General features: G+C 64.9%; 72 protein-coding genes and 3 tRNA genes (1 of these 75 running past the window's edge). 31 read left to right on the top strand and 44 right to left on the bottom strand.

Annotated elements, in window-relative coordinates; genetic code table 11:
* Positions 1 to 217: 217 nt before the first annotated feature.
* Together ACIQTZ_RS02285 and ACIQTZ_RS02280 are read right to left on the bottom strand one after the other, a co-directional pair.
* Positions 218 to 1,330: a branched-chain amino acid aminotransferase gene (locus ACIQTZ_RS02285; RefSeq protein ID WP_402977150.1), complete on the bottom strand. Its 1,113-nt coding sequence runs from the start codon at positions 1,328 to 1,330 to the stop codon at positions 218 to 220.
* 122 nt (positions 1,331 to 1,452) lie between these two features.
* A complete protein-coding gene (locus ACIQTZ_RS02280; protein ID WP_400330413.1) occupies positions 1,453 to 2,505 on the bottom strand; it encodes a 3-isopropylmalate dehydrogenase in 1,053 nt (350 codons plus the stop codon).
* A 121-nt stretch (positions 2,506 to 2,626) separates the two neighbouring features.
* Here ACIQTZ_RS02280 and ACIQTZ_RS02275 point away from each other — a divergent pair, with 121 nt between their 5' ends.
* The 4 genes from ACIQTZ_RS02275 to ACIQTZ_RS02260 all read left to right on the top strand — a co-directional run bounded on the left by ACIQTZ_RS02275 (position 2,627) and on the right by ACIQTZ_RS02260 (position 7,904).
* On the top strand, positions 2,627 to 3,811 hold the full coding sequence (locus ACIQTZ_RS02275) for a sensor histidine kinase (protein WP_402977147.1): 1,185 nt from the start codon (positions 2,627 to 2,629) through the stop codon (positions 3,809 to 3,811).
* A 2-nt stretch (positions 3,812 to 3,813) separates the two neighbouring features.
* Positions 3,814 to 4,527, top strand: coding sequence for a response regulator (locus ACIQTZ_RS02270; protein WP_402977144.1), 714 nt, complete (start codon positions 3,814 to 3,816; stop codon positions 4,525 to 4,527).
* Positions 4,528 to 4,637: 110 nt separating this feature from the next.
* Positions 4,638 to 5,426 carry an ABC transporter ATP-binding protein gene (locus tag ACIQTZ_RS02265; RefSeq protein ID WP_402943256.1) on the top strand — a complete coding sequence of 263 codons (789 nt, stop codon included), beginning with the start codon at positions 4,638 to 4,640 and terminating at the stop codon, positions 5,424 to 5,426.
* 3 nt (positions 5,427 to 5,429) lie between these two features.
* Positions 5,430 to 7,904, top strand: a complete 2,475-nt coding sequence (locus tag ACIQTZ_RS02260) for an ABC transporter permease (protein WP_402977141.1) — start codon at positions 5,430 to 5,432, stop codon at positions 7,902 to 7,904.
* 114 nt (positions 7,905 to 8,018) lie between these two features.
* On the opposite strand, the gene metG is transcribed toward ACIQTZ_RS02260, so the two are convergent.
* The 8 genes from metG to ilvD form a co-directional block, all read right to left on the bottom strand.
* Entirely contained in the window at positions 8,019 to 9,578 is a 1,560-nt protein-coding gene (gene metG, locus ACIQTZ_RS02255; protein WP_402943262.1) for a methionine--tRNA ligase, read from the bottom strand.
* Positions 9,579 to 9,613: 35 nt separating this feature from the next.
* Positions 9,614 to 10,369, bottom strand: coding sequence for an ABC transporter ATP-binding protein (locus ACIQTZ_RS02250; protein ID WP_397322510.1), 756 nt, complete (start codon positions 10,367 to 10,369; stop codon positions 9,614 to 9,616).
* Positions 10,366 to 13,176: an FtsX-like permease family protein gene (locus tag ACIQTZ_RS02245; RefSeq protein ID WP_402977138.1), complete on the bottom strand. Its 2,811-nt coding sequence runs from the start codon at positions 13,174 to 13,176 to the stop codon at positions 10,366 to 10,368. Before ACIQTZ_RS02245 ends, ACIQTZ_RS02250 begins: the two co-directional genes overlap by 4 nt.
* A gap of 209 nt (positions 13,177 to 13,385) precedes the next feature.
* Positions 13,386 to 14,981 carry a phosphoglycerate dehydrogenase gene (serA, locus tag ACIQTZ_RS02240; RefSeq protein WP_402977135.1) on the bottom strand — a complete coding sequence of 532 codons (1,596 nt, stop codon included), beginning with the start codon at positions 14,979 to 14,981 and terminating at the stop codon, positions 13,386 to 13,388.
* A gap of 253 nt (positions 14,982 to 15,234) precedes the next feature.
* Positions 15,235 to 16,260, bottom strand: coding sequence for a ketol-acid reductoisomerase (gene ilvC, locus ACIQTZ_RS02235; RefSeq protein ID WP_402977132.1), 1,026 nt, complete (start codon positions 16,258 to 16,260; stop codon positions 15,235 to 15,237).
* A gap of 63 nt (positions 16,261 to 16,323) precedes the next feature.
* On the bottom strand, positions 16,324 to 16,836 hold the full coding sequence (ilvN, locus tag ACIQTZ_RS02230; protein WP_021470923.1) for an acetolactate synthase small subunit: 513 nt from the start codon (positions 16,834 to 16,836) through the stop codon (positions 16,324 to 16,326).
* Between the two features lie 2 nt (positions 16,837 to 16,838).
* Entirely contained in the window at positions 16,839 to 18,740 is a 1,902-nt protein-coding gene (locus ACIQTZ_RS02225) for an acetolactate synthase large subunit (protein ID WP_400330389.1), read from the bottom strand.
* A 284-nt stretch (positions 18,741 to 19,024) separates the two neighbouring features.
* Positions 19,025 to 20,743, bottom strand: coding sequence for a dihydroxy-acid dehydratase (gene ilvD / locus ACIQTZ_RS02220; RefSeq protein ID WP_402977129.1), 1,719 nt, complete (start codon positions 20,741 to 20,743; stop codon positions 19,025 to 19,027).
* Positions 20,744 to 20,928: 185 nt separating this feature from the next.
* On the opposite strand from ilvD, the gene ACIQTZ_RS02215 reads away from it, so the two are divergent.
* From ACIQTZ_RS02215 to ACIQTZ_RS02200, 4 genes are all read left to right on the top strand, one after another.
* On the top strand, positions 20,929 to 21,918 hold the full coding sequence (locus ACIQTZ_RS02215) for a hypothetical protein (RefSeq protein ID WP_402977126.1): 990 nt from the start codon (positions 20,929 to 20,931) through the stop codon (positions 21,916 to 21,918).
* A gap of 37 nt (positions 21,919 to 21,955) precedes the next feature.
* Entirely contained in the window at positions 21,956 to 23,131 is a 1,176-nt protein-coding gene (locus ACIQTZ_RS02210) for a PQQ-dependent sugar dehydrogenase (RefSeq protein WP_402977124.1), read from the top strand.
* A gap of 117 nt (positions 23,132 to 23,248) precedes the next feature.
* Positions 23,249 to 23,324, top strand: a tRNA-Lys gene (locus tag ACIQTZ_RS02205).
* Positions 23,325 to 23,517: 193 nt separating this feature from the next.
* Positions 23,518 to 23,593 (top strand) — tRNA-Lys (locus ACIQTZ_RS02200).
* Positions 23,594 to 23,675: 82 nt separating this feature from the next.
* On the opposite strand, the gene ACIQTZ_RS02195 is transcribed toward ACIQTZ_RS02200, so the two are convergent.
* Entirely contained in the window at positions 23,676 to 24,128 is a 453-nt protein-coding gene (locus ACIQTZ_RS02195) for a MarR family winged helix-turn-helix transcriptional regulator (protein WP_400330379.1), read from the bottom strand.
* An 85-nt stretch (positions 24,129 to 24,213) separates the two neighbouring features.
* On the opposite strand from ACIQTZ_RS02195, the gene bcp reads away from it, so the two are divergent.
* From bcp to ACIQTZ_RS02160, 7 genes are all read left to right on the top strand, one after another.
* Complete coding sequence (gene bcp, locus ACIQTZ_RS02190; RefSeq protein WP_402943279.1) at positions 24,214 to 24,687, top strand: thioredoxin-dependent thiol peroxidase; 474 nt, start codon at positions 24,214 to 24,216, stop codon at positions 24,685 to 24,687.
* 60 nt (positions 24,688 to 24,747) lie between these two features.
* Positions 24,748 to 24,829 (top strand) — tRNA-Leu (locus tag ACIQTZ_RS02185).
* A gap of 132 nt (positions 24,830 to 24,961) precedes the next feature.
* On the top strand, positions 24,962 to 26,629 hold the full coding sequence (locus ACIQTZ_RS02180) for an ABC transporter substrate-binding protein (protein ID WP_400330373.1): 1,668 nt from the start codon (positions 24,962 to 24,964) through the stop codon (positions 26,627 to 26,629).
* Positions 26,630 to 26,708: 79 nt separating this feature from the next.
* A complete protein-coding gene (locus ACIQTZ_RS02175; protein ID WP_402977121.1) occupies positions 26,709 to 28,214 on the top strand; it encodes a malate:quinone oxidoreductase in 1,506 nt (501 codons plus the stop codon).
* Positions 28,215 to 28,278: 64 nt separating this feature from the next.
* Entirely contained in the window at positions 28,279 to 31,476 is a 3,198-nt protein-coding gene (locus tag ACIQTZ_RS02170; protein WP_402977118.1) for an efflux RND transporter permease subunit, read from the top strand.
* 149 nt (positions 31,477 to 31,625) lie between these two features.
* Positions 31,626 to 32,750 (top strand): LLM class flavin-dependent oxidoreductase, encoded by a 1,125-nt coding sequence (locus tag ACIQTZ_RS02165; RefSeq protein WP_402977115.1) that lies wholly within the window; start codon positions 31,626 to 31,628, stop codon positions 32,748 to 32,750.
* A complete protein-coding gene (locus ACIQTZ_RS02160; protein WP_400330363.1) occupies positions 32,750 to 33,235 on the top strand; it encodes a MarR family winged helix-turn-helix transcriptional regulator in 486 nt (161 codons plus the stop codon). The genes ACIQTZ_RS02165 and ACIQTZ_RS02160 overlap by 1 nt, the downstream gene beginning before the upstream one ends.
* Here ACIQTZ_RS02160 and ACIQTZ_RS02155 read toward each other — a convergent pair whose 3' ends face one another.
* Positions 33,236 to 34,042, bottom strand: coding sequence for a transglutaminase family protein (locus tag ACIQTZ_RS02155; protein ID WP_402977111.1), 807 nt, complete (start codon positions 34,040 to 34,042; stop codon positions 33,236 to 33,238). It lies immediately after the preceding gene.
* Between the two features lie 65 nt (positions 34,043 to 34,107).
* Entirely contained in the window at positions 34,108 to 34,959 is an 852-nt protein-coding gene (locus ACIQTZ_RS02150) for a hypothetical protein (protein WP_402977108.1), read from the bottom strand.
* A 55-nt stretch (positions 34,960 to 35,014) separates the two neighbouring features.
* Between ACIQTZ_RS02150 and ACIQTZ_RS02145 the strand changes: the two genes are divergently transcribed.
* Positions 35,015 to 35,695: a DUF1684 domain-containing protein gene (locus ACIQTZ_RS02145; protein WP_402977106.1), complete on the top strand. Its 681-nt coding sequence runs from the start codon at positions 35,015 to 35,017 to the stop codon at positions 35,693 to 35,695.
* Here the strand turns inward: ACIQTZ_RS02145 and ACIQTZ_RS02140 are convergent.
* Both ACIQTZ_RS02140 and ACIQTZ_RS02135 read right to left on the bottom strand, forming a co-directional pair.
* A complete protein-coding gene (locus ACIQTZ_RS02140; protein ID WP_402977103.1) occupies positions 35,692 to 36,318 on the bottom strand; it encodes a PRC-barrel domain-containing protein in 627 nt (208 codons plus the stop codon). The genes ACIQTZ_RS02145 and ACIQTZ_RS02140 overlap by 4 nt on opposite strands.
* A 3-nt stretch (positions 36,319 to 36,321) precedes the next feature.
* The gene (locus ACIQTZ_RS02135; RefSeq protein ID WP_402977100.1) at positions 36,322 to 37,536 is read right to left on the bottom strand and encodes an SLC13 family permease; all 1,215 of its coding nucleotides are present in this window, start codon (positions 37,534 to 37,536) and stop codon (positions 36,322 to 36,324) included.
* Positions 37,537 to 37,652: 116 nt separating this feature from the next.
* Between ACIQTZ_RS02135 and ACIQTZ_RS02130 the strand changes: the two genes are divergently transcribed.
* From ACIQTZ_RS02130 to ACIQTZ_RS02120, 3 genes are all read left to right on the top strand, one after another.
* Complete coding sequence (locus ACIQTZ_RS02130; RefSeq protein ID WP_402977097.1) at positions 37,653 to 38,216, top strand: DM13 domain-containing protein; 564 nt, start codon at positions 37,653 to 37,655, stop codon at positions 38,214 to 38,216.
* A gap of 100 nt (positions 38,217 to 38,316) precedes the next feature.
* Complete coding sequence (locus ACIQTZ_RS02125) at positions 38,317 to 39,165, top strand: fumarylacetoacetate hydrolase family protein (protein WP_402977094.1); 849 nt, start codon at positions 38,317 to 38,319, stop codon at positions 39,163 to 39,165.
* A gap of 17 nt (positions 39,166 to 39,182) precedes the next feature.
* Entirely contained in the window at positions 39,183 to 39,668 is a 486-nt protein-coding gene (locus ACIQTZ_RS02120) for a GtrA family protein (protein ID WP_400330343.1), read from the top strand.
* A gap of 21 nt (positions 39,669 to 39,689) precedes the next feature.
* On the opposite strand, the gene ACIQTZ_RS02115 is transcribed toward ACIQTZ_RS02120, so the two are convergent.
* From ACIQTZ_RS02115 to ACIQTZ_RS02090, 6 genes are all read right to left on the bottom strand, one after another.
* The gene (locus ACIQTZ_RS02115; protein ID WP_402977091.1) at positions 39,690 to 40,847 is read right to left on the bottom strand and encodes a cysteine desulfurase family protein; all 1,158 of its coding nucleotides are present in this window, start codon (positions 40,845 to 40,847) and stop codon (positions 39,690 to 39,692) included.
* Positions 40,844 to 41,722: a carboxylating nicotinate-nucleotide diphosphorylase gene (gene nadC / locus ACIQTZ_RS02110; protein ID WP_402977088.1), complete on the bottom strand. Its 879-nt coding sequence runs from the start codon at positions 41,720 to 41,722 to the stop codon at positions 40,844 to 40,846. Before nadC ends, ACIQTZ_RS02115 begins: the two co-directional genes overlap by 4 nt.
* On the bottom strand, positions 41,715 to 43,568 hold the full coding sequence (gene nadB / locus ACIQTZ_RS02105) for an L-aspartate oxidase (RefSeq protein WP_402977085.1): 1,854 nt from the start codon (positions 43,566 to 43,568) through the stop codon (positions 41,715 to 41,717). Before nadB ends, nadC begins: the two co-directional genes overlap by 8 nt.
* 63 nt (positions 43,569 to 43,631) lie before the next feature.
* Positions 43,632 to 44,939, bottom strand: a complete 1,308-nt coding sequence (nadA, locus tag ACIQTZ_RS02100) for a quinolinate synthase NadA (RefSeq protein WP_400330332.1) — start codon at positions 44,937 to 44,939, stop codon at positions 43,632 to 43,634.
* Positions 44,936 to 45,646, bottom strand: a complete 711-nt coding sequence (locus ACIQTZ_RS02095; RefSeq protein ID WP_402977082.1) for an NrtR DNA-binding winged helix domain-containing protein — start codon at positions 45,644 to 45,646, stop codon at positions 44,936 to 44,938. Before ACIQTZ_RS02095 ends, nadA begins: the two co-directional genes overlap by 4 nt.
* 110 nt (positions 45,647 to 45,756) lie before the next feature.
* Positions 45,757 to 46,230, bottom strand: coding sequence for an Lrp/AsnC family transcriptional regulator (locus tag ACIQTZ_RS02090; protein ID WP_397322473.1), 474 nt, complete (start codon positions 46,228 to 46,230; stop codon positions 45,757 to 45,759).
* 176 nt (positions 46,231 to 46,406) lie between these two features.
* On the opposite strand from ACIQTZ_RS02090, the gene ACIQTZ_RS02085 reads away from it, so the two are divergent.
* From ACIQTZ_RS02085 to ACIQTZ_RS02065, 5 genes are all read left to right on the top strand, one after another.
* On the top strand, positions 46,407 to 47,792 hold the full coding sequence (locus ACIQTZ_RS02085; RefSeq protein ID WP_402977079.1) for an amino acid permease: 1,386 nt from the start codon (positions 46,407 to 46,409) through the stop codon (positions 47,790 to 47,792).
* A gap of 138 nt (positions 47,793 to 47,930) precedes the next feature.
* The gene (locus ACIQTZ_RS02080) at positions 47,931 to 48,971 is read left to right on the top strand and encodes a thiamine pyrophosphate-dependent enzyme (protein WP_402977076.1); all 1,041 of its coding nucleotides are present in this window, start codon (positions 47,931 to 47,933) and stop codon (positions 48,969 to 48,971) included.
* Positions 48,964 to 50,004: an alpha-ketoacid dehydrogenase subunit beta gene (locus ACIQTZ_RS02075; RefSeq protein ID WP_402977073.1), complete on the top strand. Its 1,041-nt coding sequence runs from the start codon at positions 48,964 to 48,966 to the stop codon at positions 50,002 to 50,004. Before ACIQTZ_RS02080 ends, ACIQTZ_RS02075 begins: the two co-directional genes overlap by 8 nt.
* Positions 49,997 to 50,326 carry a biotin/lipoyl-containing protein gene (locus ACIQTZ_RS02070; protein ID WP_400269037.1) on the top strand — a complete coding sequence of 110 codons (330 nt, stop codon included), beginning with the start codon at positions 49,997 to 49,999 and terminating at the stop codon, positions 50,324 to 50,326. Before ACIQTZ_RS02075 ends, ACIQTZ_RS02070 begins: the two co-directional genes overlap by 8 nt.
* Positions 50,327 to 50,330: 4 nt before the next feature.
* The gene (locus ACIQTZ_RS02065; RefSeq protein ID WP_400330635.1) at positions 50,331 to 51,155 is read left to right on the top strand and encodes an alpha/beta fold hydrolase; all 825 of its coding nucleotides are present in this window, start codon (positions 50,331 to 50,333) and stop codon (positions 51,153 to 51,155) included.
* 19 nt (positions 51,156 to 51,174) lie between these two features.
* Here ACIQTZ_RS02065 and ACIQTZ_RS02060 read toward each other — a convergent pair whose 3' ends face one another.
* On the bottom strand, positions 51,175 to 51,588 hold the full coding sequence (locus ACIQTZ_RS02060; RefSeq protein ID WP_400330318.1) for a MarR family transcriptional regulator: 414 nt from the start codon (positions 51,586 to 51,588) through the stop codon (positions 51,175 to 51,177).
* Positions 51,589 to 51,674: 86 nt separating this feature from the next.
* Here ACIQTZ_RS02060 and ACIQTZ_RS02055 point away from each other — a divergent pair, with 86 nt between their 5' ends.
* On the top strand, positions 51,675 to 52,337 hold the full coding sequence (locus ACIQTZ_RS02055; RefSeq protein WP_402977267.1) for a phosphoribosyltransferase: 663 nt from the start codon (positions 51,675 to 51,677) through the stop codon (positions 52,335 to 52,337).
* A gap of 57 nt (positions 52,338 to 52,394) precedes the next feature.
* Here the strand turns inward: ACIQTZ_RS02055 and ACIQTZ_RS02050 are convergent, their stop codons facing one another.
* The gene (locus tag ACIQTZ_RS02050; RefSeq protein ID WP_400330316.1) at positions 52,395 to 53,729 is read right to left on the bottom strand and encodes an MFS transporter; all 1,335 of its coding nucleotides are present in this window, start codon (positions 53,727 to 53,729) and stop codon (positions 52,395 to 52,397) included.
* 129 nt (positions 53,730 to 53,858) lie between these two features.
* On the opposite strand from ACIQTZ_RS02050, the gene ACIQTZ_RS02045 reads away from it, so the two are divergent.
* Together ACIQTZ_RS02045 and ACIQTZ_RS02040 are read left to right on the top strand one after the other, a co-directional pair.
* Complete coding sequence (locus tag ACIQTZ_RS02045) at positions 53,859 to 54,596, top strand: IclR family transcriptional regulator (protein WP_402943333.1); 738 nt, start codon at positions 53,859 to 53,861, stop codon at positions 54,594 to 54,596.
* 123 nt (positions 54,597 to 54,719) lie between these two features.
* Positions 54,720 to 55,514: a MoaF C-terminal domain-containing protein gene (locus tag ACIQTZ_RS02040; protein ID WP_402977069.1), complete on the top strand. Its 795-nt coding sequence runs from the start codon at positions 54,720 to 54,722 to the stop codon at positions 55,512 to 55,514.
* Positions 55,515 to 55,585: 71 nt separating this feature from the next.
* Here ACIQTZ_RS02040 and ACIQTZ_RS02035 read toward each other — a convergent pair whose 3' ends face one another.
* On the bottom strand, positions 55,586 to 57,061 hold the full coding sequence (locus ACIQTZ_RS02035; protein ID WP_402977066.1) for an APC family permease: 1,476 nt from the start codon (positions 57,059 to 57,061) through the stop codon (positions 55,586 to 55,588).
* Positions 57,062 to 57,294: 233 nt separating this feature from the next.
* On the opposite strand from ACIQTZ_RS02035, the gene ACIQTZ_RS02030 reads away from it, so the two are divergent.
* Positions 57,295 to 58,254, top strand: coding sequence for a helix-turn-helix domain-containing protein (locus tag ACIQTZ_RS02030; RefSeq protein ID WP_402977063.1), 960 nt, complete (start codon positions 57,295 to 57,297; stop codon positions 58,252 to 58,254).
* A gap of 40 nt (positions 58,255 to 58,294) precedes the next feature.
* Here the strand turns inward: ACIQTZ_RS02030 and ACIQTZ_RS02025 are convergent, their stop codons facing one another.
* From ACIQTZ_RS02025 to ACIQTZ_RS02000, 6 genes are read right to left on the bottom strand one after another with little or no spacing between them, the layout of a single operon-like run.
* On the bottom strand, positions 58,295 to 59,905 hold the full coding sequence (locus tag ACIQTZ_RS02025) for a sulfatase-like hydrolase/transferase (protein ID WP_402977060.1): 1,611 nt from the start codon (positions 59,903 to 59,905) through the stop codon (positions 58,295 to 58,297).
* Positions 59,902 to 60,783, bottom strand: a complete 882-nt coding sequence (locus tag ACIQTZ_RS02020) for an ABC transporter ATP-binding protein (RefSeq protein WP_402977057.1) — start codon at positions 60,781 to 60,783, stop codon at positions 59,902 to 59,904. The genes ACIQTZ_RS02025 and ACIQTZ_RS02020 overlap by 4 nt, the downstream gene beginning before the upstream one ends.
* Entirely contained in the window at positions 60,780 to 61,559 is a 780-nt protein-coding gene (locus tag ACIQTZ_RS02015; RefSeq protein ID WP_402977054.1) for an ABC transporter permease, read from the bottom strand. The genes ACIQTZ_RS02020 and ACIQTZ_RS02015 overlap by 4 nt, the downstream gene beginning before the upstream one ends.
* Positions 61,559 to 62,332, bottom strand: a complete 774-nt coding sequence (locus ACIQTZ_RS02010; RefSeq protein WP_400330300.1) for an ABC transporter permease — start codon at positions 62,330 to 62,332, stop codon at positions 61,559 to 61,561. Before ACIQTZ_RS02010 ends, ACIQTZ_RS02015 begins: the two co-directional genes overlap by 1 nt.
* 27 nt (positions 62,333 to 62,359) lie before the next feature.
* Positions 62,360 to 63,352 (bottom strand): ABC transporter substrate-binding protein, encoded by a 993-nt coding sequence (locus ACIQTZ_RS02005; RefSeq protein WP_402977051.1) that lies wholly within the window; start codon positions 63,350 to 63,352, stop codon positions 62,360 to 62,362.
* Between the two features lie 16 nt (positions 63,353 to 63,368).
* Positions 63,369 to 65,096 carry an amidohydrolase gene (locus ACIQTZ_RS02000; RefSeq protein WP_402977048.1) on the bottom strand — a complete coding sequence of 576 codons (1,728 nt, stop codon included), beginning with the start codon at positions 65,094 to 65,096 and terminating at the stop codon, positions 63,369 to 63,371.
* Positions 65,097 to 65,324: 228 nt separating this feature from the next.
* Between ACIQTZ_RS02000 and ACIQTZ_RS01995 the strand changes: the two genes are divergently transcribed.
* Entirely contained in the window at positions 65,325 to 65,936 is a 612-nt protein-coding gene (locus ACIQTZ_RS01995) for a TetR/AcrR family transcriptional regulator (RefSeq protein ID WP_400330293.1), read from the top strand.
* Between the two features lies 1 nt (position 65,937).
* Here the strand turns inward: ACIQTZ_RS01995 and ACIQTZ_RS01990 are convergent, their stop codons facing one another.
* From ACIQTZ_RS01990 to ACIQTZ_RS01965, 6 genes are all read right to left on the bottom strand, one after another.
* Positions 65,938 to 67,287 (bottom strand): MFS transporter, encoded by a 1,350-nt coding sequence (locus ACIQTZ_RS01990; RefSeq protein ID WP_402977264.1) that lies wholly within the window; start codon positions 67,285 to 67,287, stop codon positions 65,938 to 65,940.
* 87 nt (positions 67,288 to 67,374) lie between these two features.
* The gene (locus tag ACIQTZ_RS01985) at positions 67,375 to 70,410 is read right to left on the bottom strand and encodes an AAA family ATPase (protein ID WP_402977044.1); all 3,036 of its coding nucleotides are present in this window, start codon (positions 70,408 to 70,410) and stop codon (positions 67,375 to 67,377) included.
* Entirely contained in the window at positions 70,407 to 71,582 is a 1,176-nt protein-coding gene (locus ACIQTZ_RS01980) for an exonuclease SbcCD subunit D (protein WP_402977041.1), read from the bottom strand. The genes ACIQTZ_RS01985 and ACIQTZ_RS01980 overlap by 4 nt, the downstream gene beginning before the upstream one ends.
* 68 nt (positions 71,583 to 71,650) lie before the next feature.
* Positions 71,651 to 72,556 (bottom strand): MIP/aquaporin family protein, encoded by a 906-nt coding sequence (locus tag ACIQTZ_RS01975; protein WP_402977261.1) that lies wholly within the window; start codon positions 72,554 to 72,556, stop codon positions 71,651 to 71,653.
* A gap of 111 nt (positions 72,557 to 72,667) precedes the next feature.
* Positions 72,668 to 73,012, bottom strand: a complete 345-nt coding sequence (locus ACIQTZ_RS01970; RefSeq protein ID WP_397322448.1) for a DUF202 domain-containing protein — start codon at positions 73,010 to 73,012, stop codon at positions 72,668 to 72,670.
* A 25-nt stretch (positions 73,013 to 73,037) separates the two neighbouring features.
* Entirely contained in the window at positions 73,038 to 73,394 is a 357-nt protein-coding gene (locus tag ACIQTZ_RS01965; protein WP_400330286.1) for a YidH family protein, read from the bottom strand.
* An 80-nt stretch (positions 73,395 to 73,474) separates the two neighbouring features.
* Between ACIQTZ_RS01965 and ACIQTZ_RS01960 the strand changes: the two genes are divergently transcribed.
* Positions 73,475 to 74,530: an ADP-ribosylglycohydrolase family protein gene (locus ACIQTZ_RS01960; RefSeq protein WP_402977038.1), complete on the top strand. Its 1,056-nt coding sequence runs from the start codon at positions 73,475 to 73,477 to the stop codon at positions 74,528 to 74,530.
* On the opposite strand, the gene ACIQTZ_RS01955 is transcribed toward ACIQTZ_RS01960, so the two are convergent.
* From ACIQTZ_RS01955 to ACIQTZ_RS01935, 5 genes are all read right to left on the bottom strand, one after another.
* On the bottom strand, positions 74,520 to 75,059 hold the full coding sequence (locus ACIQTZ_RS01955; RefSeq protein WP_402977035.1) for a DUF4395 domain-containing protein: 540 nt from the start codon (positions 75,057 to 75,059) through the stop codon (positions 74,520 to 74,522). The genes ACIQTZ_RS01960 and ACIQTZ_RS01955 overlap by 11 nt on opposite strands.
* A gap of 66 nt (positions 75,060 to 75,125) precedes the next feature.
* Positions 75,126 to 76,145 carry an exonuclease domain-containing protein gene (locus ACIQTZ_RS01950; protein ID WP_402977032.1) on the bottom strand — a complete coding sequence of 340 codons (1,020 nt, stop codon included), beginning with the start codon at positions 76,143 to 76,145 and terminating at the stop codon, positions 75,126 to 75,128.
* A gap of 112 nt (positions 76,146 to 76,257) precedes the next feature.
* A complete protein-coding gene (locus tag ACIQTZ_RS01945) occupies positions 76,258 to 76,944 on the bottom strand; it encodes a hypothetical protein (RefSeq protein WP_400269015.1) in 687 nt (228 codons plus the stop codon).
* Positions 76,941 to 77,879 (bottom strand): ABC transporter ATP-binding protein, encoded by a 939-nt coding sequence (locus ACIQTZ_RS01940; RefSeq protein ID WP_402977028.1) that lies wholly within the window; start codon positions 77,877 to 77,879, stop codon positions 76,941 to 76,943. The genes ACIQTZ_RS01945 and ACIQTZ_RS01940 overlap by 4 nt, the downstream gene beginning before the upstream one ends.
* A complete protein-coding gene (locus ACIQTZ_RS01935; protein ID WP_402977259.1) occupies positions 77,876 to 78,277 on the bottom strand; it encodes a GntR family transcriptional regulator in 402 nt (133 codons plus the stop codon). The genes ACIQTZ_RS01940 and ACIQTZ_RS01935 overlap by 4 nt, the downstream gene beginning before the upstream one ends.
* Positions 78,278 to 78,406: 129 nt before the next feature.
* Between ACIQTZ_RS01935 and ACIQTZ_RS01930 the strand changes: the two genes are divergently transcribed.
* Complete coding sequence (locus tag ACIQTZ_RS01930; RefSeq protein ID WP_400330623.1) at positions 78,407 to 79,171, top strand: DedA family protein; 765 nt, start codon at positions 78,407 to 78,409, stop codon at positions 79,169 to 79,171.
* Positions 79,172 to 79,249: 78 nt separating this feature from the next.
* Here ACIQTZ_RS01930 and rdgB read toward each other — a convergent pair whose 3' ends face one another.
* The 3 genes in view from rdgB to ACIQTZ_RS01915 are tightly spaced (at most 41 nt apart) and all read right to left on the bottom strand, a layout consistent with a single transcriptional unit that may run on beyond the window.
* Positions 79,250 to 79,909, bottom strand: a complete 660-nt coding sequence (gene rdgB / locus ACIQTZ_RS01925) for an RdgB/HAM1 family non-canonical purine NTP pyrophosphatase (RefSeq protein WP_402977025.1) — start codon at positions 79,907 to 79,909, stop codon at positions 79,250 to 79,252.
* Positions 79,906 to 80,664, bottom strand: a complete 759-nt coding sequence (gene rph, locus ACIQTZ_RS01920; protein WP_400330267.1) for a ribonuclease PH — start codon at positions 80,662 to 80,664, stop codon at positions 79,906 to 79,908. The genes rdgB and rph overlap by 4 nt, the downstream gene beginning before the upstream one ends.
* 41 nt (positions 80,665 to 80,705) lie before the next feature.
* On the bottom strand, positions 80,706 to 80,833 hold the end of the coding sequence (locus tag ACIQTZ_RS01915; RefSeq protein WP_402977022.1) for an MBL fold metallo-hydrolase. It continues 670 nt past the right edge of the window; 128 of the gene's 798 nt are visible here — the last part of the coding sequence; the start codon falls outside the window, past its right edge; the stop codon is at positions 80,706 to 80,708.

Genomic DNA, 80,833 nt, shown 5'->3' with positions numbered 1-80,833 from the left:
GATGAGAGAGCGTCCCACAAAACAGGCGACTCGATGAGAGAGCGTCCCACAAAACAGGCGACTCGATGAGAGAGCGTCCCACAAAACAGGCGACTCGATGAGAGAGCGTCCCACAAAACAGGCGACTCCGTGAGAGAGGGTGGACGACGACGGTCCCCGCCTTGTCACTCAAGGCGGGGACCGTCGTCGTGCTTTGGGCCGTCGTACTTTTGGGGATCTAGACCAGGCGGGTCAGCCAGCCGTGGCGGTCCTCGACCGTTCCGGTCTGGATGCCCAGGAGCTGCTCGCGGATGGCCATGGTGGTTTCGCCTGCTTTGGCGTCCTCGGAGCCGATGAATTCCGTGGCGTCCTTCAGCACGCCGATCGGCGTGATCACGGCAGCAGTACCGCACGCGAAGACCTCGGTGATGTCGCCCGAAGCAACGCCGTCACGCCACTCGTCCAGGGTGATCTTGCGCTCGGATACCTCGCGGCCCATGTCCTTGGCCACCTGGATCACGGAGGACCGGGTGACGCCTTCCAGGATGGTTCCGCTCAGGGCCGGCGTGGCCAACGAGCCGTCCTTGAACACGAAGAAGACGTTCATGCCGCCGAGTTCTTCCACGGCATCGTCGTTGAAGTGGTCCAGGAAGAGTACCTGCTTGCAGCCGTTGGCCTCTGCTTCCTGCTGCGCGATCAGCGAGGCGGCATAGTTGCCACCGCATTTGGCCGCACCGGTGCCACCGCGGCCAGCCCGGGCGTACTCGCTGGAGATCCAGATGGACACCGGCTTGAGTTCCCCGCCGAAGTAGTTCCCGGCCGGCGAAGCGATGACGCGGAAGGACACTTCACGGGCGGCACGGACACCCAGGAAAGCCTCGGTGGCGATCATGAACGGACGCAAGTACAGGGCTTCACCGTCACCGGAGGGAACCCATTCCTTGTCGGCCTGTACCAGTTCGCGGATGGCGCCCAGGAAGTATTCCTCCGGCAGTTCCGGAAGGGCCAGGCGACGGGCGGACTTGTTGAGCCGGGCAGCATTGGCTTCCGGGCGGAACGTCCAGACGGAACCGTCAGCGTGGCGGTACGCCTTGAGGCCCTCGAAAATTTCCTGGCCATAGTGCAGCACCGCGGCCGAGGGGTCCAGCGTAATGGGACCATACGGCTCTACGCGGGCATTCTGCCATCCGCCCTTGCCTTCGGCGTCGACCTTGTAATCGACGACGGCGGTGTGGTCGGTGAAGTAGTCGCCAAATCCCGGGTTCGCCAGGACGGCTGCACGCTCCTCAACAGACTTCGGGTTGGCCGAAAGCTGCTGGCTGAATTCGACGCCATGGGCAGTCTGAGTCATGTTTCCTCCACAGTCAGCTACCTGGCAGTGCGAACCACGGCCCCTGGAAGAGGAGATGGTTCAGCGATGGACCAAGGAAGCAGGTAAATAATTCAAGACAAGCTTACGCCTGAGTAATGGGCCTAAAGTGCGGCCGCAATGGCGTCGCCGATCGCAGCGGTGCTGCGCGGTTCGCCGGTGCGGCTTTCGACGTCGGCAACAACTGCCGCTTCGATCTTGCGGGCCGCCGAGGTGTAGCCAAGGTGGTCCAGCAACAGCACTGCAGACAGGATCGCAGCAGTGGGGTCCGCCTTCTGCTGGCCTGCGATGTCCGGGGCGGAGCCATGGACTGGTTCGAACATGGACGGTGCGGTGCGGTCCATGTTGATGTTTCCTGATGCCGCGAGCCCGATACCGCCAGTGACGGCAGCTGCGAGGTCGGTCAGGATGTCACCGAAGAGGTTGTCGGTGACGATGACGTCGAAGCGGGCCGGGTCGGTGACCAGGAAGATCGTGGCGGCATCGATGTGCAGGTAGTCGTGGGTGACCTCGGGGAATTCCGTGGCCACGGCCTCGACGGTGCGCTTCCAGAGGTGGCCCGCGAAGACCAGGACGTTGTGCTTGTGCACCAAGGTGACATGCTTGCGCGGACGCTCGCTGGCGCGGCGGAAGGCGTCGCGGACAACGCGCTCAACGCCATGGGCAGTATTGAGTGAAACTTCGGTGGCTACCTCGTGCGGGGTTCCGCCGCGGAGGGTGCCGCCGTTGCCAACATAGGGGCCTTCGGTTCCTTCGCGCACCACGATGAAGTCGATGTTGCCGGGATTGGCCAGCGGGCTGCCGACGGTTCCGTAGAGGCGGGAGGGGCGAAGGTTGACGTAGTGGTCCAGGCTGAAACGCAGCTTGAGGAGCATCTCGCGTTCGATGATGCCCGAGGGGATCCGGGTGTCACCCGGGGCTGCGCCGACGGCGCCGAAAAGGATGGCATCGCGCGTCTTCAGGTCCGCCAAGACCTCGTCCGGAAGGGTCTCGCCGGTCTCGAGCCAGTGCTGGGCACCCAGCTTGTAGTGGGTCTGCTCCAGGGTGACGCCTTCTGCGGCTACAGCCTTCTCCAGGACCTTGACGGCTTCGGCGATGACCTCTGGGCCAATGCCGTCGCCGGGGATGACAGCGAGATTGATGGACGATGCGCTCATACGTCCATCTAGCCGGAGAATCCACATGCTGGTCAAAATCGTCTCACTTGTTGAACATTCCACCGAAAGCTCCGACCACGGCATGATGTGAACACCCGCCACGGCCCCATAGAGTCGTAGCGTGGACAGAAGGCACGCAATTTACGAATGGTTCCGGATAAACCGGTTCAAGGTTGACCTGACGGCAACCATCATCCTCCTTCTGTTCTTCGGCCCGGTCTACCTGCTGGCCGGACGGCCCTTCCTCTTCGTCCTGTCCTGCGGCCTCCTGTTGCCCCTCGCCTGGCGACGGACCCGCCCTGTGCCGGCTGCCGCCGTCGTGGTTTTGGTGTGCTTGGTCCAATGGGCGGCTGGTGCCGAACCGGTGGCCGGCCAGATCGCCGTGCCACTCATCATCTACGCCACCGCCGCGTACGGACCGGTGTGGGCAAGCCGCACGGTGCTGCTCCTGGGCATACTGGGCGGTGTGATGCTCACTACACGCGAGTACGCCGGTTCTGCCGAGTCCGGAATCCTGGGCCTCACCATCGGCGCCTTGTACACGGTCCTCATCTGGATGCTGGTACTGGTCAGCTGGACCCTCGGTGACCTGACCAGGGTCCGTCGCCTCCAACTCCAGGCCCTCGAAGACCGAACCCGGCGGCTGGAAATCGAACAGCAACAGGAACGCCAACTCGCCGCGGCGGACGAACGGTCGCACATAGCGCGCGAGATGCACGACATCGTGGCACACTCGCTCTCGGTCATCATCACCCAGGCCGATGGTGCCAGGTACGCAGCGGCGGCCAAACCGGAACTTGCCACCGAGGCACTGGCTACCATCGCGGCAACCGGCCGCGACTCCCTCAGCGAAATGAGGAGGCTTCTCGGCGTCCTGCGAAACGACGACGACTCCCCCACCCGTCCCCAGCCACGGCTGGCCGACCTGGACGAACTCCTCCTGGGCTTCAGGGCAGCCACCCTGCAGGTAGCCTTCGAAGAGCAAGGCGTCCCCCGGCGGGCCATGCCGGCGGGAGCGGAACTCACGGCGTACCGCACCATCCAGGAAGCCCTCACCAACGTCATCAAGCACGGCGGCCCCACCGCGAAGGCGAGTGTCACCCTGGCCTGGCAAGGCCGCGGCCTTCAGGTGGACGTGGTGGACGACGGGCGCGGCGCAGCCGCCGATCCTCCGGCAGCAGGCGGCGGAAACGGCCTGCGCGGCATGGGCGAACGGATTGCGCTCTACGATGGTTCCTTGTCCGCGGGCCCCGAACAGGGCGGCGGATTCCGCGTATCTGCATTCATCCCCTATTCGGAGGCCTGACCATGTCCGAACCCACCGTGCCCATCCGGGTGGCCCTCGTCGACGACCAGCACCTGGTCCGCTCGGGCTTTGGCATGCTCATCAACTCCCAGCCGGACCTTGAAGTGGTGGCTGAAGCCGGCAATGGCATCGAAGCCATCCAGGCGCTCAGCGCCACTGCTGCCGACGTCGTCCTCATGGATGTCCGCATGCCCGGAATGGACGGCATCGAAGCCACCCGCCGCATCCTGGAACAGGCTGCCACGCAGCCCCACGGCTCACAGCGGGCTGACGTGAAGATCGTGGTCCTGACCACCTTCGACCTGGACGAATACGCCTTGGCCGCGATCCGCGCCGGCGCCAGCGGGTTCCTGCTGAAGGACGCACCCCCCGAAGAACTCCTGGAGGCAATCCGGACGGTGTACCGCGGTGACGCCGTGATCGCGCCTTCCACTACCCGCCGTTTGCTGGACCACGTTGCTCCGTTGCTGCGGACGCAGACTCCGGAACAGAGCGGGCACGCGGCCGCAGTGGAGACCCTGACGGCCCGCGAGCGCGAAGTGTTCCTGCTGATCGCCCAGGGCCAGTCCAATCCGGAGATCGCTGCAGGACTCTTCCTTTCCGAGGCAACGGTCAAGACACATGTGGGGCACATCCTGGCCAAGCTCGGCGCCCGGGACCGCGTGCAGATCGTGGTCATCGCCTACGAGACCGGTGTGGTGGCCCCCGGCACGTAGCAGGGATGAGTTCCGTGCTCCCCGGCCTCCGACCACGGTATGAGCGGGCACCTCGGACAGTGGGCCCTTGGCCTGATCCGGGAACCAGCCGCGGGAAATAGCGTGAAAGCATGACAACTTTCACGTCCGCACCGCACCCGTCGTTTCCAGACCAACCCTCCGGCGCCGAGCCCGCGCGTCCCGCCGTCGAGGCCCGTTCACTGACCAAGAGCTACGGTCGCGGCGATACCCGGGTGATGGCCCTGGACAACGTCTCGGTGCGTTTCGAGGCCGGCAAGTTCACTGCGATCATGGGACCGTCCGGTTCGGGCAAGTCCACCCTGATGCACTGCCTGGCCGGATTGGACACTGCTGACAGTGGCCGCATCCTCCTTGGCGGCACTGAACTGACGGGACTTAGTGACAAGGAACTGACCGCACTGCGGAGGGAACGCATTGGCTTCGTCTTCCAGGCGTTCAACCTGGTGCCCACGCTGACGGCCGAACAGAACATCACCTTGCCGCTTGCGCTGGCGGGAACAACGGCCGACGCCGGGTGGCTGGATACCGTGGTCACCACCCTGGGGCTAAAGGACAGGCTGAAGCACCGCCCACATGAGTTGTCCGGCGGCCAACAGCAAAGGGTTGCGGTGGCACGGGCGCTGCTGACGCGCCCCGACGTCGTCTTCGGCGACGAACCCACCGGCAACCTCGATTCCAAAGCCGGTGGTGAAGTGCTGGCGCTCCTGCGCCGGAGCAGCCAGGAAATGGGCCAGAGCATCATCATGGTGACGCACGATCCCGTCGCCGCAAGCTACGCAGACCGCGTGGTCCTGATGAGCGACGGCGGCTTGGTGGGCGAAATCCACCAGCCCACCCCGGACTCGGTGCTGACCGCCCTCGGCAAGTTGGGGGCATAAGGCGTGCTGCGCGTTGCCATATCCCAGCTAACGACGCATTACCGCCGGTTCGTGGCCATTGGCCTGGCCGTGATGCTCTCCGTCATGTTCCTGGCCGCCACGCTCATGGTTGGCGCGAGCACCAACGCATCGCTCGGGGCCAGCATCGGCGAGGCTTACCGCCACGCAGACCTGGTGGCAACGTCCAAGAACGGTGAGCCGTTCAGCCAGGCGGCCGTGGAGGCTGCGTCGTCCTCCCCCGCAGTGCAGGACAGTTACGCGGAGCGATCCAGTTACGTGACGTTCGAGGCCGGCGGCGGGGAACAGTTCGGGCGGCTTCGAAATGCGGCACCGACTCCCCTGGAGGGGGCCGTGATTTCGTCAGGATCCATGCCGTCCAAACCCTTCGACGTAGTGATTGATGTCAAGACCGCCCAGCACCTGGGCCTCGCTCCGGGCAGCACCTTGGAACTGCATGGCAGTGGTCCAGTCAAGAACGCCAAGGTGACCGTTACTGGCCTGGTGCAGTCCACGAACGATCCCTTCTCCGCTTCCGCGGCACAACTCATTGCCGGGCCTTCGGTGTTGAACGCCGTCCAGGACAGTGGCGCCGGTTTCAGCGGCCTGCAGTTCACCCTCAAACCGGGCGAAGATGTGTCCGCGGCGAAGGACTACATCACGCACCGCATGGAGGCCGCTGGTGCTGATGGGCCGGTGTTGCAGACCGCCCAGGAGAAGGTCACGGCCACGGTGGCCATGCTCAGCGCGGGCCAGGACCAGCTGACCATTGTCCTGCTGGCCTTCGCGGGGGTTGCGATTTTGGTATCCACCTTGGTGGTGGCGAACACCTTCTCGGTGCTGGTGGCTCAGCGCACCCGCGAGTTGGCGTTGCTGCGATGCCTCGGTGCCGGACGCGCACAAATCCGGGGTTCCGTCATGGTGGAGGCGCTGGTGGTCGGTTTTGCCTCGTCGGTACTGGGCGTGGCTGCGGCCGTTGGCTTGATGTCCGGGCTGGTCGCTTGGGCCAGGACGCAGCCTGAGCAGTCCTTCGCCACGTTGGCTGTCCCGCCGTCGGCCGTCATTGCGGGGCTGCTGGCCGGAACCCTGCTGACCGTCATGGCCGCGCTGGTGCCCGCGAAGGCGGCAACCGCCGTCGCGCCTCTTGCCGCCCTTCGCCCCGCAGACGACGCCACCGTCCGCAACCGGCGCGGCAAGGTACGCCTTGTCCTTGGTGTGGTGGCTGTGCTCGGCGGGGCCGCCGTGCTGGTCTTCGGCAGCGTCAAGGTCTCCCTCCCGGTGGCACTGCTGGGTGGCGCCGTGTCCTTCGTGGGCATCCTGCTCTGTGCCACGCTCTTCATCCCGACGGTTGTGGCTTGGGCAGGCCGTTTGGCTGCCCCGGCGGGGGTTCCCGGCAAGCTCGCCGCGGTCAACGCAACGCGCAACCCGGCCCGGACATCGGCGACCGCCGCTGCCCTGCTGATTGGCGTCACCTTGGTTTCCCTCATGATGACCGGCGCCGCCACGTCACGCCAGGCCTTCAACAGCACGTTGGCGGAAACCTATCCCGTGGACCTGGCCGCTCCAACTGCCGTGTCGGGCCCCGGTACAGTCGACCCCGCGCAGGCAGTCAAGCGGATCGCGTCCCTGGAGGGGGTGCGCGCAGCCGTCCTCCTCCCGGCAGTGGGCCAGCTCGCCGACGCATCAACGCCCGACGGCGGCACCACCCTCTACGCCATCAGCGGCGCGGATGCTTCCGCCGTGCTACGGGACGACAAGCTGCGTCCTGCGTCTGGGACGGTATACCTGCCTGAGGATTCGCGTGAAGGCCCGGCGAACATCACGACGGCGGCCGGTCCGGTAACGCTCGACGCCAAGGTGCTGAAGACCCGCCATGTCCCGGCCTTCGTGGCAAGCGGCAGCATCACTTCCGGATCGTTGCCGGACACACCCGGCATGGTCTGGGTGAAGGTGGACGATGCCGTGTCCGGTGATCGCGTGCAGGCCCTGCAAAAGGAAATCGCGGCTGCCTTGGGAGTCCCTGAGCGGACGGTCAGCGGCGCGGCCATCGAGCGGGCTACGTTCAACAGCATCATCGATGTCCTGCTGCTCGTGGTCACGGGGCTGCTCGGCATCGCGGTGGTGATCGCCTTGATCGGCGTGGCCAACACCCTGTCCCTCTCCGTCCTGGAACGAACCCGCGAGAATTCGCTGCTCCGGGCGCTCGGCCTGACCAAGGGGCAGCTCCGTGGAATGCTCGCCATCGAAGCAGTCCTTGTGGCCGGCGTGGCGGCTGTCCTCGGCGCCGGCTTGGGCTGTGTGTATGGCTGGCTGGGGGCACAAGCCACCCTTGGCGGCATGGCGGACGTGGTTCCGACGGTGCCGTGGCTCCAACTCGCGGCAGTGTTCGGAGTGGCAGTCATCGCAGGCCTGTTGGCCTCGGTGGTTCCTGCCCGCCGCGCTGCGCGGTTGTCGCCGGTTGAGGGCCTCGCCACCGCCTGACGCTCTCTCACCCAACAACCCTTAAAGCCAAACGCTCTCTCACTTCCGCCGGCCGGACCGGCTGGAAGTGAGAGAGCGTTGGCGTTTTTGGGCGGTTTAGGGAGAGAGGGTCCGTCAGGCCTCGGCGGGTTCCTCGTAGCGCGGGAAGACCGGGGCGGGAGCCGGAAGCTCCGTGCCGGCAACGATCGGCGTGGCGATGGCAGCGAACTGGCGCGCCTCGCCTTCCGGCTGGCCAAGTACCCCAAGAAGCTTGGCGGACGACGACGGCATGACCGGTTGGGCGAGGATCGCCACGATCCGGACAACTTCCAAGGTGACGTACAGGACCGTGTTCATGCGCTCCAGGTCCGTCTTACGCAGCACCCACGGCGCCTGCTCGGCAAAGTAGGCGTTGGTATCGCCCAGCACCGTCCAGATTGCCTCGAGTGCACGGCTGAATTCCTGCTTCTCGAAGGCGCCACGGGCTGTTTCGAGCAGTGCGCCCGCCTTGGCAAGGAGTGCCTGGTCCTCGGCCGTGAATTCGCCGGGAACAGGGACCTTGCCTTCGCAGTTCTTGGCCACCATGGACAGCGAACGCTGGGCCAGGTTGCCGAAGTTGTTGGCGAGGTCCGAGTTCATGCGGCCCACGATGGCCTCATGGTTGTAGCTGCCATCGGCGCCGAACGGGACTTCGCGAAGGAAGAAGAAACGGCACTGGTCCAGCCCGTATTGCGTCACGAAGTCCTGCGGTGCCACCACGTTGCCGAGCGACTTAGACATCTTGACGCCATTGTTGGTCAGGAATCCGTGGATCATGACGCGCTTGGGCAGCTCAAGCCCGGCACTCATGAGGAACGCGGGCCAGTAGATGGCATGGAAACGGGAGATGTCCTTGCCGATCACGTGGACATCCGCCGGCCAGAACTTCTTGAAGGATTCGGAGTCCACGTCCGGGTAGCCTGCACCGGTCAGGTAGTTGGTGAGTGCATCCACCCAGACATACATGACATGCTTCTCGTCGCCCGGAACCGGAACGCCCCAGTCGAACGTGGTGCGGCTGATGGACAAGTCCTCAAGACCACGCTTGACGAAGCTGATGACCTCATTGAACCGCGACTGCGGTGCCCCGAACTCGGGCTGTTCCTCGTACAACGCAAGCAGCTTTTCCTGGTAGGCGGACAGCCGGAAGAAGTAGCTCTCCTCCGCCGTCCACGTCACCAGGGTGTCGGTTTCCTTGGAGTAGCGCAGGCCGTCTTCCTTCACGACGGTATCGTCCTCGACGTAATACGCTTCGTCGCGGACGGAGTACCAGCCCTCGTACTTGGAGAGGTAGATATCGCCGTTGGCTTCCATCTTCTTCCAGATGGCCTGCGACGCCTCATAGTGGTCGGGGTCCGTGGTCCGGATGAAGCGGTCGTGGGAGATGCCCAGGTCCTTGCTCATCTGCTTGAAGGCAGCGGAGTTCCGGTCGGCCAGTTCCTTGGCGGTGAGGCCTTCCTTCTCGGCGGACTGCTGCATCTTGAGCCCGTGCTCATCGGTGCCGGTCATGAAGAACACCTCATGGCCGTCGAGGCGCTTGAAGCGCGCCATGGCATCAGTGGCGATGACCTCGTAGGCATGTCCGATGTGCGGCACGCCGTTGGGGTAGCTGATGGCCGTGGTGATGTAGAACGGGGATTTCTCTGCAGACGTCACTCTAAGAAGTTACCTTTATTTTCGGTGTTGAGAAGCTAGTTAAGCTCGGTCAGCGTATCGCTGAGCCGGACCAGTTCATGGTCGTGTGACGCCACGAGTACCGCGATGCCGTCGCTGGTGGTGTCCTTGAGGATACCGATAATGCGGTTGGCGGCGGCGCGGTCAAGGCTGGCTGTGGGCTCGTCGACCACCAGGACGCGGGTGCCGAGGATCAGCGCCCGGGCAATGGCCACGCGCTGGCGCTCACCGCCGGAGAGCTGGGCCGGGCGGTGGCGCATGCGGCGACCCAGGCCCACCAGGTCCAGGAGGTCCTTGGCCATCTCGGTGCGCTGCTCCACTTCGCCGTCCGGAACGGCGGGCAGCAGGACGTTCTCCAGCGCGCTCATGCCGTCGATCAGGGCACCGCCCTGGTCCACATAGCCGATGAGTGCCCGACGGCGGTCGGCGATTTCGTCGTCGCCCATCGCTTCCAGGGACGTGCCTTCCCAAAAGACCTTGCCCGACGTCGGGAGCGTCAGTCCGGCGCTCACGGTCAGGATGCTGGTCTTGCCGGAGCCGCTTCGGCCGGCGATGCAGTGCATCTCACCGGCGTGCAGCGTGAGGTTGAAGTCATCGACGACGTCCACTTCCTCGGCCCCGCCCTTGTCGCCACCGTAGTGGATGGTGACACGGCTCAGCTCCAGTGGAGTGGCGTGGTCGGCGGCCTTCACGATCGTGTTGGCGCGGGTCTGCAGCGACTCGTCCGTGGATTCCGGGGTCGCCGTCAGCTCGGGGTTGGGAGTCTCAGTCATTTGACTACTTTCGTTGCAATCGGAATCCAGCAAATTACGGCCAGCAGACCGGCCAGCCCGGCCCACAGAGCCGCGTAGGGAGCAAGGAGCAGACCCAGTCCCAGGGCGCCAAGGACGCCAAGGGGAAGGGCCACGGTGCCCACGAGGGCGTTTTCGAAGAAGCGGACCTGGCCCAGCATGTCCGGGTTCCAGCCCATGGCACGCAGGGTACCGAGGTACTCACGCTTGGCGTGGAGCTCGAACCGGCCGGTGACCAAGGTCAGCAGCAGGCCCACGAGCACACCGAACACGGCCAGGATCACACTGGGCAGGGCCACGCTCGCTGCCGCCAGGCCGCTGAGTGCGCTGGCGCCGGCGGCGCGGGGAATATCGATCAGCAAGGCGATCAGCGCACCCACGGCGGCACCGAAGACGCCCACGGCCACCGCCAGCGAGATCGAGTTGAACCGGTTGGTGGTCAGCTGCCTGTTGGCGAACGTCAGCGGCGAATCCACGGTGACGAGGCGTTCGTCGTGCTGGGGTTCCTGGTCCACTACAACGCGGTGGCGCAGTTGCTGGGCGGCGAGGAACGCAGCGCCCGCATAGATGATCAACATGGTGATCGAGACGATGACGGTGGCGAGGTTCCAGCTGAGCAGGCTCAGGATGATGCCGGCCGCAGCCAAGGCAGCCGCGCCTACCGCAAACTCCTCAAGGACCCAGGACCGGATGCGTTTCTGCGTCCACCCCATGGCCCGGAGGATGCCCGCTTCGCTCCGGCGCTGCCGGATGTAGCTGACCGTCGACGCACCCGTGAGCAGCGTGGCGCCGAGCAGGGTCAGGAAGAGGAGGGTGACGTTGGTACCCGTCAGGGAGCCGGACACGGCGTCTGCTGCATCCTGGCGGACCCACGACTGCTGGACGGTGCCCAGTGCCGATTCCTTGCCGGAGTCGTCCTTGCTGTAGCCGGGGACGAAGATGTTGGCGTCTTCACGCGCCGAGCCTGCAACTACGGTGGCTTCGAGTCCGAGCTCGCGGATCTGGGCTGCGAGCTTCTCAACCTCAGGCTGCGCCTGCTTCCAGTTGCCCGTTGCGTTGGCACGGACGCGGATGGCGTCGATGACGTTGGCGTTGGAGTCGTAGCCGCGGGCTGCGGCCAGGCCGTAATAGTCGGTGATGGCGCCGGCGGACTGGCTCACCAGGCCCGTGGCACTCAGGGAAGGCTTCAACTGCGTGCCGTCCACATCCTTGCCCTGGGCATCCTTGCTCAGGGTCATGGGCGCGGGATCGTAGCCACCGAGCGGAAGCTTGTTGACATCGCCGGCGGCTGCCTGGACGTCCGCGGGGTTGAAGGTTCCGTACACCATGGGCATGGGCGTGGCCGGCTTCTTGCCGGTGGCGAGGTCTTCCCGGTAGGAGCGTTCGTCGACGGGCTTGCGCTGGGTCTGGTCGACGGCTGCGCCGAACGACGACTTCTCGGGCAGGCGGTTGACCGTGACCCAGTCCCCCGGCGTCGCTGACTTGTCCGAGGCGCCGTTGGCGGCCTGGTCGCCGTCCTTGTACTTGGGTGCAGCGGCGAAGGCGGCACTCCACGTAGCCGGATCGTAAAGGCCCTGGCCGAAGGAGGCCGTGCTGCCCAGCAGCTGGCTGTGGTCGGTGGAGCCGGGCCATTCCAGGGCGAAGGGTGCCTTGGAAACGAACGGCAGGTAGTCCTTGTCCAGGGAGCGGGAAACCGTACCGACGTCCTTGACTACCTTGCCGGACGAATCGATTTCCTCGATCTTGACCGAGTACTGCAGGTCCAGGGACGTACCGGAGCGGACAATCAGCGGGATGGCCTGGGAATCGTCCGTCAGGAGACCGTCGCGCTTTGCCTGCTGGTACTGCGTCATGAGCGGAGCCCAGTACTTGAGCTTCACGCCGAGGAAGTCAGGGCCTTCCTCCAGCTGCTGCATGCTCAGGCCCGTGGTGAACAGGCTTTCGAAGTGCCGGCCGATCGCCCCGGCGTTGCGGGCATCCGCCGGCGGAGCCTTCTCCAGCGGCGCCAGGAAATCGCCCGCGGAGCCCAGGAGGGCCCGCTCCGAAGCGGGGTCAACCGCGACGACGGACTCGGTCACCTCAGGTGCCAACGGGAGGGCCACGGAGAGGTTGAAGAGGTTGTGCTCCGAACCAAGGGCCGGGGCCGGGAACTTGATGCCTGTTTCGCCGTCGGGTCCGGAGATCCGGACGTTGGAGCCGCCTGCGGCCTGTTCCTGCACCAGGCGGCCCTTGCCCAGGGTGCCCTCGGCGCTGGTCTTGAACAACGTCTGTTGGTTGACGCCGTCGGAGCTCGTGGCCGTGGCCGTCAAGCGGTACTTCTTGGGGGTGTCCGACAACACCGACTCAGCGGCAGGCCATTTGCTGGAATCCATGGCGGACGGATCGCCTGCCGTCACGGCTCCGGCGAGCCCGGCGTTGTAGCCGAGGTAGTCCATGGCATTCAGGCGCGGCGCTTCAAGGTTCTGCGACACACGGGACACCAGGCTGATCGGGGCAGCCACGGACGTTTGGCCCATGGCACGGATCTTGTCCAGCTGGTCGAAGCTGATACCGCCCTGGCCGTTGGCGATTTCCGGCTGGATCAGCGCACCACCCTCGCCGTCCTTGGCCTGGTCAGGCTTCGCCTGGACCAGGATGTCGTACAGACCGCGCGAGTTCTCGTCCACGGTCCGGTTCAGGGCCGCCTGCGACTGGCTCTGGACGAGGACGGACAAGCACATCGCGACGATCAAAATGGCCGCGGTCAGCAGCAGCACACGGCTTCTGATGAACCTTTGGACGGCGTTCATTGGGCTCCCTGAGACCTTGATTGCGGGCGCGCACACATGGACCCTGACCCCTCGAAAACACAAAGGAATCCCGGGCTGTATGTGCAAAAAGTAGTGGCCGGCCTGCTGCCGGGTCCGAATCCCGGACCCAGCCATTGTAAGCAGACCGGCCACGCAAGCGTGTCAGAAGTGTGTCTCCACCACGCCAAAATCAGCTTTGAGGATGACCCCTAGTCCTCCAGGTCCACTTCGCGGACCATGTCCGCTCCGATGCCTGCCTTGATGGCCTCCAGCACCTGCTGCGGGACCGAGCTGTCGATGGTCAGGAGCGCCAGGACCTGGCCACCTTCGGTCTGGCGGGCAACCTGCATGCCGCCGATGTTGATGTTGTTCATGCCGAGGATGTGGCCTATGGTGCCGATGACGCCCGGGCGGTCAGCGTAGGCAACAACCACCAGGTGCTCGCTGATGGGGATTTCGACGTCGTACCCGTTGACGCCTACCAGCTTCTCCACCTGCTTGGGCCCGGTCAGGGTACCGGCCACGGAGATCTGGGAACCGTCGCTGAGGGCGCCACGGATGGTCAGGACGTTGCGGTAGTCTTCGGCGTCCGGCGTGGTGATCAGGCGGGTGTTGATGCCGCGCTGCTCGGCGATGACGGGGGCGTTGACGTAGGAAACCTGCTCGGTGACAACATCGGCGAACACACCCTTGAGGGCAGCCAGTTCCAGGACCTTGACGTCCAGGGCGGCGATTTCACCGGCAACCTCGACGTCGATCTGGGTCAGGGAAGCGTGTGTCAGGGCAGTGAAGATCCGGCCGAGCTTTTCGATCAGCGGGATGCCCGGTCGGACGTCGCTGGCAATGACGCCGCCGGCCACGTTGACGGCGTCCGGCACCAGTTCACCGGCCAGGGCGAGGCGGACCGATTTGGCCACCGAGACGCCGGCCTTCTCCTGGGCCTCGTCCGTGGAGGCACCAAGGTGCGGCGTCACCACGACGTTGTCGAGTTCGAAGAAGGGCAGGTCCGTACTGGGCTCCTTGACGAAGACGTCCACACCGGCGCCGGCAATCTGGCCTTCCTTCAAGGCGGTGTAGAGGGCTTCCTCGTCAACCAGGCCACCACGTGCCACGTTGATCACATACGCGGATTCCTTCATCTTGCGGAAGGCGTCAGCGCCCAGCATGCCTACCGTCTCAGGCGTCTTGGGCATGTGGATGGTGATGAAGTCCGCGTTGGCCAGGAGCTCGTCCAGGGTGACCAGCTTGACGCCCAGCTGCGCCGCACGGGCAGCCGTGATGTAGGGGTCGTAGGCGAGGATCTCGGTGTCGAAGCCCTGAAGGCGGGCAGCCACGAGGGCACCGATGCGGCCCAGGCCAATGATGCCGATCTTCTTCTCGAACAGTTCGATGCCCGTGTACTTGGAACGCTTCCATTCGCCGTTCTTCAGGGCGGAGCTTGCCTGCGGGATGTGGCGGGCCAGGCTCAGGATGTGGCCCACCGTCAGTTCAGCGGCGGAAACGATGTTGGATGTGGGAGCGTTGACCACCATGACACCGGCCTGGGTGGCGGACTTGATGTCCACGTTGTCCAGCCCCACGCCGGCACGTGCGATGACCTTGAGGTTCTTCGCGGCGGCGATGGCTTCGGCATCAACCTGGGTGGCCGAACGGACCAGGATGGCGTCGACGTCGGCAATGGCGGACAGCAACTGGGAGCGGTCGGCGCCGTCGGTCTGGCGGATCTCGAAATCCGGGCCCAATGCCTCGACTGTGGCGGGCGAAAGTTCCTCGGCGAGGAGGACGACGGGTTTGGTGGCTGACACGGGGTGGCACCTTACTTTGGACAACTTGGGAACAGTACTGGACAAGGAGCGGATGCGTGGCCCGGGCACGACGCCGGGACCTGCCCAGAATATCGAATCAGGGCCGCTAAGCCGGTGCCCGGTTGGGGATGTTACGGGCAGGCCGGGCCGGTTGTGAAGAAGTTCACAGCCCACCGTTGGGAGCCGGAGGGCGGGTAGAACGGGCAATGCCCGCCCGGTATGTAGAAGCCGGACGGGCATTGCGGGGGAAGAATCAGCGTGCAGCCGAGCCTTCGACGTAGTCCTCGTCCTGCTGCTGCCAGGAGAAGAGCGAGCGGAGTTCGCGGCCAACTTCCTCGATCGGGTGCTGCTCTGCCTTGGCACGCAGTGCCTTGAACTCGGCGGCGCCGTTGTCCTGGTCGTCGATGAAGCGCTTGGCGAAGGCACCGGACTGGATGTCAGCCAGGACAGCCTTCATGTTTTCCTTCACCTCGGGGGTGATGACGCGCGGGCCGGAAACGTAGTCACCGTACTCGGCGGTGTCGGAGACGCTCCAGCGCTGCTTGGCGATGCCGCCCTCCCACATGAGGTCCACGATGAGCTTGAGCTCGTGGAGTACCTCGAAGTAGGCGATCTGCGGCTGGTAGCCGGCGTCGGTGAGGGTTTCGAAGCCGTACTGGATGAGCTGGGAAACGCCACCGCACAGGACGGACTGCTCGCCGAAGAGGTCCGTTTCGGTCTCTTCGGTGAAGGTGGTCTTGATGACACCGGCGCGGGTGCCGCCGATGGCCTTGGCGTAGGACTTGGCCAGGTCCCAGGCGGAACCGGAAGCGTCCTGTTCCACGGCGATGATGTCCGGGATGCCACGGCCGGCTTCGAATTCGCGGCGGACCGTGTGGCCCGGAGCCTTCGGAGCGATCAGGATGACGTCAACGCCGGCCGGAGCCTCGATGTAGCCGAAGCGGATGTTGAAGCCGTGGGCGAGGGCGAGTGCCTTGCCTTCGGTCAGCTTGTCCTTGATGGAGTCGTTGAAGATCGAACGCTGGTGCTGGTCCGGCGCGAGGATCATGATGACGTCGGCCCATTCGGCGGCGTCGGCGACGTTCTTGACGGTAAAGCCGGCGTCCTGTGCCTTGGCGGTCGACTTCGAGCCGTCCTTCAGCGCGATGACAACCTCGACGCCGGAATCGCGCAGGTTCAGCGCGTGGGCGTGGCCCTGGGAGCCGTAGCCGACAATGGCAACCTTGCGACCCTGGATGATCGACAGGTCTGCGTCGTCGTCGTAGAACATTTCAGTCACTTGCGTAACTCCTCTTGAGTGGATTTCTCGATATTGATGTGGTGCTGCGGTACGGGGCACTGCTCACGCGGAGCGGAGCGCCCTGTCACTCATGGAGCGGGATCCCCGTCCAACGGCCAAGGTGCCGGACTGCACAATTTCACGGATGCCGAACGGCTCCAGCACTGAAAGCAGTGCTGCGAGCTTCTCCGGGGTACCGGTTGCCTCAATCACCAACGAGTCTGTGGACACGTCGACAACAGCGGCGCGGAACAGGTCTGCAGCCTGGGTAACCTGCAGACGTGTCGCGGCATCCGCACGTACCTTGACCAGGATGTGGTCGCGCTGTACGGAAGATTCGGAAGTCAGTTCAACAATCTTGATCACGTTGACCAACTTGTTGAGCTGCTTGGTGACCTGCTCGATCAGGTCGCCGTCGGCGTCGACGACAACCGTCATGCGGGACATGCCGGGTACCTCGGTGGGTCCCACAGCCAGGGAGTTGATGTTGAATGCACGCCGGGCGAAGAGGCTGGCCACGCGGGTCAAAACGCCGGGCTTGTCTTCTACCAGAACGGACAGTGTGTGGCGGGTCATGCCTAGTCCTCCTCTTCCCATTCCGGGGTCATGTTGCGGGCAACCTGGATCTGGTCATTGCTGACGCCGGCGGGCACCATGGGCCACACCATCGAGTTGGGGCTCACCACGAAGTCAATGACCACGGGGCGGTCGTTGATTTCGAGGGCCTTCTGGATGGTGGCGTCGATGTCCTCGTCACGCTCGCATCGAAGTGCGGCGCAGCCGTAGGCGTCTGCCAGCTTGACGAAATCCGGGATGCGGATGGTGTCGTGGCCGGTGTTCAGGTCCGTGTTGGAGTAGCGGCCTTCGTAGAACAGTGTCTGCCATTGGCGGACCATGCCCAGCGAAGAGTTGTTGATGATGGCAACCTTGATGGGAATGTTGTTGATGGCGCACGTGGCCAATTCCTGGTTGGTCATCTGGAAGCAGCCGTCGCCGTCGATGGCCCAGACCACACGGTCCGGCTCGCCCACCTTGGCACCCATGGCTGCCGGAACCGAGTATCCCATGGTTCCTGCGCCGCCGGAGTTCAGCCAGGCATGCGGGCGTTCGTAGTTGATGAACTGGGCTGCCCACATCTGGTGCTGCCCCACGCCGGCAACGTAGATGCCCTCAGGTCCGGTGAGTTCGCCGATGCGCTTGAGCACCCGCTGGGGTGCGCTCAGGCCGTCTTCGGGCTCGGTCCAGCCCAAGGGGTACGTTTCACGCAGGTTGTTCAGGAACGCCCACCACGAGTCCAGGTCCGGGGTGCCGCCCTGCTCGAACTGGGCCTTCACGGCCTCGGTCAGTTCCGGAATGATTTCCTTGACCGAGCCAACGATCGGGACATCCGCGGTGCGGTTCTTGGAGATCTCGGCGGGGTCGATGTCAGCGTGGATCACCTTGGCGAAGGGAGCGAACGTCTTCAGCACGCCCGTCACGCGGTCATCGAAGCGTGCCCCCAGGGTAATCAGGAGGTCTGCCTGCTGCAGCGCAGTGACAGCGGAAACGGAACCGTGCATGCCGGGCATGCCCACGTGCTGCGGGTGCGAGTCCGGGAAGGCGCCCCGGGCCATCAGGGTGGTGACCACAGGGGCACCGGTGGCCAGCGCGAGCTCCATGAGTTCGGCCGAAGCATGGCCCTTGACCACCCCGCCGCCCACGTAGAGGACAGGCTTGCTGGAGGCAGCAATCAGCTTGGCTGCTTCGCGCACCTGCTTGTTGTGGCCGCGCACCACGGGGCGGTAGCCGGGCAGGTCGATCTTCGGCGGCCAGGAGAAGGTCATCTGGCCAACCTGGGCGTCCTTGGCGATGTCCACCAGCACTGGACCCGGACGGCCAGTTGAGGCGAGGTGGAATGCCTCAGCCATGACGTGGGGGATGTCGTTGGGGTCCGTCACCAGGAACGAATGCTTGGTGATGGGCATGGTGATGCCCACAATGTCGGCTTCCTGGAAGGCATCGGTGCCAATGACACCACTGGCCACCTGGCCGGTGATGGCCACCATCGGCACGGAGTCCATGTGGGCATCCATGATGGCGGTGACGAGGTTGGTGGCACCGGGGCCCGAGGTGGCGATGCAAACACCAACCCGTCCGGTAACCATGGCGTAGCCTTGCGCGGCGTGGCCGGCTCCCTGTTCGTGACGGACCAGGATGTGATTCATCCTGGAGGCCATCAAGGGGTCGTAGGTGGGCAGGATCGCGCCACCGGGCAAACCGAAAATATCGTCCACGCCGAGTTCTTCGAGCGAACGGACAATTGCTTGCGAGCCGGTCATCACCGTTGGGGGTACAACGTTGTTCGGCCCAAGTACAGGAGAGAGAGGTGCAGCAGCGTCGACGACGGTGTCAGCCGTACGGTCGACCTTTTCCGGAGCTTTGGGGGCTCCAGTGGACTTTGCAGCCATCAGCGAGGGGCTGATCGGCGATCCTTTGCTCATCGGACTCTTCCTTAGTGGATCTTTGATGGGTCTTTGGGAATAAAAAAACCCCTCAGCCTTCCGGCTCTTCGAGGGGTTTGCGCGTGACAGTTCGTTACCAGTCGGGCTAAGCCACGCGCTTGGTAAGGACGACGACGCCGACGGTAACGAATGAGATCATGCGTTCAGTGTTCCCTCTAAGTGAGATACGTGTCAATCGAGCACCATCGTATCCCACTATTTGGACAACGGTGTCCAAGTGCCGGACTCCGCCACGGCTGGACGGGCGGAGTCCGGGCTTGCCGCTAGCCGCAGTAGGCGCCAGTGGAGGCGCTGTGCACCAGCTTGGCGTACTTGGCGAGGACGCCCTTGGTGAACTTCGCCGGCAGCGGCTCCCAGCCCACCTTGCGGGCCTCAAGCTCGGCCTCGTCCACCAAGAGGTCGAAGGACCTGGCGGCGATGTCCACGCGGATGCGGTCGCCGTCCTTCACGAAGGCAATGGGACCGCCGTCCACCGCTTCCGGCGCGACGTGGCCGATGCACAAGCCGGTTGTACCACCGGAGAAGCGGCCGTCGGTGAGGAGCAGAACATCCCTGCCCAGGCCTGCACCCTTGATCGCTCCGGTGATCGCGAGCATCTCGCGCATGCCCGGACCACCCTTGGGTCCCTCATAGCGGATCACCACCACGTCACCCTTGTGGATCTCCCCGTTGTCCAAAGCATCCAGGGCGCCTTGCTCACGTTCGAAGACGCGGGCGGTCCCTTCGAAGACATCCGCATCGAAGCCTGCAGTCTTCACCACCGCACCCTCGGGAGCCATGGAACCGTGGAGGATGGTGATGCCGCCGGTCTTGTGGATGGGGTTGTCCAGGGCACGGATGATCTTGCCGTCGAGGTCCGGCGGATTGATGGACGCAAGGTTCTCTGCGAGGGTCTTGCCCGTCACGGTGAGGCAGTCGCCGTGCAGCAAGCCGGCGTCGAGCAGTGCCTTCATGATGACCGGCACGCCGCCAATCCTGTCCACATCGGTCATGACGTACCGGCCGAAGGGCTTGAGGTCGCCCAGGTGCGGGATCTTGTCCCCGATCCTGTTGAAGTCGGCCAGGGTCAACTCCACGTTGGCTTCACGGGCGATGGCCAACAGGTGAAGGACGGCGTTGGTAGAGCCGCCGAAGGCCATGGTCACGGCGATGGCGTTCTCGAAAGCTTCCTTGGTCATGATGTCGCGCGCGGTGATGCCACGGCGGAGCAGGTTGACCACGGCCTCGCCGGACTTGCGCGCGAACTCGTCACGACGGCGGTCTGCCGAAGGAGGCGCCGCGGACCCGGGGAGTGACATGCCAAGGGCCTCACCGATGCACGCCATGGTGTTGGCCGTATACATGCCGCCACACGCCCCCTCCCCGGGACAAATGGCTTTCTCGATGCGGGTGAGGTCCTCGCGGCTCATCTTTCCCGCTGCACAGGCTCCCACGGCTTCGAAGGCATCAATAAGGGTGACTTCCTTCTCGGAACCGTCCTCCAACTTGACCCAGCCGGGCATGATCGAACCTGCGTAAAGGAAGACGCTGGCAAGGTCCAGGCGGGCCGCGGCCATCAGCATGCCTGGCAGCGACTTGTCACAGCCTGCAAGGAGCACCGAACCGTCAATCCGTTCGGCCTGCATGACGGTTTCCACAGAATCGGCAATGACTTCACGGGACACGAGGGAAAAGTGCATGCCCTCGTGTCCCATGGAAATACCATCCGAGACGGAGATGGTGCCGAATTGCATGGGGAACCCGCCACCGGCGTGGACGCCTTCCTTGGCGCCCTGGGCAAGCCGGTTCAGGGAGAGGTTGCAAGGGGTGATTTCGTTCCAGGAACTGGCGACGCCGATTTGGGGCTTTTCGAAATCGTCGTCGCCCATGCCCACGGCGCGGAACATTCCGCGTGCGGGAGCGGCGTGAATGCCGTCAGTAACAACCCGGCTGCGGGGTTTGATGTCCGGCGCGGTATCTGCAATCTGGCTGGTCTCACTCATGCCCCAAAGTCTATGTGTCCACGCCCTCCCGGGAACCGGCCCAAGCCAGGAAAAACGCAAAAAGAGGAATATTTCCGGTAATCCCCCTGACACCCGAAGTGCTGGACAGTCAATAGGCAGCCACGTAACGTCGGAATCACGACTCACTGGAACGCTGCAAACCCCGGAAGCAGAAGGGCATCACCATGGATTGGTTGATTTGGGTCATTGTCATTGTGCTGGTTGTCGCCATTGTTTGGTGGCTTACAAGCCGGAACAACGCAAGGAATTCGGCGCCTGCCGCGAACGGCTCCGGAACCGGAACCCCGGGGCAGCCCGGGACAACCCCGCCGGCCGCGATGGAACCCAGCAATGTTTCCTCCATCCCTGACACCGCAGCCGCTGTCTCCGGCGTCGCAGGCATTGCGGGCGTCACCAATCTTGGGAAGGCTGCCGCCGAGGGCAGTGGACCCACCGAATCCGTCGCCGAGGAAGAGCCGGACTCGGCGTCAGCTGCAGATACCGGGACCGGGAAGGATGCCATCCCAGCCGGGCCTTCCGGAGCTGCCCGTGTCGATTCCACGCCGGAAACCGGGCAGACCGTCCCGAACGAGCCGGTGGTGGAAACTCCGGTGCTCGATGAGCCTGTAGTGGACGAACCGGTGGTGGACACCCATGCCACGGTGGCAACAGCCGATGCCGGAGACGTCGACGATTGGCAGTCAGGACCTACCGCGGACGACGTTGCACGCGCCGATGATGCCACGGTCAAAGACACCGCGGGCAAAGACGACGCGGGCAAGGACACCGCCGGCGAGGATGCAGCCGACAGGGACGAATGGGAATCCTCCTGGACCGACGCGGCCGGGGCTCCCCTCCACCACCACGAATACACGGATCCCCACTCCCCCACGCTTCCCGGGGCGGAAACGGCTGCTGCGGAAGAGTCCGATCAACCGCTTGCTTCCGCATCAGGACACCTTGCCGCCGACCATCCCTACGGCGTCGGCTCGGCGGGAGCAGCCGCGGATGGAACCGGCCCGGAGGGATACCCCGTCAAGGGCGATGCCACCACCATGACCTACCACGACGAAGATGCCGCCAGTTACGCCGAGGCTCCGGCCGACGTCTGGTTCGAATCGGCCGCCCACGCAGAAGCGGCCGGGTTCCGCGCGCCCCGGCGCAACCGGCACTAGCCGGACAGCGGACCGTGAACTGTGCCCGGCACCTGAGATGAACGGGTCCAAGCCATCGCCGGCGCAACGCCTTTCCCTGAGGGTGCGTGCGCTGGCTTTGGCTTGCTCCCTGATGCCGGCCCTGGCCGCCTGCACGGGCAGCCCATCGTCTCCCGGAACTGCCGCGACACCCGGTGGTACGCAGCAACAAGGCGGTACAGCGTCGACGGGCAGTGGACCGTCGGACTCCCCGGCGTCGACGGCTACGCCGGCCAGCCCGCAGCTCAGGGACAAGCTCGACGTCGGGCTGCGGCTTTCGTGGTCGGTGGTGTTCCTGCCGGACGGTGCAGCCGTCATATCCGAACGCGACTCGGCCCTCCTCAAGGAAATCCGCGACGGCCGCGCCACAACCATCGGCGAGGTCCCCGGCGTCGAACCCGGTGGAGAAGGCGGTTTGCTGGGACTTGCCGTGTCGCCGGACTTCGCCTCCGACCGGTGGCTGTACGCCTACTTCACCTCGGAGGCAGACAATCGCATCGCCCGGATGAAGCTGACCCGGGACGCCGCTGGCCGACTGTCGCTGGGCGAAGCCGACGTTGTCTTCTCCGGAATTCCCAAGGCCTCCACGCACAACGGGGGCCGGATCCGTTTCGGCCCCGACGGATTCCTCTACGTTGGCACGGGAGACTCGCAGCGCCGGGACCAACCTCAGGACATCATGGCCCTGGGCGGAAAGATCCTGCGGCTGACCCCCGATGGCAAGCCGGCCCCGGGCAACCCGTTCGGCGACAACCCCGTGTACAGCTACGGGCACCGGAACGTCCAAGGACTCGCCTGGGACGCTGACGGACGGCTCTGGGCCAGCGAGTTCGGCCCTGACGTGGACGACGAGTTGAACCTGATCACCCGGGGCGGCAACTACGGCTGGCCCACCGTCACCGGGGCGCCCGGGAGGAGCGGCTTCCTGGATGCCAAGGTGGTGTGGCCGTCGACGGCGGATGCGTCACCGAGTGGCCTGGAAATCATCGACGGTGTGGCCTACACCGGCGCGCTTCGCGGACAGCGCTTATGGGCGGTCCCGCTCAACGGTGAAACCGCAGGCACTCCTGTGGCTTTCTTCACAGCGGAATATGGACGGCTCAGGGATGTGGCGAAGGCCCCTGACGGCTCCCTTTGGGTGCTGAGCAACAACAGAAACCCTGACTTCGTGCTGGTTCTGGAGCCTCAGCCCTGACCAGCCATGCAATCCCTCGGACGATTTCACAGTTCCGGGGAAGTCGTGTAGAGTTACTTGTCGTTGCGGAGATCGCCAAGGAACTAAAAGCCCCAAGGCCGATCGAAATCAACAGTTGCACCTCTAGCTCAACTGGCAGAGCAATTGACTCTTAATCAATGGGTTCCGGGTTCGAGTCCCGGGGGGTGCACCAAAGAAAAAGCCCCGAAGTGAATTTCACTTCGGGGCTTTTTGCTGTCCACTTTGGATCCTGGGAATGGAAGACTGTGCGGTCCGTCACTGTTTGTACAAAGTGGTCATCACCGCCGAAAAAGTAGTGTAGAGTTGTCTGTCGTTGCGGCGGTCAACGAGGAAAACAATTCCTCGAAGAAACCGAAACAACAGCTGCACCTCTAGCTCAACTGGCAGAGCAATTGACTCTTAATCAATGGGTTCCGGGTTCGAGTCCCGGGGGGTGCACCAAAAAGAAAAGGCTTCGACCGTCATGGACGGTCGAAGCCTTTTCTTTATGCCCAAAGCGCTCCTGGCCGAAGCCAGGAACCGCCTAGAGGTTGATGTCGTCAGTAGGTTCTTCTTTGATGGGGGCTCCAATGAGTCCGCGCACAACGATCCGCAGTTCGTCACGGAGCCTGGCAGTATCCACGGCCACCGGGGCCAGCACGTCCTGCTCGAGCTTCACGGCTTCCGAGAGGGCTTCCCTTCCGGCCTCGGTCAACGTGACCACATGGCTGCGGCGGTCCGAGTCGCTACGGTGCCGGGTCACATGCCCGTGGAGTTCGAGCCGCGCCAGGGTGGTGCCCATGGTCTGGGCCTTCACGCGCGCTACTTCGGCCAGGGCGGCCTGGGTGATAGGGCCTTTGACCGCGAGTACCTGCATGGCAATAACGCCTGCATGGGTCAGTCCAATAGCTTTTAATTTTTCGTTCCACGAGATTTCCACGAGCCGCGCAGCGGTCGAAAGCAGTCGCGTCGTGGGCCATCTCTCCATATCAGGCATGCCGCCAGTATATGCGGCGGGCACCCGGTGCCGTGGCTTCCGCACACTAAACTGGGGAATCGCGAACGTTATCTAGGAGCAAATTGTGGCGGAACGACTCATTCCCGGGGACCCAGCCCCGGACTTCACACTGACTGACAAAGACGGCAGCAGGATCAGCCTCTCGGACTTTCGAGGCAAGAAAACAATCGTCTACTTCTATCCGGCGGCCTCCACACCCGGATGTACCAAACAGGCGTGCGACTTCCGGGACTCGCTGGCATCGCTCAAGGGTGCAGGCTACGAGGTCCTCGGAATCTCGCCCGACTCCCCCGCAGCCCTGGCCAAGTTCGCCACGGAAGAACAACTGACCTTTCCACTGCTCTCCGACGAGGACCACGCTGTAGCCGACGCGTACGCAGCCTGGGGAGAGAAGAAGAACTACGGCAAGACCTACATGGGCCTCATCCGGTCCACCGTGGTGATCGATCCCCAGGGGAAAGTGGAACTGGCCCAGTACAACGTCCGGGCAACCGGCCACGTTGCCAAGCTGCGCCGGGACCTCAAGCTCGATAAGTAGCGGGTAGACTGTAGCCCGATACACCGCCATGGCCTTCCCCGGGTTGGTCATGGCCACCCAGCGCGAGTGGTGAAATTGGCAGACACGCAGGATTTAGGTTCCTGTGCCTTCGGGCGTGGGGGTTCAAGTCCCCCCTTGCGCACAGTGGCACCCCCGGCACTTGCCGGGGGTGCCTTCTTCGTGGACCGGTGGCTCACAGGACGTTCAATTACACTGGAATGCGGTCTGGCCGAAGCCGGTCAGGACCACTTCCAACCGGCTTGAGGGGACAAGAGTGGCAAGCAGCAAGATACGGCGACTGGGCAAGCAGTGCGGTGCCGTCATCCTGGCCCTTGGATTGGCCGCCTGCACGGGAACGCCCGGGCCCCCGCCGTCTTCTTCCACGGGAAGTTCAGCCCCGGCAGCCCCCACCGCTACCTTCAACTTTGGCACGGCTTCCATGCCGCTGGGACTGGATCCCGCCATGACGTCCGATTCCGAGGCCTACAGGGTGACCCGGCAGGTCCTCGAAGGCCTCGTCGGCGTGGACGGCTCCACCGGGCAGACCACTCCGCTGCTTGCCACGGAATGGAAGGACAGCAACAACGGGCTGAGCTATGACTTCACGCTTCGCGAAAAGGTCGCGTTCCACGACGGCACGCCCTTCGACGCGACGGCCGTTTGCGCCAATTTCAACCGTTGGTTCACCTTCTCCGCGGACCTCCGCAAGCAAGCACCGGGAATCTCCTTCCAGGGCGTCTTCAAGGCCTATTCGGATGAGCCGGTGTTCTCAATCTTCAAGGACTGCAAAGTTGTTGCGCCCACCAAGGTGCAGATCAACCTGACACGTCCTTTCACGGGTTTCCTGCAGGCTTTGACACTTCCCGCCTTCGCGATCTCCTCCCCCAAGGCGCTAGAAGCCCAGAAGGCCAACGTCCTGGACACGACACGGAACGGCCAGGCGATCTCCGCCTACGCCACCCACCCGGTTGGCACCGGCCCGTACACGTTCAGTGCATGGGACGAGCAGAAGGTCACCTTGACCAGCAATGAGTCCTATTGGGGCAACAGGGGTCAGATCGCCACGATCAACTTCATTCCCTATGACCGTGCCGAAACGAGGCAGCAGGCCTTGCTGGACGGCAAGATCGATGCCTACGACCTCGTGACGTCCGGCACCTTCGACCAACTGGTTAAGAAGGGCGTCCAGATCATCCAGCGTGATCCCTTTTCCGTGATGTACCTGGGCATCAACCAGGCCGTGGCCCCGCTGGACAAGCTTGAGGTGCGGCAGGCCATTGAGATGTCCATCGACAAGGAAACGCTGATCCGCCGCTTCTTCATCGACAACACGGCCCAAGCCTCCCAGTTCGTACCCCCGAAGCTCAGTGGCTTCAATAACAACGCTCCGTCGCTGGGCTACAACCCGGACAAGGCCAAGGAACTCCTGAAGAAGGCCGGCTATAACGGCGAAGAACTCAAGTTCTACTACCCCCTCAACGCCACGCGGGCCTACCTCCCGACGCCGGAGAAGGTCTACGCGGAGATCAGCCGCCAGCTGGTCGCCGTAGGGATCAACGTCAAGCCCGTTCCCATCAACTGGGAGGACGGCTACCTGCAAAAGGTCCAGTCCCCTGGCGACCACGCTTTGCACCTGTTGGGCTGGAACGGCTCCTATGCGGATGCCGACAACTTCCTGGGACCACTGTTCGGCGAGGCGCGGCCCGAGTTCGGCTACTCGGACGCGGAGGTGTTCCACAAGATCGAACGTGCCCGCGCGCTTCCCAACGGTGACGCCAGGAACACCGAGTACCAGTCCATCAACGCAGAGATCGCAGCGTCCGTACCTGCCGTGCCGATAGCCTTCCCGATCTCCGCCCTGGCGCTCTCCAACAAGGTGGAAAGCTACCCTGCATCCCCGGTCTTGAACGAAGTTTTCACAAACGTCCGCTTAAAGCCTTGACGATTCCCGGCAATTTCAGTATTGGGTGCGCACGGGGATATTCTGTGACAGCCAGTGCCGCCGCTATCGGAGATTGATTGTGACCTTCATTTCCAAGACTCAACATGCCGACGTCGTCCTTATTGGCGGCGGAATCATGAGTGCCACCCTGGGTGCGTTCATCAAGCAGCTTGAACCCACCTGGACCATCTCCCTGTTCGAACGCCTCGACGAAGCCGGGCTGGAAAGCTCCGGCCCCTGGAACAACGCCGGTACCGGCCATGCCGCGCTGTGCGAGCTCAACTACTCCCCCGCGGCCAAGGATGGCTCGGTGGATCCCGCCAAGGCCATCCACATCAACGAGCAGTTCCAGCTTTCGCGCCAGTTCTGGTCCCACCTGGTGGACAGCAACGTGATCGGCTCCCCCAAGGGCTTCATCAACACCGTTCCGCACATGAGCTTCGTCATTGGCGACGACCACGCGAACTTCCTCAAGACCCGCTACGAGGCCCTCAAGCCCAACACCCTGTTCCGGAGCATGGAATACACCGAGGACCAGGCGCAGATCGCCAAGTGGGCACCGTTGATCGTCAAGGGCCGCGACCGCAAGCAGCGGGTCGCTGCAACGCGCGCAGCTGAAGGCACCGACGTCGATTTTGGCGCCCTGACCCGCGAGCTGACCAGCTACCTGCGCAGCAGCGGTGCAGAGGTCAACTACGGCCATGACGTGACCAACATCAACCGCGCCGCCGGCGGCGGCTGGGACCTGTCCCTCAAGCACGCAAAGTCCGGCGAGCACGGCAGGATCCACGCCAAGTTCGTCTTCGTCGGGGCCGGCGGCGGCGCCCTCCACTTGCTGCAGGCCTCCGGCATTCCGGAGAGCAAGGGCTACGGCGGCTTCCCCGTCTCCGGACAGTTCTTCCGTTGCACCGATGAGGCCATCACGTCCCAGCACAGCGCCAAGGTCTATGGCCAGGCTTCCGTGGGGGCTCCGCCCATGTCCGTCCCCCACCTGGATACCCGCTTCGTGGACGGCAAGCGTTCGCTCCTCTTCGGCCCCTACGCAGGCTTCTCCACCAACTTCCTGAAGACCTCCAGCTACCTGGACCTTCCCTTGTCCATCCGCCCTGGAAACATCATTCCCATGCTGGCAGTGGCCAAGGACAACATGGACCTCACGGCCTATCTCATCAAGGAAGTGGCCAAGCGCCACGAAGCCAAGGTGGAATCCCTGCGCGAGTACTACCCCGAGGCCGCCGGTGGCGACTGGGAACTCATTACCGCCGGACAGCGCGTACAGATCATCAAGAAGCACCCGCAAAAGGGTGGCATCCTGCAGTTCGGCACCGAGGTGATCGCTTCCCGCGATGGCTCGATCGGTGCCTTGCTTGGCGCGTCCCCGGGAGCCTCCACTGCCGTGCCGATCATGATCGAACTGCTGCAGAAGTCCTTCCCCAAGAACTTCAAGGGCTGGCAGTCCAAGCTCAAGGACATGATGCCGGGCTACGGCGTCAAGCTCAACGAGAACCCGGAGCTTGCCGCGGAACTCGAAGCCAGCACTGCGCGTTCCCTGCAATTGGACTCCGCACCCGCGCTCCAGGGCTAGTATCCAGGGGCTGCGGCCGGTTCCCGTCAGCCGAACACTTCCGTAGACCTCAGGAGACAATGCAATGTTCCGCCTGGCCACGCTGTCCCTGGGAAACCGGGCCCTGATCGCGCTGATCACCGTCTTTGCGGCGGTGTTCGGCGTGATCACCATGGGTTCGCTCAAGCAGGAGCTCATCCCGTCCATTGAGTTCCCCCAGATCACCGTGGTCACCTCCATGCCGGGCGCGTCCCCTGAAGTGGTGGACAAGCAACTCAGCCGGCCCCTTGAAACGGCGCTGAACAGCGTGGAGGGGCTCGAGTCCACCACTTCCACCTCGCGCAACGGCGTTTCGCAGATCACCATGGTGTTCACCTATGGGTCCAACCTGGACAGGGCCAGGAACCAGATCGACCGGGCCATCTCCAACGCCAAGCGGGTGCTGCCCGCCGACGTCGAACCCCAGTCCATTGCCGGGAACATCAGCGATTTCCCCATCGTTTTCCTGGCGGTGTCCTCGGACAAGCCGTTGAGCGAACTGAACGCCGACCTCCAGCGCCTGAGTGTTCCGCGCCTCCAAAAGATCGACGGCGTCCGTGGCGCCGACGTGACGGGCGGCGCCACGCAGCACATCCTGGTCCAACCGAGGCCCGCGGACCTGGCAAGCTCCGGGGCCTCCGTCCAGTCCATCAGCGCTGCTTTGAAGAACAACGGCGCACTGGTTCCGGTGGGCACCATCGAGGACCAGGGCAAGACGCTCTCCCTCCAGCTCGGCAGCCCCGTCGACTCGCTGGACGTCATCAAGGGCCTTCCGCTGACAGGAGCCAAGGGCGCAGCAACCATTGGGGCAGTGGCCGATGTCAGCATCGAGGACGACGCAGCCACGTCCATCACGCGGACCAACGGCAAACCGACCCTTGCGTTGTCCGTCACCAAGAAACCCGAAGGCGATACTGTCGCCATCTCGCATGCCGTTCGCGACGCCATCGGCCCGATGCAGGACGAGCTCGGCAACAACGCGGTCTTCACCCCGGTCTTCGACCAAGCGCCGTTCATCGAAAAGTCCATCAAGGACCTCACCACAGAGGGTCTCCTGGGCCTGGGCTTTGCCGTGGCCGTGATCCTGGTGTTCCTGATGTCGGTCCGGTCCACCTTGGTCACTGCCGTTTCCATCCCGCTGTCCCTCCTGATCACCTTCATCGGGATCTCGGCCACGGGCTACTCGTTGAACATCCTGACGCTGGGTGCGTTGACCATTGCGATTGGCCGCGTGGTGGACGACTCGATCGTGGTCATTGAGAACATCAAGCGGCACTTGAGCTACGGCGAGCCCAAGCTGACGGCGATCGTCACCTCCATCCGGGAAGTCGCCGGCGCAATTACCGCCTCCACCCTCACCACTGTGGCGGTCTTCCTGCCCATCGCCTTCGTGGGCGATCTCGCCGGTGAACTGTTCCGGCCGTTTGCCTTGACGGTCACCATCGCCCTGCTGTCCTCCCTGCTCGTTTCGCTGACGATCGTTCCCGTGCTCGCCTATTGGTTCCTCGCTGCGCCGGCCAGGGAAGCCGCGGAGCCAACCGCCACCACTGCCGAGCAGGCCAGGGAAGCCGAGCAGCGGACCCGGCTCCAGCGTGGGTACCTGCCCATACTTGCCAAGACGCAGAAGCACCCGGTCGTCACCCTTACCGCCGCCGTCCTGATCCTCGTGGCCACCGCGGCGGCGTCTCCCCTGCTGGCCACGGACCTGCTGGGCCGGTCCGGAGAGAACAGCATGACGGTGCGCCAGGTCCTCCCGGCCGGCACCAGCCTTGAGGCGACCAGCCAGGAAGCCGGCAAAGTGGAGGACATCCTGCGGGGCACGGAGGGCATCAAGGACGTCCAGGTGACCTCCGGCAACGCGCAAACAGGCTTTGCGGCCCTGACATCCACCGGCGCTTCGAATTCGACCTTCACCATCGTCACCGACGAGAAGGCCAACCAGAAGAAGCTCCAGGACGACGTCCGGGCCAAGCTGGCCGATGCAGCGGGCAAGATCACCGTTGGCTCACAGCAGGGTGGCTTCGGCACGTCCTCCACGGTGGACATCACCATCAAGGCGGCCAATTCCGCCGATCTGCAAACAGCCAGCGACGCGATGGTGAAAGCAATGGACGGGGTGCCGGGAAGTACGGAAGTCTCCACCAACCTCGCAGCCAGCCAACCCGTGGTCCAGGTCCGGGTGGACCGGGCCAAAACCGTGGCCGCAGGACTGACCGAGGAACAGGTGGGAGCCTTCCTCGCCTCGACGGTCAGCCCCCTTCCGGCCGGTACGGTCCGGATCAGCACCAACGATTTCCCGGTCCAGATCGGCAAGGGCACCCGCTTTACGAGCATTGCCGCGGTCAAGGCGGTCCAGCTGCCCACGGCGCGGGGTCCGGTGGCGCTCGACTCCATTGCCGCCGTCGAGCAGGTGGACACTCCGGTGTCCATCACCAGCAGCAACGGCCAGCGCACCGCGAAGGTGACCGTGACGCCGTCGGGCTCCAACCTGGGCAGCGTCAGCGCCGCGGTGCAGGAGCGGCTGGCCTCCGTACAGCTGCCGGCCGGTGTCACGGCCGCCATCGGCGGGGCCACGACACAGCAGGCCGAGTCGTTCAGGCAGCTGGGCCTGGCCCTCCTGGCGGCAATCGCGATTGTCTACGTCATTATGGTGGCGGCCTTCAAGTCGCTCATCCAGCCCCTGATCCTGCTGGTCTCGGTGCCCTTCGCCGCAACAGGGGCCGTGGGGCTTCTGCTGTTGACGGGTGTTCCGCTGGGCCTCCCCTCGCTGATCGGCATGCTGATGCTGGTGGGGATCGTGGTGACCAACGCCATCGTGCTGATTGACCTCATTAACCAATACCGGAAACCGCACGATGGAAGGCCGGGGATGAGCGTCGCGGACGCCATCACCCACGGTGCCCGGCAGCGCCTGCGTCCCATCCTTATGACCGCCCTGGCCACGGTGTTTGCCTTGACTCCCATGGCCCTGGGCCTGACGGGCGGCGGGGGGTTCATTTCACAGCCGTTGGCCATCGTGGTGATCGGCGGCCTGGTCTCGTCCACGGCGCTGACGCTGGTTCTGGTGCCGGTCCTCTACAAACTGGTGGAAGGCCGCCGGGAGAAGAAGGAGCTCCAGAAGGCCCTCCAACAGAAGCCTGAACCGGCAAAGGGCAACGGCGGAGACGGCGACTTCGGCGACTGGACCACGGGTGCCGTACCGCGGGTCACCGGCAGGCGGGCCGCCCACAACCCCGCGGAATAGCCGCATTCTCCAAACAGGCAACAACAGGACAGGGCCGGGAACATTTCCCGGCCCTGTCCTGTTACAGGCAGTGATAGATGCAAATGCATCTAGTTTCAAGTACACTGTTGAGCAGGGCCCGGGACTTCGGGCAGGGAGAAAGGCACATCATGCAGATCGGCGTTTTCAGCGTCAGCGACATCACCACCGACCCCACCACGGGCCGCACGCCCACGGAGAACGAGCGCATCAAGGCCTCCGTGGCCATCGCCAAGAAGGTCGAAGAAATCGGCATGGATGTCTACGCCATCGGCGAGCACCACAACCGGCCGTTCTTCTCCTCCTCCCCCACCACCACGCTGGCCTACATCGCAGCACAGACCGAGCGGATTACGCTCTCCACGGCAACCACGCTGATCACCACCAATGATCCCGTGAAGATCGCCGAGGACTTCGCCATGCTGCAGCACCTGTCCGATGGCAGGGTGGACCTGGTCCTTGGCCGCGGCAACACCGCCCCGGTCTACCCTTGGTTCGGCAAGAACATCCAGGACGGGATCGAGCTTGCGATCGAGAACTACAGCCTGCTCCGCAAGCTGTGGGACGAGGACACGGTCAACTGGTCCGGCAAGTTCCGCACGCCGCTGCAGAACTTCACGTCCACCCCGCGTCCGCTCGACGGCGTGGCTCCCTTCGTGTGGCACGGTTCCATCCGCACGCCGCAGATCGCCGAAGTGGCCGCATACTACGGCGACGGTTTCTTCGCCAACAACATCTTCTGGCCCAAGGAGCACTACCAGCAGCTGATTGGCCTCTACCGTGAGCGCTACGAACACTACGGCCACGGCAAGGCAGACCAGGCGATTGTCGGGTTGGGTGGCCAGTTCTTCATGAAGAAGAACTCGCAGGACGCCGTGAAGGAATTCCGCCCGTACTTCGACAACGCACCGGTCTACGGCCACGGTCCGTCACTGGAGGACTTCACCTCGCAGACGCCCCTGACCGTGGGCAGCCCGCAGGAAGTGATCGAGAAGACCCTCACGTTCCGGGAATTCTTCGGCGACTACCAGCGGCAGCTGTTCCTGATCGACCACGCCGGTCTCCCGCTGAAGACGGTCCTGGAGCAACTGGACCTCTTTGGCGAGGAAGTCCTTCCGGTGCTGCGCAAGGAGTACGCTGACTCGAAGCCGGCACATGTGCCCGACGCTCCAACCCACGCCTCGCGAGTGGCCGCCGCCTTGGAGGCCAGCGTCAGCGAATCCGCCCAGGCCGGAACCGCGGGACGGGAATCCTGATGTCCGGCCCAACAGCCACTGCTTCTTCGGCCGTCCGCCTCGCCGCCGAAACCTGGGAGTCCTTGTTCCGCTCCCAGGTGGCGGTGATGCGCAAGCTGCAATCGGGTCCTGCCTTCAAGGCGCTGCCCGTCAAGGAGTACGACGTCCTGTTCACCCTCTCGCGCTGCCCTTCGGGCCAGCTGCGCCAGAACGAGATCAACGACAAGGTCCTCTTAAGCCAATCCAGCCTCAGCCGGCTGATCGACCGGCTGGAGAAGCGCGGCCTGGTGGAGCGGACAGCAGCGCCCGACGACGGCCGGGGAGTCCTGCTCTCCCTCACCGAAGCGGGCAGGGAGTTGCAAAAAAGCATCGGCCGCGAGCACGTGCGGGACATTGCCCACCTGGTGGCCCCTGCCTTGACTGCCGAGGAACAGCGGGAGCTCCTCCGCCTGACGGAGAAGCTGCGGGCGTCCGTGGCCGGCCATCCTGTGGCAGGCGGGAAGTAGTCAGCCCAAGGTGACGTGCTGCCCGGGGTCTTCCCCGGGCAGTTCGCCGTTAACCTCTGCACTGACCTTCAGCGTCTTGAGGGAGAGGCTGCCCCCAACCGTGGACAGGAACGCCGTGTCCGAGGAGTCCCTTCCGGCCGTAATCCGCAGCATGGCTTCGCGCGGCGCCAGCCCGGTGGGATCGATGACCTGCCAGCCACCATCGATGTACGCCTCGGCAACGGCGTGGAAATCCATGGGACTCAGGCCCGGGGCGTACACGGCCGCCAGGCGCGCGGGCACGTCCTTGGACCGCAGGAGGGCGATGGCCAGGTGCGCGAAGTCGCGGCACACGCCGCGGCGGTGCAGGAGCGTCTCCACCGCACCGTCCGTGCCACGCGACGAGCCGCTGACGTAGCGCAGCTCCCCGTGGACCCAGTTGCGCACGGCTGAGAGGAGTTCCGTCCCGTGCAGGCCGCCAAACTCGGCATAGGAGGTAGGAAGCAGCCTGTCCGACTCCGCGTACCGGCTCGGGCGGACATAGCGGATCAGTTCCATCGGCCCGGAGGCATCGGGTTCCCCCCTTCCCACCACGGTGGCTTGGTAGTCCACAGTGACTTCGCTAGGCTCCGCGAACTCCATGTAGTGGAAGCGTCCGCCGTGATGGTCCGCAAGCTCGGCGAACGGGACATCATTGCCGTCACTGGTGATGGAGAGCGTTTCGCTCAGGGATTCGTAGCCGGGGTTGCGGGCCACGGCAATGGCCATGGCAACCTTGGTGTTCGCGACGGTCTTGAAAACGAGCTTGGCAGCTACGTTGCGTTCCATTGATCTCCGGGATGGTTGCGGCGGGACACCCCATGCCGCCATGCGTGTATCGGCCAACAGCAGGACTACAGATTGACCTTCAGAGACAGTAGCATCCGCTGGACGTTTGCGAATTCGGCACCATGCGCCACGTACTTAGCGGCCAGGTCCAAGGTGTCGAAGGACTTGGCGGGCGCCACCTTCTCATCCACGGCGAACGCGTGCAGCGCGGTGACGTCCCCAAAAGCAATATCCCCCTTGCCGGCAGGACCCTGCACGCGGTTACGAAGCTCGCAGGACTGACCATCCGCGCCGGCCACCACATTGGTGATGCCGAACGAGCCGAAGAACTTGTACCCCTGGATGACCCTGAACACCACGCGGGGTTCGATCGTGCCGGAACCCCCGGAGTGCGGCACATCGAGGGGAACGCTGCTGATCACCACATAGGGTTTGGCCTGCCCCACGGGGCAATCCGCGGGAGCAGCGGCGGGCAGACCTGTTTGCAGGGTTGCCACGTACCTTCCGGCGGCGTCCTTCACCTCCACTTTCAAAGCACCGGGAAGGGAACCTGCATCCGGAGCCACAGATTGCACGATCCACTCCTGGGGTACCTCGAAGCTGACGCTTTTCGCCGGATCGGTGTAGGTCTTCCAGGACAATGCCGTGGGTACGGCCTCCGGCGACGCGGAACCGCCGGGAGCCGTGGACGGCAGGCTGCCTCCGGAAGGCGGTGCCGGCGTCGTGCTTTCGCCCGACGGCGACGCGGGCACGGTACCGGACTCCGAGCTGTTGGGCCGCGCCGTGGCGGTGTCCGAAACCTGGGGACCCTTGTTCTGGGCCGTGCAGGCTGTCGTCCCGGCCACAAGGACCACGACGGCGGCAGCCAGGGCGGCGATCCGGCCGGCGACGGTGATGGGTTTTGTCATCCCCTCCATGGGGAAAGCCTATCCGGCGCAGGTCCCGCGACACGCACAGGACTAGGCTGTGGACATGGCTCCCGAAAATACCGACGAATTTTCCGAGTTCGACGACGACATCCCCACCCTGTCCGCAGTGGACGTCGCCGACTGGCGCCTGCGGACCTTCGCGCTGTACCACCATGTGCGGCAGTTGGCGGCGCACGACCCCTTCGACGCCCACAACTACTGGCGGCAGGAGCGGGACCGCATGTTCGCCACCCACCCGGCCTCGGCGCTGACGGATGACGTCAAAGCCTCCTTCTCCGGGCTGCGGACCGCAGACTACGATCCCGCCTTCCGTTTGTACGTTCCGTTGTCGCCGGAGGGCGAAGGACAGGAAATGAACGTGTCCACGGGGACGGACGGTGTTGTTCCTTTCGTCCGTATCGGCACTTTCGAGCTTCCGGGACTCGGTTCCCTGGCCGCTTGGCGCCTGCGCAGCTACGGCGGCGGAATCTTCGTACCTTTCCGGGACGCCACGGCAGGGAAGGACGGTGGGAGCTACGGAGCGGGGCGGTACCTCCTGGACACCATCAAGGGAGCCTTCCACGGAGTCCGCCGCAGCGGCGAAGAGCAGGAGTTCGTAGTGGACTTCAACTTCGCCTACAACCCCTCGTGCGCCTACAACGAAGCGTGGGCGTGTCCACTCGCGGGCCCGGCCAACCGGCTCGCCTCTGAGATCCCCGTCGGGGAGCTTTACGTACCCGCTTAGTGCTCTTGCAGCGGTCCGTGGTCCGGCGGAGGCGGCGGTGGACCGGGAGGTCCACCATGTCCATGCGGTGGTCGCGGCGGGCCGGGCACCGGTGGGGGTGGTGGAACAGCACCCGGCACGTGCTTGCGCAGATGAGGCGGCGGAACCGGGTGGCGCAGGGGTGGCGGCGCCGGGTGTCCCTGCGGCTGTACGGGCAGGCGATCGCCCGATTCCGAACCGCCCTTGTCGACCTCCGGCGCGGCTGCAGGTCCGCCGTCAGCGCCTGATGTCCCGGACGTCGACGCCGTGGCATCCTGGCCCGATCCAACCAAGGCAAAGTACTCGTAGAGTTCCTTCTCCTGGCCTTCAGTGATGACTCCCCGGTCGTTGTCGATCCTGGGTCCCTTTTCCACCTGGTCCTTGACCACGGCCAGCTTGATGGTGGAGTCCTCAACCTCGGCACCGGCCAACGGCGCGAACGATTCTGAGAGGCCGAAGAAACCCGTCCGAACCGTGACGAAGGCCGGGTCGCCCGACTCGCCACTCAGGAAAATCTGTTCCACCGAACCGATCTTCACTCCGGCGGAGTCCACTACTGTCCCGCCGTTGGCCACAATGTTGTCCAGGTCCTCAAGACTGAGCATGGTTCATTGTGCCGCACCGAAGACCTGTGCCGCACCAACGGCGAGCGCCAGGAGTGCCACAGCTGCCACAACCGTCAACGGCGCCACGATCAAGCCGAACAACGCGTAGCCACGCCAGCTGATGCGGACATTCATCTTGGTGAGGCGGTCGTGCCACAACAAGGTGGCCAGGGAAGCCCACGGCGTGATGAGGGGCCCGGCATTGACGCCGATGAGCAGTGCACCCGTCCGCAACGGGGACCCGGCCAGAGGCTCAGCCAGCAGGTAGGCAGGGAGGTTGTTCACGATGTTGGACCCCAGGGCTCCCGTGGCGGCCAGCCTGAGCAGGTCCACGAAGCCTTCTCCTTGGCCGGAAAACTGTCCGATGAGCGCAGGCAAGCCAAGGTAGCGAGTGGCTTCCACCACCAGGAACAGGCCCGCGGCGAACAGGAGCAAGGACCACGGCACCAGCTGGATGGTGAGTGACCGGCGACGCCGGATGGCAAACATCACGAGCAGCACAACGGCGGCCGCTGTCGCTGAGAGCCAGAGCGGAAGCCCCGAAACCAAGGCGGGAAGCAGCAGCGCCAGGACGATGGCCGACGCAAGCAGCAGCACCCGGTCCGTCGGCTGCCCGGAGGTCCCGGCGTCGGGCTTGATCTTGTTCACGGGAACCCGCGCATAGGTGCGCCGCAGGTCCCGCCGGAACACGATGGCGATGAAGGCCAGCGGCACCACGATGGCTGCCAGCGAAGGCGCCCACATGAGCGCGGCGAAGCCGGCAGGGCTGATGCCACCCAGGTTGTGCTGTGCAAGGAGGTTTGTCAGGTTGGACACCGGCAACAGCAGGCTCGCGGTGTTCGCCAGCCACACGGTGGCCAAGGCAAACGGCAGGACCGGGAGTCCGGTCCGCCTGGTGACCGTCACGACCACCGGTGTCAGCAGCACGGCCGTGGTGTCGATGGACAGGAAGATGGTGCTCAGGATGGCGAGCACGGCCAGGAGCAGCCATAAGGCGTAGCTCCGACCACGGCCCCAGTGCCGGAGCCTGCCTGCGATCCATTGGAAAACACCGGCCTCGCTGGCCAGTTCCGTGACAACGGTCATCGCGGCAACAAACCCCATGATGGGAGCCACCCGGTCCACGAGCACGCCCACTTGGTCCCATGGCAGAATTCCCGTTGCCGCGGCAATGCCACCGGCAACCAGCAGGACCGCACCAATGATCGCCAGACGCATGGAACGGATTCTAAGCCCGTGTACTGTGCTCAACCTGCCTGCCGCACGGGAACCGCGTCACACTACCGTAAGCAATGGCGCCCCCAGGGCCGTTGCCCGCAGCCTAGCCTTGAACCATGACCAGATTCCGGAGTCTTGTCCGGGCACACAAGACAGCCACTGTCCTGGCGGGAGCTGCAGTGGCCGTGGCCATAGTGGTGGGGGCAGCACTGTTCCAGCCGTGGCGGCTCTTCACCAGCAGCAGCCTGGACGAAGCACTCCCGGCCGCCCCGGTGGCCGCGAGCTCATCGCCGGTGACGCTTGCTTCTGCTGTCCCGACCGGAACGCCCACGCCAAGCGGACCGATGATCGTCAGTTCGGGCACGTTCCAATCCCAGGAACACGAGACCACGGGCGCTGCCCGGTTGCTGAAGCTCCCGGATGGCAGCCACGTGCTCCGCCTGGAAAATCTGGCCAGCAGCGACGGGCCGGATGTCAAGGTGTGGTTGAGCAGCCTGGAGGCGGGCGGCGATTGGTTCAAGTACCGCTCAGGCCGCTATGTGGACCTCGGTCCGGTCAAGGCCACGCACGGAAACCACAATTACGACATTCCTGCAGGAACCGATGTGGCCGGGCTGACATCGGTGGTCCTTTGGTGCGACCGATTCAGCGTCGCTTTCGGATCGGCCCCGCTCGCCTGAGACCCGCACGAGTCGTTGTGGGGCCCGCACTGCGTGCCCAGGCTGCGACGTGGGGCGTAAAACGGCCCTGGTAATGCATGGGAGGACGTAGGATGTCTTCATGACCACCTCGCTTCCCCGCCGCATCGCCCGCATCCGGCCCCTTGAACCCCAGACGCCGGATGAACAGTTCTTCGCGTCCAACAATGACAAGGACTTCGATTCGGACGCCGGACAGCAGTGGACGCTCATCGAAACCCCCTTCCCCGGATCACGCGCCAACGCGGCCAGTCCGGCCCGGTCCGGCTGGGAAACCGGCACGGTGGTGCACCAGGACCTCTTCACCTTCCTGGCTCCTTCGGTTCCGGCCAACGTGTTCGGCATGGCCCACAACACGGGCCAGCCCGGACGCGACCTGCCACCCCAGGCCTTCCACAAGGCGGCCACGAGCGTGATCGGACCGGATGAGGCCATCCAGCTCAGTTCCACCGTGGGCTATGTGGACCCGGAGGCCGAGCTGACCATCGTGGTCGGCCGGATAGCGCGGGGCCTGACCCTCGAGACGGCGAGGTCGGCCGTCCTGGGGTTCACCATTGGTAACGATGTCTCCGCCCGCGACCTCCAGAAAACCGATGAACTCTGGATCAGCGCCAAGAGCCAGGACACCTTCACCCCGGCCGGACCATGGATCGTCACCGATCTGGATGATTCAAACCTCGCGATCCGGATCGTCCACAACGGCAAGGAGCTCCAGGCCGCGAGCACGGCGGACCTTGGGTGGAAGGTGGACGAGATCCTGGCCTACCTGACGTCCTTCATGACCCTGTATCCCGGCGACCTGGTTCTCACGGGCTTTCCCGCCGAGTGCGCGCGGATCCAGCCCGGGGACGTCGTGTCGTGCCGGGTGGAGGGGATCGGAGAACTGCGCAACCCGGTGATAGAGGCCACGTGGGAGAACCAGCCGGCTTAATGTGTCAGGCTTAAGCCATGGAGACAGCCGCGGACGCCACTGGACTGCGCCCGTCTCCCCCGGCCAAACCGCCCCGCAAACGCCACCGCGGCCTCTTCAAGTACCCGGTTGTCCGTCAGCTCATCCGCTTCACGGGCGTGGGAATCATGTGCACGGCGAGCTCACTGGGCATCTACGCCCTGCTCCGTCCGTGGATCGATCCCCAGCTCGCCAACGCCGTGGCCTTGATCCTGACCTCGCTCATGAACACCGCGCTGAACCGCCGGCTGACCTTCAAGATCACCGGTGGCAAGAAGCGTGCACAGGACCACCTGAACGGCGTGATCGTGATTGTCATTGCGCTGTTCATCACCGGTGGCAGTTTGGGCGTCCTGCACCTGTTCCGGCCTGACGCCACGGTCAGCGAGGAACTCTGGACCACCACGCTGTCAGGGTTTGTTGCCACAGCAGTGCGGTTCACGCTCCTGCGGCATTGGATCTTCCGCCGCGCCCGCCACGTGTAGCAGCGGACAGGTAGCAGCGGCTCAGGTTTGGGCGAGCTTCCGGACACGCCCGACGGCGGTTTCCACGGCTTCCGCTGCCTGCTCCAGCTCGGCCGGGGTAATGGCGGACGTGACGCTGAAACGGACGGCTGTCTGGGCTGTCTCGGCGTCGAGTCCCAGGGCCAGCAACACAGGCGACGGCGCATCCGAACCGGCGGCACAGGCTGAACCGCTGGAGCACACCACCCCAAGCCGTTCGAGTTCCAAAAGCACCGACTCGCCGCTGGTACCGGGGAAGCAGAAGGACGCTACGGACGGCAGTCGCTTGCTGGGGTGCCCGGTCAGGACGGCATCCGGAACGGTGGCCAGGACTGCCGCGATGAACCGGTCGCGCAAACCGGAGACCCGCAAGGCAGCATCGTTTTGTTCTGCACTGGCCAACGTCAGCGCCGTGGACAGCGCAACGGCCCCTGCCACGTTTTCGGTTCCCGAGCGCCGCCCGCGTTCCTGCCCGCCACCATGGACCAGCGGCTCAAGACGCAGTCTGCCCTTGGTGAAGAGCACTCCTGAGCCCTTGGGCGCACCGAGTTTGTGCCCGGACATGCTCAGCGCGTCCACGCCAAGCTCTTTCACGTCCAGGGGCAGCCATCCTGCCGCCTGGACGGCATCGGTGTGGAACGGGACGCCGAGTTCGTGGGCCGCGGCCGCAAGTTCGGCCACGGGTTGCACCGTGCCGACCTCGTTGTTGGCGTACATGATGCTGACCAAGGCCGTCTCCGGGCGCAGCACGCTCTTCAGGGCATCCACGGTAACCAACCCGTCGCCGTCCACCGGAATGACATCCACGGCAAACCCATGGACGCGTTCAAGGTAGCGGGCCGATTCCTCGACCGCCGGATGCTCGACGCCGCTGATCGCCACCCGGTTCACCGCCGGATCGGCAGCCTGCCGGGCCAACGCGATGCCTTTGACGGCCAGGTTGTCCGCTTCGGTCCCGCCCGAAGTGAAGGTCACCTCGCCGGCGCGGCAGTTCAGGACCTTGGCGACGGCGGAGCGGGCGGCTGCGAGCGCCGTCGCCGCTGCTTCACCCAGGCTGTGGTGGCTGGAGGGGTTGCCGAAGTCGCCGCTGAGGTACGGCCACATGGCTTCGAGTACCTCGCGGCGGACGGGGGTGGTGGCAGCGGCATCGAGGAAAATCACGGAAGGTTCAGTTCGAGTTCGACGTCAAGGCCGAGGTCGAGGGCAGCGACACTGTGTGTGAGGGCACCCACGGAGATGACGTCCACTCCGGTCGCTGCGATTTCGGCCACGGTGGCGAGGTTGACGTTGCCGCTGGCCTCGACGATCGCCCGCCCGTCCACCTGCTTCACGCCGGCGCGAAGCTCCTCAGTGGTGAAGTTGTCCAGCATGATAGTGTCCACTCCCGCCGCCAGGACAGGCTCAATCTGCTCAGCCCTGTCTACTTCCACTTCGAAGTGGGTGGTGTGTCCCAACTGTTCCTTGGCCGCCAGCAGCAACCCGGTGAGCTTGGTGGAGTCTCCACCGGTCATGACCGCCAGGTGGTTGTCCTTGGCCAGGACGGCGTCGGAGAGGCTGTAGCGGTGGTTCGCTCCCCCGCCGCATCGCACGGCGTAGCGTTCCAGCACGCGGAGTCCGGGGGTGGTCTTGCGGGTATCGGTGATCCTTGCGCGGGTGCCTTCAACGAGCCGGACGAACTCTGCGGTCTTGGTGGCGATGGCGCTCATGCGCTGGACCAGGTTGAGCCCCACGCGTTCTGCCAACAGGACCGAACGGGCACTGCCGCTGACCCGCGCGAGGTGCGCACCGGCGTCGAACGCTTCACCGTCGGCGAGCAGCAACTGGACATCGGTATCAGGGTCGATGAGCTTCATGGCATCGCGGAAGACCGTGCCGCCGCTGAGCACACCGGCCACACGGGCATTGAGCACTGCGGTGGCACGGGCATCTGCGGGGATCAGCACTTGCGAGGTGATGTCCCCGTTGGGCGCATCTTCGCCGAAGGCACGCTCAAGGATGTCCCGCACGGCTGCGGCGGGGAGGGTCAGGTTAGTCATGGACGAGGCTCGCTTTCCGGCTCATGGTGTAACGCTTGTCAGAATCGTCGACGGCGGCAGGTTCGCTCACGCTGTCGCTGCGGTAGTGCGCTCCAAGGGATCCCCGGCGCTCCCGCGCGGCATGCACCAGCAATTGGGCCGCCAACAGCAGGTTGGCATCCTCGTGCTCGCGCACCACCAAGGACCCAGCCCCACCCAAAGGCAGAACCTCCTCAGCCCAGGCCGCAAGCTGCACGGCGGCTTCCCGGAGCAAAGCCCCGCTGCGAAGCACGCCGGCCTTCGCGGTCATCAACCGCCGCAACGCACCCCTCGAAAACGGCTCACCGCCTGCAAACGAAGCCTCAATCGGCCCAGGCCCGGGCACCGACTCGAACTGCCAGGAGACAGGGGCGCTGGTGTTGTTCCCGGCGCCATCCAGCGGTGCTGGAGGCCCCGAAAGCGCCGTTGTCGCTGGTTTGGGTGACCTGCCGTCGTCGGCTGGCGGGGTCCCGGCAGCGTGCGTAAAAGCGAGGCCGCCCGCGGCCGAGTTAGCACGCAGAGGGATCGCGTCAGCCGCCCCACGGAAGGCCCCCACGAATACGCCCACGGCGCGCCGCGCAAACACGAGCCCCTCAAGCAAAGAGTTGCTGGCCAAACGATTAGCCCCTTGCACGCCGGTACAAGCAACCTCACCCGCAGCGTACAGCCCCGGAACAGTAGTGCGGCCGAACAGGTCCGTCACCACCCCACCCATCCAGTAGTGCGCCGCCGGTGCCACGGGAACGCGCTCCTTGGTCCAGTCGATGCCGGCCTGGCGGGTCCGTTGGCTGATAGTGGGGAAGCGCTTCTCCAGGAAGCCGGCGCCGCGCGCTTTCTCCACCACGGTGGCATCGAGGAAGACGTGTCCGTTGGGATCTCCGAGGGCCGCCAGGTGGAGGGCGATGCTGCGCGACACGACGTCCCGCGGAGCAAGCTCCGCATCGGGGTGGTAGTCGCCCATGAACCGTTGGCCATGGACGTCCACCAGGACGGCACCTTCGCCGCGGACTGCTTCGGAAATCAACAGCGGATCGGCGCCTGCCCGGGTTCCGGCAGGAGGAACCATGCAGGTGGGGTGGAACTGGAAAAATTCCAGGTCGGTCACCGCAGCACCCGCACGCCAGGCCAAGGCCAACCCGTCGGCGGTGGCTACGGAGGGATTGGTGGTCTGGGAGAAGAGTTGCCCTGCGCCCCCGGTGGCAAGGAGCACGGCGTCGGCCATGAGCCTCGATTCCCGCCCGTTGCGAAGGTAACTGAGGCCCGTAACCGTGCGCCCGGATGCACCTTCATCGGTGAGCAGCGCCGTGACCTGCGCGTGGCCTTTCACCGTCAGCCTGCCCTCGGCTTGGAACGCAAGCACGGTGCGGATGAGTGCGTCCGCTACCCGGGCACCGGTGGCGTCGCCGCCGGCGTGCAGGATGCGCGGTGCGGAATGGGCGGCTTCGAGCCCCAGGGCGGGGTCGCCGTCGTCGTCCAGGTCGAAACTCACACCGAAGCGCACCAGGCCGGCCATGTCCAGCCGCGCCTCGGTGCACAATACCCGGACCGCTTCCGGGTCACAGTGACCCGCGCCGGCCTTGAGCGTATCGGCGATGTGGGCTGCCACGGTGTCTCCCGGAGCGGGTTCGTCCAGGACGGCGGAGATGCCGCCCTGGGCGAACCAGGTGTTGCTGTCCTCCAGGGCGCCTTTGGTGAGCAGGACGACGTCGGTCCCCGCCTCGGCAGCGAGCAGCGCGGCGTACAGTCCCGCAATACCACTGCCAACGACAACGAGTCGCCGTGGAGCGGAGGGGCCGGAGAGGCTCGACGTTCGGGGTGTCGAGGTCATGTGGGGCTCGATTCGGCTAGTCCGGTGAACCGGTGTTCCTGTGCCTTGCTGAAGGCAGCATGTTTATGCGGGCTTGGCGGCCAACATGCGCTCCAGCGCAACCTTGGCGTTGTCCTGCACGGTGTCGTCCACGGTGATGCGGTTGACGATGCGTCCTGCCACGAGCTCCTCAAGCACCCAGGCGAGGTAGCCGGGGTGGATGCGGTACATCGTGGAGCACGGGCAAATAACGGGGTCCAGGCAGAAGATGGTGTGCTGCGGGTTTTCCGCTGCCAGCCGGTTCACCATGTTGATCTCGGTGCCGATGGCGAACGTGGTGGGTTCGGTGGCGGCCGCGATGGCCTTCTTGATGAAGTCGGTGGACCCTGCGGAGTCTGCCGCGTCCACTACTTCCATGGGGCACTCGGGGTGCACGATCACGTTTACGCCTGGGTAATCCTGGCGCGCCTTCTCGATCTGGCCTACGTTGAAGCGCTTGTGGACGGAGCAGAATCCGTGCCAGAGGATCACGCGGGAATCCAGCAGGGTCTGTTCGTCGTTACCGCCCAGTTCCTTGCGGGGGTTCCACATGGGCATCTGCTCCAGCGGCACGCCCAGGGCCTTCGCGGTGTTCCGGCCCAGGTGCTGGTCGGGGAAAAACAGGACGCGCTGGCCACGTTCGAACGCCCATTCCAGCACCACCTTGGCGTTCGAGGACGTGCAGACGATCCCGCCGTTGCGTCCACAAAATGCCTTGAGGGCGGCAGAGGAGTTCATGTAGGTGACGGGAATGACCGGCACGCGTCCATCGGCATCGGTTTCCGTGCCGAAGATTTCCTCGAGCTGTTCCCAGCATTCCTCCACGGAATCCTCGTCGGCCATGTCCGCCATGGAGCAACCTGCTGCGAGGTTGGGCAGGATGACTGCCTGTTCGGGCGTGGAGAGTATGTCCGCGGTCTCTGCCATGAAGTGCACGCCGCAGAAGATGATGGCTTCGGCGTCAGGTTTGGTGAGGGCGGCGTTGGCGAGCTGGAAGGAGTCGCCCACGAAGTCCGCGTACTGGACCACTTCGTCGCGCTGGTAGAAGTGTCCCAGGATCACGGCGCGCTCCCCCAGGGCCTCCTTGGCCGCGCGGATCCGCTGGTCGAGTTCAGCCTCTGAGGCCCGCTTGTACTCCTCGGGAAGCTGACCCTGTCGCGGCGTTGTCTTGGGGGCGACATCGCTGCTGGAGGCGCCCGGACCGTAGGCGGGCATGCCCGCGAGGGACTCGGCGAGGTCGTACTCCCAAGGGCCCTTGGCAAGGGCCGGGCTGCAGGTTGCGCCCGCGCGGGACAGGCCGTTCTCGGCTTCTTCGCGCGTGATCAGCTGGACGGCAGTGTTGACGCTGCTCATGGTGTACTCCTGTTATCTGGCCCGAGGCCGGGTGTGCCGGTGAAGCGGTAGAGGCGTGGCGGACGGTGTTTTCCGCCTTGCAGGTATTCACCGGTTTCTTCGATGTCCGGTGTGGCTTTGATTTGCCGGCGGAAGTTCGCCGGATCAAGCTGGCGGTCCAGGACGGCCTCGTAGACCTCGCGGACCTGCGCCAGGGTGAAGAATTCGCCCAGCAGGTGGTAGGCGATGGAACCGTAGGCCATTTTGTTGCGGAGACGCCACAGGGCGTAGTCCACAATCGCGTTGTGGTCGAAGGCGAGCTCCCCCAATCGGTCCGCCCGGAACCATTTCACGTTCTCCGATTCGTCGGCGAGCGCGGCCTGGGTGGGCTGCACCAGGGCCCAGTAAACGATCGAGACCACGCGCTGGCTGGGCGAGCGGTGCAAGCCCCCAAAGGCGTACAGCTGCTCTAGGTACTCGGGCACCAGGCCGGTGGTGTCGCGGAGGTTGCGGGCCGCGGCATCCTGGAGGGATTCGTCATGGGCCAACGGTCCGCCGGGCAGGGCCCACTGGTCCTTGTACGGCTCGCGGATCCGCCGCACCAACGGCAGCCACAGCGTCGGGCGGCCTGTCTTTTCGCTGGGCCTGAGGGCGAAGATCACCGTGGATATGGCCAACGACGGCGGTGCGAGCCGTCGCTCGGCGACGTTGGCTGAGTTGACGTTCACGGCTTCACCTCGCTTCGTCGCCGCTGGAACCTTCTGTTCCGGATTAGTTAAAGTCAGATTGACTAGAACTAATGGTACGACTCGAAGGGCGAAGGGCAAAATGCTTTTCGTCACACAGGCTTCGCAGCGGACTCCATGAGCGGGAGGGTGCGTCCCTGGATGTGGCTGTTCAGCACGATCACCGAAGAACACCTGACCACGGACTTGGTGGCGATCATGGCGTCGAGGACCCGCTGCATATCCGGATTGGAGCGCGCGGCGATCCGCACCATGAGATCCGAGTTACCGGTGACGGTATGGACTTCGATGATCTCCGGGATGGCACTGAGGCCTTCGATGATGGCGTCATGACCGATCTCCTGCGTAATGGTGACCGAGCAAAACGCCACCACCGGGAATCCGAAGTTTGCCGGGTCCGGCTGCGGCACCCACGAGCCGATGACGCCGTTCTCGATCATGCGGTCAATGCGGGATTGCACCGTTGCCCGCGCCACCTTCAGGACCCGCGACGCCTCCAGGACAGAGGATCGCGGCGAATCCGTGAAGAAACGTACAATTTTTGCATCAAGAGCATCGACCAGCATCAAAGTTCCTGTCCCCGGGGAGCCTTACCCATCACATCGCCACAGCAAAAAGTGATGTATCTTACAAACTGCGAGAATTATTCCACGGCTCTTGCTGCGTCGTCGACGCCCCGCGCGCCCAGCCCACAAAGCAGGCACGCCAACACCCGTATGAAATCCATAGAAGGTAGACACGTATGACAACGAAGTCCATCGCGGCTCCTGCATCGAAATCCGGCCTCGGCCACTCCCTGAAGCCACGCCAGCTCACCATGATGGGCCTGGGCAGCGCGATTGGAGCAGGACTTTTCCTCGGATCGGGCGCAGGTGTCCAAGCGGCCGGTCCGGCGGTCCTGGTTTCCTATCTCGTGGCCGGGACCCTGATCATCCTGGTGATGTGGGCCCTTGGCGAGATGGCGGCGGCCAACCCGAACAGTGGTGCCTTCTCCGTCTACGCCGAGAAGGCCATGGGCAAGACCGCCGGCGGCACCATCGGTTGGCTGTGGTGGCTGCAGTTGGTGGTGGTGATTGCGGCCGAAGCCCTCGGGGCCGCGGGACTCCTCTTCTCCGTCTGGCCGGTCATCCCGGTGTGGGTCCTCGCGCTGGTGTTCATGGTGGTCTTCACAGGCATCAACCTGGTGGGCGTGCGCAACTTCGGAGAGTTCGAGTTCTGGTTCGCCATCCTCAAGGTGGCCGCAATCGTCATCTTCCTGCTCATTGGCGCAGCGCTCCTCTTCGGTTGGCTGCCGAATGTCACCTCTCCGGGCCTCGCAAACTTCGGAAACTTCGCACCCCACGGCCTGGACGGCATCGCGGCAGCGCTCTTCGTGGTCATCTTCGCCTTCGGCGGCACCGAAATCGTCAGCGTCGCCGCAGCGGAAACGGAGAACCCCGCGCACAGTGTCGGCAAGGCCATACGGACCGTCGTGTGGCGGATCCTGGTTTTCTACATCGGCTCGGTTTTCGTTATCGCAGCGATCCTGCCAGTGGGATCCGAAGGCCTGAAGTCTCCGTTTGCCGGTGTCCTGGACCTCGCGGGCATCCCCGGTGCCGGCGCAGCCATCACCCTCGTTGCGGTTGTTGCCCTGCTGTCAGCGCTGAACGCCAACCTTTACGGTGCGTCCCGCATGGTGTTCTCGCTCTCCGAGCGCGGCGAAGCGCCGCGCTTCCTGTCGCGGATCAACGGCTCCAAGGTGCCGGTTGCCGCCGTCGGGATTTCGGTTGCCTTCGGCTTCGTCGCCACGGTGCTGGAACTGCTGTTCCCGGACAAGGTTCTGCCGGCCCTCCTGAACCTGGTGGGCTCCACGTGCCTGGTGGTCTGGGGTACCGCGCTGGTTTCCCAGCTCATTCTTCGCCGCCGGGCAGACCGAGACGGCACGGAACTTCCCCTTCGCATGAAGGGCTTCCCGGCGCTGACCATCCTTGGTCTCGTCCTCCTGGGCATCATCTTCGCCGTTGGCTTCGCCAATCCGGAGAGCGCCGGCCAACTGTTCGGCACCGCGGTGTTGATCCTCGTGATCGCGCTCGGCTGCTTCCTCAACGCCCGCGCCAAAGCGGGCCGGGTGGATCATTCCGTCGAGTAGCCACTTGTCCAGCAAATAAAAGAGGCTCTTTGCAGTTTGTCCTGCAAAGAGCCTCTTTTTGTAGCCATTTTGTACAAACTGTTTGACCAAAACATAGCTGATTGCGCACCCATCGTTCCGGTGACTAGTGTCACAGCCATGACAACCACACCAGTGCTTGCCGCCGTCGAAGGAGACGAGGCACCGCTCACGCACCAGCAGTTGCGGGAGCTGTACACGCTCATGGCCGCTGTCCGCCATCTGGATACCGCTGCCGTCGCTTGGCAACGCCAGGGAATCATCCCCGGCTACGCCCCGGAACTGGGCCAGGAAGCCGCCCAGGTTGGCAGCGGCTACGCCGTGGACCGGACCCGGGACTTCGTCTTCCCCACGTACCGCGAGATGGGCGTTGCCCGTGCCATGGGGTTGGACATGGTGGGCTACATGTCCACCCACAAAGCGACGTGGCACGGCGGAATGTACAACCCGCTCGAATCGCGCTTCGCGCCCATCCAAGCCGTCGTGGCCGGTTCCGTCCTCCATGCCGTTGGCTGGGCCCACGGCCAGACCCTGTCCGGAGAATCCGGAGTGGCGCTGACCTACTTCGGCGACGGGGCATCCTCCCAGGGCGACGTCCACGAGGCCATGAACTTTGCCGCAGTCATGAAGGCCCCGGTGGTGTTCTTCATTCAGAACAACGGCTGGGCCATTTCCGTGCCAACAGAGCGTCAGGTTGCCGGTGGTTCCGTGGCCGCACGCGCTGCCGGATACGGCATGCCCGCAGTGCAGGTGGACGGGAACGACGTAGTGGCGGTCCACGAGGCCACCCGTTCCGCCTTGGCCCACTGCCGCGCGGGCAACGGCCCTGTGGTGATCGAAGCCATGACCTACCGCCGCGGTCCGCACTCCACGGCTGACGATCCCGGCCGCTACCGCACGCTGGACGAGGAACGGCTGGATGCCGGGGAAGACCCGCTTGCACGCTTCCGGCAGCAGCTGCTGGCCGACGGCGTGGCAGACCAGTCCTTCTTCGACGTGGCCCAGCGCCAGGCAGAGGAAGAAGAAGAGGCCATCCGAGCCGGCATCGAAGCCCTCGGACCCCGCCCCGGCGCTGAAATGTTCAGCCTGGTCTTCCAGGAACCCACCCTCGCCCTGCAATCCCAGGCCACCGCGTGGCGGAAGGAGTCCGACCATGTCTGAGACGCTCATGGAAACCAAAACCCGTGTTGAGCACTTGTCCATGCAGCAGGCCCTCAACCGGGCCTTGGACGACGTCCTCGCGGAAGATCCGAAGGCCGTCATCTTCGGCGAAGACTGCGGCAAGCTGGGCGGCGTTTTCCGGATCACCGACGGCCTCCAGGCCAAGCACGGCGAAGGCCGCGTCTTTGACACCCCCTTGGCCGAGTCCGGCATCCTCGGAATGTCCGTCGGCTTGGCCATGGCTGGATTCCACCCCATCCCCGAGGTGCAGTTCGACGGCTTTGCCTACCCGGCCATCAACCAGATCGTCTGCCAGATCGCCAGGATGAACTACCGCAGCCGTGGCACGCTGCCCATGCCCATCACCCTGCGCGTCCCCAGCTTTGGCGGCATCCGCGCTCCCGAGCACCACGGGGAGAGCCTTGAGACCCTGTTCGCCCACGTGCCTGGCCTCAAGGTTGTCTCACCGTCCACCCCGCATGACGCCTACCACCTCCTCAAGTACGCCGCTTCCCGGCCGGACCCGGTGATCTTCATGGAACCGAAGTCCCGCTACTGGCAGAAAGGACCCGTCGACGTCGCCACAGCGGTTCCCGCCGAAGAAACGAACGACGGCGGCAGCCTTACCGGGGCACGCGTAGCGCGGAGGGGACGGCACGTGACGCTCGTGGCCTGGGGCGCCATGGTGGCACGTTGCCTGCAGGTGGCCGAACTGGCCGCCGAAGACGGAATCGACGTCGAAGTCCTGGACCTGCGCTGGCTCAAACCCATCGATGCCGAAGCACTGGCCACCTCCGTTGCGAAGACGCGTCGCGCCGTCGTCGTCCATGAAGCGCCGCTGACCTCGGGCCTGGGCGCCGAAGTCGCCCAACTCATCACCCAGCAATGCTTCGACAGCCTGAAGGCGCCCGTGGAGCGCGTCACCGGGTTTGATGTGCCCTACCCCTCCGGCGACCTGGAGGACGAATACCTGCCCACCATCGACCGCATCCTCTATGGGATCCAACGCGTACTGGAGTACCGCCGTGGCTGAAATTTCCTTCCCCCTCCCCGACCTCGGTGAGGGCCTCATCGAAGCAACCGTCCTGGAATGGCTCGTGGAGCCCGGCCAGCAGGTGGAACGGAACCAACCCCTGGTGGAGGTGGAAACCAGCAAGTCAGCCCTCGAGTTGCCCAGCCCCCAGGCGGGTAAAGTGGTGCGTATTCACGGCGAGCCGGGTGGGACCATCAACGTCGGCGAGCCGCTGATCGTGTTCGAGGTACCGGATGACACCGCCGGGATCGTGGGCACTGTTCCGAAGGACGAAGCACCCAAGCGCCGGGTCCGCCTGAGCGCCGTACTCGATGAGGACTGACATGATGACCGGCAGGCACACAGTGGAACAGCGGCACACCGTTGAAGGCACTGATCCCGAATTGTTCGTCGAAGTCCACGAACCTGCCACGGATGCCGGGTTGCGCCCCGTGCTGTTGATCCACGGATTCTCCTCCTCCAGCAAGCTGAACTGGGGCGACAGCGGCTGGATCACCACCCTCCAGGAAGCGGGCCGGCGGGTCATCACCGTTGATCTGCCCGGCCACGGCCGCAGCCACTCCCCCGAAGACCTGGACTCGTACACGCCCAGCCGGATCCGTGCCGACCTCCTCCAGATAGTGTTCGACGCCGGAGCGCGGCCGCTGCGGGACGGGAACCCTGCCAGCGGTTTGGACATCATCGGATACTCGCTGGGTTCGCGGTTGGCGTGGGAATTCGCCGCCACGCAGCCGGACCTGGTGCACCGCGTGGTGCTGGGCGGGCCCAGCGCCGCCGACCCGCTCGCCGCTTTCGACCTCCCGGCGGCCCAGCGGTACCTGGCCGACGGCACACCAATTGCAGACGAGTCCACAGATGGGCTGCTGAAAATGGCCCGGCTCCTGCCCAGCAACGACCTCTTCGCCATGTTGTCCCTCATCGAAGCCATCAAGGGAGAACCGTTCGACCCGGCAGAAGCCGCTCCCCACATCCCGCTCCTGTTGGTTGCCGGCGAAAAGGACGAGCGCGCGGCCAGTATGCCTCAACTGGCAGAACTGGCGGGGAAGCGCGGCGCCGCAGTGGAAACCCTGGTGGTTCCGGGCCGGACCCACACCAACGTCATCACCAGCCGCGCGTTCAAGGAAGCCGCCGTCCGGTTCCTGGGGGCCTGAGAGGCGTTGGCTGACAGGCCTACCGGGCCAGCCGCTCAGCGTTCAGGCTCATCCGCTCCAGGACACTGACGGCCATGGCGTATTCGTCAATACCGATGCCCATGGACAAATCCAGGCGCGCCTCCTCCACCAGGCGTTGGGCTTGATGGAAGGTTTCCCGGCCGCGATCGCTGAGGGTAAGCCTGTCATCGATCATGGTGATCAACCCCCGGCCAACCAGCGAGGCGAGCTCCCGTTCCCGCAACCGGACATCCGTGCCCCAGAACGGGCTCAGGACCTCGTGCAGTTCGTCCGGCTTCATGGTCGTCTCGGACAGGGCGTTGAGCGTCTGCCACTGGCGCCGGCTCAGCTTGACCCGCGCAAGCGTACTGTCCAACTGCACTTCAAGGGCGGCATCGAGCCGCTTGATCCAATAACCGATGGGCTTGTTCACAAGGCCATGCTTCCAGTGTGACAATCCCCGGGCAAGGATGAACTGTAGGCTTGAACCAGCGCCGGACAACATGGGAATGGGAGCAAATGGGCATGCGTTTCAGGGACCGGGCTGAGGCCGGGCAACGCCTGGCCCAGGGACTCCCCCAGTTCAGGGAACGGCCGGACACCGTGGTGCTGGGCCTGGCCCGCGGCGGCGTACCCATCGCCGCGGCGGCAGCAGCAGAACTGTATCTTCCTTTTGGCGCCGTCCTGGTACGGAAGCTTGGTATCCCCGGCCGGGATGAGACGGCCTTCGGAGCCCTGGCCTGGTGCCAGGGAGACGTTGTCCGGATCGTCAACAGGCAGCTGAAATCGCTGCTCCTGGCGCGAGGCATGTCCGAGTCCGCCCTCGATGCGGTGGAGGCCGCCGAACGCGCTGAACTCAGCCGTCGTGCCGCAGGATACCCAGGCATCAACCACCATCTGCGTGGCAAGAACGTCATCCTGGTGGACGACGGCCTGGCCACGGGCGCCACCATGCGGGCCGCCGTCGAATCGGTCCGCGCGGCAGGTGCCGCCACCGTCGTCGCCGCAGTCCCCGTCGCATCGCTCGAAGCATCAACGTCGCTGTCCCGGGTGTGCGACGCCGTGTTCAGCCTGCACATCCCGGGCAAGTTCCACGCCGTGGGCGCCTTTTACCGGCACTTCGAGCAATTGACGGACGAGGATGTCATGGAATTGCTGAAGGGCACGGAAGGGCATTCCTAGCAACGCAGGAAGGGGCGCAGCTGGTGTGTCGGCTGCGCCCCCTGTTGCTGGTTTCGGCTAGTGGTGCGTGCTGAAGCCGAGCGGACGGCCCTTGGTTTCCTTGGCCAGGATCACCCCTACGGCGGAGATGACGCAGAGGGCCATGATGTAGATGCCTACCGAACCGGACCACTTGGTCTGGTCAAGGAGCAGTTGCGCAATGAAGGGCGCGAAGGCGCCGCCCAGGATCGCGCCCAGGGCGTAGCCGATGGAGATCCCGGAATAGCGGACCTGCGCCGGGAACATTTCGGCATACATCGCGGACATGGGTCCATAGGAGAGTCCGAGGCCGATCGTCAAAACGAACAGCCCCGTCCCGTAAAGCAGGATGTCTTTACTGTCGATCAACGCAAACATGGGAATCATCCAGACGAACACCAGGGCGTAGCCCAGCAGGAACGTCTTGACGCGGCCAATCTTGTCCGAGAGCCAACCGCCCACCATGGTGAAGATGAGCCAACCGAAGGAAGCGATGGTGGTGGCCAGCAGGACTTGCGGCGCGGGCATCTTCAAGGCCTTGGTGGCGTAGGAGATGAAGAATGCGATCAGCAAATAGCCCGCGGCGTTGTTGGCGATGAAGATCAGTGCGGCGAGGATTACTTCCTTCTTGTTCGAGCGGAACAAATCACCCAACGGCGCTTTGCTCTCCGCCTTGCGCTGGGCGATCTCCTTGAACACCGGGCTTTCACCGACCGCTCGCCGGATAAGGTAACCCACCACGATCAGCACCACGGAGAGCAGGAACGGAACGCGCCAGCCCCACGCGTTGAAGTCTTCCTTGGACATGCCCGACTGGAGGAAGAACAGCAGCCCGGTGGCGAGGATCATGCCGATCGGCACGCCGATCTGGGGATAGGCACCGAACAATCCCCGCTTTGGGACTGGCGCGTGCTCCACGGCCATCAGGGCCGCTCCGCCCCATTCACCACCGGCGGAGAACCCCTGGACGACGCGCAGGAAGATCAGGAGCACGGGAGCCCACAAGCCGATGGTTTCGTACGTCGGCAGCAGGCCGATCAGGGCGGTCGCAGCGCCCATCATCACCAGCGTCATGACCAGGACAGCCTTGCGGCCCATCCGGTCCCCCATATGGCCGGCCACGAATGCCCCCAGCGGCCGGAAGAGGAAACTGATGCCGATGGTGGCGAAGGAAAGGAGTTGCGCGACTCCGGGGTTGGACTTTTCCAGCGGTGTCAGGAACAGCGGCGACAACAGTGTGGCCGTGAGCTGGGCAAAGATGAAGAAGTCGTACCACTCGATAGTGGTTCCTACCAGGGTCCCGGCCAGGACGCGACGCTCTTCGCGCTTACTGCTGGGACCTGACAGGGAGTCGACAGAGGAAGTTGCGGTCATTGGAACTCCAGTGGGTGTGAGTGACTCGTCGGCGTGTGACTTGCATTAACCGACAGAACGGTCAGTTAGGAAACTGTACTACAAACTGTGACCGAAAGCACAGAGCTTCCGGGACATAGGATTGGTGGCATGAGTTCCCGCAGCGACGTCAAAGGACCGACGGAGGCACCTACCCAGGCTCCGCCGTCGCAAACCCTCTCGCGGGGAATCCGCGCACTGGAGATCCTGGCGGCCGCCGATCGCCCCCTGACCATTGCCGAACTTGCCGAAGCACTGGGCGTGCACCGCTCCATCGCTTACCGCATCCTTCGCACCTTGGAGGACCACTCGCTCGTGTTCCGTGACGACTCCGGCCGGGTGCAGCCCGGGGCCGGACTCGCTGTCCTGGCCCGCGGCGTGTCGCGCAACCTGCAGGCCGCAGCCCTCCCCGAACTCACGCAACTGGCCAACACACTGCACATGACAGCCTTCGTTGCCGTGTGGGACCACCAGGAATGCGTCACCCTGGTCACGGTGGAACCCCGCCAATCCGGCGCGGCACTCGCCCAACACCCCGGAACCCGCCACCCCATCAGCACCGGCGCGCCGGGCATCGCCATCCAGTCGACCATGACCGAGGAGCGCTGGCAGCAGGTAGGACCAGGCCTGCCGTACCGGGCTGAAGCACACGAGGCCAAGCGCGTCGGCTACGCCACCAGCCACGACGAAGTCATTGCCGGGTTGTCTTCGCTGGCCGCCCCCATCCACGTTCCCGGCGGACGGCCGGCCGCGATCGCCGTCGTCTATATCCGGATGGACCAGGACGCGGACCAGGTGGGGCAGGCACTCGCGGCAAGCGCTGCGCGGATCGAAAGCCAGCTCGCCTGAAGTCATTCCCTCCAGGCCAAGGAGTGTGCCCCAGCACACAAGACCGCGGCCCAAAGGATTTCGAATACTCATAAGAGGACAGGACCGTTTGGCCTGCCCTTGCAGAGTTTCGGAAGGAACCCCATGAGCGTGAATCTCCTTGACACGTCCAACTGGCTGCCGCTGGACGGCCTGGCCCCTGGCTTCGACGCCAACAAGGCACCGACAGTCCAGGACCTTGCAGGCCGCCACTTCACCGTCAATGGCGACGGCGGTCCCATGACGTTCAGCTTCGACGACGAAGAGGTGAACTGGGCAGCCGCAGGACAAGCCGGCACTGCGCAGTACGAAGCCTTCCTTGTGGCCGAACAGCTCTACTATGCACAGTGGCACAGCAGCGTGGAAACAGGGCTGGCGGTGTCCCTCATCCTGGACCTGGCCAACGGCCGGGCCCTCTACATCGGCGCCCTGCTGGGGCAAGCAACTCCCGGTACCACTGCGGTGGAGCACGATTTCCGGGCCGGCGTCCTTGAGGGTTACTCGACCGGCGGCGAACCGATCCAGGAAAGCACCGGCCTGATCGGTCGCCGCGTGGAATGGGTCTACAGCCCGGTTCACGCCTACGAACACGTGTACCTCAGCCCCACCTGGTACACGTGGCAGTGCCTGGCGGGTCCCGAACGCGGCCTGGCGGACACCGACTCCAACACCGTCTTCCAGGTCAGGCCGGGCATCTTCGTCTTCACGTGGCGCGAGAAGGTAATTCCGTGCGGTTCGGTGACCATCGCCGATCACCGCAATGTCAACGCCATCCGCTCCCACGGGAGCCTCTTCGGCTGGGACGAGTCCGGAGTGGCACCCGTCCACTTCACGTTCGGCGCCCATGGCCGGCTGGTCAGCGTCAGCCACCACAGCCCCGGGCTGAACCCCGCGCTCTAAAGCAGAAGGCGTCCCGGCAGAATCTGCCGGGACGCCTTCTTGTTGCGTTTTCAGCTTTCCGAGCTGCGTTTTCAGCTCTCCGAACCGTGGCCGATCCGGGCGTAGAGCGCCGGCCGCGAGCGCCGCAGCCGCAAGCCCCAGATAATGCCAACCACACCCGGGAGCAGCACCACCAGCGGCAGGACAAAGGTGGCCGCCGTGGACTCCGTTTGTCCCAGAAGGACGTTGAAGTTGGCCAGGATCAGCACGAACACCACCGCCAGAAGGACGAACCCGAGTGTCGGTGCCACCACGCGGACCCACAGGCTGGCGCCGTGTGATTCCTTGCGGAAGAAGCCAATCACGGCGAGGGAGACGACCGTCATAAGCAGCACCAGCCCCATCGCTCCGCTGTTGGTCAACCAGGTGAACATGGTGAGCACGGGGTACAGTTCCCCGAGTTCGGAACCGCTCCCGGCGATGGCAAACGCAACGGTCACGACGACGGCGATCAGTGTCTGGGCCAGCGAACCGGCAAAGGGCGCTCCACTGCCGGGACGGACCGCAGCGAGGGCTGTGGGAATAACCTGCTCGCGGCCCAGGGAGAAGAAGTAGCGGGCGACGGCGTTGTGGAAGCTGACCAGGGCGGCGAAAAGGCTCGTGACGAAGAGTACCTGCGCGATGTCGCTGAGGAGGACGCCACCATTCGTGCCCAGGAAGGAGAAGATCATGTCCGGTCCGTTGGCAGTGGCGGTCTCAATCACGGCTGACGGCCCCGCGCCTACGGTCATGGCCCACGCGGACACGGCGTAGAAGAGGGCAATGATGGCGACGGCGGCAAACGTGGCCCGGGCTACGGTGCGCTTGGGGTCCTTGGATTCCTCGCCGTAGATGGCTGCCGATTCGAAGCCCATGAACGCCGCAATGCCGAAGGAAAGCACCGCTCCGATTCCCGGAACGAAGAGGCTCTCCGGAGTGAACGTCGCGGCACTGACACCTTCGGGCGCCACTGCCAGGCTCATGATGTCGTAGACAATGACCACCAGGAATTCGAGTGCCACGAGGATGCCCAGGACCTTCGCAGACAGGTCCACGCGGTTGACTCCAAGCCAGCCCACAATGGCGATGCAGACGAGCACGGGAATCCACCACGGAACGCTGACGCCCAGCCGCGCGGAGAGCAACGAGGACACCGTGAAGCCGAAGAGCCCATAAATGCCCACCTGCATCAGGTTGTAGGCCATCAGCGCCACGAGCGAGGCGCCTACTCCGGCAGGCCGGGAGATGCCTTGGGCAATATAGGCGTAGAAGGCCCCGGCATTGGTGACGTAGCGGCTCATGGCGGCGTACCCCACGGCGAAGAGGGCCAGGATCCCGCCGAGGATGAGGAAGGACAACGGCACGCCGGTGACGCCCGTTACCGCGAACGTGGTGGTCACGCCACCGGCCAGGACGGTGAGCGGCGCCGAGGCCGCGATGATCATGAACGTCACGGCCGGAACGCCCAGACGCCTCTTGGTGGTGACGGACCCGGCGGTCCGGCCTTTCACGGGATTGTCCACGCTCATAAGTGTGCTCCTGCCTCGATACCGCGGGAGATGGCGCGGTAGGTGTGGGTCATTCCGCAATCTTCCACCGGACAGGCACTGCGTGACTTGTCTCACACGGCAAGGTGGTTGTCTGTCCACGCACGCCGCGGTGGCGCAGGGCCGCGGTGTAGAATCGTGGGCAAGCTCACGTCCGGTCTGCGGCATCCCTTGCCGGTACCCAGCGGCACGGCGGGCCATTGAAAGGGAGCTTGATGACCGTCGCGGCTGATACCGGGCCAGCTACCGTGCAAACCATCGTCGCGGATTCGTTCCAGGAATGGAGCCGGGCCATTTCGGCCTCTTTTGTGCCCTTGCTGGCCAAGGGACCGCGCGGGGCCACGTTCCATGGAGCCATGCGCGCCAGGGTCCTTGGCCAGATCTCCGTCGTGGAGGTCACTGCCGGACCCCACACCGTCCTGCGGACCCCCGAACTGATCGCCGGTTCCACCGGACGCTACTTCAAGCTCAGCATCCAGCTCTCCGGTACCGGCCGTTTGGTCCAGGATGAGCGCGAGGCCGTGCTCAACCCGGGCGACCTTTCCATCTACGACACCTCCCGCCCGTACCAATTAACGTTCGACGACGACTTCCGCACGTTGGTGCTGATGTTCCCGCATGTGCTGCTGGACCTGCCGGCCGAAGCCATGGGCCATGTGACCGCCTTGCGGATCCCCGGCGACGAAGGCCTGGGCGAGCTGATCAGCCCCTTCCTGGTCCGCTTGGCCGACAATCTCGAGGCACTGTCCGGGACCAACGGACTTCGCCTGGTCCACAACGCCCTTGACCTGGTGACCACCCTCTTCAATGGCGAGTTGGACCACCTGATTGAAACGGGCCGCGATCCGCACCTGCTCCTGCTCGGCAGGATCCACGACTACATCGAAGCCAACCTCGGCGACCCGGAGCTTTCCCCTGGAACCATCGCTGCGGCCCACTACATCTCCACGCGGCACCTGCATGACCTGTTCCAGGAGATCGGGACCACCGTTGCTGCCTCCATCCGGCAGCGGCGCCTGGAACGCTGCCGGAGGGACCTGCTGGACCCGGTGCTGGCAGACCGGGCCGTGACCGCCATCGCAGCGCGGTGGGGGTTCACCGATGCAGCCCACTTCAGCCGGATCTTCCGGGCCGCTTTCGGGAACTCCCCCACCGGCTACCGCAGCAGCCACTGAGGTTCCGCCACCGCCGTCGAACCTTTCCGGCGGTTTCCCGCTAGGCAGCTGCGGTAGGCGCCGTCCCCTCATCGGCCAGTGCCGCCATCTCCTCCACCATGATTTTCAGCAGCCGGGCCTCCAACTCCGCAGCGGAAGGATCACCGGCGAGGTTCACCAGCTCACCGGGATCGGAATGGTGATCGTAGAGTTCCACCACGTCCGTGCCGAAGTAGCGCGTGAGGCGGCCCTGTTCGGTGATCACTGTCCGCATCCGCACCGGGCCCGGCAATCCCTCCAGGCCGAAGGGCTGCTCTTCCTCCACCAGCAAAGCGTTCCGGTGCCGGTGGAGGCTGCCGTTCAGCAAGGGCACCAGGGACCTGCCCTGAATCCCCCGGAAGCCCGTTGACCCCGCGAGTTCGAGCAGGGTGGGTGCAAGGTCCGTACTGGAAACCAGGGCGTCCGTGCGTCCGGTGGCACCTCCTGGAACGTGTACCACCAGGGGAACATTGGTCACTGCCCGGAAGTGGACAAAGTGCTTCAGCATCAGCCCGTGGTCGCCGAACAGATCGCCGTGGTCGCTCGTGAAGACGATGACCGTGTCCTCCGCCAGGCCCTGCCGTTCGAGTTCGTCCAGGATCCGGCCAATGTGCTCGTCCATCATGGTGATCAGGCCGTACTGGGCGGCCGCGGCGTGCCTGTACTGTTCGGCAGTGGCGGCCCAGGTCATGGTGGGATCGGGATTCGGCGTGCCCCGGTGTTCGATCATGGTCCGGACATGGTCCGGTGAGCGCGCGTGGTCCTGATCGAAGCCCAAGGGCAACGGCACGTCGTCGGGATCGTACAGGTCCGAGTACCCCGCCGGCGGAGAGAACGGGTGGTGCGGGTCCGGAAAGGAAACGAACATGAAGAAGGGCTGGTCCTGGCCGGCAGCGTCTTTGAGGTGCTCAATGGCCTTCTCGCTGACGTAGCTTGTGGGATGGGCTTCGGCCGGGATGGCCGTTTGGTACACCTGGTCCCAGCCGGTGAAGGTGCTGGCGGACTGTTCCGGCCCGCCCAGAGCCTCCGGGTCCACACCACGCTCGCGGGCCCAGTGCACGTAATGGCCACCCGGACGGTCGCCATGGCCGATCACCAGGTCAACATGCTGATATCCGTAGTAGTCGGCGGGCAGCGCGATGAAGCGCTCATCATGGGCTGCGCGGTTCTCCCAGTGGTCCCAGCCCGGCGCCATGTTGCGGGTGTGGGCGTCGCCCACCGCCTTGTCCAGGAGCAACGGATCCGTCCGGCGGATTTCCTCCGCCTGGTGCGGTTCAAACTCCCAGCCCATGTTCTGGTGGTGCAGTTTGCCGACGCCGATGGTCCGGTATCCGCCAGAGGCCAGGGACCCCGGCACAGTTTGCGTCAGGGGGTCCAGGGTAATGCCGTTGCAGCGGGTTCCGTGGGCCGATGGCCAGCGCCCGGTCATGAGGCTGGCCCGGTTGGGCATGCACGTGGGGTTGGCCACTGTGGCATGGGTGAACACCATGCTCTTGGCTGCGAGCGCATCAAGGTTGGGCGTTCGGACCGTGCCGTTTCCGCCGAAGCCGAGGTGGTCCGCCCTGAGCTGGTCCGCGATGAAGAACAGCACGTTGGGGCGGCGCCGCGTTCCCTCGGGCGTGGCGGCGCTCATGCGGGCCTCTTGATCATGGACAGCACCTCGGTGCGCTGCTGGGCAAACGCCGGCAGCGAGCGCGTGGTGATCTGGTCCCGCGGAGCCGGCAGGTCGACGTCGACAATTTTATGCACCCGCGCCGGACGGGATCCGAGGACCACTACGCGGTCGGCCAAGTACACGGCCTCGTCGATGTCGTGTGTGACCACCAGGATGGTCATCCCGAAGTCGCGCCGGATTTTCAGGCACAGGTCTTCCAGGTCGAACCTGGTTTGCGCGTCAACCGAGGCGAACGGTTCATCCATGATGAGGATTTCCGGGCGGTAAGCCAGGGCCCTGGCAATCGCCACGCGCTGCTGCATGCCACCGGACAGCTGCCACGGGTACTGGTTGTGGGCATGGGAAAGCCCGACGGCGGCCAGCGCACTGTCGCAGCGCTCCTTCAGTTCCGCTGCGGGCAATTTGAGGTGCTTCAGCGGCAGCACGATGTTCTTGCGGACGGTCAACCATGGCATCAGCGAGCGGTTGTAGTCCTGGAACACCAGTGCCATCTCCGGCGGTGGTCCGTCAATGGTCCGCCCGTCGATGGCGGCGCGGCCGCTGCTGGCAGGGTGGAGGCCGGCCAGGCACTTGAGCAGCGTTGTTTTGCCGACGCCCGAGGGACCGACGATGCAGACGATCTCGCCGGCATCCACCGTGAAGGTGAGGTCTTCGATGACCGTGCGGGCCTTCTCGCCGCTGCCGTAGGTTTTGGCGAGGTGGGAAACATCCAGCCGCGGTACAGCAGAAGCATTCTGCTGCTGGCTGGCTTCTGGCTGCCGGGTGGCTTCTGGTTGCTGCTGCATGGCTGACTTTCTGTTCTGGAGGGGAAGCGTAAGTGACTGCCGGTTGCTCATGCGGCACGCGCCATGGCCCGGGAACCGATGTACCAGGACAGGACCCGGCGCTTGATGAGCGCAAACACCACATTGACCAGGAACCCGATAACGCCAAGGAGCAGGATTCCGGCCCACATATCGGCGGTCATGAAGCTTTGCTGGGCGAGGAGGGTCATGGCACCGATGCCTTGGGAGCTGCCCAGCATTTCGCTGGCGATCATGACGATGAACGCCACTTGCAGGCTCACCTGGAGTCCGGAGAAGATCTGCGGCGCGGCTGCGGGCAGGAGGACGTTGACCAGTCGCTCCTTGCGGGTCAACCTGTAGACGCGGGCCACATCCTTCAGGTCGCTCCCCACTCCACGGAGGCCGTCCACAGTGGCGATCATGGTGGGGAACAGTGCGGCCAACGCGATGCTGGTGACGCGCATCTGGGTACCGAAGCCGATCAGCGAAATGAAAATCGGTACCAGGGCGACGGGCGGGATGCCCCGGAGGAAGTGGATCAGGGGATCCACCATCCAGCGCACCTGCGGGACCAGCGCCGTGGCAAATCCCAAGGCAACCCCGCCTGCGGCTGCAATCAGGAAACCGATAAAGAGGTTGCCCAGGCTCAGCAGGACATCCGACTGGAAGTGGTCGAAGAGCCACAATTGCTGGAACCGCACCAGGATGTCCTGCAGGGGCGGAAAGAACGGGTCGATCGAGCCGGCCGACAAGAACCACCATGCCAGCAGCAGGAGCACCGGAGTGCCCGCTCCGATCAACCAGTTTCGAAGCGTCAGGGATTTCATCAGGGCACCACTTCCCGGTAGGACTCATGCCAGTGCAGGACCCGGCGTTCCGCCAGCCTGGTGGCACCTTGGAACAACAAGCCGAGGATGCCCAGGACGATCACCAGCGCGTACAACGTGGCGTAGTCCCCGGCGGCCTGGGCCTGGTAGATGCTCTGGCCCAGTCCCGGGCCGCCGCCAAGAAGCCCTGCGACCACCGTGACCACCAGGGCTGCGGGAGCCGCCACGCGCATGGCCGTTCCTATATAGGGCAAGGCGCTGGGCAGGACCACGCGGAAAAGAATTTCGGTTCCGGACATTCCGTAGCTGCGGGCAGTATCGCGGGCCACCGGATCGGTGCCCTGCACCCCATCGACGGTCTGCATGACGATCGGCAGGAAGCAGCCGAACACCACCAGGAACAGGGACATTTGGGCTGTGGGGCCCAGGACCAGCACAGCCAGCGGCAGGACCACGATCGGTGGCACGGGCTTGAGGAACTCAAGGACCGCCAGGGTGGCGTAGCGGATGGTCTCGAAACTACCCACGAGCAGTCCGAGGATGACGCCTGCTACGGCTGAGACGGCAAGGGCGAAGAGTGCTATCCCCACCGTTGATCCAAGGGCGGACCAGAAGGTTCCCGTGCCGAGTATCCCTGCCAGCATTCCGAAGACCGTCGTGGCCTGCGGCAAAGCGCTGCCGGCCACCTTGGCCGTTGCCAGGACTTGCCACACAACCAACGCTGCGGCAATACCGGCCGCGCTGTAGGCCAAGGGGCGCATTGACGTTTTCATGGTGAGTCTCCCGTTGCCACGCCGGACCTACTTACCAAAGATGAGGTCGCCCGGCAGCTTTACCGGGGCATTGAGGAAGCCGAGGTCGGCAAGGTTGGTGTTGGCACGCTCGATGTCCTCAATGCGAACCTCTTCCGGCCAGTAGTTGACGGCACCGGACTTCACCACGTCCAAGGGAGTCTTGGTGATCTCTGCGCTGAGCTGCTGGGCTTCGTCCGTGTGGCCGTTGGCGTAGGCGTTGGCCTTGTAGATGGCGGCCTTGAAGCCTTCCAGGGCTTTTTGCTTGCCCTTGACGGTGTTCGCCCCGGAAACCCAGAGGCCGATTGCCCCTTCCTCGAAGAACTTGACGCCGGGCGAGGCCAGGAGGCGGTTGCCCTCGGAGACGGCCTTGGACGTAAAGGGCGCCACGAGCGAGGCTGCGTCAACCCGGCCGGAGTTCAGGGACTGAAGCGCGGAGGAAGGATCAAGGACCATCCAGTTCACTTTGGCGGGGTCGCCGCCGTCGTCCTTGATGAGCTTGCTGACCGTGACCTCAAGCTGCGCCTTGCGGGCCGGAACGCTGACGTTCTTGCCTTCCAGGTCCTTGGGCCGGGAAATACCGGAGGCCTTCTGGACCAGGAGACCGGTGTCATCCACCCGGTTCAGCTCGGCGCCCTCGCTGGCTCCGTCCTTGTATCCATCGGCGGCAGCCACCACCTTGAGGGGCACATTCTGGCTCAGGGCGTTGAGCATCGGGATTGACGGCGTGTAGGTGAGGACGAGCTGGCCGCTTTGGGCAGCAGCGATGCCGGCGGGTGGGTTGGCAATGACAGAGAGCTCCACGTTGAGCCCCTGTTCCTTGAAGTAGCCCTTGTCGATGGCGAGCTTGATCCCGGCGTCGGAACCAATGCCGATGGTCCCCACCTTGAGCGTGGTAGTGCCATCGGCCGCAGCGGTTGCCGACGGACCGGACGTGGTGCCACAGGCAGCCAGGGACATGGAGAGCAGGGCGGCCAAAGCCAACGGAAGAGTGCGTTTCATGGGGATGCTCCTTGGGTTACGAACGGTTGGAAGAACTGGAGAATTGCTCAGAACCGGTGTCTGAAGTGGTGGACTGGTGAACGATGCGCCCGCCCGCCACGGTGAGCCTGGTCCCGGAGTGGAGGAGCGCTTCGATCTCCTCGTCCTCCGGCCAGGGACGGGACAAGAGGCAAAGGTCTGCCGCCATTCCCGGCAACAGCGAGCCTTTGAAATGTTCTGCGTGGTCCTGCCAGGCCGCTTTGCCGGTCATGGAGGCAAGGGCCTGCAGTCCGCTGATCCGTTCGGGGTCGGCAGGATCGCCGGGGGTGGACGCCGTTCCCCTTCGAACGGCGGCCAAGATGGTGCGCCGCCAGTCGGGGCTGGTCACGGGCGCATCCGAGGCCAGGTTGAACTGCACGCCGGCATGGAGGGCAGAGCGGAGGGGTTGGTGGCGGGTAAAGCGCTCCTCGCCCAGGACGGTGCGCATGATGTCCCCCGCCTCGGATCGGATCAGCGGGTTGGTGCTGTAGCCAATGCCGTTGTCCGCCATGGTGGAGAGGATGCCGGAGTCGCTGAAGGACCCGTGGATGACGTAGTGCCTGGCACCCCCGGCACGGTTTCCTGCAGCGAGGATGGCTTCCACTGCGGCGCCGGTAGCGGCGTCGCCCGTGGCATGGATACCGGCTTGAAGGCCTGCCGTGTCGATCAGCCGCAGGATCCGGTGGAGTTCGGCCACCCTCTCGGCGTCAGTGCCGCCCTGGATCACCAGGCGTCCGTGTGTGCAGGCCTTTCCGTAGGGTTCTGTCATCCAGGCCGTGCCGCTGCGCGGAATACCGTCGGCGAAGACTTTGACGCCGGCTATCCGCAACTGGCGGGGGTCGATTCCCCTGGCCGAGTAGGCATCGGCCAGGCCGCTGCCCAAGCCCTCTTCCACCGCGTGGGCGGTAGCACCGCCCGTCCCCGCGAACAGCATGAGGACGTTGATCCGCAAAGTGAGCAGGTCCTCCCCGGCTAGGTCGCCCAGCAAGCCGAGGGCCGCCGTCGAGCCGGCCCCGTCCATGAGTCCGGCACTGGCGGGACCGAGGCCGGGATCAGTGAGGGACGTAATGCCCAGGGAGTGCAGGTGTTCCTGCAGGCGCAGCAACGCGGGCCGGAGGGTTTCCTCGGGAACAGGTGGCAGGGCGCGGGAGATGAGTTCCATGGCCCCGTCCTGAAACAGTCCGGTGGGGGTACCGTCCCGACCGCGCACCACCACGCCGCCGTCGACGTCCGCAGTGGCGGCGGTGACTCCGGCTAACTGCATCGCTTCGCGGTTGGCCAGCAGTTGGTGGCCGGTTTGGTCGAACGCCACCACGGGCGTCCCGGGCCGGGATTCAAGCAACTGCCCGACGGCGGGTCCCAGCGCCACTTCATCCCACCCGTGGGCGCGGATCCAGCCGTCGGCACCCACGGGTGCAGACTCGATGACCTTGACGACGGCGGACCAGTCGGGTGCCGCCGTTGCGTCCAGGCGGACATAACCATAGGAGGCCATGGCCGCGGAGACGAAGTGGAGGTGTGCGTCGTTGATGCCGGGAATCACTGCGCCGCCGGCAGCATCGACCGTCACCGTGCCAGGACCGGTCATGGCATCGACGTCTTCGCGTCCCAGCGCGGCCACCAGGCCGTTTCTGACGGCAACAGAGTCGGTCAGGCTTCCGGGATCGCTGGGGTCCATGGTGTGGACCTCCGCATTGATGATCACCAGATCGGCGAATTCTTGCATCGGGTCTCCTCAGGTTTCTGCAGCCACGAAATGTGATGCAGGCAACGTTCCTGAAAGAAGTATGTCGCTTGACTAGGTCATTTGACTAGGTTTTCGGCTAAAGTTTCTTTTGGAGGTCATTTCCACCCTCCCCGGCGGCGCCGAAAGCGGGCCCGGGCGGACACCGCCTAGGATCGATGGGACCGGCTGTTGGCATGACCGGTCAGAACATGAGGAGAGGGGCCGAGCATGGCCAGGGTTCCCGCCGAGGAACGGCGACTGCAGTTCGTGGAGGCAGCGGCACGGGTCATCGCCCAGGACGGGCTCGCGTCAGCGACCACGCGGCGGATTGCCAGTGAGGCAGATGCCCCACTGGCAGCGCTCCACTATTGCTTCCGCAACAAGGACGAACTCCTCGAAGAGGTCTACAACTTCCTGAGCAGGGACTACGCCAAGGCCCTGGAACCCGTGGCAGACCCCGGCCTGGGACTGCGCCCCATGATCGCCGCCCATGCCAGGCGCATCTGGAGCCGCATGCTGGAAAACCCGCATGAGCAGGTGACTACCTTCGAACTGCTCCTCAGGCGGTACCGCGTAGAGGCTGTAGACCAGCCCCAGGCACTGCTCATGAACCGTTCAATGTACGACGGCTGGGTCAACTCCACCCTGGAACTGTTCCGCAACGCAGCGCAGGCGTCCGGCGAGCCGCTCCCCCACAACCTGGAAGACGTCACCCGGTTGTTCATCTCAGGCATCGACGGCATCAGCATGCAACACCTGGCGGACCCCGATGAGGACCGATCGCTGCGGCTGGTGGAACTCATGGCGCGGTCGTTGGCGGCCGGCCTGGACTACAGCTGAGTCAGGCTGCGCTCTTGCGGCGCAGGACCAGCCACGTCACCAGCCCCAGCACCAGCAACCCCAGTGCCGCGGCCATGGACACCAGGAACGCTCCCCCCGGTCCCTGGTCCTGGGCCAACTGCCCACCCAGGTAGGCGCCCAAGGCTGTTCCGGCCACGATGCCGCTCGCAAGGGCCGTCATCACCGTGGCCATGCGGCCGTGCGGCGCAACCAGTCCACCAATGCTGAAGACGGTCACCATCACCGGCCCCACCGGAATGCCGAGCACCAGCAGCACCACGACCATCGACCACATTCCCGCGGGCAGAAGCAGCAGGACTGACAGCGCAGACATCGCCAACGCGGCAGCCACCCACCGCGCGGGGAGTCCGAAACGCTGAGGCCAGAAGGCCACGGACAACGCGGCCACGGCGGAACTGAGACCCATCACGGCATACAGGAGTCCGGCGACCTCCGCCGTGGCAAACTCCGCCCCGAAGGCGCTCAAACCGTTCTGGGTTGCCCCGAAGAACGTGCCCATGCACACCATGGCCAGTACCGGAACCGCCACCACGGCCGTGGCCCGCCGGCCTCGGTTCTGCCGTTCGGAACTTACGACGCCGGAACCCGGCTTCCGTGGATGCGGGAGCACGGCTTGGTGGCTGGGGTGGACGGCAAACGCCGGGACCAGGGTGATGGTCATGATGGCCGCAAGTGCCAGCGGCAACCACGGAGCCACCAAGCTCGCGAGGAGACCCACGAGCGCCGGCCCCAGGACAAAGGTGATTTCGTCGGCGGTTCCTTCATAGGACAGTGCGGTGTCCAGATCCGCGCGGTTGGCAGCGACGCTTCGGTGGCCGGTAACCGGCGCGGAGAGGTTGCGCGTCGTGAGGGCCATCCACCGCACACGTGCCATGGGACCCACCTGGGGACAGCTCGCACCGGCAAGGAAGGCCGTCACCAGCACAGCCAGGGCATCCATCGGTGAGGCGTAGGCGGGAGTGAGGTAGGCGGCGCCCAGGAGTCCTGCAACCGCCAGGGTGTTGATCACGGCGGCAACAAGCAACACGGTTCGCTGGCCTGCCCGGTCAGCGAGGGTACCCAGCACGGGGGCTCCTATGGCGGAGCCAATCCCCACCGCTCCCGCAGCCATGCCGCCAATGGCATAGGAGTGGCTCACCGCCGTGACCAGCGTCAGGGTACCCACCGTCAGCATCGCCAGGGGCAGCCTCGCAAAGAGGCCAAGCGGCAGGAACCCGGGGCCTGCGAGCTCGGGCAGCCGGGCGAAACGGCCGGGCAAGCGGGAAGGCCGTGGTGTGGGCGTGGTGTGTGGAGCGGGCATCGGCTGGGAGGCCAAAGAAGATTTTTCCATCATTCCGGGTTCGCTAAAGTTTGCGCATCGTCCCTCCTCCCGATGCGCGCGACCCGGTGTAACGAATCAAGTCTATCGGATACTGCCTCAGACGGGCATGGCCTCGACGATCTTCACGGTGGAGCCGTGCCGGCCTTTGACTACGTGGAGTTGGCTGGTGATCCGCTGCTTCATGTCCGCGACGTGGCTGACCAGGCCCACCACCCTGCCGCCGTCACGCAGTCCCTCCAGCGCATCCATCACCTGCTCCAGTGCCTGCTCGTCCAGGCTTCCGAAGCCCTCGTCCACGAAGAGCGTCTCAATGTCCACTCCCCCGGCTTCCTGCTGCACCACATCGGCCAGACCCAGTGCCAGGGACAGGGAAGCCATGAAGGATTCGCCCCCGGACAACGTGGACGTATCGCGTCGTTGGCCGGTCCACTCGTCCACCACTTCCAAGCCCAGCCCGGACTTTTGGTTGCGGGCGGCCCTGGCATCGGTGTGGTGGAGGGTGTACCGGCCATCGCTCATGGTCACCAGGCGCTCCGATGCCGCAAGGGCCACTTGCTCCAGGCGGGCGGCCAGCACGTAGCTGTTCAAGCTCATGCGGTAGGTATTCTCCCCGGCGCCACGCAGCGTGTCCGCCAAGCCCGCCAGCAGGCGGGCGCGTTCACGGGGCTCCTGTCCGGTGAGGGTCAGTTGCCGGTACTCGTCGCTGATCCGCCCGAGGGTCTGCACGGCCTTCCCCGCGAGCCGGGCTGACAAGGCAAGCTCCCTGGCGGTTGTGGCCGCCTCCGCGGCTTCCCGGGCGGCACCGGCAAGCTCCTCCTCCGCTTGGGGCAATTCGCCAATACTTGCCTCCTTGCCTGCCAGGACAAGGTCCTCCGCCGCGAACAATTCCTCCAGGCGGGCGGTTTCATTCTCGAAATCGGAGAGCGCCGTTTCGAGGGCAAGGACGTCGGATGGCGTGAGCAGTTCCCGCCGGGCGTCGTCCGCTGAGCCGAACCCGGCCTCGGGCAAAGCCTTGTCCAGGGCGGCGAGGGCGTCGGCGCTGGCGCGCTGTGCCTGTTCCACTTCCTGCCCGGCGGCCACCGCCGACTGCAGGAGGCTCCGTTGTTCCGTCAGGGCCTCAAGCCGGGCCTGCAGGCTCGGAAAGCCTTGTTTGAGGCCCGCCAATTCAGTCTGGATGGCCGTGTGCTGTTCCTGGAGGAGCCCGGCAAGCGAGGCAGCCTGCTCAGCGGCTGCCACTGATGAGCCATGTTCTTGGCGGTGCGCATCCGCCCGGCGGTGCAATTGCTCCAGCTGGTCCTTCAGGGACTCCAACTGCTGGGCAGCGTCCCGCGTGGCTGATGCTTCTGCCTTGGCCGACTGGGCAAGGGATGCTGCTTCAGCGGCATCCACGGCTCCACCCCGGGCGGCCAATGCGGCAAGCTCCTGCTCAGTGGAAGACAACTCGGAGGCCAGCCGGGTAAGGACCTTCTCGCTGGCCTCGAAGCGTTTGCGGGACTCGTCCTCGTCCTGGGCGAGGGACAGGGCTGACTGCGCAGCCGAGGCAGGATGGGGGTGTTCCGCGCTGCCGCACACCGCGCAGGCCTCCCCGTCCACCAGGGCTGCGGCGAGTTCGCCCGCTGCGTTGGCCAGCCGGGCCTCCCGGAGGTCCAGCCATCCTTGACGGAGATCCTGCGATACCGTCCGTGCTTGGGCGTGCCGTCCTTCGGCAGCATCACGTTCCGCTGTTGCCCGGGCATAGCGGTCCACCACGTCCAGCACTTCCATGGCAGCAGCGGCCGCGCGGTCCGCGTCACCGGCCTTCGCGGCCACGGGCTCCAGCCGGGCGATGTCCGCAAGAACCGCGGACTCCTGGATCGCCAGGGCCTTCAGCGCTTCCTGCGCTTGTGCGGCCGCGGCGTCGGACGTGGTCCGTTCGGCGTGTTTGGCTTCTATCCTTCCGGCGATGGCCTCCATGCGCTGTTCATCGGACACTCGGGCCTCCACCAGGGCAATGGTGGTCTTGGTCGATTCGAGGGCGACCTCGGGGATTTCCTCGGCGAGGCCCGCTTCCTGGAGCAGTCCGTGGATTTCATCGGACCTGGCGCTGGCCGCCAGGCAGGCGCGGTCGGCGTTTTCCGCAGCGTCGAGCTGACCCTTGAGGACCGCAGCCCGGCGGTGCCTGCCGAGTCGTTCCTTGTCTTCCAGCGCCCTGGGCGCTGCAAGCTCCAGCAAGACGCGTCGTTGCATGGCCGCGGCCAGCCTTCCGTGGCGCCGGGCCTTGTCCTGGTCCTCGTGGAGCTTCTCCGTCAATCGGGCCGCATGGGCTTCGGCTGCGTCGGCTTGGAGCTCGCGGCGGTCCCGTTCTGCGGCGGCTTTGGTGCCGAAGGCACCGAGCCATGCCTCGGGAGAGGTGTCAGCCAGGGAATCCGCCGGGGACGCTGCGGCACCGGTTCCTTCCGGAACGTCCTGCTCCAAACCAAGCGCTTCGCGTTCGGCGGCGGCCCTGCCGAGCAGCAGTTTCAAGTCCGCCGTATTGTCCTCAACGGCCTTGGCAGCCTCGGCAGCCATGCGGGCAAGCTGCTTTTCGACGGCTTCGAAACGCTCCGTGCCAAAAAGCTTTTGCAGCAGGTCCAGGCGGTCCGAGGCCTTGGAACGGAGGAAAGCAGCGAAGTCCCCTTGGGGAAGCATCACTACCCGGGTGAACTGTTCCCTGTCCATGCCCAGTACGTCGGAGAGCTCGGCGCCCACTTCATCATTGCGGGAGGACTTTTCCTGCCACGCTCCGCCTGTGCGCTCCCGGAGGAGGGTCTTCGCCTGTTGCGTCGTGTAGCCGTTGCGGCCGCGCGCGCTGGGCCGGTCCCACGAGGGCGAACGGGTTACTTCGAACCGACGCCCACGTGCGGTGAACTCGCAGACTACCCGTGGCTCCGCCGCCGGAGCAGCGTGATCGCTACGGAGCCGTTTGCCTTCCTGGCGGGCGCCGGGCACCGAACCGTACAGGGCGAAGCAAATGGCATCCAGAATGCTGGTCTTGCCCGCACCTGTGGCGCCGTTGAGCAGGAACAGTCCTTGGGCACCCAAATGATCGAAATCGATGCGCTGGGGTTCGGCGAATGGTCCGAAGGCTTCAATCTCCAGGCGGTGGATTCTCACAGTTCTGCCTCCTCCACTCGCACAGCTTCAAGCGCTTCCCGCAAGGCCGCGTCCTCGACGGTCCCGGGACCGTGGCCGCGGACGTGCTCCAGGAAACCGCAGCAGACGCCAAGATCGTCCTCCGCAGCGGCCAAACGGCTGCTGTAGGTGACCTCGGCAGTTGCCTCCACGCCCTGGGGATCAAAGGCCAGGACCAGCGTGTCCGGGAAGCGTGCGCGGAGCTGCTCCATGGCTTGGACCGGACGCTGGGCGTCGGTCAGGGTGATCTGGCAGAACGCCTCTTCGGCCCACTGGTGGTCCGGCGACTCGAGCAGTTCGGCCAGCGTTCCGCGAAGGACGGCCAGGGTCCGTGGAGCGTCCCAGACCACCTCCCGGACACCCACAAGGCCACCGGCATCCACGTCAACAAGCCAGGCGCCCTTCCGGTGCGTGGCCTCGGAAAACGAATATGCCAACGGAGAGCCGGAGTAGCGCACATGCGGCGCCAGCTCCTGCCGGCCGTGCAAATGGCCCAGCGCGGTGTACCCAAAGTCCTCGAACAGGTCCAACGGCACGGCTCCGAGACCACCGATGCTGAGGTCCCGTTCACTGTCCGAGGTAATGCCCCCGCTGGCAAAGGTGTGCGCCAGAACCACAGGAAACACGGGGCCGGCCTTCCGACGCCGCGCAACATCCTGGCGGATCCGGTCCGTTGCAGCCTTGGTGACGTCGACGTGGTTGGCATCTTCAACGCCGAGGCGTTCGGCCACCAGTCGCGGCTCGAGATACGGGATGCCGTACAGGGCGACGATCCCCTCCCCTTCTCCGCCTGGACCGCCGGGCAGCACCACTGGAGTGTCCAGGTCCTCGATGCGCGTCCTCAAATGCACTCCCCCGCGTTCCAGCAAACGGGAAGCGAAACCGAGCCGGATGGCGGAGTCATGGTTGCCGCTTGTCAGCACCACGCTGGCGCCGGCCCCCGTGATCCGGACCAAAGCTTCGTCCAACAAGGTCACCACATCAAGCCCGGGCAAGGCGCGATCGTAGACGTCACCGGCAATCAACACGACGTCCACTGACTCCGCCGCCACATAGGCCACCAGTCGGTCCACGAAGCTGCGCTGGGACTCAAGCATGCCGACACCGTGGAAGGACCGCCCGAGATGCCAGTCCGAGGTATGAAGTAACCGCATATTTTCAAGCTAACGGTGGGCACCGACAATAAAGCGAAGGCTGGCCGCCCGCCGTCGAACCCGTCCTGTTAGTGGCCTTTCCTGCCGTCGAAGAAATCGCGGGCGTCGTCCGTGGACTGCGACGCGCCTGCCGGCTTGGCCGGAACGTCAGAGGGCGCAGCCACGGGAGTTGCAGGTTCCTCGACGCCCAGGTCATCGTCACCGTCTTGCGCCTCCGGTGCCTCATCCACGGCCGGCTTGGTTGCGGCGGCGTCACTGAAGCCACGGAAGACGAAGCCTGCAAGCGCGGCACCGAGCAGCGGGGCCACCCAGAAGAGCCACAGGCCCTCAAGGGCCCAGGACGGGCTGAAGAACGCCTGGCCGGTGGCGCGGGCCGGGTTGAACGGGAGGTTGCCTACAACCTCGCCGAACTGCAGCAACACGGCAGTGGCGAGGCCCACGGCGAACGGGGCAAGCGCCGGAACCGCCCGGCGTCCTGCGGTGGCGCCCAGGAAAACGCCCACCAGGAGAGCCGAACCGATGACCTCCACCAGCAGCACGCCCGCCAACTGCGTCTGCGCAGCGGAGTGCTCGCCGAAGCCTGCGGCAACCGTTCCAAGGGCCGCCCGGGGATCGGACAGGACGGGGGTAGCCAACACCACGAAGTAGACCAGTGCGGCACCGATCACGGCTCCCACCACCTGGGCCACCACATAGGCAAGGGCCGCGACGGCGCGGATGCGTCCGGCGATGAGGTTTCCCAAGGTGATGGCGGGGTTGAAATGCCCGCCCGAAACATAACCGAAGGCAATCATCGCGGCTGCGACCGCGAGGCCCGTAGCCAAGCTGGCCGGCATGGGCCCGGACTGCGGGTTCAGGAAGATCTTTACGCCGGCCGCCACGAGCACCAGGAACAGGCTTCCCAGGGCTTCTGCACCCAGCCGGGCAATCAATCCGGGTGAATGCTCTGCGGGGGCCGGGACGGAGGAGGACATGGCGAAGGATTCCTTACGGTTGGGGGCAAAAACCTTGAGTATCTTGCCAATGAAGTCTGGGGAGATGCTGGATCCCGGCTGGGTGGTCCGGGCCATGGCGCCGTTTTGAGCCTACCCGCCCAAGGCGATGGCCGCGATGGCCGAAGCGCCGAGTCCCACCACGGCGGCGGTACTGAGCAGCATCAACCACGCGGGCGGGGCGGTGTTGCCGGCGTGCAACTCCCGTGAGCGGATCCACACCGCACACCCCCAGACGATGGTCGCAGCGGCGGCCATCAGCGCACAAATACCCTCGTAATCAAGCCCCGGGACTCCAGGAACATGCGGACCCGGCGCCGCGGACAACCACCGGCGCCAGATGAACAGGTCCACCACCACCAGCGAAATGAGCGTTCGGCGCCATGCCAGGGTGGTACGTTCCGGCTGCAGGCCGGGATCGCGGGTTTCCAGGCTCACCACTGCACCCTGGGAGCAGCAGCAATCACCGGGCAACCAGGATCAAGACGGCAAAGGCGAAGGCGGCCACGGCAACCACGATCGTCATGAAGAGCATCACGCGTGAGAACGGCAGCGCCTGGTCGTTGCGCATGGCCGCTTCCATCTGGCCCCAGCGGCGGTAGGAGAGGATGGCGAGCCCGGCACCGATGACGGACAACACCACGCAGAGGACCAGGCGGACGGGCTGCGGGGCAATGTTCGGGGCAAGCTGGTCGATCGCCACGGCGCCGGCGAGCAGGGCCAGGGAGGTCCTGATCCAGGCAAGGAACGTGCGCTCGTTGGCAAGGGAGAATCTGTAGTCAGGCGTTTTGCCGGTCCGTCGCCAAGCGGGTTCACGCACGTTCTTTCTCCAGCTTCCCTAGGCCTGCACAGCTTCCCCACCATATCAGCGGCGCTTGGCGGGCACGGTAAGTTACTGGCATGAGTGTTGAAGCCCCCTCCTTCGAATCCCGCGTCCACGCCACCTTGTTGGGAGGCGCTTTGGGCGATTCCCTCGGATACGCCGTGGAGTTCGACGCCATACGCGCCATCCGCGCCAGGTTCGGCGATGCGGGCCTCACCTCTTTTAACCAGCTCGACGGCGGCAGCCACTTTTCGGACGACACCCAAATGACCCTCTACACCGTGGATGGCCTGGTGGAAGCGCTCGAATGGGCCAACGACGGCGTGGCCGCCGACGAGATCGCGTGCCTCTGGCTGGCGTACCTGCGCTGGCTGGCCACCCAGGATGTTGCGGCCTCCCCGGCCGCGCCGGTCCCCCAACCCCGGTGGATCGATGGACAGGAAGTCCTGAAGCACCGCCGGGCACCCGGCAACGCCTGCCTGAGTGGCCTCGCTTCCGGGGAAATGGGAACGGCAGCCAGGCCGGTCAACGCCGATTCCAAGGGCTGTGGCACGGTGATGCGTTCAGCCCCCTTCGGCTTGATCCCGCACATCTCTCCCGAGGCCGTGGCCAAGCTCAGCATGGACGCCGCCTCCCTGACGCACGGGCACCCTGCGGCCCGGTTGGGGGCTGCCGCGTTCAGCCTCCTGATCCACCACATCGTGGCCGGCAGCAGTGTGCGCACGGCCACCACGGCGGCGTTGGAGTACGTCGACGCCCTCCCGGCGACGGCTCCCGAGTTGGGCGGGCGGATCACCGAAGCACTGCGGCTGTCCGCCGAAGGCACCACCCTCGGTCCCGAAGAGTTGACCACGGCGCTGGGTGAGGGCTGGGTCGCCGAAGAAGCCCTCGCCGTCGGGCTTTACTCGGTACTCTCGACCTCGGGCGGCACGCCGGCGGAGCATTTCAGCGCGGCCATCGCCGTTGCCATCAACCACAGCGGCGACAGCGACTCCACGGGGTCCATCGCAGGGAACATCCTTGGCGCCCTCTATGGCGAGGAGTGCCTCCCGGCAGACTGGATGGAAGCGCTGGAAGCACCAGAGGTCATCCGTGGCATGGCCAACCGCCTCCTGGCAGTGACTACCGGCTAACGCTGCGGCTACCGTTGTCCTGCGGCTGGCGGAGGCTGATGTTGTTGCACGCCTCGCACACGTCTTCGGGGATCAGCCCGCGGTTCTGCAGGAAACCAAAAATCACACATCCCAGGCAAAACCCCGCGAACGATTCCAGCGACGCCGCCACGATCAGCAAGCCCAGCAGGATCCAGGCTCCCAGGGGAAGGCCAACGAAGAAAAGCACGACGGCGGCACTCGTCAAGGCGGCGCCCATCCCTTGGGCGAAACGCTTGGGTGGACCCGCCACGAGCTTGGCATGGCCTATGCGCGGGGCCAGGACCTTGACGGACAGGAGGGCGAAAGGGGAAATCCTCGGGCCGAAGAGCACGCGAAGCCAAAAGCCGATGGCCAAAGCCACCAGTCCCAGGCCCGAGCCGGTGAGCAAGGTCACCACGGCGAGCACCACCACCAGCCCGGCAGTTATCCTGGCCGCGTACTCGTTGACGGGGTTCGGGAAAGCGAAGACGGACCGCCAGTCGATGCCCGTGGACTGTTCCTTGGTCATGCCCCAAGGCTAGGAGCGGGCTTGGCGCAGCCGGAAGCATTGTTGCGCACTATGACCCCCGGCGAGCTAGCGGCCGCCCACCATCTGGAGGAATTCGCCTTCGGACACCACTTCGATCTGCTGGCCCTTGGCATGCAGTTCCAGCACCCGTTTGGCCTTGCCGGTCAGGCGCCCTGCCCGCAGGTCGCCGGCGTCGAATCCGTCTCCCACCACCAGGACCGTGGTACGGGCCGTCACCCGGCTTTCGGGACGGGCACCCATGTCCGCGGCCCGTGACTTGGCCTCGGGCCTGGTCATGGCAAGGTCTCCGGTGAACACCACGGTCTGACCGAACAGCGGATGCCCCGGCTCGGCGCTGGGATTGGGCAGCGGGTTGGGGCCCTCCTCCGGCCATGCAGACCAGCCCCGGACAACCGCCCCACCCAGTGTTTGTTCCGCGGGGCTCATGGCTCCAGGCGCCGCCACCTTTGCCGCAAGCGCGGCCACGGTGGCCTTGGACAGGCTCTGGGCGGGATCGAAAGCCGGCTGCCTGGGCACGGCAAGCCCCAGCGACAAGTACAGCTCGGCAATGCTGTTGGCATTGTTGCGCCGGGCAATATCGATCAGGATTCCGGCACAGGCGCGGGCGTCCTCCGTGGCGTCGTGGTGGTTGACCAGCGGCACTCCGGCCTCTTCCGCAGCGTAGGGCAGCGAGTTGGACACCAGCGAGTAGCAGCGGCGGGACAACATGACGGTACACACGTACTCGTAGGCCGGGCCGGGCAGGCCCGAGACTTCCAGCCCCGAACGGATGACGCCCAAATCGAAGGCGGCGTTGTGGGCGGCGAGGACATCATTCCCAATGAACGCGCCAATTTCGGGGAACAGCTCACCGAACCGCGGCTTGCCGGCAACGTCTTCGGCACGGATGCCGTGGATGCGGGTGTTGTGGAATTCGAAATGGTCGTGGTTTTCCGGGGGGCGCATGAGCCAGGAGGCCTCTTCCACCACCACACCGTTGCGGACTTTACTCAGTCCCACCGAGCAGGGCGACCCCCTGAAGCCGTTGGCCGTTTCAAAGTCGATCGCCGTAAAGTCCAATGCCACTGGTCAAGGGTACAGGCGGAAAGAGCCGCCCCTTGCCGTGTGACCCGGCGGGGGCGGCCCTTTCGGCCATGAGTGTGGCGAACGCTACATGGCGGACGTCGCCAGCCGAGCGTCAGGGGGTAGCGTGCCGCAGCGTGGAGTATGAACCCGCGGCGAGCACTACGCACAGGAGGGCAGCCCAGCCACTGAGGCTCAGTGGAGTCTGTTGCGCGAACCACCCGCCGATGCTGCCCCACCACTCAAGGAGGGTGGAGAGCGCGGCGATGCCGATCAGGACCACCACCGAACCGAGGGTGGACACCAGCACTCCCGTGGTTCCCCAGCGCTTGAAGATCGTGGCGAACCAGAAACCGATGATGAACATGAACATCATCACCACGAAGAAGAACGCAGCCGTTGAATACCATGGCCCGTCGGTGACCCACGGAATGGAGAAGAAGAAGCCGTAGACGCCCCAGCCGTTGGTGGCCTTCTCGATGATCCCGCCCACCAGGTAGAGGACGGTCATGCCGAGGGCGATCAGCGAGAACAGGCCAAGGGAGCCGAGGTAGAACGCCCGCCGGCTGATGCTCAGGCCCTGGGAGAAAGGAAACACCAGGGTGAGGCTCTGGATCCCCAGGACCAGGAAGTACCACAAGGGCGCCTGGCTGCCGCCGCCGTACTTGCCTTCATTGACCGGAATCAGGGCGAAGATCGCGAGGGACATCAGGAACGAGGCGCCGAGGATGGTCAGTGGCCACCCAATGAATGTCCATTTGTTGATCAGTTGCATCCTGGCCACTGCAATTGCCCGGCTCATCGTGTTGCCTCCATGCTGCCATCGGCGAAATCTGTGGTGCTGGGCACGGCGCCGGATGGGCCTGCGCCGGCCATGGTCTTCCGGACCACGAGTTGCTGCAGGGAGACCGGCGCCAGTTCCAGCCCGAGCTCCTGGGCTTCTGCCCGTTCGCGTGCATCCAATGCTTCGTCCACCGTGACCGAGGCCAGGGAACCGAGGGTCTCGCGGTGGAGGATCCGGCGTCCGGCAAGGAAGGAATCAACCTTGTCCGCGGAACCCGACACGGTGACCGCCGAGCCGCGGATGTCTTCGGCGTCAGCGTCCATGATGATCCGGCCACGGTCGATCACCACGACGTGTTCCAGAAGGTTGGCCACCTCATCGATCAGGTGGGAGGACAGGATGATGGTGCGCGGATACTCCGCGTAGTCCTCCACGAGGCGGTCGTAGAAGAGTTGCCGCGCCACGGCGTCGAGCCCCAGGTAGGGTTCGTCGAAGAACGTCAGTTCCGCGCGCGAGGCAAGGCCGATGATGACCCCTACGGCGGACAACTGGCCACGGGACAGCTTCTTGATGCGCCGCTTGACGGGCAGTTGGAAGTCCTCGGCCAGGCGGTCGGCAAAGTCCTGGTCCCAGTTCTTGTAGAACAGCGCCGCCGAGCGGAAGGCATGCCGCGGCTGGAAGTCGTCAGGGTACTTCTGCGACTCCCGGATGAAGCAGAGCCGGGAAAGGACGGCATCGTTCTCGTAGGCACTGGCACCGAACACCAGGGCTTCTCCGGAGGTGGCGAAAGCCTGGGCAGTCAGGATGGACATCAGGGTGGTCTTGCCGGCGCCATTGCGGCCCAACAGGCCGTAGATGCGATTGGACGTCAGTTTCAGGTCCACGTTGTCCAGGGCGTTGAGGTCTTTGTAGCGCTTGTTCAGGTTACGGGCCTCTACGACGATCTCGTTCACAGGGCCGCGCTCCTTTCCTTGTCGGTTCCGGCGTCAGGAGCGAGGTCCACGCCGCGTTCGATCATGCTGTTGAGCTGCTGCGCGGAGATACCCAGCTTTCGGGCCTCCGCCGTCAGCGGCCTGACGTACTGCTCAAAAAATTCCTCGGTGCGGCGGGCCACCACGTGGGCGCGCGCTCCGGTGGCAACAAACATGCCTATCCCCCTGCGTTTGTAGAGAATCCCGGAATCCACCAGGACATTTACCCCTTTGGCCGCGGTAGCCGGGTTGATCCGGTGGAAAGCGGCGAACTCGTTGGTGGAAGGCACCTGTGACTCCTCAGGCATGCTGCCGTCCACGATGCCGTTCTCGATGAGCTCGGCAATCTGCATGAAGATCGGCTTGCCGTCGTCGATCATGAGCACCACCGCCTCACTGGTTCATTACTCATGTAACTAACCATACAAGCAATCAACACCGCGTCAAGGTTTTTCCCAGGATTTCCGACGGCGGCGGTCCAGTAGGCTTAACGGGTGATCCTTTCTGCGATGAGCGACTTTGCCGTATCCACCTTTGGGGGCGCGGGACCGGTGCGGCCGCCCATGGCCTCGTTCCTGCCTGACTGGCTGAACCCCCAGATCTTCCTCGCCGACCCCGCCTTGGCGCCGTGGGTGGTCCTGCTGGTCTGCGGCATCGTCTTTGCCGAAACAGGCCTGTTGGTGGGCTTCTTCCTCCCGGGCGACTCCATGCTTTTCACGGCCGGACTCCTCGTGGCCACGGACACCATCAAGTTCAACGTCTGGGGCCTCGCAGGACTCATCATCATTGCGGCCATCATCGGCAACCAGACGGGCTATCTCATCGGCTCCAAGGCCGGCCCGGCCATCTTCAACAGGCCCGATTCCAAGCTCTTCAAGAAGGAAAACGTTGAAAGTGCCCACGCTTTCTTCGAGAAGCACGGAGGCAAGGCCCTGATCCTGGCCCGCTTCGTTCCCATCATCCGCACGTTTGTCCCCGTGATTGTCGGCGTGGCGCAGATGGACAAGCGGAAGTTCTTCCTCTTCAACGTCATTGGGGCCGTCCTCTGGGGTGGCGGCGTGACGCTCCTGGGCTACCTCCTGGGCGACCGCGTTCCGTGGGTCCGCGACAACCTGGACATCATCTTCATTGTGATCGTCCTGATCTCCGTGGTCCCGGTGGGCATCGAGGTGCTCCGCGGCATGGCAGCCAAGCGGAAAGCAGCCGCCCAGGGCACGGACCCGGTGGAAGAATTCATCGACGAACATGAAACGGAAAAGCACGGCGAACACTGAGTTCCCGCTTATCCAGGCAAGGAAAAGGCGCCCCGCGTGATCACGTGGGGCGCCTTTTCCTTGCCTGCTTGTCCGGCCCTAGGCAGCGGCCTCGGAGAGAGCCGCGACGACTGCCGGAAGCAAGGCACGGAAGGCCTGGCCGCGGTGGCTGATCGCGTTCTTTTCCTCGAAACTGAGCTCGGCGCAGCTGCGGTCCATACCCTTGGGCTGCAGGATGGGGTCGTACCCGAAGCCGCCTTCACCGCGCGGCTCGCGCAACAGGGTTCCTTCAAGCTCGCCGTACTCCACCGTTTCCCGTGCAATGCCGCCGTCGCCGGGAACTGCCAAGGCAGCAGCACACACGAAGGCAGCTCCGCGCGAGGCATCCGGAACGTCGGAAAGCTGCGCCAGCAACAACTGCAGGTTCGCCTCGTCATCGCCATGCCGTCCGGACCAGCGGGCGGAAAAGATGCCGGGAGCGCCACCAAGGACGTCCACGGCCAGTCCGGAATCATCTGCAATCGCAATCAGCCCGGTTGCCTCCGCAACGGCGCGTGCCTTCAGGAGCGAGTTCTCGGCGAACGTCACTCCGGTCTCCGCAACATCCGGGGCACCTGCCGCAGCAGCGTCCACCACCTGGGTGTCGACGTCGAGTCCTGGAACCTGGCCGCGGAGCAGTTCCCGAAGCTCCTTCAACTTGCCCTTGTTGTGCGTAGCGAGAACCAGGCGCGGTGTCACGCCGGCAGCGCCGCCGCTCACGGAGCCTCCGCCAGTGTCTCGCGCTGGATGGCTGCCAATTGGCCCGTGCCGAGGAGCGCCAAATCCAGCAGCGCGTTGAGTTCGTCGCGGTCGAAGGGAGCGCCTTCGGCCGTGCCCTGGACCTCCACGAACTTGCCCGAACCCGTCACCACCACGTTCATGTCCGTCTCCGCCCGCACGTCCTCGACGTACGGCAGGTCCAGCATGGGAACGCCGTCAATGATGCCAACGGAAACCGCGGCGATGGTATCCACCAGCGGCTCCGCGTTACGGGAAATCAGCTTGTTCTCCCGGGCGAAGCGAATCGCCTCGGCGAGCGCCACGTAGGCGCCGGTGATGGCAGCGGTGCGCGTACCGCCGTCGGCCTGCAGCACGTCGCAGTCCAGGACGATCGTGTTCTCGCCGAGTGCTTTGGTGTCGATGATGGAACGCAGCGAACGGCCGATCAGGCGGGAAATCTCATGCGTGCGTCCGCCGATCTTGCCCTTGACGGATTCGCGGTCGGAGCGGGTGTTGGTGGCGCGGGGAAGCATGGCGTACTCGGCTGTGACCCAGCCTCGGCCTTCGCCTTTGAGCCACCGCGGAACGCCCTCGGTCAGGGAAGCGGTGCACAGGACCCGGGTGTTGCCGAACTCGATGAGGGCCGACCCTTCGGCCTGCTTGGACCAGCCGCGGGTGATGCTGATGGGCCTCAGTTGATCGGGGGTGCGGCCGTCGGCGCGGATCACGGGTGTTGCGGTTGCTTCTGAAGTCATGCCCCCAGCTTATCGAGGAACACCGCTTGTCCGTCCCAGGGCTATATCGTGTAGTGGACTCCGGCGACCGCCACGGCCACGTCGCCGTCGAAGACGGGCTTCGCCTCGGACATCACCTTGGTCTGAGAGGTCCATACCGGGATGTGCGTCAGGAGCAGCCGTTTGGCTC

This window comes from Paenarthrobacter sp. NPDC090520, from assembly GCF_044769205.1.
GTDB lineage: Bacteria > Actinomycetota > Actinomycetes > Actinomycetales > Micrococcaceae > Arthrobacter.
This window is presented reverse-complemented; position numbering and strand designations above follow the sequence as displayed.

What these genes read in the sequence shown, in the direction of transcription:
- ACIQTZ_RS02285 (WP_402977150.1), bottom strand. Translation starts at nt 1,330, where the DNA reads ATGACTCAGACTGCCCATGGCGTCGAATTCAGCCAGCAGCTTTCGGCC.
- ACIQTZ_RS02280 (WP_400330413.1), bottom strand. Translation starts at nt 2,505, where the DNA reads ATGAGCGCATCGTCCATCAATCTCGCTGTCATCCCCGGCGACGGCATT.
- ACIQTZ_RS02270 (WP_402977144.1), top strand. Translation starts at nt 3,814, where the DNA reads ATGTCCGAACCCACCGTGCCCATCCGGGTGGCCCTCGTCGACGACCAG.
- ACIQTZ_RS02265 (WP_402943256.1), top strand. Translation starts at nt 4,638, where the DNA reads ATGACAACTTTCACGTCCGCACCGCACCCGTCGTTTCCAGACCAACCC.
- ACIQTZ_RS02250 (WP_397322510.1), bottom strand. Translation starts at nt 10,369, where the DNA reads ATGACTGAGACTCCCAACCCCGAGCTGACGGCGACCCCGGAATCCACG.
- ACIQTZ_RS02245 (WP_402977138.1), bottom strand. Translation starts at nt 13,176, where the DNA reads ATGAACGCCGTCCAAAGGTTCATCAGAAGCCGTGTGCTGCTGCTGACC.
- ilvN (WP_021470923.1), bottom strand. Translation starts at nt 16,836, where the DNA reads ATGACCCGCCACACACTGTCCGTTCTGGTAGAAGACAAGCCCGGCGTT.
- ACIQTZ_RS02225 (WP_400330389.1), bottom strand. Translation starts at nt 18,740, where the DNA reads ATGAGCAAAGGATCGCCGATCAGCCCCTCGCTGATGGCTGCAAAGTCC.
- ilvD (WP_402977129.1), bottom strand. Translation starts at nt 20,743, where the DNA reads ATGAGTGAGACCAGCCAGATTGCAGATACCGCGCCGGACATCAAACCC.
- ACIQTZ_RS02215 (WP_402977126.1), top strand. Translation starts at nt 20,929, where the DNA reads ATGGATTGGTTGATTTGGGTCATTGTCATTGTGCTGGTTGTCGCCATT.
- ACIQTZ_RS02210 (WP_402977124.1), top strand. Translation starts at nt 21,956, where the DNA reads ATGAACGGGTCCAAGCCATCGCCGGCGCAACGCCTTTCCCTGAGGGTG.
- ACIQTZ_RS02195 (WP_400330379.1), bottom strand. Translation starts at nt 24,128, where the DNA reads ATGCCTGATATGGAGAGATGGCCCACGACGCGACTGCTTTCGACCGCT.
- ACIQTZ_RS02170 (WP_402977118.1), top strand. Translation starts at nt 28,279, where the DNA reads ATGTTCCGCCTGGCCACGCTGTCCCTGGGAAACCGGGCCCTGATCGCG.
- ACIQTZ_RS02165 (WP_402977115.1), top strand. Translation starts at nt 31,626, where the DNA reads ATGCAGATCGGCGTTTTCAGCGTCAGCGACATCACCACCGACCCCACC.
- ACIQTZ_RS02160 (WP_400330363.1), top strand. Translation starts at nt 32,750, where the DNA reads ATGTCCGGCCCAACAGCCACTGCTTCTTCGGCCGTCCGCCTCGCCGCC.
- ACIQTZ_RS02155 (WP_402977111.1), bottom strand. Translation starts at nt 34,042, where the DNA reads ATGGAACGCAACGTAGCTGCCAAGCTCGTTTTCAAGACCGTCGCGAAC.
- ACIQTZ_RS02150 (WP_402977108.1), bottom strand. Translation starts at nt 34,959, where the DNA reads ATGGAGGGGATGACAAAACCCATCACCGTCGCCGGCCGGATCGCCGCC.
- ACIQTZ_RS02145 (WP_402977106.1), top strand. Translation starts at nt 35,015, where the DNA reads ATGGCTCCCGAAAATACCGACGAATTTTCCGAGTTCGACGACGACATC.
- ACIQTZ_RS02140 (WP_402977103.1), bottom strand. Translation starts at nt 36,318, where the DNA reads ATGCTCAGTCTTGAGGACCTGGACAACATTGTGGCCAACGGCGGGACA.
- ACIQTZ_RS02135 (WP_402977100.1), bottom strand. Translation starts at nt 37,536, where the DNA reads ATGCGTCTGGCGATCATTGGTGCGGTCCTGCTGGTTGCCGGTGGCATT.
- ACIQTZ_RS02130 (WP_402977097.1), top strand. Translation starts at nt 37,653, where the DNA reads ATGACCAGATTCCGGAGTCTTGTCCGGGCACACAAGACAGCCACTGTC.
- ACIQTZ_RS02125 (WP_402977094.1), top strand. Translation starts at nt 38,317, where the DNA reads ATGACCACCTCGCTTCCCCGCCGCATCGCCCGCATCCGGCCCCTTGAA.
- ACIQTZ_RS02120 (WP_400330343.1), top strand. Translation starts at nt 39,183, where the DNA reads ATGGAGACAGCCGCGGACGCCACTGGACTGCGCCCGTCTCCCCCGGCC.
- nadC (WP_402977088.1), bottom strand. Translation starts at nt 41,722, where the DNA reads ATGACTAACCTGACCCTCCCCGCCGCAGCCGTGCGGGACATCCTTGAG.
- nadB (WP_402977085.1), bottom strand. Translation starts at nt 43,568, where the DNA reads ATGACCTCGACACCCCGAACGTCGAGCCTCTCCGGCCCCTCCGCTCCA.
- nadA (WP_400330332.1), bottom strand. Translation starts at nt 44,939, where the DNA reads ATGAGCAGCGTCAACACTGCCGTCCAGCTGATCACGCGCGAAGAAGCC.
- ACIQTZ_RS02090 (WP_397322473.1), bottom strand. Translation starts at nt 46,230, where the DNA reads ATGCTGGTCGATGCTCTTGATGCAAAAATTGTACGTTTCTTCACGGAT.
- ACIQTZ_RS02085 (WP_402977079.1), top strand. Translation starts at nt 46,407, where the DNA reads ATGACAACGAAGTCCATCGCGGCTCCTGCATCGAAATCCGGCCTCGGC.
- ACIQTZ_RS02080 (WP_402977076.1), top strand. Translation starts at nt 47,931, where the DNA reads ATGACAACCACACCAGTGCTTGCCGCCGTCGAAGGAGACGAGGCACCG.
- ACIQTZ_RS02075 (WP_402977073.1), top strand. Translation starts at nt 48,964, where the DNA reads ATGTCTGAGACGCTCATGGAAACCAAAACCCGTGTTGAGCACTTGTCC.
- ACIQTZ_RS02065 (WP_400330635.1), top strand. Translation starts at nt 50,331, where the DNA reads ATGACCGGCAGGCACACAGTGGAACAGCGGCACACCGTTGAAGGCACT.
- ACIQTZ_RS02055 (WP_402977267.1), top strand. Translation starts at nt 51,675, where the DNA reads ATGGGCATGCGTTTCAGGGACCGGGCTGAGGCCGGGCAACGCCTGGCC.
- ACIQTZ_RS02050 (WP_400330316.1), bottom strand. Translation starts at nt 53,729, where the DNA reads ATGACCGCAACTTCCTCTGTCGACTCCCTGTCAGGTCCCAGCAGTAAG.
- ACIQTZ_RS02045 (WP_402943333.1), top strand. Translation starts at nt 53,859, where the DNA reads ATGAGTTCCCGCAGCGACGTCAAAGGACCGACGGAGGCACCTACCCAG.
- ACIQTZ_RS02040 (WP_402977069.1), top strand. Translation starts at nt 54,720, where the DNA reads ATGAGCGTGAATCTCCTTGACACGTCCAACTGGCTGCCGCTGGACGGC.
- ACIQTZ_RS02035 (WP_402977066.1), bottom strand. Translation starts at nt 57,061, where the DNA reads ATGAGCGTGGACAATCCCGTGAAAGGCCGGACCGCCGGGTCCGTCACC.
- ACIQTZ_RS02030 (WP_402977063.1), top strand. Translation starts at nt 57,295, where the DNA reads ATGACCGTCGCGGCTGATACCGGGCCAGCTACCGTGCAAACCATCGTC.
- ACIQTZ_RS02025 (WP_402977060.1), bottom strand. Translation starts at nt 59,905, where the DNA reads ATGAGCGCCGCCACGCCCGAGGGAACGCGGCGCCGCCCCAACGTGCTG.
- ACIQTZ_RS02020 (WP_402977057.1), bottom strand. Translation starts at nt 60,783, where the DNA reads ATGAGCAACCGGCAGTCACTTACGCTTCCCCTCCAGAACAGAAAGTCA.
- ACIQTZ_RS02015 (WP_402977054.1), bottom strand. Translation starts at nt 61,559, where the DNA reads ATGAAATCCCTGACGCTTCGAAACTGGTTGATCGGAGCGGGCACTCCG.
- ACIQTZ_RS02010 (WP_400330300.1), bottom strand. Translation starts at nt 62,332, where the DNA reads ATGAAAACGTCAATGCGCCCCTTGGCCTACAGCGCGGCCGGTATTGCC.
- ACIQTZ_RS02005 (WP_402977051.1), bottom strand. Translation starts at nt 63,352, where the DNA reads ATGAAACGCACTCTTCCGTTGGCTTTGGCCGCCCTGCTCTCCATGTCC.
- ACIQTZ_RS02000 (WP_402977048.1), bottom strand. Translation starts at nt 65,096, where the DNA reads ATGCAAGAATTCGCCGATCTGGTGATCATCAATGCGGAGGTCCACACC.
- ACIQTZ_RS01995 (WP_400330293.1), top strand. Translation starts at nt 65,325, where the DNA reads ATGGCCAGGGTTCCCGCCGAGGAACGGCGACTGCAGTTCGTGGAGGCA.
- ACIQTZ_RS01990 (WP_402977264.1), bottom strand. Translation starts at nt 67,287, where the DNA reads ATGGAAAAATCTTCTTTGGCCTCCCAGCCGATGCCCGCTCCACACACC.
- ACIQTZ_RS01980 (WP_402977041.1), bottom strand. Translation starts at nt 71,582, where the DNA reads ATGCGGTTACTTCATACCTCGGACTGGCATCTCGGGCGGTCCTTCCAC.
- ACIQTZ_RS01975 (WP_402977261.1), bottom strand. Translation starts at nt 72,556, where the DNA reads ATGTCCTCCTCCGTCCCGGCCCCCGCAGAGCATTCACCCGGATTGATT.
- ACIQTZ_RS01960 (WP_402977038.1), top strand. Translation starts at nt 73,475, where the DNA reads ATGAGTGTTGAAGCCCCCTCCTTCGAATCCCGCGTCCACGCCACCTTG.
- ACIQTZ_RS01955 (WP_402977035.1), bottom strand. Translation starts at nt 75,059, where the DNA reads ATGACCAAGGAACAGTCCACGGGCATCGACTGGCGGTCCGTCTTCGCT.
- ACIQTZ_RS01945 (WP_400269015.1), bottom strand. Translation starts at nt 76,944, where the DNA reads ATGAGCCGGGCAATTGCAGTGGCCAGGATGCAACTGATCAACAAATGG.
- ACIQTZ_RS01935 (WP_402977259.1), bottom strand. Translation starts at nt 78,277, where the DNA reads ATGATCGACGACGGCAAGCCGATCTTCATGCAGATTGCCGAGCTCATC.
- ACIQTZ_RS01930 (WP_400330623.1), top strand. Translation starts at nt 78,407, where the DNA reads ATGAGCGACTTTGCCGTATCCACCTTTGGGGGCGCGGGACCGGTGCGG.
- rph (WP_400330267.1), bottom strand. Translation starts at nt 80,664, where the DNA reads ATGACTTCAGAAGCAACCGCAACACCCGTGATCCGCGCCGACGGCCGC.